This window comes from Streptomyces sp. NPDC047917 (assembly GCF_043204345.1).
Classification (GTDB): domain Bacteria; phylum Actinomycetota; class Actinomycetes; order Streptomycetales; family Streptomycetaceae; genus Streptomyces; species Streptomyces sanglieri.
This window is the reverse complement of sequence record NZ_JBIDCA010000017.1, coordinates 56,909-172,251: the sequence shown is the minus strand read 5'-3', so window position 1 is coordinate 172,251 and position 115,343 is coordinate 56,909. Positions and strand designations below refer to the sequence as shown.

Sequence of the window (115,343 nt, the reverse complement as noted above, 5' to 3'; positions counted from 1 at the left end):
GTGGTCGTCGGATTGTCCAGCCGGGCGTAGACCGGCGGCCCTTCGAGCCGCGCACCGGTCGTGGCGAAGGTGTCGATCCGCTCCGCCTCGCCCCGGGAGTCGTACGAGGGGTAGGTGGTCGACAGGTCGATCGGCGGGGTGTGCAGTCCGAGGGCCGCGAGATCGTCGCGGCCGGCGTGCACGGCGTCGGTGGCCAGCGCCCTGGACCGGTTTGTCGTCGGGGGCGCCATCGAGGATTCGGTGTCCATGCCACCACTCTGAACAACCACCGGGATTCGGCGGCCATCCTCCGTGCTACGTTCGGCCAATGGCCGATTCTGTCGCTCTTGACCCGGTGGATCTGCACATTCTGCGACTGCTGCAGAACGATGCCCGGACCACCTACCGCGAGCTGGCCGCCGAGGTCGGCGTCGCACCGTCGACCTGCCTGGACCGGGTGACCAGGCTGCGCCGCTCCGGTGTGATTCTCGGCCACCAACTGCGGCTCGACCCGGCGAGGCTCGGCAGGGGTCTGGAGGCGCTGCTCTCCGTACAGGTCCGGCCGCATCGCAGGGAGCTCATCGGCCCGTTCGTCGAACGCATCAGGACATTGCCGGAGTCCCGTGCGCTCTTCCATCTGACCGGCCCGGACGACTATCTGGTCCATGTCGCGGTCACGGGCACGGCCGATCTGCAACGCCTGGTGCTGGACGAATTCACCTCGCGCCGCGAAGTGGCCCGGGTCGAGACCAGGCTGATATTCCAGCAGTGGGAGTGCGGGCCGCTGCTGCCGCCGTCCGCAGAATCGGCGGAGTCCGGCCCCTGAAACCGAATGATGATGACGCGGAGGCCCCCGCCGTACGAGGATGTCCGCATGTCAGACACTTCCAGCAGCGCGCTGCCCCGCCAGGTCGCCGACACCTATGTCGACGCTTTCATCGAACTCGACCCGATCTCCGGCACCTATCTCGGTGTCGCGGAGAGCTCGCGCCGCCTTCCCGACTTCTCCCCCGCCGGTCAGGAGACTCTGGCCGGGCTGGCCCGCACCACCCTGGCGAAGCTCGACGCCGCCGAACGGCTGCCCGGCGCGGACAGCGACGCCGAGCGCCGCTGCGGCCGCCTGCTGCGTGAACGCCTCACCGCGGAACTCGCCGTTCACGAAGCCGAGGAGAAGCTGCGCACGGTCTCCAACCTCGCCTCCCCGGCGCACAGTGTCCGTGAGGTGTTCACCGTGACACCGACCGAGACCGACGAGGACTGGGCAGCGGTCGTGGACCGGCTGCACGCGGTGCCCGCCGCGTTCGAGGGCTACCGCGAGTCGCTGGCGCTCGGCCTGGAGCGCAAGCTCTACGGCGGCCCGCGCGCCACCGCCACCTTCATCGGCCAGCTCGACGAGTGGGCGGGCCAGGACGGTCCGGGGTTCTTCCAGGAGTTCGCGGCCGCCGGACCCGTGTCGCTCCGCGCCGAGCTGGACGAAGGCGCCCGGGTGGCCACCGAGTCGGTCGCGGCGCTGCGCGACTGGATGCGTGATGTGTACGCCCCCGCGATCGAGGGCGCGCCGGACACGGTGGGCCGTGAGCGGTACGCGCGCTGGTCGCGCTACTTCAACGGCACCGACCTGGACCTGGACGAGGCGTACGCGTACGGCTGGTCCGAGTACCACCGGCTGCTGGCCGAGATGCGGACCGAGGCGGAGAAGGTGCTGCCCGGCGCCGGCCCGTGGGAGGCGCTGGCCCATCTCGATGTGCACGGCAAGCACATCGAGGGGGTCGACGAGGTCCAGGCCTGGCTGCAGGGTCTGATGGACGAGGCGATCGAGGCTCTCGACGGTACGCACTTCGAGCTCGCCGAACGCGTACGGAAGGTCGAGTCCCGCATCGCCCCGCCCGGCGGCGCCGCGGCGCCGTACTACACGGGCCCCTCCGAGGACTTCTCGCGCCCCGGCCGCACCTGGCTGCCCACCATGGGCGAGACCCGGTTCCCGGTGTACGACCTGGTGTCCACCTGGTACCACGAGGGTGTGCCGGGCCACCACCTCCAGATCGCGCAGTGGACGCATGTCGCCGACAGCCTGTCCCGCTACCAGGCGTCGATCGGCGGGGTCAGCGCCAACGCCGAGGGCTGGGCGCTGTACGCGGAGCGGCTCATGGACGAGTTGGGCTTCCTGCCCGACGCCGAGCGCCGACTGGGCTATCTGGACGCGCAGATGATGCGCGCCTGCCGGGTGATCGTGGACATCGGCATGCACGCGGAGATGGAGATCCCCGCGGACTCCCCGTTCCACCCCGGCGAGCGGTGGACCCCGGAGCTGGCGCAGGAGTTCTTCGGCAATCACAGCGGCCGCCCCGCCGACTTCGTGGAGAGCGAGCTGACCCGCTATCTCTCGATGCCGGGTCAGGCCATCGGGTACAAGCTGGGCGAGCGCGCCTGGCTGCTGGGCCGGGAGAACGCGCGCAAGGCCCACGGTGACGCGTTCGACGCCAAGGCCTGGCACATGGCAGCCCTGTCGCAGGGACCGCTCGGTCTCGACGATCTCGTCGACGAGCTGTCCAGGCTCTGAGGCGAAAGTCCGGCGGCCGGGCCCGGTCCACCCCACGGGTCCGGCCGCCGGGCACCACCGCGGCCCGGGCGGCCGGGCCGGTCAGCAGCCGCATTCGCCGGAGCCGGCCGGCACGGTGAGCGGGTCCGGCTCGCGCCGCTCCCGCCCCTCCCGGGTCTCGAACTCGAAGCCCTCGCACACCCAGTACTCGAAGCCGCCGAGCATCTCCTCGGACCCGGTGGCCGAGTTCGGCGAGGGCGAGCGCGGCAGGCGTGGCGCCGTTACAGGCGGGGCCCCAGCCGTACGACGCGCAGGACGGAACGGGCCGGGACGGCGGTGAGCCGGGAGGTCAGGCCCAGAAACCTACGGCCGGTGATCCGCCCCCGGAAGTTGGGATCCCCGGCACAGCGCTTGCCCTGCCGGGGATTTCCCTGTTGTGTCCCGGGCAGGACCGGCTGTTCCCCGGACGCCACCGACCGGCGCGCCCTCGATGTCCTGCAGCGCGACGGGCGCGTGTCGTTCGCCGAGCCGGCACGCGCGGTGGCGATGTCACCCAGCACCGTGACCGAGCGGGTGCGCAGGCTGGAGGAGGCCGGGGTGCTCAGCGGTTACGCCGCCGTGGTCGACCCGGACCGGCTCGGGCTGCCGGTTCTCGCCCTCGTACGGCCGCGCCATCCGAACGGCCGCTACAAGCCGTTCCGCGATCTGCTCGACACCACTGCGGGGATCGGGAAGGCCCGCCATGTCACCGGTGACGACTGCTTCGTACTGAAGGTCACCGCCCGCTCGACGAGTCGTCCGGAGGAGGTCGCCGGCAGGATCGGCGCCCTCGGTTCGGTGACCACCAGCGTCGTCCGCTCCTCGCCGCTCCCCCGCCACGCCATCAGCCGCCGGCCTCGCCGCCGGTGCGGTGACGGACCGCCGATCCGTGGCGTTTCTTCACCACTTCGAGCTGTGCGGGGATACGGCGGCGCAGATCGGCGACATGGCTGACGATGCCCACGCTGCGGTCCCGCTCGCGCAGCGAGTCCAGCACGTCGAGCACCTCGTCGAGGGTCTGGTCGTCCAGACTGCCGAAGCCCTCGTCGATGAAGAGCGTGTCCAGCCGTACCCCGCCCGCCTCGTCGGTGACGACATCGGCGAGGCCGAGCGCGAGGGCCAGCGAGGCGAAGAACGTCTCGCCGCCCGAGAGCGTGGCCGTGTCGCGCTCGCGGCCGGTCCAGGCATCGACGACGTGCAGTCCGAGGCCCGCTCTGCGGCCTCCGGTGCGGGCGTCGGAGTGGACGAGTGTGTACCGGCCGGACGACATGCGCCGGAGCCGTGCGGTGGCCGCGGCGGCGACCTGTTCGAGCCGGGCGGCAAGCACGTACGACTCCAGCCGCATCTTGCGTTCGTTGTCCGCGGAGGTGCCGGCGGTGAGTCCGGCCAGCCGTGCCACCCGGTCGTACTCCTCGCGCAGCGGACCGAGTCCGCGTACCTCGTCCGCGGCTCGGCGGGAGAGCCTGCCGAGTTCCGCGCAGCGCTCGCGCGCTGCCACCAGTGCGGCGGAGGCGTCCCGCAGCAGGTGTTCGGCCGTGTCGTACGCGGTCCGCGCGGCGTCCACCGCGGCGGGCGGGCGTGCGGCGGCGGCCCGGGTCCCGGTCTCGGCCAGGCGGTCGGCCACCGCCGCCGCCTCGGACTGCCAGGCATCGACGAGCCGCTGGAGTTCCCGCTGCTCGGCATCGGGGAGCAGGGTCTCGGCCGCGGCCTGCGGGGTGTCGAACCCGGCCCGGAAAGCGGCGTCCGCGAGCCGGTCGTCGGCCTCCTTGCGGTGCTGTGCGGCCGTCTCCTCATGACGTACCGCCTCGGCGGCCGAGGCGAGCAGCCCGACCCGGCGCTCCAGCAGCGCGGCGTGCTCGGCCACGCTGCCCGCCTCGCCGCGGGCGGCCGTCAATTCGGCTTCCAGCGCGCCCTGTTCGCGGTCCAGCCCTTCGCGCAGGGAGGTGCGGGCCGCGGCCCGGCGCTCGGCCAGCTGCCGGCCTTCGAGCCGTTCGGCCTGTTCCCGCTCGGTGGCCGCGAGGGCCTCGCGCGCGGCGTGCATGCCCGCCGCGGTGCGGTACGCCTCGGCGTGCGAGCCGGTCAACCGGTCGACGAGTGCGGCGAGTTCGGCGACGGTGGGGTCGGCGCCCGACCCGGTGCCGGCCTTGCCCGGGGCGACGGCACCGGTGCCGGAGGCGGGCGCCCCGGTCGAACCGGCGGTGGCGCTCACCCGTGCCGCGGCTGCCGGGTCGGTGGCATCGGCCCCGTCCCTCGGCTGCGGCACCGCCGACTGCGCGGCCGCGCGGGCGGCGGCATGCTGCTCGCGTACGACGCCCAGCTCCCGGTCCGCGTGGGTACGCGCCTGATCGGCCCGGCGGTGGGCATCGAGCGCCCGTTCCTCGGTGGCCCGGTCGACGTGCCCGTCGGCCGCGCGGGCGGGGTTGGGGTGGTCGGCCGAACCGCACACCTTGCAGTCCTCGCCGTCCACCAGCTCGGCCGCCAGTTCGGCCGCGATGTCACGCAGTCGCCGTTCGCGGAGATCCAGCCATGCCTCGTGGGCCGCGGCGGCGTTCTCCCTGGCGGTGGCCAGCCGCTCGGCCGCGGCCGACACCCGGTCGGCCAGCGCGTCGCGACGGCGGGCCGCGTCCAGCCGGGCACGGGCCGGCTCCAGCCGGCCGGCCAGTTGCTCCGCGTGGGTGGCGGCCTCCTGGGCCGTCTCGATGCGGGTCCGCAGTCCGTCGCGGGTGGACTCCCAGTCGGCCAGCCAGAGCTCCGCTTCACGGATCAGCTCGTCGTCGGCCCTGGCCTGGCGCTCCAGACCGGCCCGCTCGGCGTCGATCGCCGCGCTTCGCGCTTCGGCCCGCTTCGCGGCTTCGAGGCCGCCGAGCTCCTGCCGGAGCCGTCGCTCCAGCTCCGCGAGCTGTTCGGCACCGGCGTCCGCCAGCGTGCCGGGCAGCACCGCGCGGGCCCGGTCACGGGCCTGACAGGACAGGCGGTAGGCGCGCTCGGCCTCGTCGCGCAGGTCCAGCGCCGGTGCGACGAGGTCCGCCTTGCGGGCGCGTGCCAGCCGTTCGTGGTAGCGGTCGCGGTCGGGGCGGCGGTCTTCGAGCACGGCGGCCCGGCGGCGCGTGTCCTCGTACCGCTGCTGGAGTGCGGCCAGTTCGCGTTCGCTGTCGAGTGCCTGGCGGGCGGCCGACTGCCGGCCCTCGGCCATGGCGAGGACGCAGGCGGCGATGTCGAGCCGTTCGCGGGCGCCGCCGCGGGCCGTGGCGGCCCACTCCAGCACACCCTCGGCGAGGCCGGGTTCGCCGGGCTGGATGTCGGGGAGCGGCGCTTCGCGGCCGGCGGGTCCGGCGGCCTGGGCGATCCGCTGGGCGACCGCGAGGACCCGTTCGTCCCCGGCCCTGACCCTGGTCTCGGCGCCGCGGCGCAGTTCGGCCAGGCGCTCCTCGACAGCGGCGAAACGGCGGGTGTCGAAGAGCCTGCCGAGGAGTCTGCCGCGTGCCTCGGCATCGGCGCGCAGGAAGCGCGCGAAGTCGCCCTGCGGCAGCAGCACCACTTGGCAGAACTGTTCCCGGCTCATCCCGATGAGCTGGGTGATCTCCTCGCCGATCTCCTGGTGCGAGCGGCTGAGCGGCCGCCAGCCGTCGTCGGGGTCGTACTCGCGCAGCCGGCTCTGCGCCTTCTCGGTCGTGAAGCCGCTGCCCTTCTTCTTGGGGCGGGGCTGCGCGGGGTTCCGGGTGATTTCGAGGCGGCGGCCGCCGACGGTCAGTTCCAGTTCGACCTCGGTGGCGAGCTCCGCCGGGGCGTGGTCGCTGCGCAGGGAGGTGCCGGGGCTCTGGCGGGCGCCGGGCACCGCGCCGTACAGGGCGTAGCAGACCGCGTCGAGGACGGAGGTCTTCCCGGCGCCGGTCGGCCCGTGCAGCAGGAAGAGACCGGCCGACGAGAGGGCGTCGAAGTCGACGGTCTGGGTGGTGCCGAACGGCCCGAAGGCGGTGACGGTGAGCCGGTGGAGTCTCAACGGTTCACCTCGCGTACACCGTCGTCCACCCGGACGTGGTCGAAGGCGCCGCGCAGCACCGTGCGTTCCTGTTCGTCGGCTGCGGAGCCGCCCCGCACATGTGCCACGAAGTCCTCGGCGATCTGCTGGTCGTCGCGCCCCTTGAGGCGCCGGGCGTACGAGGCGTGCGGGTCGTCGGGGGCGCGGTCCGGTTCGAAGACCAGGCTGAGGGCGTGCGGGAACCGCTCGACGAGCCGGGCCATCGGCTCGGCCGGGCGCACCGGGTCGGTCAGGGTGGCCTCGACCCAGGACTCCCGGTGGTGCTCCAGCGCGGGTTCGCCGACGAGGTCGTCGAGGCGGCCGCGGAGCCTGGCGAGCGGGCGGGGCACCGGGCAGTCGAGGCGCTCGGCCGTGATCGTGCCCGAGGCGTCGAGGTCGATCAGCCACATGGTCTTGCGGTGGTCGGCCTCGGAGAAGGAGTACGCGAGCGGCGAGCCCGAGTAGCGGACGCGTTCGGTGACGGTCTGGCAGCCGTGCAGATGGCCGAGCGCCACGTAGTCGACGCCGTCGAAGACTCCGGCGGGCACGGCGGCCACCCCGCCGACGGTGATGTCGCGCTCGCTGTCGCTGGGCTCGCCGCCCGCGACGAAGGCGTGGGCGAGCACGACGGAGCGGGTGCCGTCGGGGCGTCCGGCCAGATCCGCGCGGACCCGTTCCATGGCCGCGGTCAGCACGGCTTCGTGCCCGGCGCGATCCGCCCCGAGGGCGTCCTTCACCAGGGCCGGTTCCAGATAGGGCAGCCCGTAGAACGCCACGTCGCCGTGCTCGTCCGGCAGGACGACGGGGGTGGCACAGCCGGCGGGGTCGGTCCGCAGGTGGATGCCGGCCCGGCCGATCAGTCCGGCACCGACGCCCAGTCTGCGTGCCGAGTCGTGGTTGCCGGAGATCATCACGGTGGGCACCGCGGCGGCGGCGAGCCGGTGCAGCGCGTCGTCGAAGAGCTCGACGGCGGCCAGCGGCGGTACGGCCCTGTCGTACACGTCGCCCGCCACGAGGACCGCGTCCACCTCGTGCGCGCGCACCGTCGCCACCAGGTGGTCCAGGTAGGCGGCCTGGGCTTCGAGCAGGGAGACCCGGTGGAACGAGCGCCCCAGGTGCCAGTCGGACGTGTGAAGAATTCTCAAGAGCCGGCTCCGACCTGCATCGTTGTCCTCCTCCGTCCCCGGGGCCGCTGCCGGCTGTGCTCCGTGATCCCGCCGGGCCGCCCCGGAGTCCCGTCGGCGGTGGCGAGCCCCTCGCTTCCCACCCCTCACAGTCTCGCATCACCGGCGGCCGTGTCCGGGCCTTCGCCCGGGAAGATCGATCCGGACGGCGAAGGGGCCGCACGGGCGCGTGACCGGGTCAGGCGTCTTCGTACGCCTCGCCGCCGAGCTCCAGCCCCGCCTCGCCCGCGGTCGCGTCGGCCAGCCAGCCGCGGAAGGCCTCGACGTCGGCGTCCGGCAGCCCGATCTCGATGACGACGGCTTCCGCGTAACGCACCTCGCGCACGGTGCGGCCGGTGGCGCGCAGGTCGTTCTCCAGCTTGCCCGCCCGCTGGTGGCCGACGGTGATCGTGGCGAGCCGGTAGCGCCGGCGGGTGATGGTGCCCAGTGCGTCGAGGGCCTCGCCGACCACTCCCCCGTAGGCCCTGATCAGTCCGCCGGCGCCGAGCTTGACCCCGCCGTAGTAGCGGGTGACGACGGCGACGACGTAGCGCATCTCACGTCGGGTCAGCATCTGGAGCATGGGTACGCCCGCGGTGCCGCCGGGTTCCCCGTCGTCGCTCGCCTTCTGCACGGAGGCGTCGGCGCCGATCACATAGGCGAAGCAGTTGTGGGTCGCGGTCGGGTGTTCCCTGCGGATGCGTGCGACGAAGTCCTGCGCCTCCTGCTCGGTGGCGGCGGGGGCGAGCGCGCAGATGAAGCGCGACCGGTTGATCTCGGTCTCGTGCACGCCCGCTCGGGCGACTGTCCGGTACTGCTCCTGCATCCGGCCACCCTATGCCCCGTACGGGAATGGTCCGGGGCCCCGGCCCGTTGTGCGGATCATGTACGCAGACGAAGAGACGATCCGCAGGATTCTCCTGGACAGCGGCGACACCTGGGCCGTGGTGGGCCTGTCGAACAACCGGTCGCGCGCGGCCTACGGCGTCGCCGAGGTGCTCCAGCGCTTCGGCAAGCGGGTGGTCCCGGTCCATCCGAAGGCGGAGCGGGTGCACGGCGAGGACGGCTACGCCTCGCTGGCCGACATCCCGTTCCCGGTCGATGTGGTGGACGTCTTCGTCAACAGCGAGCAGGCCGGCGCGGTGGCCGGCCAGGCGGTCGCGGCGGGTGCCCGGGCCGTCTGGTTCCAGCTCGGTGTGGTCGACCCCGAGGCGTACGCCCGCACGCGCGAGGCCGGGCTCGACATGGTCATGGACCGGTGCCCCGCCATCGAGATTCCCGCCCTCGACCGCTGAACCGCACCCGGGTCCCTCGCGCGGGTGTGCGTGGTGTCGCACCCGGCGTCCGGCTGGGAGAATGGCCCGCTGTGACCACAACCACCGCACCGACCGACGTTCACCGCCGCAGCCGGCTGGCCGGGCAGCTCACCGAGTTGGGTGTGGAGCGCGACGGCGTCCTCCTGGTGCACGCGTCGATGAGCGCGGTGGGTCCGGTGAGCGGCGGCATCCGCGCGATGGCCGGTGCGCTGCGCGACGCCCTCGGGCACGGCACACTCGTCGTCCCCGCGTTCACGCCGGAGAACTCCGACACCTCTCCGCAGTACCTGAACCGGGTGCGCGGGCTCGGCGACCGGGCCCGGGAAGCCGTGCGGGCGAGCATGCCGCCCTTCGACCCGGCGACCTCGGCAGCGCCGTCGATGGGCCGTCTCGCGGAGGCCGTGCGGCTCTCCGAAGGGGCGGTGCGCAGCGGGCACCCGCAGACGTCCTTCGCCGCGCTCGGTCCGCTGGCCCGGAAGCTGATGGCCGGTCACCGTCCCGACTGCCACCTCGGCGAGGAATCGCCGCTGGCCCGGCTCTACGATCTGCGGGCCCAGGTGCTCATGCTGGGCACCGGTTTCGACACCTGCACCGCGTTCCACCTCGGCGAGTACCGGGTTCCCGTCCCGCCGCGCCGCAGCTACCGCTGCGTGGTGACGGCCGGGGGCCGCCGCCAGTGGTGGGAGTACGAGGACGTCGCGCTGGACGACAGCGACTTCGCCGCCCTGGGCGCGGAGTTCGCCCGGCCCGGGACGGGAGCGAGGGTCCGTACGGGCCGGGTGGGATCGTCGACGGGCCGGCTCTTCCGTATCGGCGACGCCGTCGACTTCGCGTCCGGCTGGCTGACGGCCCACCGGGCCGGCGCACCGGGCCGGGCCCTCTGCCACTCGCCCGGCTGAGTCCCGGGCCCCCGCGGGGGCTCAGTTCCTGATGCCGAGTCCCTCGACGACCGTCGCGCCCGGCAGCGCCGCCAGTGCCTTGCCCGGGACGATGAGCTTGCCCCGGCGGCTGCCGCTGCCGATCAGCACCCACTCCTCGTCGGCGACGGCCGGGTCGATCAGCAGCGGCCACGAGGCGGGCAGGCCGATGGGGGTGATGCCGCCGTACTCCATGCCGGTCTCGCCGACCGCCGTGTCCATCGGGGCGAAGGACGCCTTGCGGGCGCCGAGTCGCTTGCGGACCGCACCGTTCACATCGACGCGGGAGTTGGAGAGGACGAGGCAGGCCGCGAGGGTCACGTCGCCGCCGCGCTTGCCCGCCACCACGACGCAATTGGCCGACCGGTCGAGCAGGTCCGCGCCGTGGTGCTCGACGAAGACCGCCGTGTCGGCGATGGCCGGGTCCGTGTCGACGTGGATGATCTGCTCGGCGGGGAAGCCGCCCCAGCCCTCGGTCACGGCCGCGGCGACGGGGGCGGTGAGCAGGTCGGAGCGGTCGGCCGCCGGAGCGGCGTTCTCGAAGGAGCCGATGGGAGCGCGCATGTGCCTCACGCTAACAGCGGTCCCGGGGCGTTCGGCCGCTCGTCTCACCGTACGGGCGGGATGGCGACCGCCATGGTCGCCTCGACCGGATCGGGGCCGTCGTTGCGGTAGGCGTGCGGGTGGTGCGCCTCGAACGAGGCCGAGCCACCGGCCGGTACGGCGTACGGGGTGCCGTCGACGACCAGGGTGAGTTCGCCCGTGGTGACGTGGAGCAGTTCGACGGCGCCCTCGGGGTGCGGATCGGAGCCTCTGCCGTCACCGGGCATCAGGCGCCAGGACCAGAGTTCGAGCAGTCCCCGGGCGTCCGTGCCGACGAGCAGGGTGGCGGAGCTGCCCGCGTCGGTGGACCACATGCGTACCGCCCGGCTCCCGGGTACCAGCCGGACCGGCGAGCCCTGCTCGTGGTCGAGCAGGGTGGCGATGCTGACGCCCAGTGCGTCGGCGAGCTTGACCGTGGTGCCGACACTCGGGTTGGTGCGGGCCTGTTCGATCTGGATGATCATGCCGCGGCTGACTCCGGCGCGGGCGGCGAGAGCGTCCAGGGTGAAGCCGCGTTCCCCCCTCAAGCGCTTGAGGTTGCGCGCGAGCGACTGAGTGAGCTGATCGAGTTCGGACACATTCCGTCCAATATTTTGACTGACAGGGTCGAAAAAACTGCACTACGGTGTGGTGCACCCCACCGTTCATCGCACTGTACTGCGAGGGCCTGCAATGACAGCACTGTTCGCGCTGGCCACGAGCCTGCTCTGGGGGCTGGCCGACTTCGGCGGCGGGCTGCTCACCCGGCGCGTCCCCGCGCTCACCGTGGTCGTCGTCTCGCAGGCCGTCGCGGCCGTGGTGCTGGGGGTCGTCGTGGTCGCGACCGGGGGCTGGAGCGAGGCGGGGCCGCAGCTGTGGTTCGCGGTCGCGGCGGGTGCCGTCGGGCCGGTCGCGATGCTGAGCTTCTACCAGGCGCTGGCGCTCGGCCCGATGGGGGTCGTCTCCCCGCTCGGATCGCTGGGCGTCGTCGTGCCGGTGGGCGTCGGACTCCTGGCCGGGGAGCGGCCGGGGCTGCCGCAGTTGGCGGGGGTCGGCATCGCCGTGGTGGGCGTCGTGCTGGCGGGCGGTCCGCAGCTGCGCGGGGCGCCGGTGCAGCGCCGGGCGGTACTGCTCACCCTGGCGGCCGCGCTCGGCTTCGGGTCGGTGATGGCGCTGATCTCCGAGGCCTCCACGACGGTGACCGGGCTGTTCCTGGCGCTCTTCGTCCAGCGCCTCACCAATGTCGCGGTGGGCGGTGCGGCCCTGTACGCATCGGTGCGCCGCGGGGCACGGGCGCTGCCCGAGGAGCGCGGGGCGGCCACGGTGCTCGCCGCGCTGCCCGTCCTGGCACTCGTCGGACTCGCGGACGTCGCGGCCAACGGCACGTACTCGGTCGCGGCACAGCACGGGCCGGTCACGGTGGCCGCCGTGCTCGCCTCGCTCTATCCGGTGATCACCGCCCTTGCGGCGCGCGGCGTACTGAAGGAGCGGCTGCTCGGGGTGCAGGCCGCCGGGGCCGGTCTCGCCCTGGTGGGCACGGTGCTGCTCGCGACCGGATGAGGCCCGTCAGCCGTCGGACGGGCCCGAGGTCTCGCCCGGTTCCGACAGGGCCAGCAACTGCTCGGGCGTGACGCCCGTCGGGATCGGCACCGGAGCAGGGGTGCGCAGCGGCGGCTGCCAGCCCTTCTCGGGGTCCCAGCTGCGTACGACACGGGCGGGGGCGCCGGCCACCACGGCGTGGTCGGGCACCTCGCCCCGCACCACCGCCCCTGCGGCGACCACCACGTTGCGGCCGAGCCTGGCCCCCGGGAGGATCACCGCTCCGGTGCCGATCCAGCAGCCCGGCCCGATGGCGACCGGTTCCATGCGGGGCCACTGCCGGCCGACCGGCTCGTGCGGATCGTCGTAGCTGTGATTGGTCGACGTGACGTAGACGTACGGACCGCAGTACGTGTCCGAGCCGATGGTCACCGTGGTGTCGGCGACCACATGACTGCCGCGGCCGAGCACCACCCCGTCGCCCAGGGTCAGGATCGGATCGGGGCCGAGGTCCAGGTCGGGCATGAGTCCGGCCGTCAGCGTGACCTGTTCACCGATCACGCAGTGCGAGCCGAGCTCGATCCACCGCTCCCCGAAGACCGTGCCCTGTGGAAAGGCCAGCCGGGTGCCCTCGCCGATCCGGCCGAAGCGCAGTGCGCCGGGGCGGTCCGCGGTGACGGCGCCCGACTCCTGCACCCAGCGCCAGCCGCGGTGGACGGCCCCGGACAGGGCGCGTCGCCGCCAGGCGGCGAGGGAAGAGAACGCGTTCCTGTTCTTGGGCACTCGCACACGGTAGTCGGCGGCGCCCGGGCCGATCATCGGGGCGACCTGTGATGTTCACCCCACTCGGTCCCGGTCCGGCGGCCGTCGCCTACCGTTCCTGTGGCGCGGCGGAACAGCCGCGGCCGGGCAGCCGGGACCGGACGGCCACGGCCGCACCCCCCCTGAGCACGGAGGAACAGGCGATGGCAGAGCAGGCGTTGATCACGGGAATGGGCGGCAAGGAGCCGGACATCGACGTGGATGCCTTCACGGCACCGACCTCGGTCGTCATCGGTGAGATCACGATGGCCGCGGGCTCCAGCGTCTGGTACCACGCCGTACTGCGCGCCGACTGCGGCCCGATCGTCATCGGCGCCGACAGCAACATCCAGGACAACTGCAGCGTGCACGGCGACCCCGGGTTCCCCGTCACGGTCGGCGAGCGCGTATCGGTCGGGCACAACGCCGTGCTCCACGGCTGCACCGTCGAGGACGACGTCCTGGTCGGCATGGGGGCCACCGTCCTCAACGGCGCGCACATCGGGGCCGGTTCGCTGATCGCGGCGCAGGCGCTGGTCCCGCAGGGAATGCGGGTGCCGCCGGGTTCGCTGGTCGCCGGGGTCCCCGCCAGGGTCAGGCGGCAGCTGACCGAGGAGGAGCTCGAAGGCATCAGGTTCAACGCGGTCGGCTATGTGGAGCTGGCCAAGGCCCACCGGCAGGCTCACGAGGGCTGAGAGTCACGACGGGCCGGGCGGTGCGGGGTCGCACCGCCCGGCCCGTGCCGGCCCGTCGCGGTCAGTCGGTGGCCACGACCGTCGCCGGCTCGGGCGACGGGGCGGCGGACGCCGCCGCCTTCTTGGCCCGGTTCTTCACGATCAGCATCGAGGCGACGCCGATCAGCACCGCGGCCACGAGGCCGAGGTACGAGAACCGCTTGAGCCAGGCCTCGGCGACGACTCCCACCGAGTAGATGACGGCCGTGGTGCCGCCCGCCCAGACGATGCCGCCGAGCACATTGGCGATCAGGAACTTCCAGTACGGCATGTGCAGTACGCCCGCCAGCGGGCCCGCGAAGATCCTCAGCAGCGCCACGAAGCGGCCGAAGAACACCGCCCACATGCCCCACTTCTCGAACGACCGCTCCGCCATGGCGATCTGGCTCTCGCCGAAGTGCTTGGGGAACTTCCCGCCCAGCCGGGCCAGCAGCGGCCGTCCGCCCTTGCGGCCGATGGCGTATCCGATCGAGTCGCCGATGATCGCGCCGGCCGAGGCGCAGGCGCCGACGAGCCACGGGTTGATTCCGTCGTGTCCGGCGGACAGGAGCGCCGCGCTGATCAGGACGATCTCGCCGGGCAGCGGAATACCGAGGCTCTCCAGCCCGATGACCCCGGCCACCAGGGCGTAGACGCTGACGGCGGGGATGGTCTCCAGCCATTCCTGGATGTGCAACGCCGGTTCCTCCCGTAGCTGTTGTGTGTTGCCCGCCGGGCAACTCCTCGGCGCACGGCGGGAAGCCTACCTGTCCCGCCGACGGCCCGAACAGCTCGAAAAGCCGCCACACGCCCACTTCCTGGGCGGATGGCGGCTCTTCTCGGGACCGGCCGGACTCAGGCGTTGGGCCGCAGCGTCCAGACGACGGTCATCTCGCCGGTCACGGCGCCGTCGGCGCGCCGGATCTCGATGGCCACGGGGAACTCCGGCCGCTTGCCCTCGTCGAGTTCGGCGACGACCTCGGCCACCGGGCGGCCCAGGGTCGCCGTCGCGGTGACGTCGCCCTTGGCCAGCTTCTTGTAGCCGATCTCCGCCTTCACCGCGAGCGGCACGGCGCGCGACATCTGGTCGCCGAAGGCGGCGATGACGATCGCTCCGCTCGCCGATTCCGCCAGCGTGAACATGGCTCCGGCGTGCGGTCCGCCGATGTGGTTGTGGTAGTCGGCCTGGTCCGGGAGGCGGACCACCGCACGCTCGGCGGTCGTCTCCAGGAACTGGAGGTTGAGGGTCCGGGCCATCGGGACCGTCGCGACGAGCATCTCGCCCACGGTCGTCTGTTCAGCGCTCATGGCCAGATGTTACTCACGAGTAGAACCCTTTGACCATCCCCGGCGTCCCCCGGCGGACCTCTCCGATCGCTTCCTTCACCGTCCGCACACGGGGGCGGGCGTAGCAGACCGGCGACCACCCCTCTATCGTTACTCGCCATGTGGCCAGGACAGCAGCCGCCCGGGGGCGAGCAAAACCCGCAGGACCAGAATCAGAACCCGTATCAGCAGCCGGGGTACCAGCAGCCGAATCCCTATCAGCAGCCGGGATATCAGCAGCAGGGCCAGCCCGGACAGCAGCCGGGGTACCAGCAGCAGGGCCAGCAGCCCGGCTACGCGCAGCCGAACGCGTACCAGCAGGCGACGGTGCCGCAGTACGCGGTGCCCGGTCCGCCCGGCGCTCCGCAGCCCGGTGACAACAACAAGAAGAAGACCACCGCCATCGCCATCGTCGCGGCCACCGCCGTGGTCGTGGCCGCCGTGGTGACCGGTGTCGTCGTGATGAACAAGGACGACAAGAGCAAGGACGTCGCCGACGGCAAGCAGTCGTCGGCGCCCGTCAAGCCGTCCGGATCCGCTTCCTCCGCCGAGGCGAACCCGCGCGGCGACGACGGGGACCCCAAGCCCCTCGTCCCCGGGTGGAAGGTCGTCACCAACCCCAAGTGGGGCACGCAGTTCGACGTGCCCGGGGACTGGGAGGTCGGGAGGCCCGGCACGGGCTCGTACTTCGAGGACGAGAAGAAGGGCGACGGCTCGCCCCTCATCCTCTTCTCCGCACCGGCGTTCTTCCAGAAGAAGTGGTGCGTGGACGACCCCGACAAGGACGGTGTCGAGGAGGACATGAGCCTCGCGAGCGCCGGGACCAGGGGCGCCCAGGGTGCCACCGACGCCGCCAAGAACGCGCACAGCGAGGCCGGTACCTGGGTGTGGGCCGCCTACGCGCAGCACATGCCGCAGAGCACCATCAAGTTCACCGAGGCCAAGCAGTACACCACCAAGTCGGGTCTCACCGGCCAGGTCGTCACCGCCACCGCTCCGAACGTCACGAAGAAGGAGAAGTGCGACAGCGACGGCAAGGCCATCGCCTTCACCTTCAAGAACAAGAAGGGTGAGTTCGCGTCCTGGGTCCTGTACGGAGCCGACTCCGTCAAGGACGAACTCCCCGACACGACGATCCAGAAGATCCTGAGCACCGTGCGGCTGGTGGACGTCACCCCCGATCCCTGACCCGTCCCCTCCCCCGGGAAAGCAGTTGGCACGACGGGGGTGCGGCGGCGATAGTCCCCTGGTGACCACCGCCGCCGCACCCCGCCCGCCGCACCCCGCCCGCAACTACCGTCTGCTGACCGCCGCCGCGATCATCACCGGCCTGGGTACCCATGGCGCGCTGATCGCGGCGGCGTTCGCCGTTCTGAACGCGGGCGGTGACGGCGGTGACGTCGGTCTGGTGGCCGCCGCCAGGACCGCGCCCCTGGTGCTCTTCCTGCTGATCGGCGGGGCGATCGCGGACCGGCTGCCGCGCCACCGGGTGATGGTCGCGGCCAACTCCCTCAACTGCCTCTCGCAGGCCGCGTTCGCCTGGCTGGTCCTGGCCGGTGATCCGAAGCTGTGGCAGATGATGCTGCTCACCGCCTTGTGCGGCACCGGGCAGGCGTTCTTCAACCCGGCGGCCGAGGGCATGCTGATGTCCAGCGTCAGCCGTGAGCAGGCGAGCCGTGCCTTCGCGCTGTTCCGGATGGCCATGCAGGGCGCGACGATCGGCGGCGCGGCACTCGGCGGCGCCATGATCGCGGCGATGGACCCGGGCTGGGTGCTGGCCGTGGACGCCGCAGCGTTCGCGGTGGCGGGCGGGCTGCGCGCGTTCCTGGACGTCGGTCACATTCCGCCGCGCGCGCCGGGCGGCGGTCTGCTCGCCGACATGCGGGACGGCTGGCAGGAGTTCATCGGACGTCCCTGGCTGTGGAGCATCGTGGCGCAGTTCTCGGTGGTGGTCGCCGCGGTGGGTGCCGCCGAGTCGGTGTACGGTCCGCTGGTCGCCCGCGACGAGCTCGGTGGCGCCCGCCCCTGGGGCTTCGCGCTCGCCGCGTTCGGGGCCGGCACCCTGGGCGGGGCGCTGCTGATGACGCGCTGGAAGCCCAGGCGGCTGCTGCTGGCCGGCACGTTCTGTGTCTTCCCGCTGGCGCTGCCCTCGGCGGGCCTCGCGGTGCCGTTGCCGGTGGGCGCGCTCTGCGTGGTGATGTTCGTCAGCGGCGTCGCGATCGAGGTGTTCGGGGTCTCGTGGATGACTGCCATGCACCAGGAGATCCCGGAGGAGAAGCTCTCACGCGTCTCGGCGTACGACTGGTTCGGCTCGGTGGCGATGATGCCGGTGGCCACCGCGCTCGCCGGCCCGGTGGAGTCGCTGGTCGGGCGGAGCGAGGCGCTGTGGGGCTGCGCGGCCCTGATCGTGCTGGTCACCGGGGCCGTGCTGTTCGTACCGGAGGTACGCCGGCTGACCCGGGCCCCCGATACTGCCGCGGTAGCGGCGGGGAAGGACGGCGGGCCCGTCTCAGCCGATGCCGAAGGCTCCGTCGGGCGGCTCGGGTGAGGCGACCGCCTCACCGTCGCCGACCGGCTCGGCGCCACCGGCCAGCCGGTCCAGCGCGGCACCGTACTCGACCCGGGCGGGGAAGGCGTCGGCGGCGCAGCGACGGGTGAGCGCAGCGGTGTCGATGGGGCTGGGGGAGGCGACCAGGACGAGGTTGCCGAAGCGCCGGCCGCGCAGCACCGCGGGTTCGGCGATCAGCGCGAGTTCCTCGAAGACGGCCGCGAAGGTGGCCAGTTGGGAGCGGATGAAGCCGAAGGGCGCGCCGTCCGCGAGGTTCGCCGCGTAGATCCCGTGGCCCCGCAGCGAACGCCGGGCAGCCCGTGCGTACTCGACGGAGGTGAGGTGGGCGGGCACCCGCGAGCCGCCGAAGACGTCCGCGATCAGGACGTCGAGGGAGCCGGGCGCGGTCCGTTCCAGCAGTCCCCGGGCGTCGGTGCCGTGCACGGTGATGCCGCTGCCGGCGGGGACCGGGAGCTGTTCTGCGACCAGTTCGAGGAGCCCGAGATCGGCCTCGGCGACGTCCTGGCGGGAGCCGGGCCGGGTCGCGGCGGTGTAGCGGGGCAGGGTGAGGGCACCGCCGCCGAGGTGCAGTACGTCCAGGGGTGCGCCGGGGGCCGCCGCGCAGTCGACGACATGGGCGAGCCGTCGCGCGTACTCGAACTCGATGTGGTCCGGCGCGTCCAGGTCGACGTAGGACTGGGGCGCGCCGTCGACCGTGAGCAGCCAGGCCCGGTCCCGGTCCACGTCGGGAAGGAGTCTGGCGGTGCCCTGGTCCACGTCCCGGATGACGGGTATCGAGTCGTTCACTCCCCCATTGTGGGGTGTGGGATCAGCCGCTCAGGACCGCGGCGACGGCTTCGGTGTGTGCCGCCGACTGATCGAGTCCGGCGCGGGCCGCCGCCGCGCGGCAGCTCGGGTCGAGGGGGTTGCGGCCGAAGGCCTTCTTCGCGGCCGCGTCCGGGGTGATGAGCGCGACCCGGGCACCGTTCGCGGCGAGTGCGGCCGCCTGCGCGTGCGGTGCGGCGATGGCCCTGTTGCCGCCGGCCGAGGGCGCGATGACGACGACGCGGCCGTGTCCGGCGGCGAGCTGGGCGTTGGCCGTGGAGTGCACTCCACCGTCGATCCAGGTCCGCCCCTCGATGTGGGCGACGGGCCATACGCCGGGCACCGCGCAGCTCGCGGTGACGGCATCGGCGAGGGACACTTTGCTGTCCCTGCCGAAGGCGCGGAGTTCACCGGTCGTGGCGTCGACGGCGGTGACGAGCAGCGGGCGCGCCGGCCACTCGGGGGAAAGGAGCCGGCCCGCGATCGCCGCGCGCCGTTGCTCCTCGGTGACGACGGGCCGGGCGTTCCGCGCGATCCGGCCCAGCTTCCGGCCGTAGGCCTCGGGGGTCCGTGCGGACAGCACGGCCGCCGTGTACCGCAGCAGCACGGCGGGACCGAGCCTGCCGCCCGTCATGTCCTGCGGGTCGGCGAGTTCGCGTTCGTAGAGTTCGGGTAGGCCGAGCAGTCCGGAGGCCAGCTGTGCGCCGACCACCGCTCCCGCCGAACTGCCGATGATCAGATCCGCCGTACCGAGGTCCACGCCCGCCTTCGCGAGCCCGTGCAGGATCCCGGTCTCCCAGGCGCTGCCGGTGATACCGCCGGAACCCAGTACCAGTGCTGTGTCTGTCATCCCGTCAGTCTCACGTACGGAGCCGGGCCCGCCTCCCCCGGGGTTCGGGAGGCGGGCCCTTGGCGCGTCGCCGTTCAGAGGACGCCGGTGACGGTACCGGCGCCGACCGTGCGGCCGCCCTCGCGGATCGCGAAGCCGAGTCCGGTCTCCAGCGGGACGTCACGTCCCAGCTCGACGGTCAGATCGACCGTGTCGCCGGGGCGCGCCACCGCCACCGCACCGAGGTCGACATCACCGACGACGTCCGCGGTGCGGATGTAGAACTGCGGCCGGTACCCGGTGGTGACCGGGGTGGTACGGCCGCCCTCCCGCGCCGACAGGACGTACACCTGCGCGGTGAAGCGGCGGCTGGGCGTCACACTGCCCGGCGCCGCCACCACATGGCCGCGGCGGACCCGGTCGCGCTCCACCCCCCGGAGCAGCAGGGCCACGTTGTCGCCGGCCTCCGCGAACTCCATCGGCTTACCGAAGGTCTCCAGGCCGGTGACGACCGTCTCGATGTCCTGGTCCGGCCCGAGCACCGACACCCGGTCGCCGGTCCGCACGGTGCCGCGCTCGACGGCTCCGGTGACGACGGTGCCCCGTCCGGTGATGGTCAGGACGTTCTCCACCGACAGCAGGAACGGCGCGTCGGTGTACCGGACCGGCATCGGCACGTAGGTGTCGACGGCGTCGAGCAGCGCCTCGACGGCCGCGGTCCAGCGCGGGTCGCCCTCCAGGGCCTTCAGGCCCGACACCCTCACCACGGGAACGGCGTCTCCGCCGTAGCCGTGCGCGGAGAGCAGCTCGCGGACCTCCAGCTCGACCAGGTCGGTCAGCTCGGGGTCCCCGGCGTCCGCCTTGTTGAGGGCGACAACGATGTGATCGACACCGACCTGGCGGGCGAGCAGCACGTGCTCGGCGGTCTGCGGCATGATCCCGTCCAGCGCGGAGACGACCAGGATCGCCCCGTCGAGCTGGGCGGCACCGGTGACCATGTTCTTGATGTAGTCGGCGTGCCCGGGCATGTCGACGTGGGCGTAGTGGCGGGTGTCGGTCTCGTACTCGACGTGCGCGATGTTGATGGTGATGCCGCGCTGCGTCTCCTCCGGCGCGCGGTCGATCCGGTCGAACGGGACGAACGTGCCGGTCCCCCGGTCGCTGAGGACCTTGGTGATGGCGGCGGTCAGAGTGGTCTTGCCGTGGTCGACGTGGCCCATGGTGCCGATGTTGAGGTGGGGCTTGGTGCGCACGTATGCCGTCTTGGGCATGGTTCATTCCTTGGTGTTCGAAGCTGGGAGAGAAGACCCCGGGGCCCGGCCGACCCTCCCCTTGCGGGGTCCGCCGGACTGTCGGGGGAGGGTCAGCTTCGGGCGCCGCCGATGAACGCTGCGGCAGCGGTGGGCGCTGCTGCGCCAACCGCCGCGGTGACGGGGTTCACGGCAGCCTTCGGCGCGTCCGCGACTGCGGACGGCGCTGCGGGGAAGGCGTACCGGAACATGGGTCCGATCATGTCCGAGGGGCCCGGCCGCGTCGAATGGTTTTCCGGCGCGCACAGCGGCCCCTGCAGGGGAGTTCGGCCCGCGCCTCGGATCCGTGCCGGTGGTGCGCGTGCGGCCGGCAGGTCGGTGCGCGCGGGGCCGGCAGGCCGGTGCGCCTGGAGCCGGCGGGCCGGTGCCCGCACCTGCGTTACGGCGATCACACACCGGTGTCGGTTACTCTCCCGGCATGCTCGACCCCGTCCCCGCAGCCCGGCCCGCCACCGGCCTCGCCGTGCGCTGCACAAGGGCTCTGCTCTCGCCCTGGTCCCGGTTCTCGCTCCTCGTGGCCGTACTGCTGGGCGCCGCGGCGACGATGCTCCTCCTCGAACCCCAACGGCTGCTCGCCACCGGCTGGCCCGCCCGGCTCAGCGGTGGCGCAGTGGCGGTGCTCCTCTTCGGTGTCGCGTACGGCGTGTGCACCGTGGCCTTCGTTCCGCGCCCGCTGCTCAATCTCGCCGCCGGCGCGCTCTTCGGTACGCAGGCGGGGCTGGCCGCCGCGCTGGCGGGCACGGTGCTCGGCGCGGGCGTCTCGTTCGGGCTGGGCAGGGTACTGGGGCAGGACGCGCTCCGTACGCTGCTGCGCGGGCGGTGGCTCAAGGCTGCGGACGGCCAGTTGAGCAGGCACGGGTTCCGCTCGATGCTGGCGCTTCGGCTGTTCCCGGGAGTGCCGTTCGCGGCGGCCAACTACTGCGCGGCGGTGTCCCGCATGGGGTACCCGCCGTTCCTGGTCGCCACCGGGCTCGGCTCGATCCCGAACACCGCCGCGTATGTCGTCGCGGGCAGCGAGGCCACGTCGCCGACGTCGCCCGCCTTCCTGGCCGCGATGGGCTTCATCGTGCTGACGGGGATCGGCGCGGCGGTCGTCGCCTGGCGCAAGCGCCACCGGCTGGCCTCCGAGTGAACCGGTGCGCCCGGCGACCGGCCCGGAGGCGGGGGCGGGCCCGGGGTACGCGTAACACTGTTCATCTGAGGGCGATACCCTGCCCGCGACCGACCGAAGATCTCCGGGCCCGTCACGGCCCTGCCCTCATTTGACCGCAATGCGCACACTGCCGACGGCCCTCGCCGCCCTCGGCCGATGCACGATCACCTCCGGGATGGCCAAAGCCCCATGAGCTGGTTCGAATCGTTCGTCCTGGGCCTCGTTCAGGGACTGACCGAGTTCCTGCCGATCTCCTCCAGCGCACATCTGCGGCTCACCGCAGCTTTCGCCGGCTGGCACGATCCGGGTGCGGCGTTCACCGCCATCACCCAGATCGGCACGGAGGCGGCAGTCCTCATCTACTTCCGCAAGGACATCGTCCGGATCGTCTCGGCCTGGTTGCGTTCACTGACCGACCGGTCGATGCGCAGCGACCACGACGCCCAGATGGGCTGGCTGGTCATCGTGGGCTCCATCCCCATCGGCGTGCTCGGAGTGACGTTCAAGGACCAGATCGAGGGCCCGTTCCGTGATCTGCGGCTGATCGCCACCACGCTGATCGTGATGGGCATCGTCCTCGGCATCGCCGACCGTCTCGCCGCCCGCGACGAGGTGGGCGGGAAGCACCGGGCCGGCAAGGAGCGCAAGACGCTCAAGGAACTCGGGGTGAAGGACGGCCTGATCTTCGGCTTCTGCCAGGCGATGGCACTGATCCCGGGCGTCTCCCGCTCCGGAGCGACCATCAGCGGCGGTCTGCTCATGGGCTACACCCGTGAGGCCGCGGCCCGGTACTCCTTCCTGCTCGCGATCCCGGCGGTCCTCGCCTCGGGCGTCTTCGAGCTGAAGGACGCGGGCGAGGGGCACGTGTCGTGGGGGCCGACCATCTTCGCGACCGTCATCGCGTTCGGCGTGGGGTACGCGGTCATTGCCTGGTTCATGAAGTTCATCACGACCAAGAGCTTCATGCCGTTCGTGATCTACCGGATCATTCTGGGCATTCTGCTCTTCGCCCTGGTCGGCGCAGGGGTCCTGAGTCCACATGCCGGCGAATCCGCCGGGTGATCCACTCTCGACCTCCGTCCCGATCCGGCGCCTTCCAGTGCCCTCGTGCATCCACACGCCATGATCGTCTCCCACTCGTCTCCCACTTTTCACCCACACAGGAGACGGCGAAGCAGGCGGCCGCCGCGCACAGGTTTCCTACCTCCGCGACACCGAGTACAGCCGGCCGGAGGCGGTGGAGTTGGACGGCTGCGTGTACGGCTCCGTCAACGCGGTGGAGGCGGGCGAACAGAGGGAGGGGAGGGGACATCGTCAGCGCGTGCCGTACCGCGTGGGCTGGATGCTACGCAGCGCCGGGTACAGCCCACAGCCGTAGGAGCAACTGGCGAGCTGCTACCGGACCGCCGGTCACGACGACGATGCCCCCGAGTACTCCTGGCCGAACAGCGGTACCGCCGTCGCACACTGCGCCCAGCGGCACAGGTGCGGGGCCACATACTCGACGTGACCGTCGGCTACGGCTACCGCCCCCGGCCGGCCGGCATCTGGCGTCTCGCGCTGACCCTCCCGGGCAAGCTGACCCTCCTGGGCAACCTGGCCTTCCGCACCCAGTCGCCCATCCCGGTCGAAGCAGGTGAAGGGCTCCGTTGCAGCCCCTCGTGCACACACTCGACCTCCTGATCCCCATCGGCGGTCCGGGACAGCGCACGGCCCGGTGCTGGTCGAACGGCTGCCTCCAGTCACTGGCCCACCTGCTGATCGCCTTCGGCTGGGTGCTGACGACCGCCGTCGTCGCGGGTGCCACCCGCGCCCTGTTGAAGAGCCAGCGGGCCACAGCTGACATCAGGCGCCGCCGGCGCCGGCAACCACCGGAGGTCGTTCTGTCGGGAGTTCTAAGACGGGGGCATGAGAACCGTGTCGACGAGGTAGACCCTGGCGTTGGCCACCTCGATGTCTCCACAGACAATCTTGGCGGTGTCGTTGACCTTGAACGTCGTGCCCGATCCGGAGGTCTTGAGCATGGAGCCCTCCAGCGTCTTGAAGCTGCCGTTGGGAAGGTCATCCGGAGTGATGGTCTTGCCCACGACGTGGTAGGTCAGGACCTTCTTCAGCTGGCCCTTGTCCTTGAGAAGGCCGGCAAGCTGCATCTTGGAGACCTTGTCGAAGGCCGCGTTCGTGGGGGCGAAGACCGTGATGTGCTTCGCGTCGTTGAGCTTGGTCGTAAGCCCGGCGTCCTTCAACGCGAGTGCCAGCTTGGTCAGTTTCGGGTTGTTGGCCGCTGCCGTGGCCACGTGCTCCTTGGACATGTCGGCGGCGCTGCCCTTGCCGCTGTGCGGCAGCTGGGAGCATCCCGGCCCGAAGGGGCTCGGTGTGCTGGACGCTGCGCCACTGGCGAACGTTTGCGGGGCGAACGCTCCGAGCGAGAGCGGAAGGGCTACCACGGCGGTGATCGCTGCGGCGCTCGTGCGGATGCGATGTGACCTCATACCGGTCCCTCTTCCCTCTAGGCGAAGATCCGTGGAGAGGTGTCGACGGCAACCCTTGCAGGGCGAGGACTTCGGCCCGGCCGGGGTGTCGTCCACACCGCTCCGGCATGCCTCGTGGGTCACCACGTCAAGCCTAGACATCACGCGGCGGGAAGCGCACCCGGAGGACGATCGGTGGATTGTGCCGCTCACCCACGTCTCTTGGTGTCGCGTGCTCCACCGCGGGCACGGGCAGACGAGCAGGCGCACCCCGGAAGGACGAGCGCCCGGACGGTCGACGGCTCGCGTCCACCGAGAGAGCTCGCAACCAGGCACCGGCCGCAGCACGAACGCCCGTCGAACGCGGCGTCGCAAGGTTCCTGCAACAACGTCACACCGCCGACGGAACGCGCCGTCACGGCTTCGCTGCAGGCACGGCGACAGGACTTCGTGGCGACGCCGGGGCACCAGGAGGCGTCACGCCGTTCGTCATGGACCGCCTGCTGCTCGGCGTGCCGCTGCTCGCGCCGGTGGCCGTCGGCGTGCCGAGCCCGCACGCGGGAGAATCGGCGGGCTGAGCGGTCCCGCAGCCCCCGGCGGACCGTCCGGCCCCGGTGGATCAGCGCCTGGCTCGGCGTCGGGCGAGGTATCCGCCGAGGATCACCCCGGCGACCAGGGTCACGGCCAGCACCGCCCAGAGCGGCAGGGTGACGATGGGGACCCACAGCCGGATGGCGACCGAGCCGGTGTTCACGGCGATGAACCAGATCGCAAGCCCCGTCAGCACCACGATCCCGATGGTGCGGATGCGCACGTGCCGGCCCTTGACGGTCAGGGTCGACGGGGCCTGCTGCCCACACGTCTTCTGTGCCATGCGTCCAGTATCGAGCGGTTCGACCGAATAGTCCTGCCGGGCCGCGCTCATCGTGCACAGGGGCGGGGAGCGGTCGACAATGCCCGGCCGTACCCCGGACGCCCCGGGGTACGGACCGCCCCGACGGGTCAGAGCGTGTCGCCCCGCCAGTCCCAGCGGTCGGGATCGCCCTCGCGCGGCCCGTACTCCGCTCTGCCGCCCGGGCCGAATCGCCCTATCTCGGTGTTCAGCGCCGCGCCCTCGCGCAGCGCCCGGTCCGTCCAGCCCGTCACGTCGAACAGCAGGCCGTCGAGCGGGCCGCCCACCAGCTCCCGGTAGACGTGTCCCGTCCGGGGCCCGGGGTCCGGATCGTCATGGTCGGCGCCGTACACGCGCCGCTGCCGCATCAGCTCGTCCATGGGGGCAGGATCGCACCCGGCACTGACAACGGCCGGGCCGGAAACCCTCGCCCGCCCTCGCGACCCACACGCCCGTCATCGGCGCGCCAGGTGCTCCTCGATGCCCGCGACCGTCGCCGTGTTGCCGGCGAACAGGAGCCCTCGCATGCCGGTCGCCTCCGCGGCGAGGACGTTGGCCTCCACGTCGTCGACGAAGAGGCAGTCCCCGGGCCGCACCCGCAGTCGCTCGCACGCCACCGCGAAGGCCTCCGGGGCGGGCTTGTTGATGCCGGTCTCGTGCGAGTACACGATGTCCCGCACGTCCTCCACCAGATCGCCGAAGCCGTACCGCTCCTGTTCCCGCTCCCGGGCGCCGACGAAGCTGTTGCTCAGGATGCCGAGCCGGCAACGGGTCCGCAGGCCGCGTACATAGGCGATCAGTTCCTCGTTGGGGCTGCCGAGGTACTCGTCCCACAGGTCGGCCATGAACGCCTCCGTCCGTTGCGGGTCCAGCCCGAGAACCGCCCCGACCCGCGCCCGGACCTCGGCCTCGGTGATCCTTCCGAGGCTCCCGGCCTCCCAGACGTCTCCCAGACGTCGGTGCATGGACCCCGGCGGCAGACCGAGCCGCCGCTCCCACTCGTCGTCCCACCCCGTCGCCGGAGTCGTCTCCAGCACCCCGCCGATGTCGAGCATGACGCAACGCGTTCGCATCCTGGCCCCTTCTCCGCTTCTCCGTACCGGGCTCGCCGCGTCGAGCCCGGCCCCACACTGAGGTCTGCCCCGAGGGGAAGGTCAAGGCCGGGGTACCCGTCGCGACCCGACTCGGGTGGCGGTGCGTCCTGGATCTTCCGGGCAGATAGGGTCGAAAGTCCCTGCCGTTCGCTGTTCGCGCGTACCAGCCTGGGACATCCACCGCCGGAACCTGGAGGCAACCATGACCAGCACCGACCGTCCCGTGATCGCCGCCGTCGACGGCTCGTCGCACAGCCGCGAGGCACTCGACTGGGCCGCCCACGAAGCCGTACGGCGAGGGCTCGGGCTGACGATCGTGCACGCCCGCACGCCCGACCGGCGCGTCGAGCAGGAGACGCTGCGGCGCGAGGCGCAGGAACTGCTCGACCGGTCCGTGCGACGGGTCACCGAACTCGTTCCGCAGCTGCACCCGTCGACGCTGACTCCGCTGGACTTCCCTGCGGCCGCGCTCACTTCGCTCAGCCGGAACGCCTCGCTGGTGGTGGTCGGTTCACGCGGTCTGGGCGGCTTCCGGTCCCTGCTGCTCGGCTCCAACAGCCTGGCCGTCGCGTCGATGGCCGCGTGCCCCGTGGTCGTGGTCCACGGCGGGCCGTCGGACGAGGACGCGGCGCAGGAGGAAACACCTTCCGACATCGTCGCGGGGGTGGCCGCCGACGAGAGCAGCGAAGGGGTTCTGGAGTTCGCGTTCGAGACCGCCGCCTCCCGGCCCGGTGCGCGGCTGCGGATCGTGCACGGCTGGACGATGTTCTCGTCGATGCTCTCCGGCGGCCCCGTCTTCGACCGGGACGCGGTGGCGGACGCCGCCGAACGCACCCTCGCGGAACTCACCGCCGGCTGGCGGGAGAAGTACCCGCAGGTCGAGGTCGTCAGGGAGCCGGTGGGCGGCTCCGCCTCGCGCACCCTGGTCACGGCCTCGGCGACCGCGGCGCTGACCGTGATCGGGCGGCGCCGGGGCGGCGAGTCCCTCGGGCTGGGGCTCTCCCCCGTCGGGCAGACCACGCTCACCCACGCGCTCGGCCCGGTTGCCGTGGTGCCCTGCTGACCGCCGCGCCGCCGACCGTGCGTGCACGCCTCTTGGCCTCGCACGCCGGTGGGCGGACACTGACCCGATGACACAGCGCGTGGACCTCGCGACCGTGATGGACCGGCTGGCCATCGATGCAGTGATCACCGGCTACGCGGTGGCGGTGGACGACGGTGAATGGGCGGACTACCGGGCCCTGTTCACCACGGACGGCCGTGCCGACTACCGCGGTGCCGGTGGTGTCGAGGGCCCGGTTCACGAGGTCGCCGAATGGCTGGCGCGGACCATGCGGCTCTTCCCCGTACGCCAGCATCTGGTCGTCAACCGCCGGATCGAGTTCCAGGACCTCGGCGGCTACCCGGGCGACCTCGCCGAGGTGTGGGCCGACTACCTGAACCCGATGCGACTGGAGACGGCGGACGATGCGGGCGGGCCGGAGGCATCGGCGACCGCGCCGAACTTCGTCTCCGGCGGGCGGTACGCGTTCTCGCTGTCGCGTACGGACGGCGGCTGGCGGATCCGTACCGTGACCGTCCACGAGAAGTGGCGCGGCCCGGCAGGCCCCTCCCCGGCGGGCTGAGCCGGACCACCGGTGGTTCCGCTCTCCCGCGCCGGGCAGGAACTGCGGAGCGGGTGGCAAGGGAGCAGACTGCTCATCAGGCGGGACGAGGAGGCGCGGCATGCGGATTCCGGCCGGTCGTGGCGGACGGTGGTCGCGGATGCCGCGGTCCGGCCGGTGGTACGGCTGCCTGGCACTGCTCGCGGGCGCGCTGCCCGCGCTCGCGTTTCCCGCCCCTGCCCTGTGGTGGCTCGCCGGGGTCGGTCTGGTCCCCTGGATGCTCCTGCTCCGGTCCGCCGGCTCGGGCCGCCGGGCGGCGCTGGGCGGCTGGCTCGGCGGCACCGGCTACATGCTCGCGGTGCACCACTGGCTGATGCCGAGCCTCCATGTCTTCATCCTGGTCCTGGCGGCGCTGCTCGGCCTGCTGTGGGCCCCGTGGGGGCTGCTGGTCTTCCGGATGCTGGGCGGGCCGGTGTCCGCCGCGGCCGTCGCCTGCGCGGTCGTCGTGGTGCCCTGCGGCTGGCTGATGATCGAACTGGCCCGTTCCTGGGAGGCGCTCGGCGGTCCCTGGGGGCTGCTCGGTGCAAGCCAGTGGCAGGTGGCCCCTGCGCTACGGGTGGCGTCCGTGGGCGGGGTGTGGCTGGTGAGCCTCGTGGTGGTGGCGGTGAACACCGCTGTCACCCTGCTGTTCGTGTCCTCCGCCGCCCGTACGGTGGCCGCGGTGGGCCTCGCGGTGTGCGGTCTGGCCGTGGGAGCGATGGCGAAGTGGGCGCCACAGCCCGAGGAGTCGGGAGTGGCCAGGATCGCCGTCGTACAGCCGGGCGTGTTCACCGGGGCGGACGGCGCCGAGCGCCGGCTCGCCGCCAGTGAGCGGCTGACCGGCTCGCTGGCCGGGCGCGATCTCGATCTGGTGGTGTGGGGCGAGAGCAGTGTGGGGGTGGATCTCGCCGCGCGCCCGGACGTCACCGCCCGGATCGCCGCGCTCTCGCGCCGGGTGGGCGCGGATGTGCTGGTCAATGTGGATGCCCGGCAGACCGACGGATCCGGCCGGACCGGGATCTTCAAGTCGGCGGTGCTGGTGGGTCCGGACGGGCTGACCGGGGACCGCTACGACAAGATGCGGCTGGTCCCGTTCGGCGAGTACGTCCCGGCCCGTTCGGCGCTCGGCTGGGTCGTCTCCATGGGCCGGGCGGCCGGTGAGGACCGGTTGCGGGGCACCCGGCAGGTGACGATGTCGCTGCCCGGGGCCGACGGCGGGAACGGACTGCGCATCGGTCCGCTGATCTGCTTCGAGTCCGCGTTCCCCGACATGAGCCGACGGCTCACCCGGGACGGCGCCCAGCTGCTGATCGCCCAGTCGTCGACCTCCTCGTTCCAGCACGGCTGGGCGCCCGCGCAGCATGCCTCGCTCGGGGCGCTGCGGGCCGCCGAGAACGGCCGCCCGGTGGTGCATGCCACGCTCACCGGCGTCAGCACGGTGTACGGACCGCAGGGTGCGCGGGTCGGTGCTCCGCTCGGCACGGACGAGAGCGGGGCCGCCGTGTTCGACGTACCGCTGGCGTCGGGCAGCACGCTCTATGTGCGGCTGGGCGACTGGCCGTTGCAGGTGTCGGCGGCCGTGTCGGCCCTGTACTGCGCCCTCGCGGGGGGCCGTGCGTTTCTGAGGCGCAACCGGGGCGAGCCGGTCCGGGCGGGGTAGCGGGACTCGGGCGGGTGAGGCTTCGGCCGCCGACCGGTCGGACCGCGCGCTGCCACGGAGCGGGCTGCCCGGTGGGTGAGGGGCAACCTCCGCCCGTGGCCGGGCCGACGGCCTGCCTCCGCAATGGAAACCCCGGGCCACCAGAGTCCACTCATCACCACAAAGTCAGCAATCAAGACGATCATCAACAACCCCGATAATCACGACCCAAAGCAGCCATGACGCAATCCGTGCACTGAATCCCGAATTCCACTTGAGTGCAAAAAATAACCGAACGAAACCACCCCCCTCAAGGTACGATCGCAACGCAAAACGAGAAGATCTTGACGTATTAGCGAGTATTCAAGGACCGATCACCCATTGCCACAGCACGGGTGATTCGCGAATAAAACACACACACAAGAACAGAGAAAAGGGAGCCGATGAACCTGAAAGCACGCACCGTAGCAGCAGCAATTGGGGCCACTCTGATCACTTGGGGAATCAGTGCACCCGCCCAGGCCTCGCCGTCCCCGAAGGATGGGCAAGTCCATATCCAGGGGACGATTCGGTGCGCTCCCGAGGGCAAGACATACACCGTGAAGAAGAAACCGGGAACCGCAGTCCGAACCCTGCCCGCCAAGACCGCCCCCCAGGTGGACACCGTCTACTTCGGGAACAAGGTGACCAGTAAGTTCTACTGCGTCAACGACAGCGTGATCTTCGTCTGCATCAGCCTGTGCAAGGTTGACGAAACGGGTATTGCCGGACGCTGGATCTTCCGCGGCGACATCAGCTAAGGGCACGAATCCGCCTGGCACCGCCGATCCGCAGCGAGCGGCGCGACTCGACCTCGGGGGTCCGCCTCGGAGGTTCCGCCACGGCGGAGGAGGCAGGCGTGTCCCGCCTTCTCCGCCGCCGGCACCACTGACACACAAGGAGCGCCGGTCTGCTCATTCGGAAATATCCCGGGACGGTCCAGGAACAAAAGTTTCCATCCCCGGCACCTTCCGAAGTTGCGACTCAAGCAGAATTCACTGCCGGAGCGACATCACGAATGTCGACCACGGCCGGCCGAATCATCGATCACCCCGGAAAGGCCTCCCGGGCCCGCACATGCAGAAAATCGGCTGCCCACCGGATCCGCACCCTGCGCCTGCGATCCGCATCACTTCCTGAGCATCGGTCTTCCTCAGCGACGATCAGGCCCGGATTCCATTGATGTCCGGCTGGTCAGCCGTCACGGGAGCTGTCGAGTGCCACGCCGTCGAACGAACACTCCGAGGATCACAGGTGGACCGCCCTCAGGCGCAGTCCAGGTCGAGCAGAACGCGTTCGCACAGTTCGTGTGTGCGCAGGGCGTCCTCGGCGCTCAGCACCTTTCCGGCACGGACCGCGTCCAGGAACGACAGCACGCTCTGCTCGATGCCGCGCTGGCGGGCCACCGGCACCCAGTCGCCGCGCCGACGCACGCTCGGCTGCCCCTTGTGGTCGATCACCTCGGCGAGGTTGACGACCTCGCGCTTGGTGTCCTGGCCGGAGACCTCCAGCCGCTCCTCCGTCGAGCCGCTGAGCCGGTTCATCGTGCCGATGGCGGTGAATCCGTCACCGGACAGCTGCAGCACGACATGGTGCATCAGGCCCTCGCGGATCCTGGCCTGCACGGCGGTGTGTTCGACCGGGCCCGGCACCAGGAAGCGGAGGGTGTCGACGACATGGATGAAGTCGTCGAGCACCATGGTGCGCGGGTCCTCCGGCATGCCCACCCGGTTCTTCTGCATGAGGATCAGCTCGCGAGGGTGCTCGGCGCACTGCGCGTAGCCGGGCGCGACCCTGCGGTTGAAGCCGACGGCGAGGCTCGTGCCGCGCTCCTCGGCCAGGCTCACCAGCCGCCGGGACTCGGCGAGTTCATAGGCCAGCGGCTTGTCGACGTAGGTGGCGACACCGGCTTCCAGCAGCCGGGCCACGATCTCCGGGTGCACGCCCGTCGGGGCATGGACGAACGCGGCGTCCAGCCCTTGGGCGATCAGCGATTCGAGGTCGGTGTGGCGCTGCCCGGCCGGGATGCGGTGGGCCTCGGCGACGGCGGCCAGGGTGGCGGGCGTACGGGTCTGCAGATGCAGTTCGACCCCGGGCAGGGTGGTCAGAACCGGCAGATAAGCCTTCTGCGCGATGTCGCCGAGCCCGATGCAGCCGACCTTCACAGGGGTCTCCCTCTCACTGTTCGGCGTCCACCGGCTCGGTGTCCGCCTCGCGAGGGGCAGCATACGTGTGCTGCGGCGGCCGCCAGTCGGCTATCCCGTCGAAGGTGCGCAGGACGAGGTCGGGGCCGAAGCGCGAGAGGGTGGAGAGCAGGGCGTCACGCGTCGCGACGGCGGGAGCGCTGGTCATCCGCATCAGACGCGCGGTCCGGGCGGACTTGCGGACGACGGCCGAGGTGCGCGGCAACCGGTCGGCGGTGTACGCCGCCGCCCCGGCGCCGAGGTCACCGCCAGGCGTCAGGTGGTGGGCGAGCACGATCGCGTCCTCTATGGCCTGGTTGCCTCCCTGACCGAGGCTCGGCGCCATCGCGTGCGCGGAGTCACCGACGAGAACGGTGCGGCCCCGGTGGAAGGACGGCAGTGGATCGATCAGGTGGTGGACGTCGTTGCGGAGCACCTGGCCGGGACCGGCGGCGGCGATGATCGCCGGGATCGGGTCGTGCCAGCTGCCGAACCGGCGCATCAGCTCCGCCTTCTCGTCGTCGGCGGCGTGGGCCCGGGCCGGGGCGACGGCGGCCCCGTAGGCGTAGATCCGGCCGTCCTTGAGCGGCTGGGTGCCCCAGAGGGCGCCGCGCCCCCAGGTCTCGTGCGGGGCGAAGGTCCCCCCGGACGCGGGGACGACGATGCGCCAGGTGGTGAATCCGGCGTACGCGGGTCCGGGGTGGTCCGGGAAGAGTGCGCGTCGCACGGCCGAGTGGATGCCGTCGGCCCCGATGACGAGGTCGGCCTCGATGTTCCCGGCCGCCGTGCCGACGACGGCGGGCGCACCGGCCGCCGTTCCCGGGTCCAGCAGCTCCGCCGCGGTACTGGTGCGGACGGTGCCGTCGGGCAGCCGGGCCAGGAGGAGGCCGACGAGGGTGGCCCGGTGCAGCAGGACGATCGAGCCGCCGAACCGCTCGGCCGCGGCGGTGCTGTCCGTACGGGAGAGCCAGCGGCCGCCCGGGGTGCGCATACCGCCCTCGCCCTGCCAGGCGGCGAGGGCCCTGATCTCGTCGCCCAGGCCCACGACGTCCAGGGCGCGCTGGGAGTTGGGGGCGAGGGAGATGCCTGCCCCCACGGGTTCCAGGGAGGCCGCGCGCTCCAGGACCGTGACCCGCCAGCCGCGGCCGTGCAGGGCCACCGCTGCGGCGAGACCCCCGATTCCACTGCCGACGACGACGGCGTGGGGCTTGTCCATGGCTCCTCCAGCAATCCTCTGACCCCGGCCGCTCCGGAGCTCCGGCAAGCCGGAGATGCGGGACCCGGAGCACCGGAACTACACCCGTAGTGACAGGTTCACCGTACTACGGCTGTAGTTGCGAAGGTAGGTTGGCCCCATGGCCACACGCGCAACCGGCACTTCCCGGGCCGATCTCATCGCCGATGCCGCCCTCGCCCTCCTCGCCGAACGCGGGATGCGCGGGCTGACCCACCGCGCGGTGGACGAGCGCGCCGGACTCCCCCAGGGCTCGACCTCCAACTACGCACGGACCCGGCAGGCCCTGCTGGAGGCGGCGGTGCGACGGCTCGCGGAACGCGAGGCGCGGGTCCTCGCCCCCGCCGGACTCCTCGCTCCGGCCACCGGACCGCGGGAGCTGGTCGCCGGTCTCGCGTCGGCGCTGCACCGCTATCTCACCCGCCACCCCGAACTGCTCGTCTGCCGATATGAACTGGCCCTGGAGGCCACCCGCCGCCCGGAGCTTCGGGAGTTCTTCGACATGACGGGACGGCAGTTCCGGGAACCACTGATGGCACTGATGACGGCCGCCGGATCGACCGCGCCCGAACGGCACACGCTGTCCCTGGTGGCCTGGTGCGAGGGGCTGATGTTCTCGTGCGCCGCGGGGTCGTTCAGCCGCTCCGTACCGAGCGAGGAGGAACTGCGCACCGACTTCGCCGAACTGCTCTCCGGGATGCTGGGACCGCGATGGGGCCTGCACTGACCGCCCGCGCCCGGCGGCCGGTGTCACTCGTGCGGGCCAATCCCGCTCTCCCGGCTCCCCCGGGCGGGCTCCGCGCAGCAGAGTTGATCAGGTGCAACGAACCAGAATCACCGTGAACCTCCTGATGGGCGTCGCCGTCACGGCGCTGTCGGGCTGTGTGTCCGTGCAGCCGCAGTCCGACGTTCCGCCGCGGCCCCGGGCCAGCGGGCCCGCCCAGGACCTGACGCCGCAGATCGTGCTGCCTCCGGTCCACGACTCGCTGGGGGCCGTACCTTCCCCCACGCCGTCCACCTCCGCGTCCGCGTCCCGCCGCGCCCACGCCGCACCGCCGGACACCCGGCGTACTGTGCCCCGCGCACCCCGCCCGCAGTGGCGCCCGGCCGTCCCCCGGCCGCACGGCGCCCCGCCTGCCCCTGCCACCGCGGCCGTACCGGCGCCGGCCCTGCCCGCCCCGGCCGCCGGGGGTGACATCTGCGCGCTGGGGAGGGGGTACGGGCACTGGCCCGCGGGCAGCCCGCAGTCCCGGATCTGCGACGACACCTACGGCCACTGAGCCCGGACGGGAGGAGCGAGCGATGGCCCGTCCACCGCGCACGGGCCACCCTCACAGCTCGCGCAGCCGCAGCTCCAGCCGCTCGATCGCCGCGCGCACCCCTCCCCCGTACCCGTCGTCCGACCCGTCGTCGGCGAGCACCCCGGAAGCGGCGCGCGCCCGGTCCAGATGGATCCGGGCCGCGTCGGGGCGCCGGAGCTTCACATAGTCCGCCGCGAGGTTGAGATGGAGCGAGGGAAAGAAGGCCCGCACGGCCGGCGCGTCGGGGTGCTGCGCCGCGCGCTCGTCACTCAGCCCGACGACTGCGGTCAACGCCCGGAGGTCCCAGGCCAGCTCATCCCCGGGGTCGTCCTGGGCGTCGGCCATGTAGTGGGCGAGGGTGCATCGGTGCAGGGCGTCGCCGTCCTCGCCCATCTCCGACCAGAGCTCGCCGAAGCGATTGCGGGCCTCCTCGCGGTCACCCGCGTGCAGCAGCATGATCGCCTGGCCGATCCTGGTCATGACGGCGTCCCTGGACGCCTCCCGCTGCTCCGTCACCGCAACCTCCCTGCGCGCCCGTCCCCCCGTTCCCCCTGGACGCTAGCCGCAGCCGCCCCCGATCCCGCTGAGGCTCGGGCGGGCGCCCCGAGGCTTCCCTCCGGACGCCTGCCTCCGGCCGGGGCCGGGAGCCGCCATCTCAGCCCAGGTCGGGGATGCGCCAGTCGACGGCGTCGTGGCCCTGGGCCGCCACGGCCTCGTTGATCTGCGTGAACGGACGGGAGCCGAAGAACTTCTTGGCCGAGAGCGGCGAGGGGTGCGCCCCCTTCACCACCACATGACGCTCCTCGTCGATCAGTGGGAGCTTCTTCTGGGCGTAGTTGCCCCAGAGCACGAAGACCGCCGGGTCGGGGCGCGACGCGACCGCGCGGATCACCGCGTCGGTGAACTTCTCCCAGCCCTTGCCCTTGTGCGAGTTGGCCTCGCCCGAGCGGACCGTCAGCACGGCGTTCAGCAGGAGCACGCCCTGCTCGGCCCACGGCATCAGGTATCCGTTGTCCGGGACCGGCAGGCCGAGCTCCTCCTTCATCTCCTTGTAGATGTTCCGCAGGGACGGCGGCGTCTTCACACCCGGCCGCACGGAGAAGCACAGCCCGTGGCCCTGTCCCTCGCCGTGGTACGGGTCCTGGCCGAGGACGAGGACCTTCACCCGGTCGTAGGGCGTGGCCTCCAGCGCGGCGAACACCTGGTCGCGCGGCGGGTAGACCGGCCCCTTGGCCCGCTCCTCCTCGACGAACTCGACGAGCTCCTTGAAGTACGGCTTCTGCAGCTCTTCGCCGAGGACGCCGCGCCAGGACTCGGGCAGCAGGTCGGTGTCGGTCACTTCAACAACCTCCGTTAAGCAATCAGCTTTTCAACCGAGAACCTACCGGGGACCACTGACAACGCGCCCTGCCGGTCCGCTTCCCGGCTACCAGCTGGCCTTGCGGTAGAACTCCCACATCTGCATGACGACCTGCGGGTCCAGGGCCCGCTCGCCGCCGCCGATGTCCTCGCCGGAGGCGACGTACAGCTTGCCCTGCCACAGCGGGAGCATCCGCACGTCGTCGACCAGGATCTTCTGGGCCCGCTCGAACTGCTTGCTGACGGCGCCCCGGTCGCTCTCCTTGCGGGTCTGCGGCAGCAGCTCCTGGGTGATCTCGTTCTTGATGTACGGCATGCCTGTGACGCTGTTCTTGCCGACGAACGGGGCGATGAAGTTGTCCGGGTCCGGGAAGTCCGGGAACCAGCCGCGGCCGAAGACGGGGTACTGGCCCTTGTTGAAGCCTTCCTGGAACTCCTTCCAGGGCTTGCTCTTCAGCGTGATGCGGAACAGCCCGGAGCCCTCCAGCTGCCGCTTCAGCTCGTCGAACTCAAGGGCCGTGGAGGAGCCGTACCGGTCGGTCGTGAACCAGAACGTCATGTCGACGGGCTTGGTGATGCCTGCCCGGGTCAGGATCCGCTTGGCCTTGGTCCTGTCCGGATCGCCGTAGCTGTCGAAGAAGCTGGTGGTGTGTCCCGCGATGCCCTTGGGGACCATCGAGTACAGCGGCTCCGCCGTGCCCTGGTAGACCTTCGCCACCAGGGCGTCACGGTCGACGAGCTGGGCGATGGCCCGTCGTACGGCCACGTTCCCGGCCGCCGGATCCTCGGGATTGAAGACCAGGAAGCGAATGTCCGCGCCGACCGACTCGACGATCTGGAGGTGGCTGTCCTGGTCCCGGTTGTTCTCCAGGTCGACGACGTCCTCGGCGGTGAGGCCGCGGTAGATCGCGTCGATGGTGTTCTTCTTGAGGGCCCCGACCACGGTGCGCGAATCCTTGAAGTAGCGGATCGTCACGGCGTCGTTCTTGCGGTTGGCGAATCCCTTGTAGTCGGGGTTCTTCACCAGTTCTGCCCGGTTTCCCGGCTTGTACGAATCAAGGAGGTACGGACCGGATCCGGTGATCTTTCCGTCGCCGCGTACCTTGTGCTTCGAATAGTCACTGGGAGCCACCAGCGACATGGCCGGCGTGGCGAGGATGAAGGGGAACGTCGCGTCCGGCTTGGTGAGGTGGAAGACGACTATGTCGTCCCCCTTGGTCTCGACCCGGTCGAGCGAGCCGAGCATGCCGACCGGGCCGCCCTTGACGTTGATCTCCGAGATCCGGTCGATGGAGTACTTCACCGCCTCGGCGTCGATCTTGTCCCCATTGGAGAATTTCAGACCCGCGCGGAGCTTGCACCGGTAGGAGGTACTGGTGGTGTCGGTGAATTTGCACCATTCCGCGGCATCGGGCTCGGGGCTCGTACTGCCGGTGGGGAAACTCACCAGGGTCTGGAAGACATTCCGCATCAGCTCCCAGGAGTTGTCCCACGCCGCCGCCGGATCGAGGGTGGAGGGCTCGCTGGTCGTACCGACGACAATCTTCTGCTCGACTTTCGAACCGCTGTCGGAAAGAAGTCCGCAGCCTGCCAGCAGAGAAAGGGAAGCAAGGGCTGCAGCGGCCTGCAGACTGGCCCGGTAGAACACGTGAACGCTCCTCGATCAGCCATGGGTCGGCAGACCATACCGCAGTGCCCCGTCGGGTCAATCCACAGGCCCGACAGGGCACTTGAGTCAATCAGGGCCAAATCCGCTCAGGCTGTTCTCAGCCCACGCCCGCATTCAGGAAAATTCCTCCGTCGACCACCAGGGTCTGTCCCGTGATCCAGTCGGACTGGCTGGACGTGAGGAACGCGGCGGCGGCGCCGATGTCCTCCGGCATCCCCAGCCGGCCCAGCGGGTACGCGGCCGCCGCCTCCTCCTCGCGGCCCTCGTACAGCGCCTGGGCGAACCTGGTCTTCACGACCGCGGGAGCGATCGTGTTGACCCGGACGACCGGCGCGAACTCGTGCGCCAGCTGAAGGGTCAGATTGACCATGGCCGCCTTGCTGATGCCGTACGCGCCGATGAACGGCGAGGCGGAGACCCCGGCGACCGAGGCGATGTTGACGATCGCCCCGCCGTTCTCCTTCTGCCAGGCCTTCCAGGTCAGCTGCGCGAAGCCGAGCGCCGAGAGCACGTTGGTCTCGAACACCTTGCGGGCGACATCGAGGTCGAGCTCCGCGATCGGCCCGAACACCGGGTTCGTACCCGCGTTGTTGATCAGGAAGTCGATCCTGCCGAACGCCTCCATGGTGCGTTCGACGGCGACCGCCCGGTGCGCCTCGTCGTGCGCCTTGCCGGCCACCGCGATCGCCCGGTCGGCGCCCAGCCGCTCGACGGCCGCCTTGAGGGCGTCCTCGCCGCGTCCGGTGATGCAGACCCGGTCCCCGCGGGCCACCAGCGCCTCGGCGATGCCGTAGCCGATGCCCCGGCTCCCGCCCGAGATGAGCGCGACCTTCCCGCTGTCCTGCACAGTCATGATGTCCGTAGCCCTTCGGGTCAGTTGAGCGGTCCGCCGGCGACGTACATGACCTGTCCGGAGACGAAGCCCGCGTCGTCGCCGGTGAAGAAGGCGATGGCGTTGGCGATGTCCTCGGGGTGCCCGACGCGCTGCACCGGGATCTGCGTGGCGGCGGCGGCCTGGAACTCCTCGAAGCCCATGCCGACCCGGGCCGCGGTCTGCGCGGTCATCTCGGTGACGATGAAGCCGGGAGCCACGGCGTTGGCCGTGATGCCGAACTTGCCGAGCTCCTTGGCCAGGGTCTTGGTGAAGCCCTGGAGACCGGCCTTGACCGCGGCGTAGTTGGCCTGGCCCCGGTTGCCGAGCGCCGAGGAGGAGGAGAGCGAGACGATCCGGCCGAACTTGGCGTCCACCATGTGCTTCTGAACGGCCTTGGCCATCAGGAACGCGCCCTTGAGGTGCACGTTCATCACGGTGTCCCAGTCGGACTCGGTCATCTTGAAGAGCAGGTTGTCGCGGAGCACGCCCGCGTTGTTGACGAGGATCGTCGGGGCGCCGAGCTCGGCGGCGACGCGCGCGACCGCGGCTTCCACCTGGGCGCTGTCCGACACGTCGCAGCCGACCGCGAGCGCGGTGCCACCGGCGGCGGTGATCTTCTCGACGGTGTCCTTGCAGGCCGCCTCGTCGAGGTCGAGTACGGCGACGGCGCGGCCCTCGGCCGCCAGGCGTACCGCGGTGGCGGCGCCAATGCCCCGCGCCGCTCCGGTCACGATGGCGACGCGCTGCTCGGTGGTGGACATGCTTGGTTCTCCTCGCCCTTGGATCGCCGCTCAGCGGACGTCGGGGGCCCGGCGCGGAACCTCGTGCGCGTGGAACCTTCCCGATAGCTGAGCAACCGCTTAGTACCTTCAGCAGACGAGACGCTAGAAGCCCTGGCACCCGGTGTCAACGGCCCACGGCCGCCGGGGCGCATGTCACACCCGGCAGCGCGGGGCGGCGGATCAGCGCACCAGCAGTTCGAGCAGCCGCTCGACCTCGGCCGCCGGGTCGGCCGTGAGGCCACTGTGCACGGGGCTCGGCTGGACGACGGTGGAGCGGGGCGCGATCAGCCACCGGAAGCGGCGGCCGGCGTCGTCACGGGCCGCCTGGCCCGCGTCCGCGCCGCCGAGGCACACACCCTCGACGGCATGCAGGGCGGCCCGTACACCCGTCACGTCGGCGGTGGGGTCCAGGACCATCAGCTTGGCCTCGTCGAGATGGGTGCGGGCGGCCACGAAGCCCCGCGCACGGCAGTAGACGACCACGCCCGCGTTGAAGAACTCGCCGCGCTGCACCCGCGGCACCACGCGCAGCAGCGCGTACTCGAAGACATCGCGCTCGCTCACCGCTGGCCGTCCTTCTGGTTCTTCTTGGTGGGGTGCGGCCAGGGGGTGAGGTGTTCGGTGAGCCAGCCGGGGGCCTGGGACGGCCTGGGCTCGGTGGGGCCCTCCATCGTGATCCGCTCGTCGATGGTCGCGGCGCGCGGCAGCAGCGCCTCCACATACGCGCGGCGCAGCTCGTCGGTGGTGTCGAAGCCCGGCTCGTCCACCAGCCATTCGTCGGGGACGTCGGCGGCGACCTCGGTGAGCAGTTCCTCGGTGACCAGCGGGGCCAGCTCGGCGGCGGCCGCGGCGATGTCGGGCGCGAACGGTGCGAGCGCGTGGTCGGAGGCGTTGTACGGCTTGGCGGCGGACGCCTGGGCACCGGGCCAGTTGTGCTGCCAGATCATGGTGGCACCGTGGTCGATGAGCCACAGGTCGCCGTGCCAGACCAGCATGTTCGGATTGCGCCAGGACCGGTCGACGTTGTTGATCAGCGCGTCGAACCAGACGACCCGGCCGGCCTCCCGCGGGTCCACCTGGTAGGCGAGCGAGTCGAAGCCGATCGATCCGGGCAGGAAGTCCATCCCGAGGTTGAGCCCGCCGCTGGCCTTCAGGAGCTCCTGCACCTCCTGGTCGGGCTCGGCGAGCCCGATGACCGGGTCGAGCTGGATCTGCACGAGGTCGGGGACCCGCAGCCCGAGCCGGCGGCCGAGCCGCCCGCAGATGACCTCCGCGACCAGCGTCTTGCGTCCCTGTCCGGCGCCGGTGAATTTCATGACGTAGGTGCCGAGATCGTCGGCCTCGACGATCCCGGGCAGCGAGCCACCCTCACGCAAAGGCGTGACATAGCGGGTCGCTACGACTTCTTCCAACACTTTCCCAGACCACCCATTTCTTCAGCCTTACAACCCACGGACGACCTCTCCGGGCCCGGAGGCAGGAATCACCGGCCGACGGTGCTGGGGGGAATGGGGGAGGTTCGGCCGGCGGGCCGGTCTCCCCGCCCCCGAGCAGACCGTCGATCGTGCCGCGTCCCTTGCCGCCGGCTTCCGGCAGGAAGTGAGCATAGTAACCGAGGGTGATCGCCGACGAGGAGTGCCCGAGCCAGGGTCACGACGGACCCTCCGGCCATCAACATGATCGAGGCGACGAAGCCGCCTTCTCCATGACGCCGCCGCAGGCCAAGGCCTGGTCACAGCGCGGCAGGACCCCGGTGGTGCGGGACCGGACGATGGCCGACGTGACGGACGAAGGAGCTTCTCCCGGCGCAACCCACCGGGACCTGCTGATCGCAGCCCACCAGCAGCCCCGCAGGAACCGAACGGGAGGCGCTAGTCCCGTACGAAGTCCGCCATGTACTGCGCTCCGACGACGGCGATGTCCCGCAGTCGCCACGGCGTGCCAGCGGCGATCTCCTCAAGCTCCGCCGGGCTGGCGAAGAGGTAATCGAACCAAGGCGTCGCCGTGATCCCGTCGCGGATACGAAAGCGCTGCTGACCAGGCATGCGGCCGCGCTCCAGGTTCCGCTCCCGGTAGCCGGCGTGGACGGGGGCACGCAGTGCGTAGGGGTCCATCCCGACACCGAACAGGCTCCCGCCGGGGCGGGTCACGGAAGCCAGGCGGGAAAGTACCTCCGGTCCATGCTCGGGGCCGGAAAGGAGACCTATGTTCTGGCCACCCAGCAGCACTGTGTCGAAGAGGCCCAGGCTTCGGTCGACGGCATCCACCGACAACTCCAGGGCATCGACTCCCCGGGCGCGTGCCACGAGGACCGCACCCGGGGAGCTGTCGATGCCCAGCACGTCTCGGCCTTGCTCATGCAGCCATTCGGCATGCCGACCGGGCCCACAGCCGACGTCGAGGACCCGGCCTGCGGCTCTCTGACATATGTCCCGCTCCAGTGGCCCCCAAGTGGAATACGGCGCGAAGTACCGAGCCACGTCGTTGACCGTCAGCAAGCCGTCGTCGCGCTCGATCACCTCCCAGGCCGTGCCCGGGGCACCACCCTCCCGCCATGCCCGCGAGACTGCCGAGCCGAACGCGTCACCTGTCTCCACGCCCCCTCCTTCAGCTCAGGATCCGAGAATGAGCCGGGGTGGGCCAGGTGCGCTCTCGCCGCGTCGTCGTTCCTGCGGCCGGGCGCACGAGCGAGCGTGCCGTCGACACCCGGCCCTCCCGTGTCCGGCACTCCCAGTTGTCGCCGGCCGACACACCGCAGGAGGGCTCCCGCCGGCCGGATGCGCCGGGCAGCTTCCCCTCCGGAGCACTGGCGATCACGTCGTCGAGTGCCGGGAAGTCCTCGCATGACGCATTTGGCGCGTGAATCCGGCCCTGTGTACGGCGGGGCGCGCCTTCGGTCGGCAACACGGGCGGGCGGGCCACCGCGCGGGGGCCGGGTGGTGCGATGAATTCTGTGACCTGCGGCATTCTTCCTCCTAACGGTCTGATGCGGAGATCATCAACTGCGGGCAGTCGAGGGCTGCGACGGGTTGCGGGTTCGGGCAGGCGTCGTCTCGAACTTCACCGCCTGCCGCTCAAGTACTCAGGCGAGGTACCGGCGGTCGAGGCTCCTTGGCACCACGGCCGGATAGTTGAGGAAACGACGGCGCGGCGGAGGCTGCTGCGATTCCGCAGGAACCAGGTCGCGGCCCCCAGCGGCAATCGCCATGACCCGTGGCGCGAAGGTGACGTCATGCTTCCGCGCGACGGCCTCCAGGCCATGGGCGACCCCTTCATGCACCACGTTCTCGTCCCGTGTGGCCAGGTAGACAAACGTCGGATCGACTTCGTGCAGCAGGGTTTTCGGGATGCGGGCCGGCAGGCTGAGCGCGTAGTAGCGCGGCCACTCGCGCAGCCGGTGCCGTTCCAGCCAGGAGCGGCCGAAGGGACGCAGACTGGTGAACATGGCGAAGCTCCATTCGAGCTTGATCCCAGTGACGACCAGGAGGAAGTTCACGGCAAAGGCGAGCGCGACGAGGCCGCAGGCGAGAGGCGCCCAGGGCGCGGATCGGTCGGGACCGGGCGCCGACAGGAACGCCGTCGCGCACAGAGTGCCGTACACCATCCCCTGGAAGAAGTCCTTCATCAGCCAGCCGGGAGACCGGCGGCCCCTGGCGGTCCTGCCCGCGGCCATGGACAGCAGGCCCACGAGGAGCGCTGTCGCCCACAGGGCCCACGCAGAGCCGGCCGGCTCGATCCGGCCGTCGGACGAGAACACCGTCACCCATAGGGCCAGGGCCACCACCGAGAAGGGGTAATTGCCCGACACGCCGAAGGCCAGGTGCATCAGGATCGCGAGTCCCAGGGCCCACCGTTCCGCGCCGGGGATACAGACGAGCGCACCGGTCAGCAGCTCGACGACGATCACCAGCGCCGGCGCGGCACTCACGAGCCGGGGCAAGTCCGGCAGACCGAGCAGGCGCAGGTAGTGGGCGGTGGCGACACGACCGGCGCTGCGCTCGGTGAACAGATACTCACCGTTGATCTTCAGCAGGGCTGCCGTCAGGTACACACCCGCGAGCATGGCCTCGGCGACCACTGCGTGCAGGGGACGGGGAGCGAACGCCATGGCCGCCGCGGCCACGGCCCCGAGCCAGCAGTGATCCGAGAGGCGGACCTGGGTGGCGAGCATCCAGAAAGCGATCAGCAGGACCACGGCCGCACGGCCGGCGAGTGACGGGATCGTCAGTGTGACGATCAGAGCCGCCGGCAGAGCGGCCAGCTGCCCTGCCGCCGCAGCCCGGCGAGGCAGCCGGATGCCGAAGACCGGCGCGTAGTGCTGCCCTGCCCCTGCGAAACCATATTCCCAAAGCCGATTGACCTGATGAAAGAGAAGCGCAGCAACAATCAGAGCCATGGGCATGAACGGAAAATCCACTCGCACCTCCGTCTATTGCACGAGTTATTGCGCGAGCATTTCAGCGGATCACCCACCGCGTTCGATCTTGTACGAGACCTCTCGCACAGTCAACGGCGCTTTCGAGTCATTAAGCGGTCCGGTTCAATCAATGCTCAGCGTTCGAACCATTCCTCGACAGGCTTCTGACCTGCATCTTCACTCAGCACATGTGCAAGTCGGACGTCAAACTGCATCACGAACATGAAAAGTAATGTCAAAGTTTCTCAATGCTCGAAACCAACGTGTCATTGTGGCCGAAAATAACCAGCACGAGTATCCCAAGTTGATCCCCTGGACACTCCGCGAGGGCCGTTGTAGCGTCCATTTGACGCCACTGGGGCGCCGAAAGTTTCCTCATTTAACGAAAGGGAGAAAGACATGGCCGACGTCACTTCCGAGACCATCAGCGAGGTCGAGGAGATCGCGGGCGAGGACTTCGAGGTCCTGTTCGGAGAGACCCCGCTGATCATCACCGACAGCGAAGTGCGCAACTGACACAGCGGGCATCCGGCGGTTCGCGCTGACTGGTCCGTCCGATCCGGTCCGACCGCCGGCACGCCGTTGCTGAAAGGGGAGGGGCATGGCGGTACATGTGTTCGTCGGGCCGTCGTGCCCCGAACCTGTGGTGGGACAGCGCCACCCGAACATCGTGGTGCACGGCCCGATCCGGCATGGCGACCTCTTCCCGCGTGCGTTCTCCGCCGGAGACGTCGTCGTCATCGTGGACGGGATCTACCACCAACGCCTGGCGCTTCGGCACAAGGAGATCCTGGACGCGCTGGCACGCGGGGTGGCAGTCATCGGTGCGGCCAGCATCGGAGCCCTGCGCGCCGCCGAACTCGACCGGTTCGGCATGATCGGCGTCGGCCGGGTCTACAGCTGGTACCGCGACGGCGTGTTCGACGGGGACGACGCCGTCAGCGTGGCCCACGGCGAGACTGGTTCGTTCACCGGCCTCAACGTGCCCTTGGTGAACGTGCACGCCGCGATTCTGGCCGCCCAGGAGGCGGGCGTCCTCACGCAGCAGGCCGGCCAGATCCTGATGGCACGGATGGAGAGGGAGTACTACCCGCTACGCACTCGGGAACGGATCCTCGCAGCGGCGCGGGAGCACGACGAGAGGACCTTCGCGGACTGGTACGCCGCCCGGCTCACCGCCGATCCGGACTCCTTCGACCAGAAGCGGGTGGACACGCTTGAGGCCCTGGCGCTGGCCGAGCACCTCGGTCACCGTCCGCCCGGCACGCGCCTTCCCGCAGCGGCAGGCGACCGACCGGCCGACCCGGCGCAGGCCTTGTCCGCGAAGAGCGACCGGGACTGGCGCACCGAGTACCACCGGCGCTGGCGCAACCATTTCGCGCCCGCCGATCCCGTGCTGCGGCACCGGGTCGCCTACCAGCAGCTCTTCGCCGCGGACTTCCCCGATGTCTGGTGGGACTTCCTGCACCGCCGAGCGGACGCGACGGGCGCCGGCTCCCCGGGGGGCCTCCGTGATCATGTTCTGCAACAGCTCGGACCCACGGCCGCCCGGTGGCATGACGAACCGGCCTTGCGCAGTCGCGTCACGGCCCTACTGTGCCCGCTGCCCGACTTGGCAGACCCCAGCGAGGCGGACCTGCTGCTGCGGCGGGAGTCGGCCGAGGACCGGGCCCGGGTCACCGGCTGGCTGGAGCGCACCCGACACCACCTGAACACGCACCCGGAACGCAGCCTCACCCAGATGTCCGGCGCCATCTGCGAACGGCTGCTCCGCCTGATCTGGAACGTGGGCTCGGACGCCGGACTGAACATGGAGTGCACCCGACGAGGCCTTCCGTCCGTGCACCACGCGGCAGTCGCTCTGCGCCCCTTCGCCATCGGCTACCTGGGCTCTCGAACGGCACGACTGTCCGCCGGAGGCGAGGTACGTGCATAAGGTCGAACTCCCCGGCACGCATCGCACGGTCGGCCCCGAGACCACCTGGATGAGGATCGCGCCCCTCCTGCGCCGTTATGGCATCACCCGAATCGCCGACGTCACCCGCCTGGACAACATCGGCATCCCCGTTTTCCTCGCCGTGCGGCCCGAGTCGGAAACCCTGGCTGTGTCCCAGGGCAAGGGAGCCACCCCACTGCTCGCCAAGGTCTCCGCCGTCATGGAGTCCATCGAGCTGTGGCACGCGGAACGGCCTCCTCTCGACACCTTCACCGCCACACCCGCGAATCTGCGCCTGCCGTACGCCCTCACCGACCTGAACCTTCGAGTGACGGACGGGTGGACCGGCCAACTGCAACTGTCGTGGGTCCAGGCCCGGTCGTTGCTGGACGACCGGACCGTACCGGTTCCCCTTGATCTGGTCCGGCTCTCCTACAGCGGACCGCACTTCTGGCGACCGCGCCTCTTCGAGTCCAGCAGTACCGGGCTCGCCTCCGGCAACACGTTCACCGAGGCCTGCCTGCACGCCCTGTACGAGGCGGTCGAACGCGATGTCGTGGCCGCCCGCCCGTCCGGCGCCGCCCCTCGGCGGCAGGCAATCGCCCCGGACACGATCCAGGACATGCACCTGCGATCGCTGCTCGACCGGCTCACGGACGCCGGAGTGGACTTCCGCCTCTCCTGCATTCCGAACCGGTTCTCCGTACCGACGTTCGCTGCATTCGTGTGGTCACCTCTGTTCCCCATCGTCTGCGCGGGCTCGGGCAGCCACCTGGACCCCGTGGTCGCGGCATCCCGGGCCCTGACCGAGGCGGTGCAGAGCAGGCTGACCGAGATCAGCTCCACCCGTGACGACATCCCCTCGGACCAGGACGCCTCGCGGGACGGGAGCCCGGAGCCCCGCTTCCCCGACGGCCCGGACGGGGCCGCCTTCGACGAAGCACTGCGCGGCCACGGAGCAGCCCACCACGACATGCAGGAAGAACTGGCCGACGTGACGCGGCGGATCACAGACGTGACCGGCCATGCCCCTCTGGTGGTCCAGCTGTCGGATCCGGACGAACCGTTCAGCGTCGTTCGGGTCGTCTGCCCCGGCCTGTCCTTCACAGAGGGACGCACCCTCTCCACCTGACGACCAGTGCCTGTGACGCACAGGCCCAACCTTTGCGAGGTTTCCAGTGAGGATTCAGCGGGACCGGTTTCGGCACCCGGAAGGATACGTCCTCGATTACGAGGTGACCGTCCCCGACGTTGTCGAGAGTCCCTACCTGCACATCCTCTTCCACGGGTTCAGCCGCATCGAGAGGCATGTGCCACCGGTCTTCGCGCGCAAGCAGTGGAAGCAGGCGGAGCAGTCCGTATGTCTGTCCTTCTCCGACCCCATCCACATGTACACCCAGGCCTCGTGCTGCGGCTGGTTCCTGCTGGGCGAGGAGCAGTTCGCGCCACGGATGTACGACCTTCGCGCCACCCTGCTGGAACGCCACGGACTGCGCGGAACCGTGTGGCACGGCCTGTCGTCGGGTGGCTATGCGGCGCTCAAGCACTGCATGCGGGCGGGCGACGACGACCTCGCATTCGTCATCTCTCCGCACGACGACCCGAGGATTCTGCCCCAGTGGGAGCACGAGGCTGAGCCGTTCACCGGTCTTCCCGGCATGGCCGCTCCACAGAAGACGACCGACGTCATCGCCGACTGGGCCGCGCCGGATGCCGGACGCTACCTCCACGCCCTGGTGTCGGAGAAGGACTCCTACTTCGCGCTCCAGCACCTGCGTCCCATCATGGCCCGCCTGGGCGGCCACCCGAGCGCCCGGGCCGTCATGCTCCGCGACGGCCGTGGCCACGGCTTCATCCAGGACTCCGACTACGACTTCCAGCTCCAGCAGGCCGTCCACGGCTGGGAGAGCTATCGGGCACACCGCGACACCGTGGCGGTGAGCACCGCCGAGCAGTACAGGATGGAGGACGCAGTGTCCGAGGCCGAGGTCGTCCTGTCGACACCTCTCGCCCGGTTCGCCGGCGGTGAGACCAGGTTCCAGGTACCTGCGGGCACGTTCCGCGAGGTCATCGACAGCGTCTACGAGCGTCATCCAGCGCTGCGACAGCGCATAGCGGACGGCTCAGGCAGCTTCCTGCCCTTCGTGAATGTCTACCTCGGTGAGGAAAATATCCGCGAACTCGGCTCACTGGACGTCGTTGTCGCACCCCGGGCCACCGTGATGATCATGTCGGCGGTGGCCGGTGGCTAGCCCGGTACGGCGGCGGACCGTCCGTGAGGCAACGGCGGCGGACGCCGGGGCCATCCGTGAGATCTACGGGGGTGGTGACGTGGAGGAGTTCGCTCTCCGGGTGGTGGACCGCGCCACCGCGCCCGGCACCACGCACTACATCGCCGAGTCGGAAGGCCAGGTCGTCGCGGCCTTCGCCCTCACCGCCCTCGGTCGGTTGCGGCCCGAGGGAAAGAGCCGGCTGATCCTCCACGAAATCAAACTCCGGCCGAACATCCGGGGCACCGGCGTAGCCGAGGAGATCTTCGACTGGCTCGCGACAAGCCTCGGCGTGGGTACCGACCGGGAGCTGCTGGCGCTGACGCCGCTCGGCGCACGCCCTTCCGCCTTTGACGCGTTCGGGCTGTCCGAGTCCCACCAAGTGTTCCGGTGGCCGGTCGGGGACGGGGGTGAGCCGCGGTGACGCACCGCGTGTCCACCCAGGAGGAGTTCACTGGTTGGCTGGTCGGGCTGCGATCCTGGGCGGCCAAGTACCGGAACGACGACGGGCTCTGGCGCACGGCGGCAGCGCAGGGTCTGTTGTCCCTGGCCGTCCCCGAATCCGCGGGCGGCAGCGGCGCCGGATACGAAGCCGCGTGCCTGGCGCTGGAGGCGTTCGCCGAGGAGAGCGGGCTGAGCGGTTCGCCCTTCGCGATGGCCGCGCAGATGTGGGCCTGCCAGGAACCTCTGCTCGAATTCGGCAACAGGGCCCAGCAGGACCGGTATCTGACCCCGCTCCTCACCGGCACCGCGGTCGGCGCCTTCGCGGCCACCGAGTACGACTCCGGCTCCGACCTGCTGTCCCTACGCACCCGCGCCGACCGTGACGGCGAGGGACGCTGGCGGCTGAACGGAGCCAAGACCTTCGTCACCAACGGGCCGACGGCCGACCTCTTCCTCATCCTCGCTCGCACCGCCGAGGGCAGCGCCCTGTCCGGGCTCACCGGGTTCCTCGCCCCCCGGGGCACCGCCGGGCTTCACATCGGCACGGTCATCGACAAGACCGGGCTGGCGGGCGCGGACCTGGGGTCCCTGCACCTCGACGACTGTGTGCTCGACGACACCGATCTGCTCGGCGGCCCCGGCGGCGGATTCGCCGTCCTCATGCATGCCATGCGCCACGAGCGGGCGTTCATCCTCGCCCCGACGCTCGGTCTGATGGCCCGAGCACTGCGCCAGGCCGTGGAACACGCCCGGTCCCGCAGCCAGTTCGGCCATCCCCTGGCCTCGTACGACACGATCCGCCAGCGTCTTGTCCGCATGCACGTGAGTCTGACCAGTGCACGCGAGCTACTCCACGCCACCGCCCGCCGCGCTGACGCGGGCACCCTTGACCACGGCCGCTCCTCACTGACGAAACTTCATGTCAGTACTGAGTTCAACCGTTTCTGCCAGGAGCTTCCGGACGTATACGGCGGCTACGCGCTGCTGCCGGAGACGGGGGTGGCCGCCCTGCTGGCCGACGCGGTGGCCAGCAGGTACTACTCCGGAACCTCGGACATGCAGATGAAGATCATCGCGGAAGGGCTGGGTTTGTGATGGCTGAAGACTCCGTGCTGCGGACCGTGCTGGCAGCAGTCCGGGAGGTGGCGCCGGGAGCCGAGGTGAACGAGGACACCCAGCTGATCGCCCTCCGCGTCATTGACTCCCTGTCGCTGTTGAACCTGGTGGCGTTGCTGGAGAAGGAGTTCTCCATCACCGTGCGCGACTCGGAGATCCTCCCGGCTCATTTCGAGTCCCCGGTCGCCATCCGGGCGTTCCTGAGGTCCAAGGGGCACTCATGACTTCCAGCCGTTCGTTGGTGGACGACCTGCGTACGACCGCTGCCCGTCACGGCGGGCGCACCGCCGTCATCGACGGTACCGGCACGCTCAGCTACTCCCAGCTGGACGCCATGGCCGACCACATCGCCCTGGCGCTGCGTGATGCGGGCGTCCGACCAGGAGAATGCGTCGCCTGGCACGGCGCGAAGTCCTGCCTGGCGGTGTCGGCCGTGCACGGCATCCTCCGCTCCGGAGCAGGGTATGTGCCCGTCGATCCGGACGGCCCGATTGCCCGCGCCCGGCTCATCGCCGACCGCAGCCGGCCCCGTGTCATCGTGACGGACACCCCGGCCCGCGACCAGTGGCGCATGGTGGCTCCGGACCTCGTCTGGCAGACGCTGCCCACGGGGTCCCCGGCGGACGCATCCCTGTGGTACGCGATCCCGCCGGCCGCCCCACGCGCACCACTGCCGGATCTCGCCTATGTGTTCCACACCTCCGGCAGCACCGGCCACCCCAAGGGAGTGGTACACACGCATGCGAGCGCCTCGGCCTTCGTCGACTGGTCCGTCGACGAGCTGCGGCTCACCGCGCAGGACGTCATCATCAACTCGGCGCCCCTGCACTTCGACCCCACCACACTGCACCTGTTCGGCGCCGCGCGGGTGGGTGCCGCCGTCGCACTGATGCCCGCCTCGGCGGCGCCCTTCCCCGCCACCTACATCGACTTCTGCCGTCAGGTGGGCGGCACGGTCTGGTATGCCGTGACCTCGACCCTCGTCTGGCTCGCCCGCCGGGGCACAGACCTGCTACCGCAGCTCGGATCGCTGCGCGCCGCCGTGGTGGGCGGCGAGGTGCTGCCGCCGGCCGACGTGAACACCCTGTTCGCAGCCGTACCGGAGATACGGCTGCTCAACGTGTACGGGCCGACGGAGAGCAACGTCTGCACCTTCCAGGAGATCCGCGGGCCTCAGCCTCTCGATGCGGTTGTCCCCATCGGCCGGGTACTGCCCGGCGCAGAGGTTCTCGTGGTGGACGAGAACCTGGAACCGGTGCGGCCCGGCAGCGCGGGGCAACTGCTGGTCCGCGGCAGCATGCTGATGGAGGGCTACCTGGACCCGGAGCAGACGGCGCGAGCCTTCGTGCAGACCTCGGACGGCCATCAGTGGTACGCCACCGGGGACATGGCTCGGGAAGACGCGGCGGGCGAGCTCCAATTCCTCGGCCGCCAGGACGCCCAGGTCAAATCACGCGGCTTCCGGGTGGAACTGGGCGAAATCGAACGGCATCTGCTCACCCTCGACGGCATACACGAGTGTGTGGTCGTGGCCACACCGGATGCCCTCTACTCCACCGTAATCACCGCCTTCGTGAGCGCGGACGGCATCGACGACGTCAAGGCACTGCCCCACCTGCTGCGGGACCGGCTGCCGCACTACATGATCCCGCAACGGATCGTCATGGCCACGGGAGCGCTGCCGAGGAACTCCAACGGCAAGGTCGACCGGAAGGCGCTCACCGAGCTCGCCGCCCAGCCGGACCTGGGCGACAGCCCCGAGCTGACGATCGTCCATTGAAGAAGGGCCGTGTCCATGTCGCTCCCCTCATCGCCCGGTGTCGCCGCCGACGACGCCATCGACGACGCCGTCGAAGTCCTCAAGGTCCCTGATTTCAGACGGCTGTGGGCAGCGAACGGATTCCGGTACGCAGCCGTCGAGGTGGCCTCCTTCGCCCTGCCGGTCACCGCCCTGCTCCTGCTGCACGCACGGCCGCTGACGATGAGCCTGATCTTCGTATGCAGCAGAGCCGGGTTTCTCACCATCGGGCTGCCGGCCGGGGTGTGGATCGACCGCATGCGTAAGAAGCCCGTGCTGATCTGTGCCGACATCGTGTACGCGGCCGCGTTCGCCAGCGTGCCGATCGCCTACTTCCTGGGTGTGCTCGCCGTGCCCCAACTCGTCGCGGTGGCCCTGGTGGTGAGCCTGGCGGGCGTCTTCTTCGACGTGGCGCACAGCAGCGTGCTGCCCTACGTGCTCCCCCGGCGGCGGGTGGCTGACGGCAACGCCCGCCTTCAGAGCTCCGAGACTGCCATCCAGGCCGTCTCCCCCAGCATCGCCGGCGTGGTGACGCAGGGCGTGGCCGCCCCACTCCTGTACTGCTTCGCCGCGATCGGTCACCTCGTGTCGCTCCTGCTGCTGCGGCGGATCCAGCCGCAGGGCGACATCGCCCGGGGCCCGGCCGAGGCCGAGCAGAAGTTCGGGCGGGAGATCGCCGACGGGATACGTTTCCTGTTCCGGCAGCCCCTGTTGCGGCTGCTGCTCAATCAGGCCGCTCTCAACAACGTCGGTGCGGGCATCCTCCTGTCGATGCTGCCGATTTTCCTTCTGAAGGAGATCGGGGTGGCCACCTGGCTGTACGGGCTGCTGTCCACCCTCGGGGCTGTGGCCGGTTTCGCCACCTCCCTGCTGGCACCACGACTGCGCAGGCGCTTCGGTGAGATCCGCATGACGCTGGTCTTCTCCGGCCTGGCCCCGTTCGCCGTGCTGGCGGCACCACTCGCCGGAGTGTTCCGCCAGGCCGCGGTTCCTCTCATCGCGGTGGCGGAGGTCCTCATCGGCATCGCCATCGTCGGCAGGGCCGTATCCACCGCCGGGCTCCGCGCGCGGGTGACCCCCGACGCCTACATGGGCCGTGTGACGGCGGCGTACAGCGTGGTCATCCAGGGAGCCACCCCCCTCGGGGCGCTCGTCGGCGGCCTGATCGCCGGCTACTGGTCAACCGGCACCGCTCTGTGGGTCGGTGGGTCGGTGATGGCCCTTCCCCTCATCCTGCTGCTGCTCTCCCCCTTGCGCCGCCACCGCACGCTCCCGGCCGAGTGGGAGGTGTAACCCCGTGCACCAGCGACCACCCACCCCAGAGAAGCGACGAACAGTTCATACGGAGACACAAATGACCCCATTGGAACAGGCCGCTGCCGAGTACGAGGAGCGCGGCTTCGCGATCATCCGGAACGTTGTCCCCGAGGACCTCCTGCAAGAGGCACGCAGCCACGTCGAGTGGCTGACGGCCAAGTACCCGGAATTGCGCCCGGAGCACTTCCACCACCCGTTGATCCGCAACGACGCCTTCTGGGTCCGTCTGGTGTCGGACTCGCGCCTGGTGGACATCGCCGAGCACTTCCTCGGCCCGAGCCTCGCCTGCTTCACCGCGCACTACATCTGCAAGCCGCCGTACGACGGCCAGCCGGTGTTGTGGCACCAGGACGGCGCCTACTGGAAACTGGCACCGATGCAGGCGCTGACCGTCTGGCTGGCCGTCGACGAGAGCAACACGGAGAACGGCTGTCTGCGCATGATCCCCGGCAGCCACAGGTTGCCGCTGTACCCACCGAACCCGCGCACGGACGAGCCCAACATGCTCTTCTCGGAGGCCGACACCGATCTGGTCTCCCGATGGGCCGCGGAACAGGGCATAGTCGAAATCGAGTTGGCCCCCGGCGACGTTTCGATCCACCACCCACACCTGCTGCACTGCTCAGAGGCAAACACGTCGCCCAAGCGGCGCTGCGGGCTGGACATCGGCTACATCTCGACGTCGACCCTCATCGGAAGCCGGGGACTGTACCTGGACCCGGTGCTGGTCCGCGGGAGGCCCGTCGACGGCGTGAACACCTACCGGAAGCCGCCCCGGTACACGCCGGACGAGACCATCCCCTTCGCCGGGCACGACACCTGGAACGACCAGCCGGGCGTCGCTGCGGAAGGGCCCTCATCGGCGGAGTCCCCACTCGCGACGACCGAGCGCATGATCGACCGGCTGCAGGAGGGCACCGTTGCCCGCTGAAGCCCGCCCCGAGCAGAGGGTCGTCTACCTGCGCGACCGGGACGACGGCCAGCGCATGAAGGACGTCGTCTACGTCCACCCGCCGAGCTACAAGGGAGCTGAGTTCCCGAACCCGGCGGGACTGCCGCGCCCCGTGGTGGCCGGGCTTCCCTTCCCCTGGGTCACCCCCATGGGCACGAGTGGGCCGCTTTTCAGGGAGGTCGAGCGGGTCAAAGCAGAACTGTGCCGCCGCCTGTGGGGCTGTCAGGTCTGTGGAAACGACCTCGACACGACCGCCTGGGTAGCACTGGAGAGGCCCGAGGAGGGATCGCCGGTGATCACGTCCTCCGCGATCCACCGCACATGCCTGCGCCTCGCCGTGCGGCACTGCCCCGTCCTGGGCAATGCGGCCAACGGCTACACCTTCACCGAGGTGTTCGAGGACGACATCGCCACGGCCGCCGGCGAGCACAACCACGAGCGAGCCCCGAAGGCCCGATGGTATCTGCGGCCGGTCGCCGAAACCTCACAGCCCGACCGCCCCAGAGCCTTCCTCTCCCTCCCCCAGGTACTCGACGGGTCCTAAGGGCTGTCCCGCAATTCCTGGCGGGACAGCCCTTGGCTCGAATCAGTCGGGGACCTCGTAGCCGTCGATGTCAGCCGCCGGCGGGCTGCCGGGGCTCTGACCGGCGGATTCCATGCCGGTCCGGGGAAACCATGGAAGGCAGTCGGCGGCCGCGGCGCGGGCACCTCACCGGCACTGCCAGCAACTCGACGCCCTGCGCGGTTCGATGAGCGTTCGTCGAGCATTTCCCCAGGCTGCCCGGCGGGGCACGCCACGGTCGGCGGACGACGGTTCCGCCGAGGTCGAGTTGTGCACAGCCGGCCGCGGGCGCGCGCCCCGGTGCGGTGGACGGGCCCGGTTCGCCGGCCGCCTTCGATCGGTGCCCACGGTGTGCATGCGGGGCGCCCGTGGACCGGCACCGTACCCGGCACACCAACACAGCCCCATTCAAGTTAGGTTAGGCTAACCTGACCATTATCACTGCGTAAGGGGCTGCCGCCGTGTGGACGGATGCAAACAGAACGGGACAGATACGGCTCGCCGGGATCGCGGGCGTTCTGGCGTCGATCGCCTGGCTCGTCGGGGACATCCTGCTCCTGGGCAAACCCGTGGCATCGCCCGGCGATCACCCCCTGCTGAATGACTATGACGGTATGGCCGGCGCCTCACTGGCGGCCATGCTGTCGGCTTCCACGACCCGGCTGGCGTGGGGAGCGCTGCTCGGCGTGCTGACCGGTCCGCTCTATCTGGTCGCGTGCTGGCATCTGTACCAGGGGCTCCGCCCGGCGCGCCGGTTGCTCTCGCTGCCGCCGTTCTTGCTGCTGATCACGGGATTCGCCCTCGCCCCCTTCGCTCATGGCTCCTTCTTCTACTGGGGCCAGGCGGCCAAGGTGATCGACGCCTCCGGCGCACGGTCCGCCGAACTGGACGCCTTGCCGGGCGACTTGGCGGATGTGCTGTTCCTTCCGTACGCGGTGCTGCTGGCCTGCTGGGTGCTGGGCTCCGTCTGGATGGCGGTATGTGTGCTCCGGTGCACGACCGCCTTCCCCCGGTGGATGTGCGCCGTGAACCCACTGATCTGCGTCCCTGTCGGGGCCCTCGTCACCACATTGGCGCCCGGTCCCGTGGGGACCGCGATCCAGGGGGCCCAGCTGAGCATCGGAAATCTGCTGTTCTTCGCACTGTCGACCGTCGCGCTGTGGAACATCCGCCCGAGCGCCGAGGCGCACCGGCCGACACCGATACCCGCACCGAGCACGGCCGGGCCGGCGGAACGAGAGGTCCCGTCCGTGTGACCACCGGGGCACTTGTCACATCCCACGCCCCCTTGGCCGACGGGGGCGTGGACGCGCCGGTCCGAGCCCGTTCCGCATTCCGCCCGCTCCTTACCCGCGGCCGGAATGCGGGGGCCGCGGCCTGCGGACGGCAGACGCCGGCAGCGTCCCTGCCGTGCGCGGCCCTCGACCGGCGGCGGCCTGCGTGACGATGGTGATCTCGGTGAACCCGGCCTCTTCGAGGGCCCTCGTCCACACATGCTCCTTGAGCACCCGGCGGCGCATCGTGGCCGCTCCCCCTTCCGGTGTCCTTGCCGGGATGCCGGCGGGCACGACATCGGCCCGGTCGTGCTCGCCGCTCGGGTAGCCGAAAGGTCTTCGGGACGCTCCGGTCGGCGGCGGCGCGGGCCCGGCCGTAGTGGTGCCAGAGGTCTCCGGTGGTGGTCATCCGTCTCCTCCTGGCGGGCGCGGGCGCGGCTTCGCACCGTGCCCGCGGTAGAGATGGGCGGCGAGGGCGATGGCGGTGTGAGTGGCGGGGTGGGCGTCGTGGGGGCGCCAGATGAGGTGGACGGGGATGGGGTCGGCGTCGCGCAGGGGGCGGTAGGTGATGTCGTCGCGGCGGTATTGGGCGGCGGTGGCCTCGGCGGTCAGGCCGACGCAGCGGCCGGTGGCGATGGCGGCGAGCCAGTCGTCGATGTCGTGGGTGTACTCCACATCGGGCCGTGCCCCTTCGGGCCACAGGCCGAGGGTGGTGGTGCCGGTGCGGCGGTCGATGGCCAGGGTGCGGGTGGGGATCTCGGCCAGGCGGATGCTCCGGCGGCGGGCCCAGGGGTCGTCCGAGGCCAGTGCCACGCAACGGGTCTCGTGGCCGATCAGGGCATGAGCCCAGGGTCTGAGGTCGAGCGGGGCGCGGATGACGGCGAGATCGCACAGCCCCTCCGCGAGGCCGCCGGTGGGGGTGTTGTGGCGGATCAGGCGCAGGTCGGTCTCGGGGTGCTGTTCGTGCCAGCGGCGCTGGAACTCGGTGGTGTGGCTGCCGAAGGCGGACCAGGCGTGGCCGATGTGCAGGCGGGTACGGCCGGTGGCGGCTTCGTGGATGAGCTCGTCGGCACCGGCGAGCAGGACGCGGGCGCGGGCGAGCACCTGCACGCCCGCGGGAGTGGGCGCGACGCTGCGGCTGGTGCGATGCAGCAGACGCACCCCGAGCAGGCCCTCAAGGGCGGCGAGGGTGCGGGAGACGGCGGCCTGGGAGGTGCCGAGTTCGTGGGCGGCGTCGGTGAAAGTGCCGGTGTCGATGATGGCGACCAGGCACCGCAGGTGTTTCAGCTCCAGCGCCGGCGCGCCGCGCCGTTCGGCATCCGTACGGTCATCCATACCCCCAGCGTATCGATGGCCGCGTGAATGCATTTTTCGTATGCGGGTGGTGTGCTCATGGTGGTGGGTATGCACATCGACTCCGGCGCCTCCCCCACCGCGGTGCCTGCTCCCGCCACGCGCGACGGGGCCCGTGGCAAAGGGCGTTGGGGCGGGGTGGCGCTGATGCTGGGAAGCGGCCTGTCCAACCAGACGGGGGCCGCCATCGCGGCGCTGGCGTTCCCGGTCGTCGGACCGGTGGGTGTCGTGGCGGTCCGCCAGTGGGTGGCCGCTGCCGTGCTCGGCGCGGTCGGTAGGCCGCGGCCGGGCCGGTTCACCGCCGCGCAGTGGCGGCCGGTCCTGGGGCTCGGGCTGGTTTTCGCCACGATGAACCTGTCCTTGTACGTGGCGATCGAGCGGATCGGGCTCGGCCTGGCCGTCACCCTTGAGTTCCTGGGTCCGTTGACCGTGGCCCTGAGCGGCTCCCGCCGTCGCACCGACCTCGTCGCCGGCGTGGCGGCCGCGGGCGCGGTGGTGGTCCTCACCCGCCCCACCCCGTCCACCGACTACTCGGGCATCTGCCTGGCCTCACTGGCCGCGGTGTGCTGGGGCTGTTACATCCTGCTCAACCGGACCATCGGAGCCCGGCTGCCCGGTCTGGAGGGCTCGGCCGCCGCGGCGGCCGTCTCCGCAGCCTTCTACCTGCCCATCGGCGCCTGGGTGCTCTGGCACCACCGGCCCACGCCCGCGGCCCTGGGGTGTGCCCTGGCGGCCGGGGTGCTCTCCTCCGCGGTGCCGTTCCTCGCCGACCTGCTGGCCCTGCGCCGCGTCCCGGCGCACTTCTTCGGGGTGTTCATGAGCGTCAACCCCGTCTTCGCGGCCCTGGTCGGCCTCGTCGTCCTGGGGCAGCGCCTCGATCACCTCGCCTGGCTCGCGATCGCCGTGATCGTCGCTGCCAACACCGCCGTGGTCTCCACCGCCCACCGTCCCGCCGCCCGACGGCATACGGCGTGAAGGCGCCGAGCAGCGCCGAGTACGGAATCGGCCGGTCAGACGTGCAGGGTGCCGTCGAGGACGGTCACCGCGTACCCGGTGAGATGGACGCGGTCACCGTGCACCGCGGTCCTGACAAGCCCGGTGCGCGCGGACACCTGCAGGCCGGTGAGCCCGTTGCGGGCCGTCCGCGCCGACCAGTAGGGCGCCAGGGCGGTGTGGGCGCTGCCCGTGACCGGATCCTCCAGGATGCCTTCGGCGGGTGAGAAGAAGCGGGAGACGAAGTCGTACCCCAGGCCGGGTCCGGGCGCCGGCGCCGTGATGATGACGCCGCGCAGGCCCTCACGACGGGTCAGGTCGGCCATCGCGTCGAGGTCGGGCGTCACGGCCCGGACGGTGGCCTCGTCGGGCAGGACGGTCAGCAGGTCGCCGAGCGCACCGGTACGGAAGGTGGCCTCCGGCTTCACCCCCAGGGCCTCCGGCAGGCCCGCCGGCACCGGGACCTCCGTGCCGGGCGCGGCCGGGAAGTCCAGGGTGATGCTGCCGTCCTCGTGCGCATGCGCGGTGAGGATGCCGCTGAACCGGCTGCGGAACCGCAGCTCGCCGGCAACCCCCAGCTCCCGCCGCAGCGTGTGCGCGGCGGCCAATGTGGCATGGCCGCACAGATTGGTCTCGACGAGTGGGGCGAACCAACGAATCTCCCAGCCGGCGTCCTCTCCGGCGGGAAGCTGCCGCACGAAGGCGGTCTCCGAGTGGTTCATCTCGGCGGCCACCTGCTGCATCCAGGCGGCCTCGGGCCAGTCTCCGGAGTCGAGCAGGCACACACCCGCAGGGTTCCCGGCAAAGGGACGGTCGGTGAAGGCGTCTACGACGTGGATTCGCATGTCGCGACGATATCGACGCCAATCACAGCCGAACCAAGTCCAATCCGAGGAAAGTGGACTGAAATCTGATTCGGAGCCGCTGCTGGAACGACACGGCGAAGGCGCCCGGTCCCCCGCGGGCGCCTTCGCGCACCGGGGGCCGGACGTCCTGGCCGGTTCGCCGTTACGCGTCCTCGTCGTCGACCCAGCTCATGAGCTTGCGCAGCTCGCGGCCGGTGGTCTCCAGGAGGTGGTCGCTGTCGGCCTTCTTGTACTCGTTGTACTTGGGCAGGCCGTTGTGGTACTCGGCCATCCAGGCCTTGGCGAAGGTGCCGTCCTGGATCTCGGCGAGGACCTTCTTCATCTCGGCCTTGGTGGCGTCGGTGATGATCCGCGGGCCGGTGACGTAGTCGCCCCACTCGGCGGTCTCCGAGATCGACCAGCGCATCTTCTCCAGACCGCCCTCGTACATCAGGTCCACGATGAGCTTCAGCTCGTGCAGGCACTCGAAGTACGCGATCTCCGGCTGGTATCCGGCCTCGGTCAGCGTCTCGAAACCGGCCTTCACCAGAGCGGCGGTACCACCGCACAGAACGGCCTGCTCACCGAACAGGTCGGTCTCGGTCTCCTCGGTGAACGTCGTCCTGATGACGCCGGCCCGGGTGCCGCCGATCGCCTTCGCGTACGACAGGGCCAGCGCCAGGCCGTTGCCCGAGGGGTCCTGCTCGACGGCCACGATGCACGGGACGCCGCGGCCCTCCTCGTACTGGCGCCGGACCAGGTGGCCCGGACCCTTCGGCGCGACCATGCAGACGTCGACATCGGCCGGCGGCTTGATGAAGTCGAAGCGGATGTTCAGGCCGTGACCGAAGAACAGCGCGTCGCCGGCCTTCAGGTTGTCCTTGACGGACTCCTCGTAGACCTGGGCCTGGATCGGGTCCGGGACCAGGATCATGATGACGTCCGCCTCGGCCGCGGCCTCGGACGGCGTCACCACGCGCAGGCCCTGCTCCTCGGCCTTCGCCCTGGACTTCGAGCCCTCGTGCAGACCGACACGGACATCGACACCCGAGTCACGGAGCGACAGCGCGTGGGCGTGGCCCTGGCTGCCGTAACCGATCACCGCGACCTTGCGGCCCTGGATGATGGACAGGTCGGCATCGTCGTCGTAGAACAGCTCGGCGGACATAGTGGTTCTCCTTGATTCCTTTGGACGTGAGGGTGTGCGGACGGGATCGGCCGGAGGTGGCGGTGGGCCAGGGTCTTCCGTCTGGATCGGGCCTGGTCAGGGACCGGGGCACGCGGGCCCGGCGTGATCCGGACGAGAGTCCCTAGGCGCTCTGCGCGTCGGCCGTCGCCCCGACGGTTCCGGTGGCCGGTGTGAGGCGGATCGGGCGTGCCTCGCGGGCGGAGCGGTCGGCCAGGGCCCGGGAGCCGCGGCCGATCGCGATCGCGCCGGACTGGACGAGTTCCTTGATGCCGAAGGTGGCGAGCATCCGGAGCATCGCGTCGAGCTTGTCGCCGGAGCCGGTCGCTTCGAGGGTGACGGCGTCGGGCGAGACGTCGACGGTTCTGGCCCGGAACAGCTCGGCGATCTGGATGATCTGGGCCCGGGTGCCGTTGCCGGCGCTCACCTTCACCAGGACCAGCTCGCGCTGGACGGCGGAGTCCGCCTCCAGCTCGACGATCTTCAGGACGTTGACCAGCTTGTTGAGCTGCTTGGTCACCTGTTCCAGGGCCAGTTCGTGATCGACCCTGACGACGATGGTGATGCGGGAGAGCTCCGGGTGTTCGGTGGTGCCGACCGCGAGCGAGTCGATGTTGAAGCCGCGGCGCGAGAACAGGGCGGCGACACGGGCCAGGATGCCGGGCGTGTCCTCGACCAGGACGGAGAGCGTGTGCTGGGACATGTCAGAGGGTCCTCTCAGTCGTCCGCAAAGTCGCCGAAGTCGGGGCGTACGTCGCGTGCGGCCATGATGTCGTCGTTGGAGGTGCCGGCAGGGACCATCGGCCACACCATCGCGTCCTCGTGGACGATGAAGTCCACCACGACGGGGCGGTCGTTGATCGCGTTGGCCTTGTCGATGATCGCGTCGAGCTCGTAGGGGTTCTCGCAGCGCAGGCCCACACAGCCCATCGCCTCGGAGAGCTGGACGAAGTCCGGGACCCGGGTGCCGTGGTTGGCGGCGGAACCCACTCCGCGGGTCGATCCGGTGGTGGCGTTGGTGGCTCCGTCGTGCAGCACGGTGTTGGAGAACCGTGCTCCGTAGAAGAGGTTCTGCCACTGGCGGACCATCCCGAGGGCGCCGTTGTTGATGATCGCGACCTTGATCGGGATGTTGTTGAGCGCGCAGGTGGTGAGTTCCTGGTTGGTCATCTGGAAGCAGCCGTCGCCGTCGATCGCCCAGACCGTCCGCTCGGGGCGGCCGGCCTTCGCGCCCATCGCCGCCGGGACCGCGTACCCCATCGTTCCGGCGCCGCCCGAGTTGAACCAGGTGCCCGGCTCCTCGTGCGGCAGGAACTGCGCCGCCCACATCTGGTGCTGCCCCACACCGGAGGCGAACAGCGTTCCTTCGGGTGCGAGCAGACCGATCCGCTCGATGACCTGCTGCGGGGAGAGCAGGCCCGGATCGGCGGGCAGTTCGTAGCCGCGCCGGTAGGTGGCGCGCCAGTGGTTCAGGTCCCGCCACCACGCCGTGTATCCCGTTCGGGCGGCCTCACCGACGCGGCCCTCCTCCCGCTCGGCGTGCACGGCGGCGGTCAGGGCGAGCAGGACCTCGCGGGCGTCCCCGACGATCGGTACGTCGGCGACCCGGTTCTTGGAGATCTCCGCCGGGTCGATGTCGGCGTGGACGACCTTGGCGTGCGGGGCGAAGCTGTCCAGCCTGCCGGTGACGCGGTCGTCGAAACGGGCCCCGAGGGCGACGATCAGGTCGGCCTTCTGCAGCGCCGCGACCGCCGCGACGTCCCCGTGCATCCCGGGCATCCCCACGTGCTGCGGGTGGCTGCCCGGGAAGGCACCGAGCGCCATCAGGGTGGTGACCACGGGGGCGCCGGTCAGCTCGGCCAGGGCGCGCAGCTCGGCGGTGGCCCGCGCCTTGAGCACCCCGCCGCCGACGTAGAGGACCGGGCGGCCGGCAGCGCTGATCAGCTTGGCGGCCTCGCGGATCTGCTTCGCGTGCGGCTTGGTGACCGGACGGTAGCCCGGCAGGTCCGTGGCCGTCGGCCAGCGGAAGGTGGTGGCCGCCTGGAGCGCGTCCTTGGTGATGTCGATGAGCACCGGCCCGGGGCGGCCGGTCGAGGCGATGCGGAACGCCTCGGCGACCGTGCGCGGGATGTCGTCGGCGTTCGTGACCAGGAAGTTGTGCTTGGTGATCGGCATGGTGATGCCGACGATGTCCGCCTCCTGGAAGGCGTCCGTGCCGATCGCGCCGGAGGGGACCTGGCCGGTGATCGCGACCAGCGGTACGGAGTCCATGTACGCGTCCGCGATCGGGGTCACCAGATTGGTGGCGCCCGGCCCCGAGGTCGCCATGCACACCCCGACCCTGCCGGTGGCCTGCGCGTACCCGGTGGCCGCGTGCCCGGCGCCCTGCTCGTGGCGGACCAGCACATGACGGACCCGTTCCGAGTCCATCAACGGGTCGTACGCCGGAAGGATGCAGCCGCCGGGGATCCCGAACACGGTGTCCGCGCCGGCCTCCTCCAGCGAGCGGATGAGGGACTGGGCGCCCGTCACGTGCTCGGCGCCGGAGTCGGGCTGCCCGGTGGTGCGGGGCAGCACTTGCGGGAGGAGGGCCGCGGGGGCCTGCTGCGCAGCGTTTGACATCGTCAGTTCCAAAAGTCCGTAGGGATGTTGGTGAGGACGTTGCGGTGATCGGCAGCCGCGGCGGGAGCGGCCGGATGGTGCGTGCCCGCCGCCGGGTGATCACCGCGTCGGTGCACCCGGCGGACCCGACGGGCGGTCAGGGCGGGGTTCTCGTCCTCTGGAGGGCGTCGCAGGTGTGCCGTACGAGGTCGAGCCCGGCGAGCCTGCGGACGAGCGGGCCCTCCACGGTCAGTTCGCCCCGTACCGCCACCGCCGCCGCGTAGCCCCGGTCCACCGGTACGTCGAGCAGGGTCCAGCCGGACGGCGGGTACGGGCCGTCGGGGCGTCCCGATCCGACGTAGTCGAGCGAGGGATCGCGGCCCAGACCGGTGCCGAGGCCCTTGAGGTAGGCCTCCTTCCGGGTCCACAGCCGGGCCAGGGCCCGGGGCCTGGCCGGCGGGCTCAGCGCCGCCAGTTCGGCCTGCTCGTCCACGTGCAGCATCGCGGCGAGGTCGGCGGTGCCGTCCTCGTCCGGCACCAGTTCCACATCGACCCCGATGGGGGCCGCCGCGGTTCCGACGACGGCGAGATCGCCGCGGTGGGACAGCGAGAAGAACAGCCGGTCGCCGGCGTCGAGCACGGTGGGCCGGCCGTGCGGTCCGCCGCAGCAGGGACAGGTGTCCCGGCCCAGGTGGACCTCTTCGGGGCGCAGGCTCAGGTACGAGCCGAGCAGCCGGCGAAGGGCGACATGCGCGGCCGTGAACCGGGTCCGGTCGGCGGCGTGCATGAGGGTGGCGGCACGCTGACGCTCGGTCGCGTCGAGTACCTGTTCGTCCAGGATGCCGATGGGGACATCCGAGACCCTCAGGAGCCAGAGGTCGAGCGAGCCTGGGGGTGGCAGCTCGCGGACGACCCACGGCAGGGTTTGTTCCACGGGGTCTCTCCTGTTCGTACGAGAGTGACAGGCGAGCCGGGTCTCACGGCGTGGCCGGCGCGACCGGCAGGTCGCGCCTTCGGCGCAGCGGCCCGATCAGGAGGAGCAGCGGGGTCAGGGCGAGTCCCGCGGTGAGCAGCCACAGGGTGGGCCGCAGGCCGAGGGCGGTGCCGAGGATCCCGCCGAGCAGTGAACCGAAGGGAATGGCGCCGAAGTTCGCCACCGAGACGCTGGCCGAGATGCGGCCGAGCAGCTGGGGCGGACAGTAGCGCTGGCGGAAAGCCCCCTGGATCACGTTGGCGAGTACGACGCCGAGCGAGAGGACCGCGCTGCCGACCACCAGGGCGGACAACGTCCAGTCCGTCCGTGTCAGCGGGATGAGCAGGGCGAACGGGGCGCTGGCGATGGTGGCGACGAGCAGTCCGCGGGCCGATCCGAACCGTGCGATCAGGCGTTTCGCGGTGGTGGCCCCGAGGATCCCGCCGATGCTGCTCGACGCGAGGAGCCAGCCGGTGGCGCCCTCGGGCACCGCGAGCTCGCGGATGATGAAGACCGGCAGGATCGCGGCCTCGGCCGTGAGCAGCAGGTTGGTGGCGGTGCCGTACAGGGTGAGGACGCGCAGGTAGGGGTCCTTGAAGGTGTAGTGCAGGCCCTCCTTGATGTCCTGCCGCAGCGCCCGGTGGTGTTCGGGTTTCTCCGGGAGCGGTTCCTTGCCGCGGATGCCGAGCAGGCACAGCGCGGAGACGAGGAACGTCGCCGAGTTGACGAGGAGGCCGGAGGCGGCGCCGAAGGCCTGGGCGAGCAGGCCGCCACCGCCGAGCCCGGCGACCTGGGCCACCGACTCGCTGCCCTGGAGCTTGGCGTTGGCCTCCTGGAGGTCCTCGGGTTCGACGATGGAGGGCAGGTAGACCTTGTACGAGATCCCGAAGAACACCGCGGCGAAGCCGTTGATCAGTGCCACGGCCAGCAGTTGGGTCATCGTCAGGACGCCGAGCCAGCCCGCCAGCGGGACGCTCGCGAGCAGCACCAGCGGGACCACGTTGCAGATCAGCATGATCGGCCGGCGCCGCATCCGGTCCACCCAGGCGCCGGCGGGCAGGCCGATGAGCAGCCAGGGCAGCCAGGGGGCGGCGGCCAGCGCGCTCACCCAGAGTGTGCTCGCGTCGAGCGTCACCACGGCCACCAGGGGCATGGCGACCCCGGTGATGTTGATGCCGACGCGGTTGGTCGTCTCGCCGAGCCACAGCAGCCGGAAGTCGTGGTGGCGCACCAGTCCGCTGCGCGGCGGCCGCTCGGCCTCCTCGCCCGGGGCGCGTTCGGTCAGGCGGGCCGACATCACGTCACCGCCCCGGCCACGGCGCGTGCCAGCAGCGCGGCTCCGTCGGACCAGCGGGTGCGCCGCTCGGCCGATTCGGCCTTCAGTGCGTCCCGCCGGGCGTTCAGGGTGCGTATCCCGTCGGCCGTGGCACCGGGTCCGCCGCCGTGGGCGCAGGCCTCGACGACCCGGTCGGGGGCCAGCCCGCCGTCGTCGACGGCGGCGAAGCGGGCGGCGTCCACCAGCGAGCGGCCGGATTCCAGGGCGCCGAGCACGGTCTCGCCGACCAGATGGTGCGCGGCCCGGAACGGTGTCCCGTCCAGGACGAGCCGCTCCGCCAGGTACGTGGCCGAGGTGAAGCCGTCCACGGCCCGGTCCGTCATGCGTTCGCGTTCCGGTTCGGTGCCCGCCACCACCAGGCTCAGCAGCGTCACCGCGTCGGTGGTGCTGCTCAGTCCGGGCCGGAGGTGCCGTACGGCCTCGGTGCCGACCGCGATGGCGTTGGTGTAGCCGCCGGTGGTCATCGCGGACGCCGCGCCGACGAAGGCGCCGAGGCTCGCGGTGGACCTGCCCTGGATGTGTTCGAGCAGGAACGGGTTGCGTTTCTGCGGCATCATCGAGCTGGAGCCGACGAGGGTGTCGCCCACCCGCAGCAGTCCGAACTCCTCCGAGCTCCAGGTGCTCAGGTCCCGCCCCGCCCGGGCCAGCGAGACGCCGAGGACGGCGGACGCGGACAGCAGGTCCAGTACGAAGTCCCGGGAGGCGACCGCGTCGACCGAGTTGGGGGCGGCGGAGCTGAACCCGAGCAGTTCGGCGGTGCGGCGGGGGTCGATGGGTACGGAGGTCCCGCCGATCGCGCCGGCGCCCAGCGGGTTGACGTCGAGCTGGCGTCCGGCGTCCAGCAGCGCCTCGTACGCGCGCAGCACCGCGCCGGCGACCCCGGCGAGGTAGTGGCCGTAGCTGATCGGCACGGCCGGCTGGCCGTGGGTGTAGGCGGGCATGACCACGTCGCGGTACTCCTCGGCCTTCGCCAGCAGTACCCCGGCGAGCCGGTCGACCGCGTCGAGCAGGGCCAGGTAGGGGCCGCGCGTCTTGAGCCGGGTGGTGGTGGCGTTGAGGTCGTTCCGGGACCGGCCGGTGTGCAGGATGCCGCCGGTCTCGTCGCCCAGCTTCCCGATGAGGTGTCCCTCGTAGGCGAGGTAGACGCCGCGCGGCATCGGGGTGGCCCTGACCGGTGCGAAGTCCTGTCCGCGCAGTTCCTCGACGGCGCGCAGCAGGGCTGCGGCCCGGCCGGCGTCCACGATGCCGCGCTCGGTGAGCATGATCAGGTGGGCGCGGTCGACCTCGCTGATGCAGCGCAGCTCCTCGCCGAGTCCGTCCGCGGTGTCCGGCAGGTACTGGTCGTAGACGATGCGGTGCGCCTCGGCGTCGAGCGCGGCCTTGAGCCGGCCGGTGTCGACGCCGTTCGCCGTCGCTGCGGTCATGCGAATGCCTCCTCTGTGTGCAGATCCGCGTAGGTCACGGCCTCGCCCAGCAGCGCCACGGCCCGGTCGGCGGCCTCGGCCGCCCGTACCGAGCGGTCGGCGACGGCGATGGCGTGGCCGACGCGGCCCCGGAAGTCCTCGGCGGGACCGACGGGTTCGCCCGGGGCGCGGTAGAGCACCGCTTCGACGGTGCCCGGGACCGTGCGGGCCCTGGCCCTGGCTTCGGTGAGTGCGGTGGAGTGCGCGAGGATGCCGTCCTGTGCCGCGGTGAGGAACCGGATCGAGGCGCGGGCGTAGCCGCCGCGTTCCAGTTCGGGGGCGGTACCGAGCGAGGCCAGCACCTGGGCGCGGACCAGGTCGATCCCGCAGGCCCTGCGGACCAGTTCGGGGATCATGCCGCCGGCCAGCCGGGGGTTGACCTCGATGACCCGGGCGGTCCGGGGGCCGGTCAGCCGCAGTTCCACATGGGCGGCTCCCCAGCCGAGGCCGAGCGCCCGCACGGCGCGCACCGCGGACTCGCGCAGGGCGATCTCCTGTTCGCCGGGGAGCGCGGCCGGCACGTCGTGGCCGATCTCGACGAAGACCGGCAGCGCGCCGACGTGCTTGGCGACGGTGACGACGGCGTCGGTGCCGAACACCTCGACGGAGTACTCCGGTCCGGTCAGGTACTCCTCGATCAGGATCCGGCTCGGTGCGGCGATGCCCCGTTCGTTCACGGTGGCGGCCAGCAGTGTCCCGGCGTGCTCGGCGACCTCGTCGAGGTCCGTGCAGAGCCGTACGCCCAGACTCCCTGAGCCCTGCACCGGTTTGACCACCACGGGCAGGCCGATGGAGCGGGCCGCGTCGAGTGCGTCGGTGACTTCGCGGACGACGGCGAAGTCCGGTGATCCGACGCCCGCTTCGGTGAGCGTCCGGCGTTGTTCGGCCTTGTCGCGGCAGGCGCGTACGGCTTCGGCCGACGGACCGGGCAGACCGAGCCGGTAGGCCAGTGCGGCGGCGGTCGGCACGTAGTACTCGGAGCTGGTCAGGACGCCCGCGACGGCGGCCTCGTCCTCCAGCGCGCGGACGGCCGCCCACAGCGCGGCTTCGTCGGAGGTGTCCACGACGACCGTCCGCAGCCGGTCCTCGGCGGCGTACGGGTAGCGGTCCGGGTCCGCGCACAGCAGCACGGGCACCACACCGAGTTCGGCCGCGCGCGCGGCGAACAGCCGTCCCGTACCGGTGGTGTTGCTCTCCACCAGGAGCAGCAGGCGCTCGCTCATGAGCCGACCACCGGCATCACCACGTCGTCGAAGCCGCGGCGGGCCCACAGCAGCCGGGACCAGGCGGCGGGGGCGTCCAGCGGGTGTTCGACGGTGAGCGGGCCGTCGACCGCGGGGGCCGGGACGATTCCCTGCTCGTTCAGCCAGTTGTCGTTGTAGACGGTGGACTGGTAGCGGTAGCCCTCGTCGGGGAGCACCATCACGACGGTGCTCTCCGGGTTCCGCTCGGCCCACCAGGAGGCCACCTGGAAGGAGGCGCCGCTGGTCGGGCCCATGAACAGGCCGTGGGCGCGGTAGAGCTCGTGGGTGGCGTGGAACGCCTCGGGGGCCGTCACCCAGTGGACCTCGTCGTACGACGCGTGCTTGACGTTGCCCGGGTGGATGCTGCTGCCGAGCCCGCGCAGCGTGCGCGGTCCGTCCGGGCTGCCGAAGATGATGCTGCCCTGGGTGTCGACGCCCACCAGGTGCAGTGCGGGGCCGGTCTGCCGCAGCGCGGCGGCGAGTCCGCCGGTGGAGCCGCCCGAACCGACCGGGCCCACCAGGCAGTCGACGGCGCCGACGGTGTTGCCGATCAGGTCGGCGACGACACCGTACGCGCCCGGGTTGTCGGGGTTGTCGTACTGGCCGGGGACGAAGGCGTCCGGGTGCTGCCGGCGCAGCTCGGCCACCCGGGCGAGGCGCGCGCCCTGGATGCCGCCGGGCTGGCCGGTGTGCTCGACGATCTCCACCGTCGTGCCGAGCATTTCGAGCCGGGTGCGCAGGTCCCGGTCGATCGCCGAGTCGCCGACGATGGTCAGCGGGTAGCCGCGCAGTCGGCAGACCATGGCCAGGCCGAGGGCGAAGGTGCCGGAGGAGGTCTCGATGATCCGGGTGCCCGGGGAGATCAGGCCGGCGGCCTCGGCCCGGTCGAGTATGTAGCGGGCGGGCAGCAGCTTCATCAGGCTGAAGGCCGCAGCGTAGAGGTTGTCGGTCACCTTGATGATGCGGGGCAGCTCGGTCGCCTCCACGATCGATGAGTGAGCCTTGGGGAGAGTCGTCGTCGTCATGTCAGTCACCCGTTGTGTAGTTCCACTGCTCGTGAATTCCGAGCTCTTGCAGGAGGTCCTGGGCCAGTCCGGTCCGCGCCTCGACCTCGGGGTCGTCCCGGTCGAAGAGGAGTCCGGCGATGTCGCCGCTGTGTGCCGCCTGTACGCCGACGGCTCCGGTGGTCCGCGCGATGTCCCGGATGCGGTCGAGGTCCGGGATCGGCAGATGACGCTGGTTGATCTCCGTGCTGGTCGTGGCCACCGAGCCCAGCAGGGCCACGTCCTTCATCTGGATGGCCTCCCGGAGCATGGCCTGCAGCCGGGTGAAGAGGTCGATCTCGTCCTGCCCGTAGCGGGCCGGTGCGAGGGTGAGTGTGTCCACGCCCCGTCCGCCGCCCTCGGGGCGTGAGCCGAAGCCGAGGACCCGCAGGGCCGGCATCGGGTAGCCGAAGTCCTCGATGACCGTGCCTTCGCGCTGGGCGAACAGGACGGTGGATTCCTCGAACATGAGGGAGTCGGAGGCGGTTTCCGCACGTACCGCGATCCGGGCGACGTCCTGCGGCGGCAGTGGGCTGACGAACGCGTCCTTCACCGCCCAGATGGCTGCGAGCACATCGCTGGTGGAGGAGCCGAAGCCCCGGCACAGCGGTACGTCACCGGTGAGGTCGAGGTGCCCGCCCGGCAGCTCGTCGCCCGGCGGCGTCACGGCGCGTACCGCGAGTTCGGCCGCGCGCCTGGCCTTGCCCTTCCAGTCCGGCGTGACGGTGACCTCGGCGCCGGGGGCGGGGATGAAGGTCGCTCGGGTCGCGTGAATGGTGCAGGGAAGTGTGACGAGACCTCGGGTGAGCCCGCCGTCACCGGCGAACACGCCTTGCAGGATCTCGCCGTGGTGGACGGGGGCTGAAGCTACCCCGACACGCCAGCCGGAATGATCAACCATTTCCTTGACTTTCTGTTGCCGGGAGCCGTGGCCTGCGGATGGCTTCACGCTATGCAGGCCGGAACTCTTCGCCCGGCGGCATGAGCGGCAGCCCGCGGGCAATTGGGTGCCCGTGGCCGCGGCGCACGCGAAGGTGCCCGGGTCCGCCGTCGTGGGCGGTCCCGGGCACCGGTGTGCCGGTGGATCAGTGGCGCACCCCGCGCAACTCCTCCGCCAGCACCTTTCCGATCTCGCGGAGCGGTTCGGCCGTGGTCATGTCCCAGTGCTCGCAGTCGATTTCGTGTTCCTCGATCCGGCCCGTGACATGGGGGGCCCAGGCTGCGGCGCCGCCGGTCGCGGCGGGGGTGCGGGCGGCGCCGAAGAACACCGCGTCGCCGCCGAACCGCCGCCGGGGAACGTACCGGTAGCGCATCTCCAGGTTGCCGGCCGTGGCGGCGACGACCGCCGCCGCCTGGGCCGGCTCCAGGGCGCCCAGGATCGCGTCCTCGGCGCGCAGCACGGCGGCCAGTTCCGCCGCGTCGGGGGCGGAATCGGCGCAGCGGACGTCGAGTCCGGCGCCGCGGCCGCCGAGCAGGGCGGTCAGCACCTCCCGGCCGGTGATGGCCGGTGGCCGGAATCCGTCGGGCAGCGGGTAGGAGTCGAGCAGGGCGAGGAGGGCCACCTGTTCACCCTGCTCCTCCAGCCGGGCGGCGATCGCGTGGGCCACGAGTCCGCCGAACGACCAGCCGAGCAGGTGGTACGGGCCGTGGGGCTGGACGGAGCGGATCTGGGCCACGTATCCGTCGGCCATCTCCTCGATGCCGGCCGGCCGGTCCGAGGGGCTGGTCAACTCCTTGGCCTGGAGGCCGATCAGTGGCCTCTGCCCGCCGATGTGCCGGAGCAGACCGGCGTACGACCAGCTCATCCCGGAGATCGCGTGGACGCAGAACAGCGGGGCCTCGGTGCCGGTGGCGGTCGCGGCGCGGATCGGCAGCAGCGTCTCCATCGGGTCGCCGCCCGTGTTCGTGGCGATGTGTTCGGCGAGCAGTACGGGTGTCGGGTACTGGAACAGGTCGCGGATGGTGACGCGGGTGTCCCAGATGGATCGGATCCGGCCGATCAGCCGGGTGGCGAGCAGCGAGTGGCCGCCCAGTTGGAAGAAGTGGTCGTCGATGGTGACCGAGGTCAGTCCGAGGACCTCCGCGAAGAGGCCGCACAGCACTTCTTCCGCCGGGGTGCGGGGTTCCCGGCCGCCGGCGGTGTCGGCCTGCGGCGGTTCGGGCAGTGCCCGGCGGTCGAGCTTGCCGTTGACCGTCAGGGGCAGTGCGTCCAGCGGCACGATCGTGGCGGGCACCATGTATTCGGGCAGGGCCGCCACCGCGTGCCGGCGCAGTTCGGGAAGGTCCGGCCGGCTGCCTTCGGTGGGCACCACGTATGCCACCAGCCGTTTGTCGCCGGGCCGGTCCTCGCGGATCAGCACCGCCACCTGGGCGAGGGTGGGGTGCCGCAGCAGCGCCGATTCGATCTCACCGGGCTCGATGCGGAAGCCCCGCAGCTTGATCTGCTGGTCGGCCCGGCCGAAATACTCCAGCGCCCCGTCCTGGCTCCAGCGGGCCAGGTCGCCGGTCCGGTACATCCGCGAGCCGGGGGCGCCGTGGGGGTCGGCGACGAATCGTTCGGCGCTGAGTGCGGGCTGTCCGATGTAGCCGTGGGCGAGGCCGTGTCCGGCGACGTAGAGCTCGCCGGGGACGCCCGGCGGCAGCATCCGGAGGTTCTCGTCCAGGACGTAGGCGTGCTTGCCCGCGATCGGTCGACCGATTGGGATGGCGGGCGCGGGTCCGGTGAGGGTGTGGGTGGTGGTGAAGCCCATGCTCTCGGCCGGCCCGTAGCCGTTGACGAGGTGGAGGTGGGGGTGGTCGGCCAGTGCCCTGGCGGTGTGGGCGGGTGAGGCCGCCTCGCCGGCGGTCATGGCCTCCTTGATCCGGGAGAAGACGGCCGGGTGCTCGTCGAGCATGTGGTTGAACAGGCTCGCCGACATCTGCAGGGTGGTGATGGAGTGCCGTTCCACCAGCTCCGCGATCTGGTGCGGGTCGGTGTGCTGGCCGGGCTGCAGGACGCAGACGCCGCCGTGCAGGAGCGGTCCGAAGACCTCCAGGGCGAAGGCGTCCCAGGACACCGGCGAGCTCTGCAGGTACGTCTGTCCGGGTCCGAAGTCCAGGTAGTCGGGGCCGATGAACGTGGCGGCCAGTGCCCGGTGCGAGGCCGCGACGCCCTTGGGCACTCCGGTCGATCCGGAGGTGAACATGACGCAGGCGATGGACTCCGGGTGCCCTCCCGTCTCCACGGGGGTTCCCGGCAGGGCGCTGATCGCGGGTATCTCCGCGGTGAGGTCGATCAGGGTGGCGGGGGTCGACAGGGCTGTCAGGTGGGCCTGGGTGACCAGTGCCGCCGGGTCGGTCTGGCCGAGCACGGTGTTCAGCCGGTCGGCCGGGAACTGCGGGTCGAGCAGGGTGTATCCGGCGCCCGCCTTCAGGGCGGCGAGCAGGGTGGCGACGAGCTGCGGGGACCGTTCCAGGTGTACGGCGACGATGCTGCCCGGGGTGACTCCGCGTGCGGTCAGGTGGCGGGCCAGCCGGTTGGACCAGATGTCCAGCTCCTGGTAGGTCACCCGCTGTTCCTCGTGGACCAGCGCCACCTCGTGCGGGGTGCGGGCGGCCTGTGCCGTGAACAGCGCGTCGAGCCCGAGGCCGGGCGCCGGGGACTGTGCCCCGCTCCACTCCCGCAGCCGGTCGCGCTCCTGCCCGGAGACCATCTCCAGCTCCGCGAGGGGCAGATCGGGGGTGGCGACGGCGCCGTCGAGGAGCCGGACCAGGCGGTCCGCCGTGGCCTCGATGGTGCGTGCGTCGTACAGGTCGGTGGTGTACTCGATCATGATGTCGAGGCCGTCGGGCCGGCCGTCGGCGGCGCGGTTCTCGGCGAACGCGAAGGTCAGGTCGAACTTGGCGACGGAGACCGGTGGGACGGCGAACTCGCTGGCCAGTCCGGCGAGTCGGGGCGCTTCGCTGCTGGTGTCTCCGACGGTGAGCATGACCTGGAAGAGGGGGTGCCGGGCGGTGGTGCGCTCGGGGTTGAGTGCTTCGACCAGCCGGTCGAACGGCAGGTCCTGGTGGGCCCAGGCGGCGAGGTCGGTCTCGCGGACCCGGGTCAGCAGCTCGCGGAAACTCGGGTCGCCTCCGGTGTCGGTGCGCAGGACGAGGGTGTTGACGAAGAAGCCGACGAGGTCGTCGAGCTTCTGGTCGGTGCGGCCCGCGACGGGTGAGCCGAGCGGGATGTCGTGGCCGGCGCCGGAGCGGGAGAGCAGGGTCGCCACGGCCGCCTGGGCCACCATGAACAGGGTGGTGCCGGTGTCCTGGGCCAGCGACATCAGAGCGGTGTGCAGTTCGGCGGGGCAGTGCACGGCGTGGGTGCGGCCGCGGTTGGAGGCGACGGCGGGGCGGGCGTGGTCGGCGGGCAGGGTGGCTTCCTCCGGCAGATCGGCGAGCACCCCGCGCCAGTGGTCGAGCTGGCGTTCCTCGTCGCGCTCCAGGATCCGCTGCTGCCAGAGGGAGTAGTCGGCGTACTGGACCGGCAGCGGCTCCCATGCGGGGGCGGTGCCCTCGGTGCGGGCCTCGTAGGCGGTGGCCAGGTCACGGAAGAGCGGTCCGTTGGACCAGCCGTCGGAGGCGATGTGGTGGATCACCAGCATGAGGACGTGGTCCTCGGCGCCGAGCTGCAACAGCTGTGCGCGGTAAGGGAGTTCACCTGCCAGGTCGAAGGTCCGCCCGGCCTGGGCGGCCAGCCGGCCGGCGAGTTCCTCCTCGGTGGTGCGGATCAGGGGCAGGTCGGAGGCGGTCGGGGGAAGGATGTGCTGGTGGGGGGTGCCCCGGTGGATCGGGAAGACGGTCCGCAGTACTTCGTGGCGGGTGGCCACGTCGGTGAGGGCGAGCTGGAGGGCCCGGTGGTCCAGTGAGCCCTTGAGACGGAGTGCGAGGGGGATGTTGTAGGTGGCGGACGGGCCTTCCATCTGGTCGAGGAACCACAGCCGCTGCTGGGCGGAGGACAGTGGCACGATCTCCGGCCGCTCCTCGGACGTCAGCGCCGGCCGGCGCTCGCCGCTGCCCTCGGCCGCGATCCGCTCGGCCAGCTGCGCGACCGTGGCGTACTGGAACAGGTCGCGGATGGTGATCTCGGTCTCCCAGACGGCCCGGATGCGGCTGATGAGACGGGTGGCGAGCAGGGAGTGGCCTCCGCGCCGGAAGAAGTGGTCGTCGATGGTGACCGACGTCAGTCCGAGAACGGCCGCGAAGAGTCCGCACAGCACTTCCTCGGCGGGCGTACGGGGCGCGCGCCCACCGGTGTCGGTGCTGCGGCGGGGTGCGGGCAGGGCGCGTCGGTCGACCTTGCCGTTGGTGGTGAGCGGAATCTCGTCGAGCACGACGAAGGCGGACGGGACCATGTACTCGGGCAGTGCGCCGGAGATCTCCCGGTGCACCGCGTCGGTGTCGATCCGGGCGCCGTCGGCGGCGACGAGGTAGGCGACGAGCCGCTTGTCGCCGGGCCGGTCCTCCCGCACCAGTACGGTCGCCTGGCCCACGCTCTCGTGGGTGGTCAACGCGCTCTCGATCTCGCCGAGTTCGATGCGGAAGCCGCGGAGCTTGACCTGCTGGTCGGCGCGGCCGAGGTATTCGAGGGAGCCTTCCAGGTTCCAGCGGACCAGGTCCCCGGTCCGATACATCCGCGCACCGGCCGGGCCGTACGGGTCGGCGACGAAGCGTTCCGCCGTCAGCGAGGCACGGTTGAGGTAGCCCTGTGCCAGGCCGGCTCCCGCGATGTACAGCTCGCCGGGAGCTCCCGGTGGAACCAGCCCGAGGCCGGCGTCGAGCACGTACAGGCGGTGGTTGTCGAGCGGCTCACCGATCGGGACGGCACCCGCGTAGTCCAGCGGACGGTGGATGCGGTGGGTGGAGGCGAAGGTGGTGGTCTCCGTCGGGCCGTAGCCGTTGACGACGGTGACGTCGGGGCAGTTGTCCATGACCCGGCGCACGGCCTCCGGCGGCACCACGTCACCGCCCGCCCACACCTCGCGCACCCCGGCGAACGCGCCCGGCGCCTCTTCCGCCATGACCCGGAAGAGACCCGCGGTCATCCAGAGCGCGGTGACCCGGTGCTCGGTGAGCAGCCGTTGGTAGTCGGTGGGGGCGAGGTGGCCACGAGGTGCGACCACGACCGTGCCGCCGTTCAGCCACGGCACCCAGATCTCGTACGTGGAGGCGTCGAAGGCGGCCGGCGAGTGGAACAGCACGCGCCGGTGGTTGCCGTTGGCGTACATGGTCTGCGCGGCCAGGTCCGCCACATTGCGATGGGTGACCGCGACGCCCTTCGGCACACCCGTCGAACCCGAGGTGAACATCGCGTACACCGGTTGGTCGGGGTGGATGGTGTGGGTGGGAGCGGTGGCGGGCAGCCGGTCGAGACCGGTGGTGTCGTCGAGGACGATGATCCGCGCTTCGGCGTCCTGGACGACCTGGTGGTCCGAGAGTGCCTGGTCGGTGAGGAGGACCGGTGCCCGGGTGTCGGCCAGGATCTGGACGAGGCGGCTGTCCGGGTCGGTGGTGTTCAGCGGGGCGTACACGGCACCGGCCTTGACCACGGCGAGCAGGGCGGTGAGCAGGTCGGTCGAGCGCTCCATGAGGACGGCGACCACGTCGTGCCGCTCGACCCCGGCGTCGATGAGGTGGTGGGCCAGCCGGTTGGTGACCTCGTCGAGTTCGGCGAACGTCAGATCACGGTCCTCGTCCACCAGGGCGATCGCGTCCGGGGTCCGGGCGGCCTGGGCGGCGAACAGCTCCGCCAGGCTCGTCCCGGGCGTGCCGGTGGTGGTGCCGCTGCGCTCTTCCAGGAGCAGTCGCCGCTCGTGCTCACCGAGCAGGTCGAGGACGGAGAGCGGGGTGTCGGGCGAGGTGACGACGGCCTCCAGCAGGCGGTTCAGCCGTGCCATGAGGGCGTCGATCGTCCGGGCGTCGTAGAGGTCGGTGGCGTACTCGATGGTGATGTCCAGGCCGTCCGGACGGCCGTCGCGGGTGCGGTGCTCGGCGAAGCCGAAGGTCAGGTCGAACTTGGCGATCTGCAGGGCGCTGTACTCGGTCCGGGCGTCGAGCCCCGGGAATCCGATGGCGTCCGAGCCGGCCTCACCCATGGTGAGCATCACCTGGAAGAGCGGGTGCCGGGAGGCCGAGCGCTCGGGGTTCAGCACCTCGACCAGCCGGTCGAAGGGCAGGTCCTGGTTGTCCCAGGCCGCCAGGTCCGTCCTGCGGACCCGGGAGAGCAGGTCGCAAAAGCTCGGGTCGCCGGTCAGGTCGGTGCGCAGGACGAGGGTGTTGACGAAGAAGCCCACGAGGCCGTCGAGTGCCTCGTCGATGCGGCCGGAGACCGGGGAGCCGATCGGGATGTCGAGGCCTGCGCCGGAGCGGGAGAGGGCGGTCGCCACGGCGGCCTGGACCGCCATGAACAGGGTGGCGCCGGATTCCCGCGCGAGGTGGGTGAGGCCGATGTGGATGTCGGCGGGCAGATGTGCGTCGCAGGTGGCGCCGATGTACGAGGCGGAGGCCGGGCGCGGCCGGTCGGCCGGCAGTGTGGCCTCCTCCGGCAGGTCGGCCAGTACGCCGCGCCAGAACTCCAGTTGGCGGGATCCGGCACTGTCCGGGTCGTCGCCCTCGCCCAGCAGTTCCTGCTGCCACAGGGTGTAGTCGGCGTACTGGACCGGCAGCGGCTCCCACTCGGGCACGACGCCCCGGGCCCGTGCCTCGTAGGCGGTGGCGAGGTCCTGGAGCAGCGGAGCGGTCGAGCCGCCGTCGGACACGATGTGGTGCATCACGATGAGCAGGACGTGCTCCTGCTCGCCGAGGGCGATCAGGCGGGCCCGGACCGGCAGATCGGCCGCGAGGTGGAAGACCTGGGCGGACTCCTCGGCGAGAACGGCCGGCAGCGTCGCGGCATCGGCGGCGAGGACCGGGAGCGGGAGCTCCACGTCCTCCTCGGCGACGATGTGCTGGTAGGGGGTGCCGTCCTGGTCGGGGAAGAGGGTGCGCAGGCTCTCGTGTCTGCCGACCAGGTCCAGGAGGGCCGACCGGAGGGCGGGGCGGTCGAGTTCGCCGTTCAGCCGCACGGCGAGCGGGATGTTGTAGGTGGTCGACGGCCCTTCCATCTGGGCGATGAACCACAGCCGCTGCTGGGCGAAGGACAAGGGAATCACTTGGTCACTCCCATCCGGCGCATCGGCCGAAGTCTGGGCCGCGCGGCCTCGGCGCCGTCGAGCTTCTCGACGAGCGTGGCCACGATCGGGTTTTCGAAGAGGGTCGCCACGGAGAGTTCGACCCCGAGTACGGTGCGGATCCGGCCGGCGAGCCGGGTGGCGAGGAGCGAGTGCCCGCCGAGGTTGAAGAAGTGGTCGTCGATGGAGACCGACGGCAGTCCCAGGATCTCCGCGAAGAGGCCGCAGAGGACTTCTTCCTTGGCGGTGCGCGGTGCACGCCCGGTGGCCTCGTTGGTGAGCTGGGGTGCGGGCAGGGCGCGTCGGTCGACCTTGCCGTTGACGGTGAGGGGGATCTCGTCGAGGACCATGAAGGCGGACGGGACCATGTAGTCGGGCAGCAGCCCGGACATCTGCTTCTGTACGTCCCCGGGTTCGATCCGGGCGCCTTCCTCGGCGGTGAGGTAGGCGACGAGGCGCTTGTCGCCGGGCCGGTCCTCCCGTACGACGACGGTGGCCTGGGCCACGCCCGGCAGGCCGGCGAGGACGGTCTCGATCTCGCCGAGTTCGATGCGGAAGCCGCGGAGCTTGACCTGCTGGTCGGCGCGGCCGAGGTATTCGAGGGAGCCTTCCAGGTTCCAGCGGACCAGGTCCCCGGTCCGGTACATCCGCGCACCGGCCGGACCGTACAGATCCGCGACGAAACGGTCGGCGGTCAGCACCGGCCGGTCCAGATACCCCTGCGCCAGACCGGCACCCGCGATGTACAACTCACCCGGCGTACCCGGCGCAACCAGTCGCAGCCCCTCGTCCAGGACGTAGAGACGGTGGTTGTCGAGCGGCTCACCGATCGGGATCGCACCCGCGTAGTCCAGCGGACGGTGAATACGGTGGGTGGAGGCGAACGTGGTGGTCTCCGTCGGGCCATAGCCGTTCACAACGGTCAGGTCCGGGCAGCTGTCCATGACCCGGCGCACCGCCTCCGGCGGCACCACGTCACCACCCGCCCACACCTCACGCACCCCCGCGAACGCCTCCGGGACCTCCTCCGCCATCACCCGGAACAGACCTGCCGTCAACCACAGCGAGCTGATCCGGTGCTCGGACAGCAACCGCTGGTAGTCGGCGGGTGCCAGGTGTCCTGCGGGGGCGACGACGAGGGTGCCACCGTTCAGCCACGGCACCCACATCTCGTACGTCGATGCGTCGAACGCCATCGCCGAGTGGAAGAGCACCCGCGAGTGATTGCCGTTCGCGTACATCGTCTGCGCGGCCAGATCCGCCACATTGCGATGCGTGACCGCAACACCCTTGGGAACCCCGGTGGAGCCCGACGTGAACATCGCGTACACCGGCTGATCCGGATGTACCACCACACCAGGATCCGAGGAGACCGAGGCGTCAGAGGCGCCAGAGGTGTCCAAGGAGCCACCACCGGACAGCGGACCCAGCACCCGGACACCCGCCGGCAACACCAGCGAACCCGGATCCCGGTCCGTCACCACATGCGTGACACCCGACTCCCCCACGATCAACTCCACACGATCCGCCGGATACCGCGTATCCAACGGCACATACACCGCCCCCGCCTTCACCACACCCAACGTCGCGACCACCGCACCCACCGACCGCTCCAGGAACAACGCGACCCGACTACCCGGCCGCACCCCCTCCGCGATCAGCCGACGCGCCACACCATTGGCCAGACCGTCGAGCTCCCGATACGACAGCTCACGCCCCTCACCCACCACCGCAACCGCATCCGGCGTCCGCACCACCTGCGCCCCGAACAATCCCGCAAGCCCCCCATCCGGAGAACCCGTCACCGCACCGGCCCACTCCCCCAACAACAACCCACGCTCACCACCCGACAACAACTCCAACTCACCCACCGGCACATCCGGCGCACAAGCCGCAGCACCCAACAACCGCACCAGACGCTCACCCACCAACTCCACCGAACGAGCGTCATACAGATCCGTCGCATACTCGATCGTGATGTCCAACCCACCCGGCCGACCATCCACCGAACGATGCTCCGCGAATCCGAAGGTGAGATCGAACTTGGCGATCTCCACCTTCGAGAACTCGTACGTGGCTTCCAGCCCCGGGAGTTCGGGGGCATCGGCGGACATGTCTCCGACGGTGAGCATGACCTGGAAGAGGGGGTGCCGGGCGGTGGTGCGCTCGGGATTGAGGGCTTCGACCAGCCGGTCGAACGGCAGGTCCTGATGACTCCAGGCAGCGAGGTCGGTCTCGCGAACCCGGTTCAGCAGCTCACGGAAGCTCGGGGCGCCGCTGGTGTCGGTACGCAGGACGAGGGTGTTGACGAAGAAGCCCACGAGATCGTCCAGGGCCGGGTCGGTGCGCCCCGCGACGGGTGAACCGAGCGGGATGTCGTGGCCGGCGCCGGAACGGGACAGCAGCGTCGACACCGCGGCCTGAGCCACCATGAAGAGCGTGCTGCCGGTCTCCTGGGCCAGGGAGCTGAGCGACTCGTGCAGGTCGGCCGTGCAGTGCACGGTGTGAGTGGTGCCACGGTTGGACGCGGTGGCCGGCCTGGCACGGTCCGTCGGCAGTGTCGCTTCCTCCGGGAGGTCGGCCAACGCGGCGCGCCAGAAGTCGAGTTGGCGTTCCTCGTCGCTGCCGAGGAGGCGTTGCTGCCAGAGGGAGTAGTCGGCGTACTGGACCGGCAGCGGCTCCCATGCGGGGGCGGCGCCCTCGGTGCGGGCCTCGTAGGCGGTGGCCAGGTCGCGGAAGAGCGGTCCGTTGGACCAGCCGTCGGAGGCGATGTGGTGGATGACCACCAGCAGGATGTGCTCCTGCTCGCCGATCGACAGCAGGTGTGTGCGGATCGGTGGCTGGACGGACAGGTCGAAGGTGGCCGATGAGAGCTCGGCCAGTCGTGCGGTGAGCTCGTCCTCGGTGGTATCGATCAGCGGGAGGTCGATGGCGGTCGGAGGAAGGATGTGCTGGTGGGGGGTGCCCTCATGGGTCGGGAAGACGGTCCGCAGTCCTTCGTGGCGGGTGGTGATGTCGGTGAGGGCGAGCTGGAGGGCCCGGTGGTCCAGTGAGCCCTTGAGACGGAGTGCGAGGGGGATGTTGTAGGTGGCGGACGGGCCTTCCATCTGGTCGAGGAACCACAGCCGCTGCTGGGCGGAGGACAGCGGGACGATCTCCGGCCGTTCCTCCGCCGTCAGCGCCGGCCGGGGCAGTTCTCCGCTACCCGCGGTGACGCATTCCGAGAGCGCGAGCACCGTGGGGTTGCGGAACAGGTCCTTCACCCCGAGCTGAACGCCGAATGCCCGCCGGATGCGGCTGATCAGCCGGGTGCCGAGCACCGAGTGGCCGCCGCGGTGGAAGAAGTGGTCGTCGATGGAGACCGACGGCAGTCCGAGGACGGCCGCGAAGAGACCGCAGAGCACCTCTTCCTGCGGTGTGCGCGGGGCGCGCCCAGTGGTGGCGTGGGAGACCTGGGGTGCGGGCAGGGCCCGGCGGTCGACCTTGCCGTTGCTGGTGAGGGGGATCTCGTCGAGGACCACGAAGGCGGACGGGACCATGTACTCGGGCAGGGCGTCCGAGGCGTGACCGCGCAGTTCGGCCACGTCGACCCGGGCCGCGTCGGCGGCGACGAGGTAGGCGACGAGCCGCTTGTCGCCGGGCCGGTCCTCCCGCACCAGTACGGTCGCCTGGCCCACGCTCTCGTGGGCGGTCAACGCGCTCTCGACCTCGCCGAGTTCGATGCGGAAGCCGCGGAGCTTGACCTGCTGGTCGGCGCGGCCGAGGTATTCGAGGGAGCCTTCCAGGTTCCAGCGGACCAGGTCCCCGGTCCGGTACATCCGCGCACCGGCCGCACCGTACGGGTCGGCGACGAAGCGTTCCGCCGTCATGCCCGGCCGGCCGAGGTAGCCGCGGGCGAGACCGGCGCCGGCGATGTACAGCTCGCCGGGGGTGCCCGGCGGGACCAGTCGCAGGCCCTCGTCCAGGACGTAGAGACGGTGGTTGTCGAGCGGCTCACCGATCGGGATCGCACCCGTGTAGTCCAGCGGACGGTGAATACGGTGGGTCGTGGCGAAGGTGGTGGTCTCCGTCGGGCCGTAGCCGTTGACGACCGTGACGTCCGGGCAGCGGTCCATGACCCGGCGCACCGCCTCCGGCGGCACCACGTCACCACCGGCCCACACCTCACGCACCCCCGCGAACGCCTCCGGGACCTCCTCCGCCATCACCCGGAACAGACCCGCCGTCAACCACAGCGAGCTGATCCCGCGCTCGGTCAGAAGTCCGCCCAGCGTGCCGGGGTCGAGGTACCCGGGTGGTGCGACCACGACCGTGCCGCCGTTCAGCCACGGCACCCAGATCTCGTGCGTGGAGGCGTCGAAGGTGTGTGTCGAGTGGAACAGCACGCGCCGGTGGTTGCCGTTGGCGTACATGGTCTGCGCGGCCAGGTCCGCCACATTGCGATGGGTGATCGCGACGCCCTTCGGCACACCCGTCGAACCCGACGTGAACATCACGTACAGCCATTGGTCGGGATGGGCGTGGGGGGCCGGGGGCGTCGTGGGGAGGTGGGCGAATCCGGCGGTGCCGTCCAGCACGACAGTCCGGGCGTCGGTCCGGGTCACGACGGAGTGTTCGGCCAGTGCCCGGTCGGTGAGCAGGACGGGCGCCCCGGTCTCCGTGAGGATCCGCAGCAGACGGGTGTCGGGGTCCGCGGTGTTGAGCGGGGCGTAGACGCCTCCGGCCTTGACCACCGCGAGGAGTCCGGTGAGCAGCTCCGCCGACCGCTCCATCAGTACGGCGACGACGCTCTCCGGCCGGACGCCGAGGCCCACGAGGTGGTGGGCGAGCCGGTTGGTGTCCTCGTCCAGCTCGGCGTAGGTCAGCTCCCGGTCGCCGTCGACCAGGGCGATGGCGTCCGGGGTGCGCGCGGCCTGCGCGGCGAACAGCTCCGCGAGGCCGGCGTCGGAGGAGCCGGTGACCTCGCCGTTCCACTGCTCCAGGAGGCGGTGACGCTCGTCCGCGCCGATGAACTCCAGCTCACCCACGGGGATTTCAGGTCGCTCTACGGCGTCGCCCAGCAGCCGTACCAGTCGGGCGGTGACCGCCTCGACGGTGCCGGCGTCGTACAGGTCGGTGGCGTACTCGACCCTGATGTCCAGCCCGCCCGGGCGTCCGTCGGCCGTGCGGTGTTCGTGGAAGGAGAAGGTCAGGTCGAACTTGGAGATGTCCAGGGTCGTGAAGCCCGACTCGGCCGAGATTCCCGGGAGTTCGAGGGTGGGGGTGACGGCTTCCTGGAGGGTGAGAACGACCTGGAAGAGGGGGTGCCGAGCGGTGGAGCGCTCGGGGTTGAGGGTCTCCACCAGCCGGTCGAACGGCAGGTCCTGGTGGGCCCAGGCCGCCAGGTCGGCCTCCCGGACCCGGGTCAGCAGCTCGCGGAAGCTCGGGTCGCCGGTCAGGTCGGTGCGCAGCACCAGGGTGTTGACGAAGAAGCCCACCAGGTCGTCGAGGGACTGCTCCGAGCGGCCCGCGATCGGGGCGCCGATCGGGATGTCCTCCCCCGCGCCGGAACGGGACAGTGCGGTGGCGACGGCGGCCTGGGCCACCATGAACAGCGTGCTGCCGGTCTCCCGGGCCAGCCGGGTCAGCCCGTCGTGCAGCTCGGCGGGGACGTGGACGCTGTGGGTGTCGCCGCGGTAGGTGGCGACCGCCGGGCGCGGGCGGTCGGCCGGCAGGGTGGCCTCGTCGGGCAGCCCGTCCAGTGTGTGGCGCCAGAATGCGGACTGCCGCTCCCCGTCCGCCGCGAGCAGCTCCTGCTGCCAGAGCGTGTAGTCGGCGTACTGCACCGGCAGCGGGTCCCACGCGGGGGCGAGGCCCCCGGCACGGGCGGCGTAGGCGGCCGCCAGGTCGCGCAGCAGCGGGGCGGTGGACCAGCCGTCGGAGGCGATGTGGTGCATCACCACCAGGAGTACGTGCTCCTGGTCCCCGATCGCGAACAGGGTGGCACGAAGGGGTAGTTCGGACTCCAGGTCGAAGCTGCGGGCGGCGTGTTCCGCGAGCTCCGCCTCCAGGCGGGCCCCGGTCACCGCGCGGACCGGCAGCTCCACCCGGACTTCGGCAGCCGGGAGCTGCCACTGGTAGGCGGCGTCGTCGGCCATCCCGAAGAGGGTGCGCAGCGATTCGTGCCGCACCACCAGGTCGGTGAGCGCGGTCTGGAGGACGTCCGGGTCGAGCGCTCCCGTGAGGCGCAGGGCCAGCGGGATGTTGTACGTGGCCGACGGCCCCTCCAGGTGGTGCAGGAACCACAGGCGCTGCTGGGCGGAGGAGAGCGGTACCCGGTCGGGCCTGACCGCCTCCCGGAGCGCGGGCCGCTGCACGGCGTCGCCGCCCGCTTCGACGTACTCGGCCAGTGCGGCCACCGTGGGGCCCTGGAAGAGGTCCCGGACGGTGATCTGGACGCCGAAGGCCTGCCGGATCCGGCTGATGAGGCGGGTGGCGAGGAGCGAGTGCCCGCCGAGGTTGAAGAAGTGGTCGTCGATGGTGGCCGAGGGCAGTCCCAGGACCTCCGCGAAGAGGCCGCACAGGACCTCCTCGACCGGTCCCCGGGGGGCGCGCCCGGCGGTGTCGGCACTCTGCCGGGGTGCGGGCAGGGCGCGTCGGTCGACCTTGCCGTTGACGGTGAGCGGGATCTCGTCGAGGACCATGAAGGCGGACGGGACCATGTACTCCGGGAGCACGCCGGCGATCTCACGTCGCACCGTTTCGGTGTCGATCCGGGCGCCGTCGGCGGCGACGAGGTACGCGGCGAGGCGCTTGTCGCCGGGCCGGTCCTCGCGGACGACGACGGTGGCCTGGCCCACCTCCGCCCGTGCGGTCAACGCGCTCTCGATCTCGCCGAGTTCGATGCGGAAGCCGCGGAGCTTGACCTGCTGGTCGGCGCGGCCGAGGTATTCGAGGGAGCCTTCCAGGTTCCAGCGGACCAGGTCCCCGGTCCGGTACATCCGCGCACCGGCCGGACCGTACAGATCCGCGACGAAACGGTCGGCGGTCAGCGCCGGCCGGTCCAGATACCCCTGCGCCAGACCGGCACCCGCGATGTACAACTCACCCGGCGTACCCGGCGCAACCAGTCGCAGCCCCTCGTCCAGAACATACAGCCGGTGGTTGTCGAGCGACTCACCGATCGGAATCGCACCCGCGTAGTCCAGCGGACGGTGAACACGGTGGGTGGAGGCGAACGTGGTGGTCTCCGTCGGGCCATAGCCGTTCACAACGGTCAGGTCCGGGCAGCTGTCCATGACCCGGCGCACCGCCTCCGGCGGCACCACATCACCACCCGCCCACACCTCACGCACCCCCGCGAACGCCTCCGGGACCTCCTCCGCCATCACCCGGAACAGACCCGCCGTCAACCACAGTGCGGTAATTCCCTGTTCAGCGATCAGGGCCTCGTACGCCGCCGCGTCGAGATGCCCTGCGGGGGCGACGACGAGGGTGCCACCGTTCAGCCACGGCACCCACATCTCGTACGTCGACGCGTCGAACGCCATCGCCGAGTGGAACAACACCCGCGAGTGATTCCCGTTCGCATACATCGTCTGCGCGGCCAGATCCGCCACATTGCGATGCGTGACCGCGACACCCTTCGGCACACCCGTCGAACCCGACGTGAACATCGCATACACCGGCTGATCCGGATGCACCACCACACCAGGATCCGAGGAGACCGAGGCGTCAGAGGCGTCCGAGGCATCCGAGGGGCCACCACCGGACAGCGGACCCAGCACCCGGACACCCGCCGGCAACACCAACGAACCCGGATCCCGGTCCGTCACCACATGCGTGACACCCGACTCCCCCACGATCAACTCCACACGATCCGCCGGATACCGCGTATCCAACGGCACATACACCGCCCCCGCCTTCACCACACCCAACGTCGCGACCACCGCACCCACCGACCGCTCCAGGAACAACGCGACCCGACCGCCCGGCCGCACCCCCTCAGCGATCAGCCCACGCGCCACACCATTGGCCAGACCGTCGAGCTCCCGATACGACAGCTCACGCCCCTCACCCACCACCGCAACCGCATCCGGCGTCCGCACCACCTGCGCCCCGAACAACCCCGCAAGCCCCCCATCCGGAGAACCCGTCACCGCACCGGCCCACTCCCCCAACAACAACCCACGCTCACCACCCGACAACAACTCCAACTCACCCACCGGCACATCCGGCGCACAAGCCGCAGCACCCAACAACCGCACCAGACGCTCACCCACCAGCTCCACCGAACGAGCGTCATACAGATCCGTCGCATACTCGATCGTGATGTCCAACCCACCCGGCCGACCATCCACCGAACGATGCTCCGCGAACGAGAACGTCAGGTCGAACTTGGCGAACCGCAGCCAGGTGAACTCCGATTCGGTGTCCAGCTCCTCGGCGACGAGCGTCGGTGTGGCCGCGTCGGTGAGTGTCAGCATCACCTGGAAGAGCGGGTGCCGGGCGGCGGACCGGTCGGGATTGAGGGCTTCGACCAGCCGGTCGAACGGCAGGTCCTGATGGCTCCAGGCAGCGAGGTCGGTCTCGCGGACCCGGTTCAGCAGCTCACGGAAACTCGGGTCGCCGCTGGTGTCGGTACGCAGGACGAGGGTGTTGACGAAGAAGCCGACGAGGTCGTCGAGGGCCTGGTCCGTTCGGCCGGCGATCGGTGAGCCGAGCGGAATGTCGTGGCCGGCGCCGGAACGGGACAGCAGCGTCGACACCGCGGCCTGAGCCACCATGAAGACCGAGGCTCCGGACTCTCGTGCCAGTTCCGCGAGCGAGGAGTGGATCTCCTCGGGGCAGTGCACGGTGTGGGTGGCACCACGGTAGGAGGCGACGGCCGGCCGCTGCCGCACGGCGGGCAGGGTGACCTCTTCCGGGAGGTCGGCCAAGGTCCGGCGCCAGTAGTCGAGTTGGCGGGAGGCGAGGCTCTCCTCGTCCCTGGGATCGCCGAGCACGCCATGGTGCCAGAGGGTGTAGTCGGCGTACTGGGCGGGCAGCGGCTCCCAGGCCGGGCGCTCACCGCGGGAGCGGGTCGCGTAGGCGGTGCTCAGGTCGCGCATCAGCGGCTGGTAGGACCAGCCGTCGGAGACGATGTGGTGCATGACGACGAGAAGCACGTGGTCGTGCTCGCCGAGGCTGAACAGCCGTGCCCGGAACGGCAGATCGGCCGCCAGGTCGAAGACGCGCTCGGACTCGGCGGTGAGCAGCGCGGCGACCTCCTTCTCGGCCGCCGGGGTGACCGGCAGCTCCACCCGGACGCTGTCGGCGGGCAGGATCCGCTGGTACGTCTGCCCTTCCGCCTGGCCGAACACGGTGCGCAGGCTCTCGTGGCGTCCCGCGACATCGGTGAACGCGGACTCCAGGGCGGCGACGTCGAGGTCACCGCGGACCCGGACGGCGAGCGGAATGTTGTAGGTCGCCGACGGGCCCTCCAACTGGTCCAGGAACCAGAGCCGTTGCTGGGCCGCGGAGAGCGGCAGCGGTTCGGGCCGCTCCTGGGCGGTCAGGGCCGGGCGGGCGGACTCTCCTCCGCCGGTGGCGACGTACTCGGCGAGCAGCGCCACGGTCGGGTACTCGAAGAACTGTCGCAGCGTCAGCTGGACGTCGAGGACGGTGCGTACCCGGCTCACCAGCCGGGTCGCCAGCAGTGAGTGGCCGCCGGCGGTGAAGAAGTCGTCGTCGATGCCGATCGTCGGCAGGCCGAGGGAGTGGGCGAACAGTCCGCAGAGGACCTCCTCGACCGGGTTGCGCGGGGCCCGGCCGCCGGCCGCCGCACCGGCCCGGGGTGCGGGCAGCGCGCGCCGGTCCAGCTTGCCGTTCGGGGTCAGCGGCAGGGTTCCCATCGGGACGACGGCCGAGGGCACCATGTACTCGACGAGCTGCTCGCCCGCGTACCGGAGGAGTTCGGCTCCGTCCAGGACGCCTTCCTCGGCGGGTACGGCGTAGGCGACCAGGCGCTTGTCGCCGGGCCGGTCCTCACGGACGATGACCGCGGCCTGGGCCACGGAGGGGTGGCGGACCAGCACGGTCTCGATCTCGCCCAGCTCGATGCGGTTGCCGCGCAGCTTGACCTGCTGGTCGGCGCGGCCGAGGAAGACGATCTCGCCGTGCTCGTTCCAGGCGGCCAGGTCGCCGGTGCGGTACATGCGGCTGCCGGCCGGCCCGTAGGGGTCGGCGGTGAACCGCTCGGCGGTCAGGCCGGGCAGCCGGGCGTAGCCCTGGGCGAGGTGCGGTCCCGCGACGTAGAGCTCGCCGGTCTCGCCCTCGGCGGTGTGGCGGAGTTCGCCGTCCAGGACGTACATGGCGGTGTTCGCCATCGGGATGCCGAGGTGCAGCCGGTCGAGGGTGCGGCCCTCGGGGGTGAACGCCTGGTAGCTGCAGAAGACGGTGGCCTCGGTGGGGCCGTAGACGTGGACGAACGTGGTGTCCGGGCAGTGGTCGAGGGCTCGTCGGAGGGCGGTGGCGGACAGTACGTCGCCGCCGGTCCAGATCTCGCGCAGCTGCCCCAGGGCGTCGATCGCCTCGCTGGCCATGGCGTCGAAGAGGGCGGTGGTGAAGTAGGCGGCGGTGGCCCGGTAGCGGGTGATGGCGTCGGCGAGCTCGCCGATGTCGACCTTCGGGGCGGACAGTACGACGGCCAGTCCGCCGCGCAGCAGCGGCACCCACAGTTCGTAGGTGGAGGAGTCGAAGGGCAGCGGCGAGTAGGCGAGTACCCGCTCGTGGGCCTCGGCGCCGAAGCCGGGGTCCAGAGCCAGTTCGACGACGTTGCGGTGGGTGTTCACCACGCCCTTGGGGGTGCCGCTGGAGCCGGAGGTGAACATCATGTACAGCGGCTGGTCCGGGTGGACCGTGACCTCGGGTGCGGTGGCTGCCGTGTCGGCCGTGGCGAGAGTGTCGTCGAGTCGCAGGGCGGGCAGCTCCCCGGCGAAGCCGGTCTCCTCGGCCGGGCGGTCGGTCACCAGCAGGCCGGCCCCGGTGTTGCCGAGGATCCAGGCGAGGCGCTCCCCGGGCTGGCGGGGGTCCAGGGGTACGTACACGCCGCCGCTCTTCAGCACGGCGAGGACCGTGATGACGTAGGCGAACGAGCGGTCGAAGAGGAGACCGACGGTGTCGCCGGGCCGTACGCCCTCGGCGACGAGCCGGTGTGCGAGAGCGTTGGCCGCGCCGTCCAGCTCCCGGTAGGTGAGACTGCGGTCCTCGCGGACGAGTGCGACGGCCTGCGGGGTGCGGGCGGCCTGCGCGGCGAAGAGAGCGTGCAGCGCACCTTCGGGAAGGTTCTCGGCCGTGTCGTTGTACGCGGCGACGTGCGCGGGAACGACGACGCCGAGGGAGAGAGCTGGATCTGCTTGCGGCTGGGACATCTCGACACCTTCTTGGTAGCTCGGATCTCGTGGTCTCGCGGCGTGCCGGGAGACCGACGGAGCCACGGTGGATGACATGCGGATGGTGCTGAGCGGTGCGGTGGGGCGGGATGGGATGCGGGATCAGCCGGTACGGGAGAGTGTCGCGGCGTCGTCCGGCAGCAGGACGTCGTCCGCTTCCAGGGCGTTGGCGTGGTACTTGCCGACGGAGCTGATCAGCAGCCGGAGTTCCAGGGCGATGGACTCGGCCAGCCGGACCAGGCCGGCTTCGGCGTCCTCGTCCACGGCGAGCAGTGCGGCCCGGCCGAGGCCGACGGCGCGGGCGCCGAGCGCCAGGGCCTTCGCGGCCCTGCCGCCTTCCCAGATCCGCCCGCTGGCGAGCAGGCAGTGGTCGGTACGGCCGATGCGGGTGAGGCACTCGCCGAGCGGGAGGCCCACCTGGCCGAGGAAGGCGGTGGGCGCCCATGCGGTGCCGCCCTCCGCGCCGTCCACGGTGACGGAGTCCGCGCCGGCCGCCCAGGCGGTGGCGGCGGCGTGGGCGATGTCGCGGCCGGGGTGCAGTTTCACCCACACCTTCACGCGGGGGAAGTTGTTCCGCATCAGCCGGATCTGCTGGCGCAGGATCTCCTCGGTGAAGGTGCCGGGGCTGCTGATCCGCAGCACCGATTCGCTGTCCGCGCCGAACACCGGTTCCATGGCGTACTGTTCGGCGACCCGGTCACCTGCCTCGCGGCCCAGGACGGTGAGACCGCCGAGTCCCGGCTTCGCGCCCTGGCCGACCTTGAGTTCGAAGGCGAGCCGGCCGGTGGCGAGCAGTGGTTCGGACACCGGGTCGCTGTAGACCAGGTTCCACACTTCCGCGTCGGCGTCCTCGGTGGACTGCTGCACCACCACGCCGCCGTGCTCGTCGTCCGCGGCGGCCGTGTAGGCGGCGATCCTGCCGAGCAGCGGGGAGGCTGCGGAGTCGGCGGCGGCGCGGAAACCGTTGACCGGTACCACGTTCTCCCCGATGACCATCGGGATGCCGAGCTGTCCGGCCTGCCTCCCGGCCGCCTCGCCCAGGTCGTGGCTGGCGACCTGTGTCGAGCCGAACGCGGACACGTAGAGCGGCAGGCGGGAGGCGAACCCGCCTATCTGTGTGGCGAGTTCGACGTCCGTGTACAGGGGCTCGCGGGCCAGGTCGATGAGCTTCTTCAGCCGCTCCGGCATGAACACCGGGGGTACAATCCTGGCCCGCTCCAGCAGGTCGTGCGGGTCCTGGCCGGCCGGTGTCGCGCCCAGCAGGCTGCTGCCGTAGGACTCCAGCGCGGGGAAGACTCCCGCCGCTCCGGCTCTGGCCCGGTGCCGCACCTGTTCCTCGGGGAAGCCGGCGGCGCTCAGTACGGTGCTCATGCCGACACCACGCCGGGGAGCTTCGGGTAGGCGCTGGCCTCCCAGGCGGCGGTGCGGCCGGTGACGTACCGGGTGAAGCGCTCCAGGCCGATGCCGAATCCGGAGCTGGCGGGGATGCCGCGGCGGGCCAGATCGAGGTACCAGCCGTACTTCGCGGGGTTCTCGCCGGTCTCGCGCATCCGGGTGACCAGGGCCGCGTAGTCGTGCTCGCGCTCGCTGCCGCTGGCCAGTTCGCCGTAGCCCTCGGGCGCGATCAGGTCGAAGTTGCGGAGGATGCCGGGGCGGTCGGCGTCCTCCTGGTCGTAGAAGCCCCGTGAGCCCTTGGGGTAGTCGACGACGAAGAAGGGCCGGCTGGTCTTCGCGGAGAGGATCTCCTCGCCCTCCCAGTCGATCTCGGCCCCGGGGTCCTGCGGATGGCCGAGCGCCACCAGGTCCGCGGTGGCCTCCTTGTGCGTGGTGCGGTCGAACGCCCCCCGGACCACCTCGCGGAAGGCGTCCCGGTCGCGGCCGAGAAGCTCCAGGTCCGCGGGCATCTCGCGGACGACCTCGCCGACGACATGGGCGACGAGCCGCTCGGCGAGCTCCATCGCGTCCTCGCGTCGGGCGTCGCGGATCTCCACGTCGATCTGGTGGAACTCGGCGAGGTGGCGGTGCGTGACGGCCGTCTCCAGGGGCTCCAGGCGGACGTTGGGCGCGATGTAGAAGATCTTGTCGAAGGCCAGCAACGAGGCCTGCTTGTAGAGGATCGCGCTGGTCATCAGCTTGTACTTGTGGCCGTAGAAGTCGACGTCCACCTGCTTGGAGCCCCGGATGCCCGGGTCGGTGACCGGCCCGATGACCGGTGGCAGCAGTTCCTGGAAGCCCTGCGCGGTCAGGAACGCGCGGGTCGCCGCGAGCATCCGGCTCTGCACCCGCAGCGTGGCACGGGTCGGCTCGGCGATCAGGTGCTGGTCGGGAGAGGACGGGAACGAGGGCGCGACGCGGCCGTCGGACTCGGCGATCGTGCTGGTCATGGTGCTACCTCCTGGTTGTGCTGCCGATGGGCTGCCGGGCGACGGGTTGCCGGGGGAAGCGGGGAGCGGGTCGCGTGCCGGGGAACGACGCGGTCGTGCCGGCGCTGTACGAACGACAGGGCGTCGAAGAGCCCGGCGGCGGTGAGCCGCCGGCCGCGGTCGCGGACGGGTCCGAGGGGCATGGCCCCGATCTCGGACCAGGTGAGGCGGCCGGACCCGTCGATGTGGCTCCGGGTGCGGCCCGCGTTGTCGGGGTGCAGGCAGTAGGGGACGTCGAGGTATCCGCGGGCGAAGGCCTTCAGCAGGGCCTGGCCGAGGTCCTCGTCGAGGTTCAGCACCGCGTCGACCAGGGCGCGGGCCTCGGCGTACACGGCGTTGTCCGCCGGGTCGGTGTCCGCGGCGGGGGCCTGCCCGGGGTGTGCGCCGGTCGCGGCGCGGTGCCGGGCGGCGGCCCGGGCGGCGACCCGCAGGGCCTCGGTGTTCTCCGCCACGGTGGGAATGCGGTGTGCCTCGGCGGCCGTCTTCACGATCAGCCGGGCGGCCCCGGTCTCCACGGCCAGTTCGGCCGAGCGCTCCAGGAGTTCCAGTGATCCGTGCCGGGTCTGCGGATAGAGACCCATGTAGGTGTAGAGGACGATGTGCCAGTCGGTGTCCGGCAGGAACTCGCCGGCCAGCCGGTGCAGGGCGTGCATGGCGTCGCGGTCCTGGGCCGCGTTGGTCTGCTGGGCGTAGCTGAGCGAGATGCTGCGCAGCCCCGCCCGGTGGAAGAAGAGCGCCTCCAGCGCGCTGATCGCGACGAGCAGTCCGGGCGGGCAGAGCTGGCCGAGCATGCAGCCGCCGAAGGTCTCCAGATGGGGTTCCGCCCCGGTGGCACGGAGTCCGGCCAGGACGTCGCAGCTCTCCTGCCAGTTGCGTACGGAGTCCAGGAGCGGGGTGCGTCCGTAGGGCAGGCAGTAGGAGACCGGGCCGCCCTCCGTCGCGTCCAGGCCGAGTCGGGCGAGAGCGGCCACGATGCGCTGGGGGCGTGCCGATCCGTGCCGGATCTGTACCGGGAAGCCCGCGTCGCGGACCCCGTCGAGGACCCAGCGCGAGGTGTGCGGGCTGTAGGAGGTGATGGGGAATCCGTTGAGCGGGACGCCGCTGTCCAGCGCACGCGCCGCGGACGCCTCGTCGTTGACCCGGGTGTAGCTGTCGATGGTCATGGTGCCGACGACCGCGTCGGCCGCTCCCTTGGTGGCGAGCAGGCCGGCCCGCATCAGCGCGGGGTCGGAGAATCCCATGCGGGGCTGGACCACGAGGGTGCCGCGGGCCTGCGCGCCGGCGACGAACCGGCCGAAGGAGAGGGGGCGCCGGTGCACGGTGGTCCCGCTCGTGGGGGCCGGCTCACGGACCGTCGCGGTCATCGCTCCACCTCCCTGGGCAGCGAGTCGACGTAGGACTCGAAGGCGGTGATGTCGGCGCCGTCCTGGAAGACCGCGTCGAACCCGGCCCTCCTCAGGGCGTCGGCCTCTTCCTCCCCGTTCCCGGACACGCCGAGCTTGCCGCCGATGACGGCGGGCAGGCCGGTCAGTTCCCAGCGCGAGCGGATCGCCCCGATCAGCGGCTCGGCGTCGTGGAAGCCGTGCCCGTTGACGCTGCTGACGACCAGCAGGTCGGGCTGGAACTTGCAGCAGGACTCGACGATCTCGTCCTCGGGCACGCAGGAACCCAGATTGACGACCTTGTGCCCGAGGTCTTCTAGCAGCAGTTGGATGTAGATGAGATTCCAGGTGTGCGCATCGGATTGCAGTCCGGTGACAACAACATCCAGCGGCCCGGATCGATGACGAGCCGCCCATTCCGCAGGCTTCATTGTTCGCTTCGTCCACATCATTGGATGACAAGGGGAGAAAGAGGCCCGGGGTTTGCCCGGAACTCCCTTTCGGCCACAACCGTAGATTCGCCGCGGCGGCGTTTCCGGCGTGACCGGCGGCAACTGGGCGGCAGCAGAGCAGCAGTTGGCCGACGGCGCGGTGCCGGGCGGGCGGGGGGACGTGAGACTGGCCGCACTGCACCCGCAGAATTCAGCGCCCGGCCCGTTGCACACCGCCGGCGAACGACCGAGGAGTCATGACATGGCAGAGACCGGCCACAGCGTCCGTGCGGAGGACGTGCTCGCGGACGTGCTGGCGGAGGTACGGGAACGGGTCGACCGGCGGGAGGCGCTGGGCGAGGCCCAGGTCGCCGTGCTCGAAGCCGCGGTGAACATTGTCCGCGCAGGTCGGAGGGGAGGCGAGGTGATGCCGGTGGAGCGTTCGGAGCTGGTGCGCGAGGCGCTCGGCGCGGTGCGCGCGGCCACGGTGGCGACCGGGGTCGCCCTCACGTACGCGCACGCCACGGCCCGGGTGCTCACCTGACCGCGGTCCGGTCCGTGGTGCCGCCGATCTGCCTGGGCTTCTGCCCGGCGGCCCGGTCCGCGGCTCCTAGTCTTTGATGCAGCCGAAATACTCAGGCACACCCGACGACTTCACGAATGACTTCGTCCAACCGAGGTGGAGATCATGGCAACCAATCCGTTCGAGGACTCCCAGGGCCGCTATGTCGTGCTGGCCAACGAGGAAGGGCAGTATTCGCTGTGGCCGGCCCGCATCCAGCAGCCGGCGGGCTGGGAGCTGGTGAAGGACGAGGGCAGCAAGCAGGAATGCGGCGAATTCATCGAGGCCAACTGGACCGACATGCGGCCGCGTTCCGTGGTCGCGGCCATGGGTGGCTGAACCCACGAGTTCTTCCGGTCCGGAAGGGCGGGTGCGGGGCGCGCGAGGCGCCCGCACCCGCCCTTCGGCACGTCGGCCCGCGGTGGGCGGTGGACGGTCTGCGGTGGGCCGTGGGCGGTGGGCAAAAGGGAACTCCCGGCAGTCACGGGGGTCGTGGACCCGTGTCTGCCGGGAGCCTGGCCGGGCGGGGCGGGCGGTCAGCTCTGGATGCCGCGCACGCACCACTCCAGTACCGCCGCGGCGGCGGTCATCTTGTGGTGGGCCTGCCGCCAGGCCCGGCTGGAGGCACCGTCGAGCACCTCGTCGGTGACCTCCTCGCCCCGGACCGCGGGCAGGTCGTGCAGGAAGACGGTGCGCGGGCCGGCGAAGCGGTCCAGGAACGCGCGGTCGATCTGGAAGCCGTCGAAGTCCTTGAGCCAGTCCGGGTTCTCCTTCGTCACGCCCATGGTCTGCCACCGGCTGGTGTACACCGCGTCCACCGGGCCCTCGACCTCGTCGGCCGACACGACCTGGCTCACCAGGGCCTTGCCGTCGCTGAGTTCGGCCGCCAGGTCCAGCGTCTCCTTGGGCACCTCGTAACCCCGCGGGCAGAGCAGGGTGACGCGCAGGCCGGGAGTGAGGGCGGCGGCGAGTGCCAGGGCCGCGCCGGAGCTGTTGCCCTCGCCGACAGCGAGCAGGTGCAGACCGTCGAGCGAGCCGAACTCCTCGGCCAGTGTGGCGAGATCGGCGATGGCCTGGGTCGGGTGCTCGTCCAGGCTCAGCGCGTTGACGACGGCCAGGTTCGAGCTGCTGCCGAGCCGGCGGATCTCCTCCACGTCCCCGTTGGTACGGACGACGAGGGCGTCCAGGTACTGACCGAGGACCCGGGCTGTGTCCTCGACCGTCTCGCCGGTACTGAGCTGGAGCTCGTTCGGTCCGAAGGTGATCACGTCGGCGCCCAGCCGGGTCGCCGCGCTCCAGAAGGACGTCCGGGTCCGGGTCGAGGACTTGCGGAAGTACAGACCGACCTGCCGTCCGGCCAGCGGCTTCGGCACGATGCCGTCCCGGCCGAACGAGACGGCGCGCCGGACGATGTGGTCCAGCTCGCCGGGCGTGAGGTCGGCGAGGGAGATCAGGTTGCGCATGGGTGGGGTGCCTTTCGGGAGGGCGGGAACGGGGCTACGTGAGGGACTGCGGCGCTCACTCGCTCAGGGCGGCGGCAGACGGGAACAGGGGTACGTGAGGGGCTTGCGGTGCTCACTCGCCGAGGGCGGCGGCGAGAGCGGCGGGAACCGTCTCCCGGTCCGCGTCGAGCACCGCGCGGACCAGGTTGAGCACGGTGAAGCCGACCGGTTCGCCCGCCGTCGTGGGGAGCCGGCGGATCAGGCCGCGGACCAGCAGGGCGTGCACGTCGCGGGCGGCCTCGGCCAGCGAGGTGCCGCAGGCGCGCGCGGCACCGTCCACCGTCCAGGGATCCTCCAGCGTCGCCAGTGTGCGCAGCAGCTCGGCGGCCTTCGGGTCGAGGCCGGTCACGGCGGCGGTGAGCCGCTCGCCCAGGGTGGGGCCGGCGGCGGGATCGGCGGGCGTGACCCCGTCGAGCAGGACCAGCGGTGTGGTGCGGGCGATGTCCAGGAGCTGCTGCGGGGAGTAGAGCAGCAGCCAGGAGGCCGCGGCCTCCAGCGCCTGCGGCATGCCGTCCAGGGCCCGGCAGATCTGGGCGACGGTGGTGACGACGGAGTCGGTGGGGAGGAAGTCGGGCCGCATGTAGCTGACGTGGGAGAGCGTCAGCTCGACGGCGTGCCGGTCCGCGACGAGGGAGCCGCCCACCGCCCCGGCGGCGAGTTCGGCGGCGGTCGGCACCGGCAGCGGGGCCAGCGGCAGCAGCCGTCCGCCGGGCAGCTGGACCGGCCGGTCGGTGGTGGTGAGTATTTTCAGGCGCTCGCAGGCCCGCAGCAGACTCAGCAGCCGAGGAGTGACAGACGGTGACGCATCGTGACCGTCCAGGACGATCAAGGTGGGCTTGGACCCTATGAGCGCGGCCAGTTCCTCGAATTCCTCGCCGTCACGGACCAGTGCGCGCACCCACCCGGTCACGGTCGACTGAGGGGTGTTGGGCGTTGCTCCGGCGGCCTCCGCCGTTTCGTCCAGGGATACCCACAACACCGGAACCCGGTCCCGGGCGTGGATCGCCGAGGCGGCTTCCTGGGCGAGCCGGGTCTTTCCCACTCCCGGCAGCCCGACGAGGGTCAGCAGGCGTTCGTGGTCCGTGCGCAGCCGGGCGGTCAGCGCCTCCAGTTCGGGGCGCCGTCCGATCATCGGACGCAGCGGAGGGGGTGGTGTGGCCAGGCCCACCCCGTAGATGTCCTGGAAGACGCGCCCCACCGCCTTGGCATCGACGGCGAGTTCGAGTTCGACGCGGCGCGCGTCGCTGAGCCGCATGGCATTGGCAAGGAGCTTCAGAGTTTCCCTGCGCGGGTGCTGGACCCGTCCGAGTTCCAGGTCGCGAATGGCCCGGACGCTCACGGTGGAAAGGCCGGCGAGCTGTTCCTGGGTGAGCCCCGCCCGCCGGCGCGCATTCTGCAGCAGAACGTCGAGCCCGGGTGCGGGCTGGGAATTCATCATTGTCTCCTCGGTCTCCCCATGCTCAGAAAACGCAATGGCCGGTTACCCGTCCGCCCAGGAGTGTCCGGAACACATGGCACGGCGCCCGACCTTTCCGGTCCGCTCACGCTCCGTGCGCTCCGTACTCTCCGTGGCAGCGAAGGCCTGCCGTCGATGAACAGCCTTCATCGAGCCATTCCCGAACTCTTCCCGGTGCGGTACCGCGAGTTCCCTGCGGCAGGGGCTACGATCGCCTCGCGCTGGGGAAGCGCGGCGGGTGCGCGGAGCTGAGGGGGAGGATGCGTGTCAACCACGGAAGAGTTTCGGCTGCGCTTCAACATTCTTGGCCCTATTGAGGGTTGGTCCAACGGGACGCGACTCAGGCTGGGCGGAGTCATACAGGAGCGAGTTCTGGCCACACTGCTCCTGGAGCCCGGAAAAGTGCTTCCGGTTTCCCGTCTGGTCGAGGCGGCATGGGACGAGGAACCGCCCACCACGGCACCGCACCAAGTACGCAAGGCAGTTGCGGATCTCCGAAGACGGATACCCGGCGGAGCCGAGGTCCTGCTCACCGACGGGCCCGGCTATCGCGTCGCCCATGAGCAATGCGAAATCGATGTGGCCGAATTTGGCCTACTGATACGCAAAGCGAAGATCGCGGCGTCCGAGGGCCGTACGGCCGAAGCCGCGGAGATATTGCGCAGCGCCCTCGCCCTGTGGCGGGGGCCTGTTCTGTCCGGCAGCGGCGGTCCGGTCATCGAGGCGGCGTCGACCTCCATCGAGGAGCGCCGGCTGACCGCGGCGGAACAGCTCTTCGAACTCCACCTCGCACTCGGCGAGTCCGCCGAACTCGTCGTCGAGCTGCGGGAACTGGTCCAGCAGCATCCCCTGCGCGAGTCCCTGCGCGGCCAGTTGATGATCGCCCTGTACCGGTCCGGGCGGCAGGCCGAGGCCCTGGACGAGTACGGCAGGGTACGCGAGCTCCTCGCCGAGGAACTCGGCATCGACCCCGGTCCCAACCTCACCAAGCTGTACGAGGGGATCCTGCGGGAGAGCCCCGAACTGGCCGGCCCCGAGCCGGCCGCCGCCCCGGTGGTGGCCGTCGCGCTGCCCGCGGAGCCGCCGAGCACCCTCCCGTACGACCTCGCGGACTTCACCGGCCGGGACCGGGAACTGGCCGAGATTCTCCGCGGCGCCGAGGCCGGGGGCGAGCAGGGTCCGCAGATCGTGGCCATCGACGGCATGGGCGGCTGCGGCAAGACCTCGCTCGCGGTACGGGCCGCGCACCGGCTCGCGCCGGAGTATCCGGACGGTCAACTCCACATAGATCTGCGCGGATACACGCCGGGCGACCAGCCGGTGACCGCGGGCATCGCGCTCGACAGCCTGCTGCGGGCCGTCGGCGTCCCCGGCAACCTCATCCCCGACGACGTGCCCGCCCGCACCGCGCTGTGGCGCGCCACCCTGGTCGGCAAGCGGCTGCTGATCCTCTTCGACAACGCGGCCGACGCCGCCGCCATCCGCCCGCTGCTGCCGGTCTCCCCCGGCAGCCTCGTCATGGTCACCAGCCGGGCCCGGCTGGTCGATCTGGACGGCGCGCGGTGGATCTCCATCGGGGTGATGCCGCCCGAGGACAGCGCGATGCTGGTGGCCGAGACCCTCGGAGCCCAGCGGGTCGCCGCCGAGCCCGAGGCGGCCGCGGAGATCGCCCGGCTCTGCGGCCATCTCCCCCTCGCGCTGCGGATCGCCACCGCCCGGCTGCGCAATCGCCCGCGCTGGACGCTCCAGTACCTGGCGGAGCGGCTGCGCGACGAGACCCGAAGGCTCGACGAGCTCAGCTCGGGCGCGCGCAGCGTCTCCGCCACTCTTCGTCTGTCCTACCAGGCCCTGGACGAGGAGTGCCGCAACGCGTTCTCGACGCTGGCCCTGCACCCGGGCAGCGACATGGACATCCATGCCGCCGGTGCGCTGCTCGGCTCGGGCGCCCGGGACGCGGAGGACCTGCTGGAGATGCTGCTCGACGTGCACCTCGTGCAGCAGCCGGAGATCGGCCTCTACACCTTCCACGACCTGGTCCGCAGCTTCGCGCACAGCCTGCTCGTCGAGTCCCCCGAGGACTCCGTGGCGGTGGAGCGGCTGCTGGGCTATTACCTGACCGCCACCGAGGTGGCGTGCGATCTCCTCTACTCCGGGCGGCGTCGGCGCAACACCGGCATCGAGCCCTCCAAGGCCGAAATGCCCGACCTCGGCACCCCCGACACCGCGCGGAAGTGGTTCCTGCGCGAGCAGAGTTCGCTCCTCGCGGCGGTCACGCTCGCCGAGCGCCGGGGGCACGACCGCTACGTGGTGTGCCTGGCCCGCAATCTCGTCTTCCAGCTCAACGACCTCGGACTCCTGGAGGAGTTCGGCGAGCTGAGCCGGGTCGCGGTGGCCGCCGCCGGCCGGCTCCAGGACCTGGCGCTGCTGGGCGTGAGCCTGTCCAACCTGGGTGTCGCCTGCTGGAAGCTCGGCCGTCTCACCGAGGGGCTCGAAGCCGCCAGGGAGAGCCGGGACGTCGCGGTCCGGCTCGGTGATCTGCACACCCAGGCCCACAGCGAGAGCATCCTCGGCCAGTTCAACAGCCTGCTCGGCGACTTCTCCGCGGCCCTGGGCCACATGGAGACGGCCATCGCGCACGAACGCGACCTGGACATGCCGCGCGCGGAGGCCGAGAGCCTGACGATGCTCAGCACCCTGTACGAGCAGTGGGGGCGGTACGAGGAGGCGCGGGACGCGGCCCGGCGCTCGGCCGAACTGAGCCGGCAGCTGGGGCAGCACGAAGGGCTTCCCGGCGCCATCACCGATCTGGCCTTCGCCCATGTCGGCCTGGGCGCGTACGAGGAGGCCGACCGCTGTCTGGCGGAGGCCCGCACCCTGTACGGGGACGCCGGCAACGAGGTGAACCTCGCCCTGACCCTGGCCCTGTCCGCCGATGTGGAACACCGGCTGGGCATGGCGCCGCGCGACCCGGACCAGGCGGAGCTCGCCCTCGACATGATGCGGACCAACCCCTCGCCGCTGCGCCGGGCCAAGGTGGAGAACATCGTGGGCCGGCTGCGTCGCCGGCAGGGCGACGACTCGGCGGCGCTCGCGCTGCACACCCATGCCCACGAGCTCGCCTCGGCCCTCAGCTACCGCATCGAGCAGGCCTACGCCCTGGCGGGCATGGCCGACGCCCTGGGCGACACACCCGAGGCGGCCCGGTACCGGGCGGAGGCGGAGCAGCTCTTCGACGGGATGGGCGTGCCGCCCGATCACCGCCGCAGCTGACGACCGCCGGCGCCGCCGTCCCCGGCCCCGGCCGCGTCCCCGTGTCCCGGGGCGGACAGCGACGAGCCCCGCACCGTGGTCCGGTGCGGGGCTCAGGTGTCGAGGCGGGGGGAGTCAGATGACGGGGGACGTCGGGCCCTTGTCGTCGTCGGTACCGGTGGTACCGATCACCGTCGGGCCCTTGTCGTCATCGGTGCCCGTGGTGCCGGCGAAGGTCGGGCCCTTGTCGTCATCGGTACCGGTGGTACCGATCACCGTCGGGCCCTTGTCGTCCGTGATCGTCCGGGCGATGACGGTCGGACCCTTGTCGTCGGCGACCAGGTGGGTACCGGCGAAGGTCGGGCCCTTGTCGTCGTCGGTGCCCGTGGTGCCGATCACCGTCGGGCCCTTGTCGTCGGCGAGAACCTGCTGGATGCCCCGGGCGTCGTGCGACTGCCCCGCCTCGACCACCGTGCCGATGCCGAAGGCCAGCGTCGCCGCGATGATCCCGAAGAGCCCAGCAAGCTTGCGTCCCATGTCCCGCCCCTAAGTGGTGTTTGTGAGGTTCTGCGGTGTTCCGCTTCCCGACACCACTGATGTTGCTGATCGGCGTTCCCGGTCCGTTCCTGCCCCGATACCGCCTCCGGGAACTGCCGCGGGAACGGACCGGTGACCTCCTACTCCGCGTCCAGCTGGCAGGCGGCGACCCGGGGCCCGAGCGGGGTGAGGACCACGCGCGTCCGGGCCGCTCCCGACTCGTGGCCGGCCAGGTCGAGCAGCGATCTCACGAGGGAACGGAGCACCGCGCGCTCCGACTCGTCCAGGAGCGCGGGACCGGCACCGTCGCCGGGCGGCCACGTCACGATCCCGGCCACCGTGTGCATGCCGTTCTCGGTTCTGGTCTCGACGCTGAGCTGGGGCCCCTCCCAGGACTCCGGCGCGGTGTACGGATGGGACTGGACACCGGACGCCACACGCTCGGCCCACCGTTCCACGGTGGACAGGTCCTGGAGGGCCTGGCGCAGTTCCGTCCCGTCGGGCGAACGATCCCTGGGGTCCTTCACGGAGTACTCCTTCTGCAGACAACTACGTGACGACCCTTGCCTTCTCCGGTCCCGGTTCCCTCCCGAACCGTTCCCGCTTCCTTCCCGTTCCCGCGTTCGCGAAGGGAACGCAGCGGTAATCGGTCGCCGCATGATGACGCCGTTCGATTCAGACAGGGATCCGTGGTGATCCGCATGGGACGCGACATCCTGGGGGATTGAGGCGTGGCAACCACACCGTTCGACGGCTCCGGCACCTTGTGCCGGATGTCGGTGCACAAGGGGTCCGAGTCCTGATGGGCGCCCGGAAATCAACGGACATTCCCGGTCGGTTCTCGGGAATGGGGCCCTTTCTCCTCGTCTGGTCCGGACAGGCGGTGTCCCTGGCGGGAAGCGCGGCGGTCCGGTTCGCCTTCATCGTCGAGGTCTGGTCGGCCGGCGGGAAGGCGACCGACGTCACCGTCCTCTCGCTGTGCGCCATGCTGCCGCAGGCCGTGTTCAGTCCCATTGCGGGCGCAATCGTCGACCGTATACGCAAGCGCACCGCGCTGCGGATAGCCGACGCCGGCGGACTCCTCGTCGTCGGCTCGCTGGCCCTGCTGCACTATGTCGGCGCCTTCCAGGCCTGGCAGGTCTATCCGGCCACCGTCCTGCTCGGCATCTGTGCCGCCTTCCAGTTCCCGGCCCTGTCCTCGGCCGTTCCCCTGCTGGTCCGCAAGGACCAGCTGGACCGCACCAACGGACTGTTGGCCGGTGCGAAGAGTGCCGCCGGGATCGGCGGTCCCGCGCTGGGCGGTCTGCTCGTCGCGCTCTTCGGGATCGGGCCGACGCTCCTGGTCGACGTGGCCAGCTACGCGTTCGCCCTCATCGGCATCCAGATCGTGCGCTTCAACGGCGACCGGGTGACGAAGAACCCCGACGCACCGCGCAGGCGGATCACCGCGGACGCCGTCGAAGGACTGCGCTACCTGTTCCGGATCCCCGGCCTGCGCGAGCTGATCGTCAACTTCTGTGTCGTCAACCTCGTGATGGTCTTCGGCTTCGCCCTCATCTCGCCGATGGTGCTGCTCCGGGCCGGCAACGGCGCGCTCGCCGCGGTCAACACCTCCGTCGGCGTCGGCGGAGTGGCCGGTGCCCTGCTCATGGCCGCCTGGGGCGGTCCCGCGAACCGGGGCCGGGGCATGATGCTCGGCGTGGTCGGCATGTGCCTGTCCGCCCTGGTGGTGATGGGCCTGGTGGGCGATGTGACCGGGTGGTGCCTGGCCATCCTGATCGGCGCCCTGCTCATGACCACGGTCAACGCCTCGATGCAGACGATCGTGCAGACCAAGGTCCCGCACGAATGGCAGGGCCGGGTCTTCGGCGCGGTGATGTTCCTGTCCCAGATCTCCGTGCCCCTGGCGATGGCGGTCTCCGGGCCGCTCGCCGACCACGTCTTCGAGCCGATGGCCGCCCGGGGTTCCGGGCTCTTCACCGTGCTCGGCCCCCTCGTCGGCAACGGTCCGGGCAGCGGCATGGCGGCCATGTTGTTCCTCGCCGGCGTCGGCGGCACCGCGGTCGCCCTCTGGGGGCTGGCCAGCCGCTCGATCAGGGAGATCGACACCCTGCTGCCCGACCTCGACACACCGCGGGAGCCGGCCGGGCAGAGCGAGAGCCGGGGAGGTGACCGCGATGAGGTGCGTGCATGAGCTCTTCGAGGAGCAGGCGGCGCGGACGCCCGGCGCGACGGCCCTGATCGACGGCGGCGAACGGACCGACTACGCCGGACTCGACGAGCGGGCCGGCCGGCTGGCGGGTCTGCTGGCCGCGCGGGGCATCCGGCCCGGCGACACGGTCGGCGTGTACCTGGAGCGCTCCACCGCTCTCGTCGTGACGATCCTCGGCATCCTCAAGGCCGGGGCGGGCTACGTGATGCTGGACCCCGCCTTCCCCGCCGAACGGCTGCGCGCGATGGCCGAGGACGCCGGGGCCACCGTGGTGGTCACGGCCCGCGACTCCGTGCCCGGGGCCCTCGACACGGCCCGGGTGCACATCGAGGACGCCGACGGGGCGCGGCCGCTGCCGCGCGGCGCCGTCCCGGTCCGGCCCGACGACATCGCCTGCGTGATGTTCACCTCCGGATCGACCGGGCGGCCGAAGGGCATCGCCGCATCGCACCACGCGATCACCGCCACCCTCACCGGGCAGAGCTTCGCGTCCTTCGGCCCCGGCGCGGTCTGGCTCCAGTGCGCGCCGCTGTCCTGGGACGCGTTCGCGCTGGAGCTGTGGGGGCCGCTCATGAACGGCGGGACCTGCGTCCTGCACCCCGGGCGGCGCCCCGAGCCCTTCCTGATGGCCCGGCTGGTCGCCGAGCACGGCATCACCTCCATGTACCTCTCGGCGTCCCTCTTCAATGTCGTCGTCGACGAGTACCCGCAGGTGATGGACGGACTGCGGGAACTCGTGGTGGGCGGCGAGGCCATGTCGGCGCCGCACGCGGCCCGCGCCCTGGAGCGCCGGCCGGAGCTGCGGCTGAGCAACGGATACGGCCCCGTCGAGTGCATGGTTTTCCTGACCGTCCACCCGGTGAGAGCCGACGGGCTCGGCCGGGGCCCGGTGCCGATCGGCCGTCCGCTGGCGGGCAAGCGGCTGTACGTCCTCGACGAGGAGCTGCGTCCGGTGCCGGACGGGCAGCGCGGCGAGATCTACGCCGCCGGGGCGGGCCTCGCCCGCGACTACCGCGGACGGCCCGCGCTGACCGCCGAACGCTTCGTCGCCTCCCCGTCCGGTGAGCGTGTCTACCGCACCGGTGACCTCGGGCGGCGCCGCGCCGACGGGGTTCTCGAATATCTGGGCCGGGCCGACAGCCAGGTGAAGATCCGGGGCTTCCGGGTGGAGCCGGGCGAGGTCGAGAGCGTACTGACCCGGCACCCCGGCATCGACCGGGCCGCGGTCGTCGCCCATGAGCATCCGGCGGGCGACCGCCAGCTCACCGCGTACGTCGTCCCGAGCGGCGGTGCCCGGCAGGGCTTCCGGGAGGCGGAGTTGCGCGCCTACGCCAGTGGTGTGCTGGCCGACTACCTGGTGCCGGCGGTCTTCGTGGCGCTGGACGAGCTGCCGCTGACCGCCGGCGGAAAGCTGGACCGGGCCGCCCTGCCGGAGCCCCGGACCACGACGGTCCTCGCCGGCCGGGCTGCGGTGAGCGGCACCGTGGCCACCCTGTGCGAGCTGTTCGCCCAGGTGCTGCACACGGACCGGGTCGGCCCCGACGACGACTTCTTCGCGCTGGGCGGCCACTCCCTGCTCGCCGCCCGGCTGCTGGGCCGGATCCGTGCCGTGCTCGGCGCCGAGATCGACATCCGCGGGCTCTTCGAGGCGCCCACCGCGGCGCTGCTCGCCCCGTTCGTCGACACCGCTCCCCCGGCGCGTCCCGCACCGGCCGCCGCACCCGGTGACTCCTCCGGGACGCTCCCGGTGTCGCACGCGCAGCACCGGCTGTGGTTCCTGGACCGGATCGGGGCCGGTGCCGCGTACAACCTGCCGATGCTGGTCCGGCTGCGGGGCGCGGTCGACGTAGCCGCGCTGGACGACGCGCTGGCTCTGGTCGCCGAACGCCACGAAGTGCTCCGCACCGTCTTCGAGGAGCGCGACGGCTCCCCCGTACGCCGGGTGCTGAGCGGGGCGGCCGCTCGGCCTCCGTTCCGGCAGCTGCGGACCGCCGGGGCCGCGACGGACCGGGAGATCGAGCGGGAGGCCCGCCACCGTTTCGATCTGCGCACCGAACTCCCCGTGCGCGCCACCCTGTTCACCTCCCGGGAGCGGCCGGACGAGCACGCTCTGCTGGTGCTGGTCCACCACATCGCCGGGGACGGGTGGTCGCTGCGACCGCTCTTCCGCGATCTGTCCCGCGCCTACCGGGCACGGGTGGACGGCACGGAGACGACCGGGCTGCCGCCGCTCACCGTGCAGTACGCGGAGCACGCCCGCCACCAGCTCGACCGGCTCGGCTCGCCGACCGATCCGCATGCCCTCGCCACCCGTCAGCTCACGTACTGGCGCAAGGAGCTGGACGGGCTGGCGGCCGACGGACCGCTGCTGCCCCGCCGCGCCGGGCGTCCCCCCGTACCCGGTCCCGAAGCGCGGGTCGTGGTGCGCAGGCTCGACGCGGCGGCGCACGCCCGGGTGGTCGAGTCGGCCCGCGCCGGGGGCGCCACCCTCTTCATGGCCCTGCACGCCGCACTGGCCACCGTGCTGGTTCGGGCGGGGGCGGGCGAGGACCTGGCGATCGGCGCGCCGGTGGCCGGACGCGCCGGGGACGGCAGCGTCGAGGACGTCGTCGGGTTCTTCGTCAACATGCTGGTGCTGCGCACCGATCTGTCCGGCGATCCCACCTGCGCCGAGGTGCTGGCCCGGGTGAGGGAGACGGACCTCGCCGCGTTCAGCCACCAGGACGTGCCGTTCGAGGACGTGGTCGGCGCGCTCAACCCGCCGCGCTCCCCCGGCCGTCAGCCGTTCACCGATGTGGTCCTGGCACTCCAGAACAACGCCCGGGCCGAGGTCGTGCTGCCCGGTGCCGAGGACGGGGTCGAGGTGGTGCGCACCGGCGCCGCCCGGTTCGAACTCCTGGTGGACGTCACGGACTCCACCTCGGCCGAGGGTACGCCGGACGGGCTGACACTGACCTTCGAGTACCGCGGGCAGGCACTGGAGGCGGAGTTCGTCCAGTGGCTCGCAGACGCCCTGCCGCAGGCCCTGGAGGAGGCCGCGACCGCCCCCGGCACGCCCCTGTCGCGGCTGGGCGTCGCCGCGCCCCCGCGGCCGGCCGGCCGCAGCGACCGGATCGCGGCACCGGTCCGGCGCCAGGCGGTCACCGAGCGGCCGATGACCGCTCTGGAGCGGGAGATCTCCGCCGTGTGGTGTGACGTCCTCGGCGTGCTGAGCGCCGGTCCGGACGACGACTTCTTCGCCCTCGGCGGCAACTCGCTGCGCGCGGTGCGCGCCGTGGCCCGGCTCGGCGCCGGACGGCGGGTGACGGTGGCGCAGTTGTTCGCCGCGCCCACGGTCGCCGCCTTCGCCGCCGAGCTGGAACGGGCGGTCGAACTGCCCGCCCCCGCCGGCGCTTCCCCCATTCCGCGACGCCCCCGGGTGCCGCGCCGCACGGAACCCCAGACCCAGACCGGCAGAAAGCAGGAGGAGTGGCAGTGGACCTCAGTGTGATGTTCTTCGGTGCGGACAGCACCACCGCCGGCGAGGCCCGGCACACCGAGACGTACGAGGACATCCTCGCCGTGGCCCGGACCGCCGACCGGCTGGGGTTCCACGCCGTCTGGACCCCCGAGCGCCACTTCCAGCAGGTGGGGCAGGTCTTCCCGAGTCCGCCGGTGCTCAGCGCGGCGCTCGCCGTCGCCACCGAGCGGATCGGGATCCGCGCGGGCAGTGTCGTCCTGCCACTGCACCATCCGCTGCGGGTGGCGGAGGACTGGGCCGTCGTGGACAACCTCTCGCACGGGCGGGTCGGCCTCTCCGTCGCCACCGGCTGGCACTCCAAGGACTTCACGCTGGCCCCCGAGCAGTACGCCGACCGCCGGCGGACCGCCCTGGAGACGATCCCCCGGCTGCGGGCGCTGTGGGCGGGCGAGCCCGCCGAGTACCCCGACGGCACGGGCGACCCGGTCTCCGTCACACCCCAGCCCCGGCCCGTGCAGGACACCCTGCCGCTGTGGGTCACCACGTCCGGCAACCCGGAGACCTGGGAGGCGGCCGGCCGGCTGCGCGCCGGAGTGCTCGGCGCGACCGTCGGGCAGAGCCGGGACGAGCTGGCCGAGAGGATCGCCCGCTACCGCACCGCCTGTGCCGGGGCCCCCGACCAGCGGGGCACCGACGCGCACGGCCGGGTCACGCTGATGGCCCACACCTACGTGGGAACCGACGACGCGGAGGTCCGCCGGATGGCGGGCGCCCCCCTGAAGACCTACCTCTCCTCGTACGTACGCCAGACCGCGGCGAACCGTTCCGCGGACGCCACGACCGCGGCCCTCACCGAGGAACAGACCGCGATGCTCGCCGACTTCGCGTTCGAGCGCTATCTGAGCTGGGGCAGCCTGCTCGGCTCCCCGGGCCACTGCGCCAAGATGCTCGCCGATCTGGCGGAGCTGGGCGTGGACGAGGTCGCCTGCTTCATCGACTTCGGCATCGGACGGGACGACGTACTGGCCGGGCTGCACCGGTTGGCCGAACTGAAAGAGAACCTGTGATGAGCGCCCCCACCGTTTCGCGCACCGTCCCGGTCGCGGCATCCCCCTCCATGGCCGACCGGTTCGTCGCACTGGGCCGGGAACAGCGGGTCCGTCTGCTGCGCCGCCTCCTGGAGGCGGGCCGGGCCCGCGAGATACCCGCCGTCGTACCGCCGCGCGACCCGGCCCGCCGGGTGCCGCTCAGCCCCGCGCAGCACGACCTGTGGGTGTACGACTCGCTGTATCCCGGCACCCCGGCGCTCAACCTGTGCGCCGCCTACCACTTCGAGCGGCCCGTCGACCCGGCGCACCTGGAGCAGGCGCTGACGCTGATCCAGCGTCACCACGACATCCTGCGGACCCGGATCGTGACGGATCCGTCGGGCGAACTGCATGTCGAGTTCCCCGACGACGACGGGTCCTTCGACCTGGAGCGCGAGGATCTGCGGGGCACCGGCCGCTCGATCGACGAGGCCTTCGAGACCTTCCGCAGCCGCCCCTTCGACCTCGCCCGGGACAAGCTGATCCGGGCCCGGTTCGTCCGGGTCGACGAGCGGCGTTCCACGCTGATGCTGAGTCTGCACCACACCATCAGCGACTGGTGGTCCTTCGACGTGCTGCAGAACGAGTTCGCGCGGGCCTACGGCGCGCTGCGCGACGGGCTGGAGCCGCCGCTGACCCGGCCGGCCGTGCAGTACGCCGATTTCTCGTCCTGGCAGAGCGAGTTGGCGGAGTCCGGGGTCTTCGCGAGCCGGCTCGACTTCTGGCGGCGCTATCTCGCCGACCCGCCCGGTCCGCTGACGGTGCCGGGCAGCAACGGCGGCGCCACCGGGGGCGAGGGCATCGCGCAGGTGCCCTTCCGCATCGACGCGCCGACCACCGCCGCCGTGCGGGCCCTGGCCCGGGAGCGCGGCGCCTCGGTGTACGTCGTCCTGATGGCGGCGTTCGCCGTGCTGGCTCACCGGGTCAGCGGCGCCGACGACCTGGTGATCGGCACCCCCATCGCCAACCGCGCGGCCAAGGGCCTCGACCAGGTCATCGGGTACGTCATGAATGCCGTGCCGACCCGCTGGAAGGTCGCTCCGGACCGGTCGTTCGCCGAGCTGCTCGCCGGGTTCGCGATCGACTTCCCGGATCTGATGGCCAACGCGGACGTGCCCGTGGGCCGGATCGTGTCGGCCGCCGCACCCGAGCGCAGCGCGGGCCGGGCCCCGCTGTACCAGTGGGTCTTCATGCACCTGACGCAGCAGCCGAGCGTCTCGGTGATGAAGGAGTTCGCGGAGCCCGAGCGGATCCACACGGGCGGCGAGCACGACCTGGTCGGGGTGGTGAAGGACAGCGGTGACGGCATGGAGGGCAGCTTCGGGCTGCGTACCGATGTCTTCGACGCCGAGACGGTGGCCCGCTGGACGCAGTGTTACGTCGAGCTCCTGAAGCGGATCACCGCCGACCCGGACGCGCTCATCGGCGACATCGACGTGGTGCCCCCGGCCATGCGCGGCGAGCTGCTCGCCGGTTCGGCCGGGCCCGCCGCCCCCGCCACCGTGCCGCTGCCCGAGCTGGTGACCCGGCAGGCGGCCCGCACACCGGACGCGCCGGCCGTCGAATCTCCCGGGCGCACCCTGAGCTATGCCCGACTGGACGACCGGGTGGCCCGGCTGGCGGGCCGTCTGGTGCGCCTGGGGGCCGGTCCCGGGCGGATCGTGGCCCTGGCGCTCGCCCGTGGCAGCGACTGGCCGGTGGCGGCGCTGGCCGTGCAGCGGGCCGGCGCCGCCTATCTGCCGGTCGACCCCGCCCACCCGGCCGAGCGCATCCGCCGGGTCCTCGCCGGGGCCGCGCCGGTGCTCCTGGTCACCGAACCCGGCGCGGAGCCCCTGGACACCGGTCTGCCGGTCCTGGTCCTGGACGAGGACGCCTGGGCCGGGGAGCCGCTGCCGCCGGGCGGCCCGGAACTCCACGACGCCGCCCATGTCATCCACACCTCCGGCTCCACCGGCACCCCCAAGGGCGTGGTGGTCGGCCATGCCGGGGTGGCGGCGCTCACCCGGAGCCTGGTGGACGGCCTCGCACTGGAGGCGGGCAGCCGGGTGCTCCAGCTCGGGCCGCCCTCCTTCGACATCTCGGTCGGTGAACTGTGTCTGGCCTTCGGCTCCGGCGGAACGCTGGTGCTGCCGGAGCGGGGGCCGCTGGTGGGCGAGGACCTCGGGGCGGTACTGACCGAGCGGCGGATCTCCTGCGCGTTCGTCCCGCCGTCGGTGCTGGCGACCGTACCGGCCGCTCCGCATCCGGAGCTGCGCGCCCTCGTCGTCGGCGCGGAGGCCTGCCCGCCTCAGCTGGTGGCCCGCTGGGCCGTCGCCGGCCGGCGTTTCCACAACGCCTACGGGCCCACCGAATCGACGGTCGTCTCCACCGTCTCCGGACCGCTGGACGCCGACGGGACGGCGCCGCCGATCGGCACACCGGTGGCGGGCACCACCGCCTACCTCCTGGACGAACGGCTCCGGCCGGTCCCCGCCGGGGCGGGCGGTGAGCTGTACCTGGCGGGCGGCGCGCTCGCCCACGGCTACCTGGGCCGGGCCGCGCTCACCGCCGAGCGGTTCGTCGCCGATCCCTACGGTCCGCCCGGCAGCCGCATGTACCGCACCGGCGACCTCGCCCACCGCGACGACCGCGGGAACACGTACTACCTGGGGCGCTGCGACGAGCAGGTGAAGCTGCGCGGGCTGCGCATCGAGCCCGGCGAGATCGCCGCCGCGCTCGCCGAACACCCCTGCGTGGAACGGGCGGTGGCCGTCGTACGGCACGACCGGGCCGGCTCCGCACAGCTGGTGGCGTACGTGGTGCCCGCGCCGGGAGCGCGGATCGACGAGGACGCGCTGCTGCTGCACGCCTCCGGGCGGCTGCCCGCGGCCATGGTCCCGGCCGCGGTGGTGGCACTGGACGCGCTGCCGTTGTCGTCGCACGGCAAGCTCGACCGGGCCGCGCTGCCCGCGCCCGCCGCCCGGACCGCGGACACCGTCCGGCTTCCCGGGTCGGCGCGCGAGGAGCTCCTGTGCGGGCTCTTCGCGGAGCTGCTGGACGTCGGACAGGCCGGTGCGGACGACGACTTCTTCCGCCTCGGCGGCGACAGCATCATGGCGATCCAGCTGGCCGCGCGGGCCCGTACGGCCGGTCTGGTGTTCTCCCCGCACGACGTGTTCACCGTACGCACCCCGGCCCGGCTGGCCGTGCTGGCCCGTACGCCCGAGGGCGACGCCCCGGAGGAGGAGGACACCGGGACCGGGCGGCTGCCCCTCACCCCGGTGATGCACTGGTGGCGCGAACAGGTCCGGGACACCGCCGCGTTCACCCAGTCCATGCTGTTCCCGCTCGCGCCCGGCACCGGACTCGCCGCGATCGAGGAGGCCGTCTCCGTACTGACCGAGCGGCACGCCGCGCTGCGGATGCGCCTGGTGTGCGAGGACGACACCGGCTGGGAGCTCCACGTTCCCGAGGAGAGCGCGCCCCCGGCCGCGCGGGCCGTCCGGGTGGCCGTGCCGGCGGACGCCGATCTGCACTCCCGGGCGACGGAGCTGGCGCGCACCGTCACGCTGCGCCCCGAGGACGGCGAGATGGTGCGGGCGGTGTGGCTCGACCCCGGCTCCGGCCGGCCCGGTGCCCTGCTGCTCACCGTGCACCATCTGGCGGTGGACGGGTTCTCCTGGCGGGTGCTCGGGCAGGAGCTCGCCGCGGCGCTGGACGGCCGCTCCACGGACGACGCCGCGCCCACGGGAACGTCCTCGTTCACCCGGTGGTCCCGGCTGCTCTCCCGCGAGGCCGCACTGCGGATCGATGAACTCCCCTGGTGGAAGCAGCAGTTGATGGACGGCACCGCCCGGCTCGCCGAGGAGGCGGAACCGGGTGGCCGGCGGGAGACCCTCACCTTCGACCTGGACCCCGGCCTCACCCGCAGCGTGCTCCTCACTCTGCCGGGCGCCTTCAACTGCCGCCCCGACGCGGTGATGCTGACCGCCCTGACCGCGGCGGCCGTCCAGCGGCGCGGCAGCGGATCCTCGCTGGTCGTCCACCTGGAGGGCCACGGCCGCGAGGCGCTCTCCGCCCCGGTCGACGTGTCCGGAACGGTCGGCTGGTTCACCACCCAGTACCCGGTCCGCCTCGACCTGGGAGCGGCGTCGGTGGTGCCCGGCGGCCGGCCCGGCGAGGCCCTGAAGTGTGTCAAGGAGCAGCTGCTCGCGGTGCCCTCCGGCGGGCTCGGCTGGGGTCTGCTGCGCTACCTCCACCCGGAGACCGGGCCGGCGCTCGCCGCGCTCCCCGCGCCCGATGTCCGCTTCAACTATCTGGGCCGGTTCGCCGCGGCCGACGCGGCGGGCGGGCGGCTGCTCGAACCTGGCCCGGACGCCGTGCCGCTGGCGCACACCCTGGAGGTGGATGTGCTGGCCCGGGAGGAGAACGGCGAGCCCGTGCTGGAGGCGAGCTTCTCCTACCCGTCCGGGGCGTTCACCGAGGACGGGATGCGCGCCCTGGCCGGGGCCTGGTCCGAGGCGCTCCGTGTCCTCGCGGACCACTGCGGACCGGACGGCACGGCCGTCCACGCCCCGTCCGACTTCCCGCTCGTCGACCTGACCGGGGACCAGCTCGAACTGCTCGCGCAGGAGCTGGACTTCGGTGACCTCGACACCGCCGACGACGAGGAGGACCGGCGATGAACGCGCGCATCGCGGACGTACTGCCGCTCTCCCCGCTCCAGGAGGGCCTGCTGTTCCACGCCGCCCGGCAGACCGCGGGCCCGGACCCCTATCTGGTGCAGGCCCGGTTCGTGATCGGCCCCGCGATCGGCGGGGACACGGTACGGGCGTCGGTCACCGCGCTCCTGGACCGGCATCCGAATCTGCGTGCCTGCTTCCGGCACGAGCGCCTGGACCGGCCGGTCCAGGTCGTACCGAAAGCGGTCGAGGTGCCGTGGACGGAAGTGGACCTGACGGGGCTCTCCACGGACGACGCGGACGCGCGGACCGAGGAGGTGCTCCGCGAGGACGCGGCGCTCCGCTTCGACATGGCCCGCCCGCCCCTGGTCCGTGCCACGTTCCTGCGGCACGGCACCGGTGCCGAACTGATCGTGTCCTTCCACCACATCCTGCTGGACGGCTGGTCGATGCCGGTGGTCGAGCGGGACCTCGCCGCCCTCGTGACCGGCCGGCCGCTGCCGCCCGCCGCGCCCTACCGGGACTATCTGGTGTGGCTGGGCGGTCAGGACCGGAACAAGGCCGAAGCCGCGTGGTGCGAGTCGCTGGCGGGTCTGGAGCGGCCGGCACTGCTGGCCCCGGCCGGACCGGACGCGGCACCGGACCGTTCGCGGCTGTGGCTGTCCACCGGCCTCACCGAGCGGCTGGTGCGCCGGGCCGCGACCGCGGGCGTCACCCTCAACACCCTGGTCCAGGTCTCCTGGGCGCTGGTCCTGGCCAGGCTGACCGGCTCCCGCGACCAGGTCTTCGGAGCGGTCGTCTCGGGGCGCCCGCACGATCTGCCCGGCGTCGAGTCGATGGTGGGCCTGTTCATCAACACCCTGCCGGTACGGGTCCGGCTGCGGGACGACGAGCGCGTCGACGAGCTGCTGTGCCGGATCCAGGACGAGCAGTCCCGGCTGCTGGAGCACCACCACGCCCGCGCCGCCGAGGTACAGCGCGCCGTGGGGGCCGGTGAACTCTTCGACTCGATCCTCGCCTTCGAGAACTTCCCGCGCGGTTCCGGGAGCGAGGACGGTCCCGACGTGGTCCGCCTGGCGAAGGTGGCGGACGCGACGCACTACCCGGTCACCATCGCGGCGGTGGCCGAGGACCGGCTGCTGCTGTCCGTGAGCTGCCGCCGGGGCATCTCTGCGCCGGCGATCGCCGAGCGCCTGGCACACGTACTGGAGCAGCTGGCCGACTCGCCGCGGATGCCGGTGGCGGACGTCGACGCGCTCCCCGCGGCGGAGCGGCGCCGGCTGCTGGCCCTGGCGGACGGCCCGGCCCGCACGACCGCCGGACCCGCCACCCCGGCCGGGCGGTTCGCCGCCCAGGTGGCCCGCACCCCGGACGCACCGGCCGTCGACACGGACGGCGAGACGCTCAGCTATGCCGGGCTCGACGCCGCTTCGGACCGGCTGGCCGGCCGTCTCGTGCGGGCCGGTGTGGCGCCGGGGCACACCGTGGCCCTGCTGCTGCCCCGTTCGGCGGCGCTGATCGTGGCCCAGCTCGCGGTGCTCAAGGCGGGCGCCTGCTGGCTCCCCCTGGACCCGGCGCACCCGGCGGAGCGGCTGGCCCGGCTGATGGACGCGGCGGCCCCCTCCCTGGTCCTCACCTCGGGGACGGACCGGAGTGCCGCACGGCTGCCCGCGGGGGTCGCGGTGCTGGACGTCACCGAGGCGTCCGGGCCCGTGCCCTTCGACCGGACCGAGACCCATCCCGGGTCCGCCGCCTGCGTGATCTACACCTCCGGCTCCACCGGGGAGCCCAAGGGGGTGGTCGTCCCGCAGCGGGCGATCACCGAACTCGCCGCCGACGGCCGCTTCGCGGGCGGTGCCCACGACCGGGTGCTGCTGCACAACCCGTACACCTTCGACGCCTCCACCTACGAGGTGTGGATCCCGCTCCTGAACGGCGGGACCGTGGTCGTGGCCCCCGCCGAGGCGGTCACCCCGGAGCTGCTGGAGCGAGTGGTGCGGGAGCGGCGGGTCACCGCGCTCATGCTCACGCCCGAACTGCTGCGCACCGTCGCAGAGATCGCGCCCGGCGCACTGTCCGGGCTCCGTGAGGTGTGGTCCGGCGGCGACGTCCTGGCACCCGACACGGTGCTCCGGATCCGGGAGCACTGCCCGGACACGGTGGTCGTCAACGGCTACGGCCCCACCGAGACGACGGTGTTCGCCACCGCCCACACCGCCGACGGGCAGAGCGCCCGCCGTACGGGGGCCGTGCCCGTCGGGCGCCCCCTGGACAACACCCGCGCCCATGTCCTGGACGACCGGCTGCGCCCGGTCCCGGCGGGTGCCACCGGTGAGCTCTACCTCGGCGGCAGCGGTCTCGCCCAGGGCTACCTCGGCCGGCCGGCCGCCACCTCGGAACGGTTCGTGGCCGATCCGTACGGGCCGCCCGGCAGCCGCATGTACCGCACCGGGGACCTGGCCCGCTGGACGCCGGACGGCGTCCTGGAGTTCGCGGGCCGGGCCGACGACCAGGTCAAGGTGCGCGGCTTCCGTGTGGAGCCCGCCGAGGTCGAGGCCGCGCTCGCGAGCTGCCCCGGTGTGGCGCGGGCCGTGGTCGGTGCCCGGCGGGACGCGGCGGGCGGCAAACTGCTGGCCGCCTGGCTGGTGCCGGAGCGGAGCCCGGACGAGGGCCGCGGCGACCCGGAGGAGCGGTGGCACCGTACCCTCGCCCGGGTGCGGGCACATGCCGCCGAGCAGTTGCCCGCACACCTGGTTCCGTCGCTGTGGGCCCGGATCGACGAGGTGCCGCTCACCCGGCACGGGAAGGCCGACCGGGCCGCGCTCCCCGACCCCGGGCCGACCGGGGAGCCGGTGGCCGACCGGGCACCGCTCACCCCGCGCGAGCGGGAGCTGTGCGCCCTGTTCGGGACGGTGCTCGGGGTTCCCGCGGTCGGGCCCGGCACCGACTTCTTCCGGGCCGGCGGCCATTCGCTGACCGCGCTGCGCCTGAAGTCGAAGATCGAGACGGTGCTCGGGGTACGGATCCCGGTCTCCGCCCTGTTCGACGCGCCGACCCCGGCCGGTCTCGCCGCGCTGCTCGACGCACCGCCGTCCGGCGACGGCCGCGCCGCGCGGATACCGCTGCGGCCCGCCCGAGGACGCGCCGGATCCGCGACCGTTCCGGACGAACCGCACCACAACAGCCTGGAGCATGTACTCACCCTGCGGACCGGCGGCGACCGCACCCCGCTCATCTGTGTGCATCCGGGGCTCGGTATCGGCTGGTCGTACGTGAACCTGCTCCCGCACCTCGCACCGGACCGCCCGGTGCACACCCTGCAGAGCCCGGCACTGCTGGCCGGTGCCGGCGGGCTCCCGGCCACCATGGACGAGATGGCGGACCTGTATCTGCGCAGCGTCCGCCAGCTCCGGCCGCGCGGACCGTATCTGCTGCTCGGCCGGTCCTTCGGCGGTCCGCTCGCCCATGAACTGGCGGTGCGGCTGCGCCGGGAGGGCGAGGAGGTCCGGATGCTCGCCGTGGTGGACGCCATGCCGATGCCGGAGCGGATCAGGGGCACCCCACTGGACCCCGCCGCCGTCGAGGACGAGATGCTGCGCATCCTGCTCCACTCCCACGCTCCGGAACTGGCGTTGCCGGAAGGCCCGTTGGAGCGGTCCGCGGTCTTCTCCCAGGCTCGCGGGGGCAGCTTCGACGGCCTCTCCGAGGACCGGTTGCACACCCTCGTCGATGTCGGGGCGCATCACACCCGGCTGGTACGGGACTGGCACCCGTCCCCCTACGACGGCACGACGACGCTCTTCTCCGCGACGCGCGACGACTGGCCGACCACGGCCGAGAAGACCGGGGCCTGGCAGCGCGTGACCGCCGCGCTCGACGTGCACGAACTGGACTGCGGTCACAGCGACGTACTCACCCAGGGCCCGGCGGCCATGATCGCCGCGGTCATCGAAACCGCCCTCCGAGGGGACTGAGAACCATGACCGTCGACGCCGTCGAGCTCATCGACCTCTACGCCGGGGAGGGCGGCGGGAGCGAGGAGTACGAGTTCCCCGCCTCCGACGCCCAGAGCCGCCTGCTGGTCCTCGACCAGCTGAATCCGGGATCCCCGCAGTACAACGTGCCGATCGCCTTCGCGGTGCACGGGCCCTTCGACACCGAGGCGTTCGGCCGCGCGCTGGACGCGCTGGTCGCCCGGCACGAAGCGCTGCGCACCGTCTTCCGGACCGCCGACGACGGCACCCCGGCACAGCGCGTCTCGGCCACCGGACGGGTACGGCTCGCGATCCGGCGGAACGTACCGGCCGGCGGTGCGGACGCCCTGGTGCGCGCCGGGGCCGCCCTCCCCTTCGACACCGCCGCGGGGCCACTGCTGCGCTGCACCGTGTACGCCGTCGACGACGGCAGCCACCGGGTGCTGCTCGTCGCCCATCACCTGGTCTGCGACGGCTGGTCGCTCGGCCTGATGCTGGACGAACTGTCCGAGGGGTACCGGCAGGAGGCCCGGGGTCTGACGTACCGTCCGGCCGAACTCCCCATCCAGTTCCCCGACTACGCGGCCTGGCAGCGGGAGCGCGCGGCGGACGGCGCGTTCGAGGCGTCCGTGGAGCACTGGGCCGGCCTGCTGCGCGGCGCGCCCACCGCCATGGAACTGCCGCTGGACCGCCCGCGCCCGCCGGTCCGCACCGCTTCGGGCGGCACCGAGCGTTTCCTGCTCGGCGCCGGGGTCAGGGAACGCCTGGCCGAGGTCGCGGCGGCCTCGGGAGCCACCCCGTTCATGACGATGTTCGCCGCGTACACCGCTTTCCTCTCCCGGCTCTCGGGCGGCGAGGACCTGGTCGTCGGCTATCCGTCGTCGGGGCGCGAGCGGCCCGAACTCCAGG

The 115,343-nt window shown here is 71.5% G+C and carries 86 protein-coding genes and 2 pseudogenes (2 of these 88 running past the window's edge); 39 read left to right on the top strand and 49 right to left on the bottom strand.

Going from position 1 to position 115,343, the window contains the following annotated elements; all coding sequences use genetic code 11:
- Positions 1-248 carry the beginning of a trans-sulfuration enzyme family protein gene (locus tag ACGF8B_RS35585; protein ID WP_392746424.1) on the bottom strand. The gene continues 1,054 nt to the left of window position 1, outside the view, so only the first 248 of its 1,302 coding nucleotides appear in the window; it begins with the start codon at positions 246-248; its stop codon lies beyond the left edge, outside the window.
- A gap of 59 nt (positions 249-307) precedes the next feature.
- On the opposite strand from ACGF8B_RS35585, the gene ACGF8B_RS35580 reads away from it, so the two are divergent.
- Together ACGF8B_RS35580 and ACGF8B_RS35575 are read left to right on the top strand one after the other, a co-directional pair.
- Positions 308-805, top strand: a complete 498-nt coding sequence (locus ACGF8B_RS35580; protein ID WP_124719099.1) for an Lrp/AsnC family transcriptional regulator — start codon at positions 308-310, stop codon at positions 803-805.
- 48 nt (positions 806-853) lie between these two features.
- Positions 854-2,539 carry a DUF885 domain-containing protein gene (locus ACGF8B_RS35575; protein WP_392746423.1) on the top strand — a complete coding sequence of 562 codons (1,686 nt, stop codon included), beginning with the start codon at positions 854-856 and terminating at the stop codon, positions 2,537-2,539.
- 81 nt (positions 2,540-2,620) lie between these two features.
- On the opposite strand, the pseudogene ACGF8B_RS35570 reads toward ACGF8B_RS35575, so the two are convergent.
- Positions 2,621-2,825, bottom strand: a pseudogene (locus tag ACGF8B_RS35570) (rhodanese-like domain-containing protein); the annotation flags it as partial.
- Between the two features lie 104 nt (positions 2,826-2,929).
- On the opposite strand from ACGF8B_RS35570, the pseudogene ACGF8B_RS35565 reads away from it, so the two are divergent.
- A pseudogene (locus ACGF8B_RS35565) lies at positions 2,930-3,409 on the top strand (Lrp/AsnC family transcriptional regulator); the annotation flags it as partial.
- On the opposite strand, the gene ACGF8B_RS35560 reads toward ACGF8B_RS35565, so the two are convergent.
- The 3 genes from ACGF8B_RS35560 to ACGF8B_RS35550 form a co-directional block, all read right to left on the bottom strand.
- On the bottom strand, positions 3,402-6,557 hold the full coding sequence (locus ACGF8B_RS35560) for an AAA family ATPase (RefSeq protein WP_392746422.1): 3,156 nt from the start codon (positions 6,555-6,557) through the stop codon (positions 3,402-3,404). The pseudogene ACGF8B_RS35565 and the gene ACGF8B_RS35560 overlap by 8 nt on opposite strands.
- Positions 6,554-7,720, bottom strand: coding sequence for an exonuclease SbcCD subunit D (locus ACGF8B_RS35555; protein ID WP_392746420.1), 1,167 nt, complete (start codon positions 7,718-7,720; stop codon positions 6,554-6,556). The genes ACGF8B_RS35560 and ACGF8B_RS35555 overlap by 4 nt, the downstream gene beginning before the upstream one ends.
- 217 nt (positions 7,721-7,937) lie before the next feature.
- Entirely contained in the window at positions 7,938-8,564 is a 627-nt protein-coding gene (locus ACGF8B_RS35550; RefSeq protein ID WP_392746419.1) for a YigZ family protein, read from the bottom strand.
- Between the two features lie 58 nt (positions 8,565-8,622).
- Between ACGF8B_RS35550 and ACGF8B_RS35545 the strand changes: the two genes are divergently transcribed.
- Positions 8,623-9,033 carry a CoA-binding protein gene (locus ACGF8B_RS35545; RefSeq protein WP_259934561.1) on the top strand — a complete coding sequence of 137 codons (411 nt, stop codon included), beginning with the start codon at positions 8,623-8,625 and terminating at the stop codon, positions 9,031-9,033.
- A gap of 71 nt (positions 9,034-9,104) precedes the next feature.
- Positions 9,105-9,953 (top strand): aminoglycoside N(3)-acetyltransferase, encoded by an 849-nt coding sequence (locus ACGF8B_RS35540; RefSeq protein WP_392746417.1) that lies wholly within the window; start codon positions 9,105-9,107, stop codon positions 9,951-9,953.
- Positions 9,954-9,974: 21 nt separating this feature from the next.
- Here ACGF8B_RS35540 and ACGF8B_RS35535 read toward each other — a convergent pair whose 3' ends face one another.
- Together ACGF8B_RS35535 and ACGF8B_RS35530 are read right to left on the bottom strand one after the other, a co-directional pair.
- A complete protein-coding gene (locus ACGF8B_RS35535; protein ID WP_342279903.1) occupies positions 9,975-10,535 on the bottom strand; it encodes a YbaK/EbsC family protein in 561 nt (186 codons plus the stop codon).
- 44 nt (positions 10,536-10,579) lie between these two features.
- Positions 10,580-11,152, bottom strand: a complete 573-nt coding sequence (locus ACGF8B_RS35530) for a helix-turn-helix domain-containing protein (protein WP_392746416.1) — start codon at positions 11,150-11,152, stop codon at positions 10,580-10,582.
- Positions 11,153-11,246: 94 nt separating this feature from the next.
- Here ACGF8B_RS35530 and ACGF8B_RS35525 point away from each other — a divergent pair, with 94 nt between their 5' ends.
- Positions 11,247-12,113, top strand: a complete 867-nt coding sequence (locus ACGF8B_RS35525; protein WP_392746414.1) for an EamA family transporter — start codon at positions 11,247-11,249, stop codon at positions 12,111-12,113.
- Positions 12,114-12,119: 6 nt separating this feature from the next.
- Here ACGF8B_RS35525 and ACGF8B_RS35520 read toward each other — a convergent pair whose 3' ends face one another.
- Positions 12,120-12,875: an acyltransferase gene (locus tag ACGF8B_RS35520; RefSeq protein ID WP_392746412.1), complete on the bottom strand. Its 756-nt coding sequence runs from the start codon at positions 12,873-12,875 to the stop codon at positions 12,120-12,122.
- A 182-nt stretch (positions 12,876-13,057) separates the two neighbouring features.
- Here ACGF8B_RS35520 and ACGF8B_RS35515 point away from each other — a divergent pair, with 182 nt between their 5' ends.
- A complete protein-coding gene (locus tag ACGF8B_RS35515; RefSeq protein WP_392746411.1) occupies positions 13,058-13,588 on the top strand; it encodes a gamma carbonic anhydrase family protein in 531 nt (176 codons plus the stop codon).
- 61 nt (positions 13,589-13,649) lie between these two features.
- Here the strand turns inward: ACGF8B_RS35515 and ACGF8B_RS35510 are convergent, their stop codons facing one another.
- Positions 13,650-14,303: a DedA family protein gene (locus tag ACGF8B_RS35510; protein ID WP_392746410.1), complete on the bottom strand. Its 654-nt coding sequence runs from the start codon at positions 14,301-14,303 to the stop codon at positions 13,650-13,652.
- 158 nt (positions 14,304-14,461) lie between these two features.
- Positions 14,462-14,914: a DUF4442 domain-containing protein gene (locus ACGF8B_RS35505; RefSeq protein WP_342279897.1), complete on the bottom strand. Its 453-nt coding sequence runs from the start codon at positions 14,912-14,914 to the stop codon at positions 14,462-14,464.
- 138 nt (positions 14,915-15,052) lie between these two features.
- Between ACGF8B_RS35505 and ACGF8B_RS35500 the strand changes: the two genes are divergently transcribed.
- Entirely contained in the window at positions 15,053-16,120 is a 1,068-nt protein-coding gene (locus ACGF8B_RS35500; protein ID WP_392746409.1) for a hypothetical protein, read from the top strand.
- Between the two features lie 61 nt (positions 16,121-16,181).
- Positions 16,182-17,480, top strand: coding sequence for an MFS transporter (locus ACGF8B_RS35495; RefSeq protein WP_392746408.1), 1,299 nt, complete (start codon positions 16,182-16,184; stop codon positions 17,478-17,480).
- Here ACGF8B_RS35495 and ACGF8B_RS35490 read toward each other — a convergent pair.
- The 3 genes from ACGF8B_RS35490 to tuf all read right to left on the bottom strand — a co-directional run bounded on the left by ACGF8B_RS35490 (position 17,442) and on the right by tuf (position 20,405).
- On the bottom strand, positions 17,442-18,287 hold the full coding sequence (locus tag ACGF8B_RS35490; protein ID WP_392746406.1) for a spermidine synthase: 846 nt from the start codon (positions 18,285-18,287) through the stop codon (positions 17,442-17,444). The genes ACGF8B_RS35495 and ACGF8B_RS35490 overlap by 39 nt on opposite strands.
- Before the next feature lie 22 nt (positions 18,288-18,309).
- Positions 18,310-19,155 (bottom strand): patatin-like phospholipase family protein, encoded by an 846-nt coding sequence (locus ACGF8B_RS35485; RefSeq protein ID WP_392746405.1) that lies wholly within the window; start codon positions 19,153-19,155, stop codon positions 18,310-18,312.
- A gap of 74 nt (positions 19,156-19,229) precedes the next feature.
- Positions 19,230-20,405 (bottom strand): elongation factor Tu, encoded by a 1,176-nt coding sequence (gene tuf, locus ACGF8B_RS35480; RefSeq protein WP_342279892.1) that lies wholly within the window; start codon positions 20,403-20,405, stop codon positions 19,230-19,232.
- 457 nt (positions 20,406-20,862) lie between these two features.
- On the opposite strand from tuf, the gene ACGF8B_RS35475 reads away from it, so the two are divergent.
- From ACGF8B_RS35475 to ACGF8B_RS35465, 3 genes are all read left to right on the top strand, one after another.
- Positions 20,863-21,576: a TVP38/TMEM64 family protein gene (locus ACGF8B_RS35475; protein WP_392746403.1), complete on the top strand. Its 714-nt coding sequence runs from the start codon at positions 20,863-20,865 to the stop codon at positions 21,574-21,576.
- 210 nt (positions 21,577-21,786) lie between these two features.
- Positions 21,787-22,659: an undecaprenyl-diphosphate phosphatase gene (locus tag ACGF8B_RS35470; RefSeq protein ID WP_392746401.1), complete on the top strand. Its 873-nt coding sequence runs from the start codon at positions 21,787-21,789 to the stop codon at positions 22,657-22,659.
- 444 nt (positions 22,660-23,103) lie between these two features.
- Positions 23,104-23,280 carry a hypothetical protein gene (locus ACGF8B_RS35465; RefSeq protein ID WP_392746399.1) on the top strand — a complete coding sequence of 59 codons (177 nt, stop codon included), beginning with the start codon at positions 23,104-23,106 and terminating at the stop codon, positions 23,278-23,280.
- Positions 23,281-23,492: 212 nt separating this feature from the next.
- Here the strand turns inward: ACGF8B_RS35465 and ACGF8B_RS35460 are convergent, their stop codons facing one another.
- The 4 genes from ACGF8B_RS35460 to ACGF8B_RS35445 form a co-directional block, all read right to left on the bottom strand.
- The gene (locus tag ACGF8B_RS35460) at positions 23,493-24,086 is read right to left on the bottom strand and encodes a fasciclin domain-containing protein (RefSeq protein WP_392746397.1); all 594 of its coding nucleotides are present in this window, start codon (positions 24,084-24,086) and stop codon (positions 23,493-23,495) included.
- 598 nt (positions 24,087-24,684) lie between these two features.
- Complete coding sequence (locus ACGF8B_RS35455; RefSeq protein WP_392746396.1) at positions 24,685-24,939, bottom strand: LapA family protein; 255 nt, start codon at positions 24,937-24,939, stop codon at positions 24,685-24,687.
- 128 nt (positions 24,940-25,067) lie between these two features.
- Positions 25,068-25,337 carry a hypothetical protein gene (locus tag ACGF8B_RS35450; RefSeq protein ID WP_392746394.1) on the bottom strand — a complete coding sequence of 90 codons (270 nt, stop codon included), beginning with the start codon at positions 25,335-25,337 and terminating at the stop codon, positions 25,068-25,070.
- A gap of 75 nt (positions 25,338-25,412) precedes the next feature.
- Positions 25,413-26,030, bottom strand: a complete 618-nt coding sequence (locus ACGF8B_RS35445) for an HAD family hydrolase (RefSeq protein ID WP_392746393.1) — start codon at positions 26,028-26,030, stop codon at positions 25,413-25,415.
- A gap of 223 nt (positions 26,031-26,253) precedes the next feature.
- On the opposite strand from ACGF8B_RS35445, the gene ACGF8B_RS35440 reads away from it, so the two are divergent.
- The 4 genes from ACGF8B_RS35440 to ACGF8B_RS35425 all read left to right on the top strand — a co-directional run bounded on the left by ACGF8B_RS35440 (position 26,254) and on the right by ACGF8B_RS35425 (position 30,133).
- On the top strand, positions 26,254-27,114 hold the full coding sequence (locus ACGF8B_RS35440) for a universal stress protein (protein ID WP_392746392.1): 861 nt from the start codon (positions 26,254-26,256) through the stop codon (positions 27,112-27,114).
- Positions 27,115-27,181: 67 nt separating this feature from the next.
- A complete protein-coding gene (locus tag ACGF8B_RS35435; protein WP_392746390.1) occupies positions 27,182-27,676 on the top strand; it encodes a nuclear transport factor 2 family protein in 495 nt (164 codons plus the stop codon).
- 139 nt (positions 27,677-27,815) lie between these two features.
- Entirely contained in the window at positions 27,816-29,354 is a 1,539-nt protein-coding gene (gene lnt / locus ACGF8B_RS35430; protein ID WP_392746462.1) for an apolipoprotein N-acyltransferase, read from the top strand.
- 422 nt (positions 29,355-29,776) lie between these two features.
- Entirely contained in the window at positions 29,777-30,133 is a 357-nt protein-coding gene (locus tag ACGF8B_RS35425; protein WP_392746389.1) for a hypothetical protein, read from the top strand.
- Between the two features lie 504 nt (positions 30,134-30,637).
- Here the strand turns inward: ACGF8B_RS35425 and ACGF8B_RS35420 are convergent.
- Positions 30,638-31,537: a Gfo/Idh/MocA family protein gene (locus ACGF8B_RS35420; protein ID WP_392746387.1), complete on the bottom strand. Its 900-nt coding sequence runs from the start codon at positions 31,535-31,537 to the stop codon at positions 30,638-30,640.
- 13 nt (positions 31,538-31,550) lie between these two features.
- Positions 31,551-32,771 carry an FAD-dependent monooxygenase gene (locus ACGF8B_RS35415; RefSeq protein ID WP_392746385.1) on the bottom strand — a complete coding sequence of 407 codons (1,221 nt, stop codon included), beginning with the start codon at positions 32,769-32,771 and terminating at the stop codon, positions 31,551-31,553.
- A 139-nt stretch (positions 32,772-32,910) separates the two neighbouring features.
- Between ACGF8B_RS35415 and ACGF8B_RS35410 the strand changes: the two genes are divergently transcribed.
- Together ACGF8B_RS35410 and ACGF8B_RS35405 are read left to right on the top strand one after the other, a co-directional pair.
- Positions 32,911-33,516 carry a TetR/AcrR family transcriptional regulator gene (locus tag ACGF8B_RS35410; protein ID WP_392746384.1) on the top strand — a complete coding sequence of 202 codons (606 nt, stop codon included), beginning with the start codon at positions 32,911-32,913 and terminating at the stop codon, positions 33,514-33,516.
- Between the two features lie 91 nt (positions 33,517-33,607).
- Positions 33,608-34,069, top strand: coding sequence for a hypothetical protein (locus tag ACGF8B_RS35405; RefSeq protein ID WP_392746382.1), 462 nt, complete (start codon positions 33,608-33,610; stop codon positions 34,067-34,069).
- A gap of 51 nt (positions 34,070-34,120) precedes the next feature.
- Here the strand turns inward: ACGF8B_RS35405 and ACGF8B_RS35400 are convergent, their stop codons facing one another.
- The 9 genes from ACGF8B_RS35400 to ACGF8B_RS35360 all read right to left on the bottom strand — a co-directional run bounded on the left by ACGF8B_RS35400 (position 34,121) and on the right by ACGF8B_RS35360 (position 43,170).
- Positions 34,121-34,606: a hypothetical protein gene (locus ACGF8B_RS35400; RefSeq protein ID WP_392746380.1), complete on the bottom strand. Its 486-nt coding sequence runs from the start codon at positions 34,604-34,606 to the stop codon at positions 34,121-34,123.
- 139 nt (positions 34,607-34,745) lie between these two features.
- Positions 34,746-35,429: a uracil-DNA glycosylase gene (gene ung, locus ACGF8B_RS35395; protein ID WP_392746378.1), complete on the bottom strand. Its 684-nt coding sequence runs from the start codon at positions 35,427-35,429 to the stop codon at positions 34,746-34,748.
- A gap of 87 nt (positions 35,430-35,516) precedes the next feature.
- Positions 35,517-37,097, bottom strand: a complete 1,581-nt coding sequence (locus ACGF8B_RS35390; RefSeq protein ID WP_392746376.1) for an ABC transporter substrate-binding protein — start codon at positions 37,095-37,097, stop codon at positions 35,517-35,519.
- Between the two features lie 118 nt (positions 37,098-37,215).
- On the bottom strand, positions 37,216-37,971 hold the full coding sequence (locus tag ACGF8B_RS35385) for an SDR family oxidoreductase (RefSeq protein WP_392746374.1): 756 nt from the start codon (positions 37,969-37,971) through the stop codon (positions 37,216-37,218).
- Positions 37,972-37,991: 20 nt separating this feature from the next.
- Positions 37,992-38,753, bottom strand: coding sequence for a 3-oxoacyl-ACP reductase FabG (gene fabG, locus ACGF8B_RS35380; protein WP_342285477.1), 762 nt, complete (start codon positions 38,751-38,753; stop codon positions 37,992-37,994).
- A 201-nt stretch (positions 38,754-38,954) separates the two neighbouring features.
- The gene (locus tag ACGF8B_RS35375; RefSeq protein ID WP_392746372.1) at positions 38,955-39,338 is read right to left on the bottom strand and encodes a DUF3037 domain-containing protein; all 384 of its coding nucleotides are present in this window, start codon (positions 39,336-39,338) and stop codon (positions 38,955-38,957) included.
- Complete coding sequence (locus ACGF8B_RS35370; RefSeq protein ID WP_392746371.1) at positions 39,335-40,189, bottom strand: HipA family kinase; 855 nt, start codon at positions 40,187-40,189, stop codon at positions 39,335-39,337. The genes ACGF8B_RS35375 and ACGF8B_RS35370 overlap by 4 nt, the downstream gene beginning before the upstream one ends.
- Positions 40,190-40,645: 456 nt before the next feature.
- Positions 40,646-41,293, bottom strand: coding sequence for a class I SAM-dependent methyltransferase (locus ACGF8B_RS35365; protein WP_392746370.1), 648 nt, complete (start codon positions 41,291-41,293; stop codon positions 40,646-40,648).
- Positions 41,294-41,856: 563 nt separating this feature from the next.
- Positions 41,857-43,170 (bottom strand): hypothetical protein, encoded by a 1,314-nt coding sequence (locus ACGF8B_RS35360; RefSeq protein WP_392746368.1) that lies wholly within the window; start codon positions 43,168-43,170, stop codon positions 41,857-41,859.
- Positions 43,171-43,792: 622 nt separating this feature from the next.
- Here ACGF8B_RS35360 and ACGF8B_RS35355 point away from each other — a divergent pair.
- From ACGF8B_RS35355 to ACGF8B_RS35305, 11 genes are all read left to right on the top strand, one after another.
- The gene (locus ACGF8B_RS35355; protein ID WP_392746366.1) at positions 43,793-45,127 is read left to right on the top strand and encodes a TfuA-like protein; all 1,335 of its coding nucleotides are present in this window, start codon (positions 43,793-43,795) and stop codon (positions 45,125-45,127) included.
- On the top strand, positions 45,120-46,259 hold the full coding sequence (locus tag ACGF8B_RS35350) for a YcaO-like family protein (RefSeq protein ID WP_392746365.1): 1,140 nt from the start codon (positions 45,120-45,122) through the stop codon (positions 46,257-46,259). Before ACGF8B_RS35355 ends, ACGF8B_RS35350 begins: the two co-directional genes overlap by 8 nt.
- A 103-nt stretch (positions 46,260-46,362) precedes the next feature.
- Positions 46,363-47,379, top strand: a complete 1,017-nt coding sequence (locus ACGF8B_RS35345) for a hypothetical protein (RefSeq protein ID WP_392746363.1) — start codon at positions 46,363-46,365, stop codon at positions 47,377-47,379.
- Complete coding sequence (locus tag ACGF8B_RS35340) at positions 47,372-47,821, top strand: hypothetical protein (protein WP_392746362.1); 450 nt, start codon at positions 47,372-47,374, stop codon at positions 47,819-47,821. Before ACGF8B_RS35345 ends, ACGF8B_RS35340 begins: the two co-directional genes overlap by 8 nt.
- Entirely contained in the window at positions 47,818-48,936 is a 1,119-nt protein-coding gene (locus ACGF8B_RS35335) for an acyl-CoA dehydrogenase family protein (RefSeq protein WP_392746361.1), read from the top strand. Before ACGF8B_RS35340 ends, ACGF8B_RS35335 begins: the two co-directional genes overlap by 4 nt.
- Positions 48,936-49,181 (top strand): phosphopantetheine-binding protein, encoded by a 246-nt coding sequence (locus ACGF8B_RS35330; RefSeq protein ID WP_392746360.1) that lies wholly within the window; start codon positions 48,936-48,938, stop codon positions 49,179-49,181. The genes ACGF8B_RS35335 and ACGF8B_RS35330 overlap by 1 nt, the downstream gene beginning before the upstream one ends.
- Positions 49,178-50,737, top strand: a complete 1,560-nt coding sequence (locus tag ACGF8B_RS35325; RefSeq protein WP_392746359.1) for an amino acid adenylation domain-containing protein — start codon at positions 49,178-49,180, stop codon at positions 50,735-50,737. Before ACGF8B_RS35330 ends, ACGF8B_RS35325 begins: the two co-directional genes overlap by 4 nt.
- 15 nt (positions 50,738-50,752) lie before the next feature.
- Positions 50,753-52,048: an MFS transporter gene (locus tag ACGF8B_RS35320; protein ID WP_392746358.1), complete on the top strand. Its 1,296-nt coding sequence runs from the start codon at positions 50,753-50,755 to the stop codon at positions 52,046-52,048.
- Between the two features lie 61 nt (positions 52,049-52,109).
- A complete protein-coding gene (locus tag ACGF8B_RS35315) occupies positions 52,110-53,003 on the top strand; it encodes a phytanoyl-CoA dioxygenase family protein (protein ID WP_392746357.1) in 894 nt (297 codons plus the stop codon).
- Positions 52,993-53,568 carry a hypothetical protein gene (locus tag ACGF8B_RS35310; RefSeq protein ID WP_392746356.1) on the top strand — a complete coding sequence of 192 codons (576 nt, stop codon included), beginning with the start codon at positions 52,993-52,995 and terminating at the stop codon, positions 53,566-53,568. The genes ACGF8B_RS35315 and ACGF8B_RS35310 overlap by 11 nt, the downstream gene beginning before the upstream one ends.
- Positions 53,569-54,047: 479 nt before the next feature.
- Positions 54,048-54,842, top strand: a complete 795-nt coding sequence (locus ACGF8B_RS35305; RefSeq protein ID WP_392746354.1) for a DUF6796 family protein — start codon at positions 54,048-54,050, stop codon at positions 54,840-54,842.
- 423 nt (positions 54,843-55,265) lie between these two features.
- Here the strand turns inward: ACGF8B_RS35305 and ACGF8B_RS35300 are convergent, their stop codons facing one another.
- Positions 55,266-56,195 carry a LysR family transcriptional regulator gene (locus ACGF8B_RS35300; RefSeq protein ID WP_392746352.1) on the bottom strand — a complete coding sequence of 310 codons (930 nt, stop codon included), beginning with the start codon at positions 56,193-56,195 and terminating at the stop codon, positions 55,266-55,268.
- A 69-nt stretch (positions 56,196-56,264) separates the two neighbouring features.
- Here ACGF8B_RS35300 and ACGF8B_RS35295 point away from each other — a divergent pair, with 69 nt between their 5' ends.
- Positions 56,265-57,188 (top strand): DMT family transporter, encoded by a 924-nt coding sequence (locus ACGF8B_RS35295; protein ID WP_392746351.1) that lies wholly within the window; start codon positions 56,265-56,267, stop codon positions 57,186-57,188.
- 35 nt (positions 57,189-57,223) lie between these two features.
- Here the strand turns inward: ACGF8B_RS35295 and ACGF8B_RS35290 are convergent, their stop codons facing one another.
- From ACGF8B_RS35290 to ACGF8B_RS35215, 16 genes are all read right to left on the bottom strand, one after another.
- A complete protein-coding gene (locus ACGF8B_RS35290; RefSeq protein ID WP_392746350.1) occupies positions 57,224-58,051 on the bottom strand; it encodes a PhzF family phenazine biosynthesis protein in 828 nt (275 codons plus the stop codon).
- A 163-nt stretch (positions 58,052-58,214) separates the two neighbouring features.
- On the bottom strand, positions 58,215-59,219 hold the full coding sequence (gene ilvC, locus ACGF8B_RS35285; RefSeq protein WP_392746349.1) for a ketol-acid reductoisomerase: 1,005 nt from the start codon (positions 59,217-59,219) through the stop codon (positions 58,215-58,217).
- Positions 59,220-59,361: 142 nt separating this feature from the next.
- Positions 59,362-59,940, bottom strand: coding sequence for an acetolactate synthase small subunit (gene ilvN, locus ACGF8B_RS35280; RefSeq protein WP_392746348.1), 579 nt, complete (start codon positions 59,938-59,940; stop codon positions 59,362-59,364).
- 14 nt (positions 59,941-59,954) lie between these two features.
- Positions 59,955-61,859, bottom strand: a complete 1,905-nt coding sequence (locus ACGF8B_RS35275) for an acetolactate synthase large subunit (protein ID WP_392746347.1) — start codon at positions 61,857-61,859, stop codon at positions 59,955-59,957.
- Between the two features lie 136 nt (positions 61,860-61,995).
- Positions 61,996-62,772: a 4'-phosphopantetheinyl transferase family protein gene (locus ACGF8B_RS35270; protein ID WP_392746345.1), complete on the bottom strand. Its 777-nt coding sequence runs from the start codon at positions 62,770-62,772 to the stop codon at positions 61,996-61,998.
- A 43-nt stretch (positions 62,773-62,815) separates the two neighbouring features.
- The gene (locus ACGF8B_RS35265; protein ID WP_392746343.1) at positions 62,816-64,108 is read right to left on the bottom strand and encodes an MFS transporter; all 1,293 of its coding nucleotides are present in this window, start codon (positions 64,106-64,108) and stop codon (positions 62,816-62,818) included.
- On the bottom strand, positions 64,108-65,571 hold the full coding sequence (locus ACGF8B_RS35260) for an argininosuccinate lyase (RefSeq protein WP_392746342.1): 1,464 nt from the start codon (positions 65,569-65,571) through the stop codon (positions 64,108-64,110). Before ACGF8B_RS35260 ends, ACGF8B_RS35265 begins: the two co-directional genes overlap by 1 nt.
- The gene (locus ACGF8B_RS35255; protein WP_392746341.1) at positions 65,568-66,833 is read right to left on the bottom strand and encodes an ATP-grasp domain-containing protein; all 1,266 of its coding nucleotides are present in this window, start codon (positions 66,831-66,833) and stop codon (positions 65,568-65,570) included. The genes ACGF8B_RS35260 and ACGF8B_RS35255 overlap by 4 nt, the downstream gene beginning before the upstream one ends.
- Complete coding sequence (locus tag ACGF8B_RS35250) at positions 66,830-67,879, bottom strand: PLP-dependent cysteine synthase family protein (protein WP_392746340.1); 1,050 nt, start codon at positions 67,877-67,879, stop codon at positions 66,830-66,832. Before ACGF8B_RS35250 ends, ACGF8B_RS35255 begins: the two co-directional genes overlap by 4 nt.
- 1 nt (position 67,880) lies before the next feature.
- Positions 67,881-68,798 carry a kinase gene (locus tag ACGF8B_RS35245; protein WP_392746338.1) on the bottom strand — a complete coding sequence of 306 codons (918 nt, stop codon included), beginning with the start codon at positions 68,796-68,798 and terminating at the stop codon, positions 67,881-67,883.
- A gap of 184 nt (positions 68,799-68,982) precedes the next feature.
- On the bottom strand, positions 68,983-76,068 hold the full coding sequence (locus tag ACGF8B_RS35240) for an amino acid adenylation domain-containing protein (RefSeq protein ID WP_392746336.1): 7,086 nt from the start codon (positions 76,066-76,068) through the stop codon (positions 68,983-68,985).
- Positions 76,065-87,476 carry an amino acid adenylation domain-containing protein gene (locus ACGF8B_RS35235; protein WP_392746335.1) on the bottom strand — a complete coding sequence of 3,804 codons (11,412 nt, stop codon included), beginning with the start codon at positions 87,474-87,476 and terminating at the stop codon, positions 76,065-76,067. The genes ACGF8B_RS35240 and ACGF8B_RS35235 overlap by 4 nt, the downstream gene beginning before the upstream one ends.
- 123 nt (positions 87,477-87,599) lie before the next feature.
- Positions 87,600-88,868, bottom strand: coding sequence for a glutamate synthase-related protein (locus ACGF8B_RS35230; RefSeq protein ID WP_392746333.1), 1,269 nt, complete (start codon positions 88,866-88,868; stop codon positions 87,600-87,602).
- On the bottom strand, positions 88,865-89,881 hold the full coding sequence (locus ACGF8B_RS35225; protein ID WP_392746332.1) for an asparagine synthetase A: 1,017 nt from the start codon (positions 89,879-89,881) through the stop codon (positions 88,865-88,867). The genes ACGF8B_RS35230 and ACGF8B_RS35225 overlap by 4 nt, the downstream gene beginning before the upstream one ends.
- Positions 89,878-91,284, bottom strand: a complete 1,407-nt coding sequence (locus tag ACGF8B_RS35220; RefSeq protein ID WP_392746330.1) for a methylaspartate mutase — start codon at positions 91,282-91,284, stop codon at positions 89,878-89,880. The genes ACGF8B_RS35225 and ACGF8B_RS35220 overlap by 4 nt, the downstream gene beginning before the upstream one ends.
- Positions 91,281-91,733, bottom strand: a complete 453-nt coding sequence (locus tag ACGF8B_RS35215) for a cobalamin B12-binding domain-containing protein (protein WP_392746329.1) — start codon at positions 91,731-91,733, stop codon at positions 91,281-91,283. The genes ACGF8B_RS35220 and ACGF8B_RS35215 overlap by 4 nt, the downstream gene beginning before the upstream one ends.
- 262 nt (positions 91,734-91,995) lie before the next feature.
- On the opposite strand from ACGF8B_RS35215, the gene ACGF8B_RS35210 reads away from it, so the two are divergent.
- Both ACGF8B_RS35210 and ACGF8B_RS35205 read left to right on the top strand, forming a co-directional pair.
- Complete coding sequence (locus ACGF8B_RS35210) at positions 91,996-92,277, top strand: hypothetical protein (RefSeq protein ID WP_392746328.1); 282 nt, start codon at positions 91,996-91,998, stop codon at positions 92,275-92,277.
- A gap of 144 nt (positions 92,278-92,421) precedes the next feature.
- Positions 92,422-92,634: an MbtH family NRPS accessory protein gene (locus ACGF8B_RS35205; protein WP_093549323.1), complete on the top strand. Its 213-nt coding sequence runs from the start codon at positions 92,422-92,424 to the stop codon at positions 92,632-92,634.
- A 197-nt stretch (positions 92,635-92,831) separates the two neighbouring features.
- On the opposite strand, the gene ACGF8B_RS35200 is transcribed toward ACGF8B_RS35205, so the two are convergent.
- Positions 92,832-93,758: an ornithine carbamoyltransferase gene (locus tag ACGF8B_RS35200; RefSeq protein ID WP_392746326.1), complete on the bottom strand. Its 927-nt coding sequence runs from the start codon at positions 93,756-93,758 to the stop codon at positions 92,832-92,834.
- Between the two features lie 112 nt (positions 93,759-93,870).
- Positions 93,871-95,232 carry a helix-turn-helix domain-containing protein gene (locus ACGF8B_RS35195; protein WP_392746325.1) on the bottom strand — a complete coding sequence of 454 codons (1,362 nt, stop codon included), beginning with the start codon at positions 95,230-95,232 and terminating at the stop codon, positions 93,871-93,873.
- Positions 95,233-95,655: 423 nt separating this feature from the next.
- Here ACGF8B_RS35195 and ACGF8B_RS35190 point away from each other — a divergent pair, with 423 nt between their 5' ends.
- Positions 95,656-98,523 (top strand): BTAD domain-containing putative transcriptional regulator, encoded by a 2,868-nt coding sequence (locus ACGF8B_RS35190; RefSeq protein WP_392746324.1) that lies wholly within the window; start codon positions 95,656-95,658, stop codon positions 98,521-98,523.
- A 114-nt stretch (positions 98,524-98,637) separates the two neighbouring features.
- Here the strand turns inward: ACGF8B_RS35190 and ACGF8B_RS35185 are convergent, their stop codons facing one another.
- Positions 98,638-99,039, bottom strand: a complete 402-nt coding sequence (locus tag ACGF8B_RS35185) for a hypothetical protein (RefSeq protein WP_392746322.1) — start codon at positions 99,037-99,039, stop codon at positions 98,638-98,640.
- Positions 99,040-99,179: 140 nt separating this feature from the next.
- Positions 99,180-99,566 carry a hypothetical protein gene (locus tag ACGF8B_RS35180; RefSeq protein WP_342281255.1) on the bottom strand — a complete coding sequence of 129 codons (387 nt, stop codon included), beginning with the start codon at positions 99,564-99,566 and terminating at the stop codon, positions 99,180-99,182.
- A gap of 320 nt (positions 99,567-99,886) precedes the next feature.
- On the opposite strand from ACGF8B_RS35180, the gene ACGF8B_RS35175 reads away from it, so the two are divergent.
- The 6 genes in view from ACGF8B_RS35175 to ACGF8B_RS35150 are tightly spaced (at most 5 nt apart) and all read left to right on the top strand, a layout consistent with a single transcriptional unit that may run on beyond the window.
- Positions 99,887-101,233, top strand: coding sequence for an MFS transporter (locus ACGF8B_RS35175; RefSeq protein ID WP_392746321.1), 1,347 nt, complete (start codon positions 99,887-99,889; stop codon positions 101,231-101,233).
- A complete protein-coding gene (locus ACGF8B_RS35170) occupies positions 101,217-104,741 on the top strand; it encodes an amino acid adenylation domain-containing protein (RefSeq protein ID WP_392746319.1) in 3,525 nt (1,174 codons plus the stop codon). The genes ACGF8B_RS35175 and ACGF8B_RS35170 overlap by 17 nt, the downstream gene beginning before the upstream one ends.
- The gene (locus ACGF8B_RS35165; RefSeq protein ID WP_392746317.1) at positions 104,726-105,778 is read left to right on the top strand and encodes a MupA/Atu3671 family FMN-dependent luciferase-like monooxygenase; all 1,053 of its coding nucleotides are present in this window, start codon (positions 104,726-104,728) and stop codon (positions 105,776-105,778) included. Before ACGF8B_RS35170 ends, ACGF8B_RS35165 begins: the two co-directional genes overlap by 16 nt.
- Positions 105,778-110,463 (top strand): amino acid adenylation domain-containing protein, encoded by a 4,686-nt coding sequence (locus ACGF8B_RS35160; RefSeq protein ID WP_392746316.1) that lies wholly within the window; start codon positions 105,778-105,780, stop codon positions 110,461-110,463. The genes ACGF8B_RS35165 and ACGF8B_RS35160 overlap by 1 nt, the downstream gene beginning before the upstream one ends.
- The gene (locus ACGF8B_RS35155) at positions 110,460-114,434 is read left to right on the top strand and encodes an amino acid adenylation domain-containing protein (RefSeq protein ID WP_392746314.1); all 3,975 of its coding nucleotides are present in this window, start codon (positions 110,460-110,462) and stop codon (positions 114,432-114,434) included. Before ACGF8B_RS35160 ends, ACGF8B_RS35155 begins: the two co-directional genes overlap by 4 nt.
- Before the next feature lie 5 nt (positions 114,435-114,439).
- On the top strand, positions 114,440-115,343 hold the beginning of the coding sequence (locus ACGF8B_RS35150; RefSeq protein ID WP_392746312.1) for an amino acid adenylation domain-containing protein. Its footprint extends 2,393 nt past the window's final position; 904 of the gene's 3,297 nt are visible here — the first part of the coding sequence; its start codon is at positions 114,440-114,442; the stop codon falls past the right edge of the window.

Bases quoted from the DNA above. Each gene is read 5' to 3' on its own strand.
- ACGF8B_RS35580 (WP_124719099.1), top strand. From the start codon at position 308: ATGGCCGATTCTGTCGCTCTTGACCCGGTGGATCTGCACATTCTGCGA.
- ACGF8B_RS35575 (WP_392746423.1), top strand. From the start codon at position 854: ATGTCAGACACTTCCAGCAGCGCGCTGCCCCGCCAGGTCGCCGACACC.
- ACGF8B_RS35550 (WP_392746419.1), bottom strand. From the start codon at position 8,564: ATGCAGGAGCAGTACCGGACAGTCGCCCGAGCGGGCGTGCACGAGACC.
- ACGF8B_RS35545 (WP_259934561.1), top strand. From the start codon at position 8,623: ATGTACGCAGACGAAGAGACGATCCGCAGGATTCTCCTGGACAGCGGC.
- ACGF8B_RS35535 (WP_342279903.1), bottom strand. From the start codon at position 10,535: ATGCGCGCTCCCATCGGCTCCTTCGAGAACGCCGCTCCGGCGGCCGAC.
- ACGF8B_RS35525 (WP_392746414.1), top strand. From the start codon at position 11,247: ATGACAGCACTGTTCGCGCTGGCCACGAGCCTGCTCTGGGGGCTGGCC.
- ACGF8B_RS35515 (WP_392746411.1), top strand. From the start codon at position 13,058: ATGGCAGAGCAGGCGTTGATCACGGGAATGGGCGGCAAGGAGCCGGAC.
- ACGF8B_RS35505 (WP_342279897.1), bottom strand. From the start codon at position 14,914: ATGAGCGCTGAACAGACGACCGTGGGCGAGATGCTCGTCGCGACGGTC.
- ACGF8B_RS35500 (WP_392746409.1), top strand. From the start codon at position 15,053: ATGTGGCCAGGACAGCAGCCGCCCGGGGGCGAGCAAAACCCGCAGGAC.
- ACGF8B_RS35485 (WP_392746405.1), bottom strand. From the start codon at position 19,155: ATGACAGACACAGCACTGGTACTGGGTTCCGGCGGTATCACCGGCAGC.
- tuf (WP_342279892.1), bottom strand. From the start codon at position 20,405: ATGCCCAAGACGGCATACGTGCGCACCAAGCCCCACCTCAACATCGGC.
- ACGF8B_RS35475 (WP_392746403.1), top strand. From the start codon at position 20,863: ATGCTCGACCCCGTCCCCGCAGCCCGGCCCGCCACCGGCCTCGCCGTG.
- ACGF8B_RS35470 (WP_392746401.1), top strand. From the start codon at position 21,787: ATGAGCTGGTTCGAATCGTTCGTCCTGGGCCTCGTTCAGGGACTGACC.
- ACGF8B_RS35460 (WP_392746397.1), bottom strand. From the start codon at position 24,086: ATGAGGTCACATCGCATCCGCACGAGCGCCGCAGCGATCACCGCCGTG.
- ACGF8B_RS35455 (WP_392746396.1), bottom strand. From the start codon at position 24,939: ATGGCACAGAAGACGTGTGGGCAGCAGGCCCCGTCGACCCTGACCGTC.
- ACGF8B_RS35450 (WP_392746394.1), bottom strand. From the start codon at position 25,337: ATGGACGAGCTGATGCGGCAGCGGCGCGTGTACGGCGCCGACCATGAC.
- ACGF8B_RS35445 (WP_392746393.1), bottom strand. From the start codon at position 26,030: ATGCGAACGCGTTGCGTCATGCTCGACATCGGCGGGGTGCTGGAGACG.
- ACGF8B_RS35440 (WP_392746392.1), top strand. From the start codon at position 26,254: ATGACCAGCACCGACCGTCCCGTGATCGCCGCCGTCGACGGCTCGTCG.
- ACGF8B_RS35435 (WP_392746390.1), top strand. From the start codon at position 27,182: ATGACACAGCGCGTGGACCTCGCGACCGTGATGGACCGGCTGGCCATC.
- lnt (WP_392746462.1), top strand. From the start codon at position 27,816: ATGCCGCGGTCCGGCCGGTGGTACGGCTGCCTGGCACTGCTCGCGGGC.
- ACGF8B_RS35425 (WP_392746389.1), top strand. From the start codon at position 29,777: ATGAACCTGAAAGCACGCACCGTAGCAGCAGCAATTGGGGCCACTCTG.
- ACGF8B_RS35415 (WP_392746385.1), bottom strand. From the start codon at position 32,771: ATGGACAAGCCCCACGCCGTCGTCGTCGGCAGTGGAATCGGGGGTCTC.
- ACGF8B_RS35410 (WP_392746384.1), top strand. From the start codon at position 32,911: ATGGCCACACGCGCAACCGGCACTTCCCGGGCCGATCTCATCGCCGAT.
- ACGF8B_RS35385 (WP_392746374.1), bottom strand. From the start codon at position 37,971: ATGACTGTGCAGGACAGCGGGAAGGTCGCGCTCATCTCGGGCGGGAGC.
- fabG (WP_342285477.1), bottom strand. From the start codon at position 38,753: ATGTCCACCACCGAGCAGCGCGTCGCCATCGTGACCGGAGCGGCGCGG.
- ACGF8B_RS35360 (WP_392746368.1), bottom strand. From the start codon at position 43,170: ATGGCTCTGATTGTTGCTGCGCTTCTCTTTCATCAGGTCAATCGGCTT.
- ACGF8B_RS35355 (WP_392746366.1), top strand. From the start codon at position 43,793: ATGGCGGTACATGTGTTCGTCGGGCCGTCGTGCCCCGAACCTGTGGTG.
- ACGF8B_RS35330 (WP_392746360.1), top strand. From the start codon at position 48,936: ATGGCTGAAGACTCCGTGCTGCGGACCGTGCTGGCAGCAGTCCGGGAG.
- ACGF8B_RS35325 (WP_392746359.1), top strand. From the start codon at position 49,178: ATGACTTCCAGCCGTTCGTTGGTGGACGACCTGCGTACGACCGCTGCC.
- ACGF8B_RS35320 (WP_392746358.1), top strand. From the start codon at position 50,753: ATGTCGCTCCCCTCATCGCCCGGTGTCGCCGCCGACGACGCCATCGAC.
- ACGF8B_RS35315 (WP_392746357.1), top strand. From the start codon at position 52,110: ATGACCCCATTGGAACAGGCCGCTGCCGAGTACGAGGAGCGCGGCTTC.
- ACGF8B_RS35300 (WP_392746352.1), bottom strand. From the start codon at position 56,195: ATGGATGACCGTACGGATGCCGAACGGCGCGGCGCGCCGGCGCTGGAG.
- ACGF8B_RS35295 (WP_392746351.1), top strand. From the start codon at position 56,265: ATGCACATCGACTCCGGCGCCTCCCCCACCGCGGTGCCTGCTCCCGCC.
- ACGF8B_RS35290 (WP_392746350.1), bottom strand. From the start codon at position 58,051: ATGCGAATCCACGTCGTAGACGCCTTCACCGACCGTCCCTTTGCCGGG.
- ilvC (WP_392746349.1), bottom strand. From the start codon at position 59,219: ATGTCCGCCGAGCTGTTCTACGACGACGATGCCGACCTGTCCATCATC.
- ilvN (WP_392746348.1), bottom strand. From the start codon at position 59,940: ATGTCCCAGCACACGCTCTCCGTCCTGGTCGAGGACACGCCCGGCATC.
- ACGF8B_RS35275 (WP_392746347.1), bottom strand. From the start codon at position 61,859: ATGTCAAACGCTGCGCAGCAGGCCCCCGCGGCCCTCCTCCCGCAAGTG.
- ACGF8B_RS35265 (WP_392746343.1), bottom strand. From the start codon at position 64,108: ATGTCGGCCCGCCTGACCGAACGCGCCCCGGGCGAGGAGGCCGAGCGG.
- ACGF8B_RS35260 (WP_392746342.1), bottom strand. From the start codon at position 65,571: ATGACCGCAGCGACGGCGAACGGCGTCGACACCGGCCGGCTCAAGGCC.
- ACGF8B_RS35255 (WP_392746341.1), bottom strand. From the start codon at position 66,833: ATGAGCGAGCGCCTGCTGCTCCTGGTGGAGAGCAACACCACCGGTACG.
- ACGF8B_RS35250 (WP_392746340.1), bottom strand. From the start codon at position 67,879: ATGACGACGACGACTCTCCCCAAGGCTCACTCATCGATCGTGGAGGCG.
- ACGF8B_RS35245 (WP_392746338.1), bottom strand. From the start codon at position 68,798: ATGGTTGATCATTCCGGCTGGCGTGTCGGGGTAGCTTCAGCCCCCGTC.
- ACGF8B_RS35235 (WP_392746335.1), bottom strand. From the start codon at position 87,476: ATGTCCCAGCCGCAAGCAGATCCAGCTCTCTCCCTCGGCGTCGTCGTT.
- ACGF8B_RS35230 (WP_392746333.1), bottom strand. From the start codon at position 88,868: ATGAGCACCGTACTGAGCGCCGCCGGCTTCCCCGAGGAACAGGTGCGG.
- ACGF8B_RS35225 (WP_392746332.1), bottom strand. From the start codon at position 89,881: ATGACCAGCACGATCGCCGAGTCCGACGGCCGCGTCGCGCCCTCGTTC.
- ACGF8B_RS35220 (WP_392746330.1), bottom strand. From the start codon at position 91,284: ATGACCGCGACGGTCCGTGAGCCGGCCCCCACGAGCGGGACCACCGTG.
- ACGF8B_RS35215 (WP_392746329.1), bottom strand. From the start codon at position 91,733: ATGAAGCCTGCGGAATGGGCGGCTCGTCATCGATCCGGGCCGCTGGAT.
- ACGF8B_RS35210 (WP_392746328.1), top strand. From the start codon at position 91,996: ATGGCAGAGACCGGCCACAGCGTCCGTGCGGAGGACGTGCTCGCGGAC.
- ACGF8B_RS35205 (WP_093549323.1), top strand. From the start codon at position 92,422: ATGGCAACCAATCCGTTCGAGGACTCCCAGGGCCGCTATGTCGTGCTG.
- ACGF8B_RS35200 (WP_392746326.1), bottom strand. From the start codon at position 93,758: ATGCGCAACCTGATCTCCCTCGCCGACCTCACGCCCGGCGAGCTGGAC.
- ACGF8B_RS35195 (WP_392746325.1), bottom strand. From the start codon at position 95,232: ATGAATTCCCAGCCCGCACCCGGGCTCGACGTTCTGCTGCAGAATGCG.
- ACGF8B_RS35185 (WP_392746322.1), bottom strand. From the start codon at position 99,039: ATGGGACGCAAGCTTGCTGGGCTCTTCGGGATCATCGCGGCGACGCTG.
- ACGF8B_RS35175 (WP_392746321.1), top strand. From the start codon at position 99,887: ATGGGGCCCTTTCTCCTCGTCTGGTCCGGACAGGCGGTGTCCCTGGCG.
- ACGF8B_RS35170 (WP_392746319.1), top strand. From the start codon at position 101,217: ATGAGGTGCGTGCATGAGCTCTTCGAGGAGCAGGCGGCGCGGACGCCC.
- ACGF8B_RS35160 (WP_392746316.1), top strand. From the start codon at position 105,778: ATGAGCGCCCCCACCGTTTCGCGCACCGTCCCGGTCGCGGCATCCCCC.
- ACGF8B_RS35155 (WP_392746314.1), top strand. From the start codon at position 110,460: ATGAACGCGCGCATCGCGGACGTACTGCCGCTCTCCCCGCTCCAGGAG.